The organism is Pseudomonas sp. 10C3, assembly GCF_036346185.1.
In the GTDB taxonomy this organism is placed as follows: Bacteria; Pseudomonadota; Gammaproteobacteria; order Pseudomonadales; family Pseudomonadaceae; genus Aquipseudomonas.
On the sequence record NZ_JASJVE010000010.1, the window covers coordinates 1 to 115,343 of the forward strand.

A 115,343-nucleotide genomic window follows, 5' to 3' on the forward strand; every position below is an offset into this window, starting at 1 on the left:
GCCGCTTACTCTGGATAACTCTTTGATTTACAAGGAGTTTTCCGTTTCATCTGCTCCGGAAGAGGTGCGAATTATAGGCTCGAAAAAACTTACGTCAAGGGTTAAATCAGGCCTATTCCAAATTAAGCGTAATTCGCCCAAAAGCCTTCTTCCCGGCCTGGCAAACATGGGTCGCGCCAACCTTGAACACGAATGCGCGATCCACAACCTCACCATCTATACGCACGCCACCGGATGCCAGAAGATCCCGAGCAACCGCGGAGTTCTTGACCAAGCCTGCTTTATTAAGGACCGCCGCGATTGGCATGTCGTCAGTGGCCGCAAGACTGATCTCTGGCAAGTCATCAGGCAGGTCGCCGTCTTTCATGCGGTTGCCCGCCGAACGATGCGCAGTTGCCGCCGCCTCTTCGCCATGGAATCGGGCAACGATCTCTTCAGCCAGCTTGATTTTGATATCTCGCGGATTCGCGCCCGCAGCGACATCAGCCTTGAAGCCATTGATCTCCTCCATAGAGAGGAAGCTCAGCAACTCGAAGTAGCGCCACATCAAGGCATCAGGGATTGAAACCAGCTTGCTGTACATAATGCCCGGCGCTTCCTGAATCCCTACATAGTTACCCAGGGATTTGGACATCTTCTTCACGCCATCCAGACCTTCTAATAAAGGCATGGTGAGAATGCACTGAGCTTCTTGCCCATAGGCGCGCTGCAGTTCGCGCCCCATCAGAAGGTTGAACTTCTGATCGGTACCGCCCAGTTCGACATCGGCACGCAACGCGACTGAATCGTAGCCCTGCACCAATGGGTACATGAATTCATGAATGGCGATCGGCTGATTGGTCGAGTAGCGCTTATGAAAGTCATCGCGCTCCAGCATCCGCGCCACTGTGTATTGTGACGACAGGCGAATAAAGTCAGCCGAACTCATTTGATCCATCCAGGTGGAGTTGAACGCCACCTCGGTCTTTGCCGGATCAAGAATCTTGAAAACCTGGGTTTTATAGGTCTCCGCGTTAGCCAGAACCTGTTCGCGCGTCAGCGGAGGCCGCGTCGCACTTTTACCACTAGGATCGCCAATCATGCCGGTGAAGTCGCCAATCAGGAAAATGACCTGATGACCAAGCTCCTGAAACTGACGCAGCTTATTAATAAGCACGGTATGACCCAAGTGCAGATCCGGGGCCGTAGGGTCAAACCCGGCCTTGATACGCAATGGCTGACCACGCTTAAGCTTTTCGACCAATTCGGACTCGACCAGGAGTTCATCCGCACCGCGCTTGATCAGCGCTAGCTGCTCTTCAACCGACTTCATAACAGCCCCGTAATGGCTCATCTAAATGGGACCCAACCATACAAGATCAGGGCCCGATTACAAGTTTTTGCCCAGCACTCTCCGCCGAATCAGAGACTGATGCGTTCGTAGGGTTGCTTCGAGCATGATTTGGTTATATTTTATACAGTTATTTCTTCATCATCATGTCATTCATCTTTTCCAATTCATCTTTTCAAAGTCAAATTACCTATGATCGACACACCGCCCAAGGCGCCTCCGCTTTATCCGAAGAGCCACCTGCTCGCTGCAAGCGGCATCGCCGCCCTGCTGAGCCTGGCGCTTCTGGTCTTCCCGTCCAGCGACGTTGAAGCCAAAAAAACCACCCTGAACCTTGATCTGGAAAGACCTGCAGATCAACTGACACAAGAACAAGACGCTTCAGAACCGATTCAGGCCACACCCGACGTCACTGCATCGCCATTTGCGCAGATCGAAAGTGGCGCTGACGACACTCAGGAAACGGCCGCTGCACAACCTGTGAAGGCAGAGCCTGCCCCCACAATTGTTGCCAAGAACCCGACTCACAAAGAAGTTGTCGTCTCCAGGGGCGACACCTTATCGACCCTGTTTGAGAAAGTAGGTCTTCCTGCTGCAGCCGTGCATGAAGTACTGGCCAGCGACAAACAAGCCAAGCAATTCAGCCAGCTTAAGCACGGGCAGATTCTACAGTTCGAGCTATCCCCTCAAGGTCAGCTCAAACAACTGCACAGCAAGGTCAGCGACCTGGAAAGCATCAGCTTGTCCAAGTCCGACAAAGGCTATGCATTCAGCCGGGAAATCACCAAGCCGAACATACGCACTGCGTATGTTCATGGGGTTATCAACAGCTCGCTTTCCCAATCGGCTCAACGCGCAGGCCTGTCCCACAGTATGACCATGGACATGGCCAGTGTTTTTGGCTACGACATCGACTTCGCTCAGGATATTCGCCAGGGCGACGAGTTCGATGTGATCTACGAACAGAAAGTCATCAACGGTAAAACCATCAGCACCGGCAACATCCTGTCAGCGCGCTTTACCAACCGAGGCAAAACGTACACTGCCGTTCGCTACACCAACAAGCAAGGCAACAGCAGCTACTACACTGCTGACGGCAACAGCATGCGCAAGGCCTTCATCCGCACCCCGGTAGACTTTGCCCGCATCAGCTCGATGTTCTCCATGGGCCGCAAACACCCGATTCTGAATAAGATCCGCGCCCACAAAGGCGTCGATTACGCAGCGCCTCGCGGCACACCGATCAAAGCAACCGGTGATGGCAAGGTTCTATTGGCGGGTCGTCGTGGCGGCTACGGCAACACCGTAGTCATTAAGCATGGCAACACCTACCAAACCCTGTACGGGCATATGCAGGGTTTTGCCAAAGGCATACAAACCGGCAGCAATGTGAGGCAAGGCCAGGTCATCGGCTATATCGGCACAACCGGACTCTCGACCGGACCGCACTTGCACTATGAGTTCCAGGTCAATGGTGTCCATGTCGACCCACTGGGCCAGAAATTGCCAATGGCCGATCCAATCGCCAAAGCTGAAAAACAGCGTTTCATGCAACAAAGCCAGCCGCTAATGGCCCGCATGGACCAAGAGAAATCCACCCTGCTCGCTTCGAACAAGCGCTAAGCCATGGCCTTCTATATAGGTGTGATGTCCGGGACCAGTCTTGACGGGCTGGATATCGCCCTGATTGAACAGGACGACCGACCAAAACTGCTGGCGACCCACTACATACCGATGCCGGATGATCTGCGCGCCGAGCTTCTGGGTTTATGCGCCAGTGGCAACGATGAGCTTGCCCGGGCCGCTATCACCGAGCAGAAGTGGGTGCGTCTTGCCGCACAGGGTGTTCTGGCGCTGTTGAGCCAAGAGCAATTGTCTGCGGGCGAGATACGCGCCATCGGCAGTCATGGACAAACTATTCGTCATGAGCCCGCGCGCGGCTTCACCCTCCAGATTGGCAACCCCGCACTGCTCGCAGAGCTGACAGAGATCACCGTCGTCAGCGATTTCCGTCGCAGAGACGTAGCCGCAGGCGGGCAAGGTGCACCGCTGGTGCCAGCGTTTCATGAAGCCCTTTTCGACAATCCGCTTGGCGCGCCACAAAATCATCGTGCAGTTCTTAATATAGGTGGCTTCAGCAACCTGAGCCTGCTGGAAGCCGACAAGCCCGTGTCCGGTTTCGACTGCGGACCAGGAAATGTCTTGCTTGATGCCTGGATACAAACACAACGCAGCCTCAGCTTTGACCGCGACGGCGCTTGGGCGGCGAGCGGCAAGATTGAGCCAGCGCTGCTGAAATCGCTACTCAGTGATCCGTTTTTCCTGACCCAAGGCCCTAAAAGTACAGGCCGCGACGTCTTCAATCCTGGCTGGCTTCAGCATCATCTGTTCCAACTGCCAATGTTCGCCCCTGAAGACATTCAGGCAACCTTGCTTGAGCTGACTGCGCTGACCATTACCCAGTCGCTGCAAACTGCACAAACGCAAACTGATGAGCTGTTGGTCTGTGGTGGCGGCGCGCACAACTTGGCGCTGATGGCGAGGCTGACCGCGTTGCTGCCTGATACCAAGGTCAGCAGTACAGCGGCTTATGGCGTAGACCCTGACTGGGTCGAAGCGATGGCTTTCGCCTGGTTGGCGCACTGCTGCCTTGAAGGCGTACCCGCCAACCGACCTAGCGTCACCGGTGCTCGCGGCCTGCGCGTGCTAGGCGCCATCTACCCGGCATGACGCACACAGCAAAACGCCGCACATAAGCGCGGCGTTCTCTGACCAGCAAGCCAAATCAGACCGAGAATGACGAGCCGCAGCCACATGTGGTGGACGCATTCGGGTTCTTGATCACAAAGCGCGATCCTTCCAGCCCTTCCTGATAATCCACTTCTGCACCTGCCAGGTACTGGAAGCTCATCGGGTCGACCACCAGGCTGACACCCTCACGCTCGACGATGGTGTCGTCATCCGCCACGTCTTCATCGAAAGTGAAGCCGTACTGAAAACCTGAACAGCCGCCACCTGTCACAAATACGCGCAGTTTCAGGCGATCATTGCCCTCTTCATCGACCAGAGTCTTCACCTTGTGCGCTGCACCGTGAGTTAATACCAATGCCGTAGGGGTGAAGGTTTCGACGCTCATGCTGAATATCTCCCGGCGCTATATGCCGTCATAATGCGTAATGACTGGCATTATCCGCTTGACCTAGTAAATTGGTCAACTAATCAAGGCAGCATACCGGCATGGGAAAGGCCCAAACGCTCGTCCAGACCGAACAGAATATTCATATTCTGTACCGCTTGGCCTGATGCGCCCTTGACCAGATTGTCGATGACCGACAACACCACCACAAGATCGCCGCCTTGCGGACGATGCACGGCAATTCGACAAACGTTAGCGCCACGTACACTACGTGTTTCCGGATGGCTGCCAGCTGGCATCACATCGACGAACGGCTCATCGGCATAGCGTTTTTCGAAGAGCGCCTGCAAATCCACGGACTTATCCAGCACCGTGGCGTAGAGCGTCGAGTGAATGCCCCGAATCATCGGCGTCAGGTGTGGAACGAAGGTCAAGCCGACATCTCCGCCTGAGGCACGCCGCAGACCCTGCCTGATTTCAGGCAGGTGACGATGGCCTTTGACCGCGTACGCCTTAAAGCTTTCGCTGGTTTCAGAGTACAGCGAGCCGACACTGGCACCGCGCCCTGCACCACTGACGCCTGATTTACAGTCGGCGATCAACCGAGAGGCGTCAGCCAGGCCAGCTTCGAGCAACGGCAGAAAGCCCAGCTGTGTCGCGGTAGGGTAGCAACCGGGCACGGCAATCAGGCGCGCTTGCTTGATCTGCTCGCGATTGACCTCGGGCAGCCCGTAGACCGCTTCCTTAAGCAATTCAGGTGCGCCGTGCGGCTGACCGTACCATTTAGCCCACTCGTCTGCGTCCTGCAGGCGGAAGTCTGCCGACAAGTCGATGACCTTGGTCCCGGCGTTCAACAGTTCGCCTGCCAACGCATGAGCAACACCATGCGGGGTGGCAAAGAACACCACATCGCAGGCACCCAGTGCTGCGATGTCTGGCACGCTGAAAGCCAGGCCATCGTAATGGCCTCGCAGGTTAGGGTACATATCGGCCACGGCCAGCCCTGCTTCGGAGCGAGAAGTGATGACCACCACCTCGGCTTGCGGATGCTGTGCCAACAGACGCAGCAGCTCGACCCCGGTGTAACCCGTGCCGCCGACGATACCGACCTTGACCATAAATCTGCCCCTTCAACGAACCTAGTGGAAAACCATTGATAATATGGGCGTATGGCCTGAGGAACAACCGCGAACGTGACGTATGGCCGGTCATACCACTACTATTTGGCCACCGTGAACTTGGGAATAACCAAAAATGCTTTTTCTATGGCTCAAAGCCCTCCACATCGTCTCGATGGTCTGCTGGTTTGCAGGTCTGTTTTATCTGCCGAGACTGTTCGTTTATCACTCAATGAGCGAGGACGTCGCGAGCCGGGAACGTTTCTGCATCATGGAGCGCAAGTTGTACCGAGGCATCATGGGGCCCGCAATGATTGCCACACTGGCGTTCGGGATCTGGCTGATCAGCCTCAACCCCAGCGGTTATTTCAGCCAGGCCTGGATGCACGCCAAGCTGACGTTGGTGGTTCTGCTAATTGGCTATCACCATGTCTGCGGCGCGCAAGTCAAACGCTTCGCGCGTGGCGAGAAGGGTCGCAGCCACGTCTACTATCGCTGGTTCAATGAAATTCCTGTATTGATCTTGCTGGCTATCGTCATTTTGGTTGTGGTCAAACCGTTCTAATCAATAGCTGAATGCGTGGAGTAATGCTCATGTCACTGCCCGCCTTGCTTGAACAGTCCTTGCGTCTGCCCCTCGTGGCCGCACCGATGTTTCTGATCTCCAATCCGCAATTGGTTCTGGCGTGCTGCCGCAATGGAGTGGTCGGGAGTTTTCCGGCACTTAACCAGCGCGAGAGCAGTGGTTTCAAAGCCTGGCTAGAGGAAATCGAAGTCGGGCTGGCAGCGCTTGTGAATCCGGCGCCCTACGCAGTCAACCTGATAGTGCACAACAGCAACCCACGTTTGCAGGCTGATCTGGCCATCTGCATCGAGCATAAAGTACCCATCGTGATCACCAGCCTCGGCGCCGTTAAGGAGCTGGTCGATGCGGTGCATGATTACGGTGGTTTGGTGTTTCATGACGTGACCACTCGCCGCCATGCGGAAAAAGCAGCAGAAGCCGGCGTAGACGGTCTGATCGCCGTCGCGGCTGGCGCCGGGGGGCATGCCGGAACCTGGAGTCCTTTTTCGCTAATTGCCGAGATCCGCCAGTTCTTCGATAAAACCTTGTTGCTGGCGGGCTGTTTAAACCACGGTCACGAGATTCTTGCCGCGCAGTTGCTTGGCGCGGACCTGGCCTACTTCGGTACACGCTTTATCGCAACCCGTGAGAGCCATGCCCCGGAGGCTTACAAAGAGATGCTGCTGACCTCCAAAGCCGCCGATATCGTCCATACCGCTGCGGTCTCCGGCGTGCCTGCCAGCTTCATGCGCAAAAGTCTGGAGAATGCAGGTTTTGACCTCGCGGCTCTGCAAGGCAAGGGTGAAGTCGACTTCGGCTCGAAGCTCAAACCCATCAGCGATGAAGCAAAAGCCTGGAAAACCGTATGGTCCGCTGGGCAAGGCGTTGGTGATATTGACGATATGCCCAGCGTCGACGAACTGATTGCGCGCCTGGATGCTGAATACCGTAAGGCGCAAACACGCTCAGCAGACCTGGCCAGACGCTGGCCGCACTGATTGCCCGCCAGCGGCCGCCTTTTCGGCCATTTTCAGGCTCAGCTGCGTTAGCCATAACTCTGTTTTACCCAGACAAGGAAGCCAAGCATGGCCGAAACCCACTTCAAAATTGTCTTCGAAGGGAAGCTGCGCACTGGCGTCGACATCGAGACCGCCAAACTGAATATGGCTGGCCTGTTCAAACGTGAACTATCAGCTGTCGAAAGACTGTTCAACGGCCAGCCCGTTGCGCTCAAGCGCGGGTTGTCGCAAGAGCAAGCCCTGCACTACCTGAGCGTATTGAATGATGCTGGCGTCGAAGCCCGGATCGAAGCGGATCCCGCTATCAGTTTGAGTCTGGAAGAGATCGACGAGCCCAAACCGTATAGAGCGCCTGAAGCACCATCGCACGGAGCATCGCCTTATGCTCCACCACGGGCTCAGGTGGGGGCCGCATGGCCAGCGTTTGGCGAACTTAAAGTGTTCACCGTTCAAGGCCGGATAGGTCGTTTACGCTATCTGGCCTGGACGCTGGTGCTCATGGTCGCCATCCTTGCCGTTACCGGCCTGTGCGCAGCGGTCCTGACCCGCTCACTGGTGGGCGGTGGATTGCTCATTGCCATCGCAGGGATCGGCTTTTTTATCGTCAGTGTGCAGATCGGCGTGCAGCGGCTGCACGATCTCGGCTGGTCCGGCTGGCTGTTGCTGATCAATCTCGTGCCGTTCGTAGGCAGCCTGTTTCCGATCCTGATGATGGTCATCCCGGGCAATACCGGCGCCAACCAGTACGGAGCCCCGCAACCTCCAAACACCAAGGCGGTAAAAGTCCTGGCCTCTTTGTGGCTCGCGATTATCGCCATCCTGATGATCGGCGCTTTCGTCGGAGGCATCTCCACGTTCGAAAGTGAGGTGCAAACCACCGCCAGCGAGTATGAAAATATCCTGCCTTACGACGATGATAACGACAGCGATACCGCGCAACCCGCCGACAGCCAGCGTCTGTAGACTATAAAGATGAATAACGCGCCCGCTTGAGCCCGACGCACACTGCCGTGGCTCGCGGTCGCTGCCTGGAGAATGTGCATGACCCGTTACGCTCTGATCACTGGTGCCTCCAGCGGCATCGGCCTGGCCATGGCCGAAGCCTTGGCGCGCCGTGGTCGCAGCCTGATTCTGGTGGCCCGTCAACGGGACCTGCTGGAAAGCATTGCCATTGAGTTGAACCAGCGTTTTGGTGTCGAGGTCCTGTTTCGGGGCTGCGACCTGGGGGAGCCGCTACGTCTTTCCGGCTTCTTGCTGGAACTTGAAGAAGGCGAACGACAGATTGATTTGCTGGTGAACTGCGCAGGCATCGGTACCTGCGGACCGTTTCTGGCCCAGGATTGGGGCCAGGAACAAGACTTGATCGAACTGAACATACTGGCGCTCACCCGCCTGTGTCATGCCCTCGGCAATACCATGGCGGTCCAGGGTGGCGGGCAGATACTCAATGTTGCCTCGGTAGCGGCCTTCAAGCCTGGTCCATGGATGAGCAGCTATCACGCCAGCAAGGCCTATGTGCTGCACTTTTCCGAAGGGCTGCGTGAGGAACTGAAAAAAACCGGTGTAAAAATTTCAGTCCTTTGCCCTGGCCCGACCCGCACCGAGTTTTTCCGTAATGCACATTTGGAAGTCGGCAAGCTGGAACACAGTAAAAGGATGATGAGCCCAGAGGAAGTCGCGCTTCATACAGTGCGAGCACTGGCGAAAAATCGCGCAGTGATCATTCCCGGCTGGCGCAATAAGCTGTTGGCGTTTACCCCGCGTCTAGGTCCGCGCTGGCTGACCCGGAAAATATCCGGCGCGATCAACAAGACGTACTGCCCGCGCTAAAGAACTGGGCGTGGCCCCCGCCCCTCAGTACACTCAAGCACTTATCAAAACGGAGAAATGGTTGTGGAGACTCTGTTCACCAAGATCATCAACAGAGAGATACCGGCAAAAATCATCTACGAAGATGATCAGGTGCTGGCCTTTCACGATATTGCCCCGCAAGCGCCGGTGCATTTTCTGGTCATTCCGAAAAAAGCGATCCGCACGCTTAACGACGTGACCGAAGATGACAAAGGGCTGCTCGGTCATGTCCTGTTCACTGCGCAACGTCTGGCCAAAGAACTGGGCTGCGACGACGGCTTCCGGGTGGTCATGAACTGCAATGAGCTAGGCGGACAGACCGTCTATCACATTCACATGCACGTACTGGGTCAGCGTCAGATGCATTGGCCGCCAGGCTGATTCAACGTTTCAACGACTTACGCCCGCTGAGATTGCCGGTGCAAACCCGGCGGGCTGATCCATCTCAAGCCGCGCCCGACTGATTCGGGTAAACTGGCCGCCGTGGATTTATCCGGAGGTGCCCATGGCTACCGAACGTCACTACTCCCCTGTTGACCGTCTTTTATTGCAAGCCGATGCTGCGATGCGCACGCTGCTGCCTTTCAGCGTGCAACCGTATCGACCATCACCCGCCATTGTTCAGTCCGAAACCAAGATGAGCGACGTCGATACCCGGCACGTTGCGGGCCTGATGCGCATCAACCATACCGGCGAGGTCTGCGCGCAAGCGCTGTATCAGGGCCAGGCGCTGACCGCCAAGTTACCGAAAGTGCGGGCAGCTATGGAACACGCTGCCGAAGAAGAGATTGACCATCTGGTCTGGTGCGAACAGCGCATCCGCCAATTGGGTAGCCACACCAGTGTGCTCAACCCACTGTTCTACGGTATTTCCTTCGGGATCGGTGCCGCTGCTGGCATGATCAGTGATCGGGTCAGCCTCGGTTTTGTGGCCGCGACCGAAGATCAAGTTTGCAAGCACCTGAACGATCATTTGCAGCAGCTGCCCGCCGAAGACGAAAAGTCCCGGGCCATTCTCGAGCAAATGCGCATCGATGAAGAACGCCACGCCGAAAGCGCGCTGGATGCTGGCGGATTTCGTTTTCCGGCACCGATCAAATTCGGCATGAGTCTGCTGGCCAAGGTCATGACCCAAAGCACGTATCGGATATAACCGCCGCGCCATGACGGCAGACACAAGAAAGGCGCCTCGATGGGCGCCTTTCTTCTTTGTACTGACGAATCCGGTAAATCTTAAACGTTGACGTTGCGTCCGTAGAAGATTTCCAGCATTTCGTGCTTCACGCGCTCGGTGACCTGATCACGCTGTTCGGTCGACAAGTCGCTGGTCGCATCACCGAACAGGTAGTCATCCAATTCGAAGTTCTTGAGCAGCATCTTGGTGTGGAACAGGTTCTCCTGGTAAACGTTCACGTCGGTCATCTGGTAACCGGCGCGCGTGTCTACAGAGAGGTAATTCTGGATCGAGTTTATCTCGTGATCGATGAAGTGTTTTTTACCTTCAACGTCACGGGTGAAACCACGCACGCGATAGTCGACGGTGACGATGTCGGAATCGAACTGGTGGATCAGGTAGTTGAGCGCCTTAAGCGGTGAAATCACCCCACAGGTCGACACATCGATGTCCACACGGAATGTCGCGATGCCATCGACCGGGTGAATTTCTGGGTAGGTGTGCACCGTGATGTGGCTCTTGTCGAGATGCGCCAGGATGGTCTCTGGCAGCGGCCCCGGGGACTCTTCGATCTGGCTGTCGGTAGGTGTCACCGGCTGCTCGGAGATCAGAATGGTCACACTAGCACCTTGCGGGTCATAATCCTGACGAGCGATGTTCAGGATATTGGCGCCAATGATATCGACAACCTCGGTGAGGATCTGCGTCAGGCGTTCGGCGTCGTACTCGTGATTGATGTACTCGACGTAAGCTTGCTGGTCCTGCGGAGTTTCCGCATAGCAGATGTCATAGATGTTGAAGCTCAAGGTCTTTGTCAGGTTATTGAACCCGTGGAGCTTGAGTTTGCTTTTCACCGTTAATAACTCTCTATATATGTGCGGCCCGGGCCGCGTGATCAAGCATGCCCGTCAGATGAGGCCGGCTCATCTGCGTAGGACGGTTAACACCTCTTCGCGGTGGCGATTTTGGTTGTCCGTTCGGGGGCGACTATAGCCTTGGTACAGCGGGTCGCACCCTGAAAAAGTGGCGCATTATGCCGACGTCGGCGCCTGTCGGCTAGCGGGTATCGCCAAGTGTGCGCCGCTTTTGTGAAAGTTGAGTGTCGTTTCAGCCCAGTTCGATGATTTCATAGTCATGGGTAATTTCCACACCGGCATTACCGAGCATGATAGAGGCCGAACAATACTTCTCGGCAGACAGCTCGATGGCGCGTTTGACCTGAGCCTCTTTCAAGCCTCGGCCCTTGACCAAGAAGTGCAGATGGATCTTGGTGAATACCTTCGGATCTTCGCTCGCGCGTTCGGCTTCCAGAAACGCCTCGCAGCTTTCTACCGGCTGACGGGACTTCTTCAGGATACTGACCACGTCGAAGTTACTGCAACCGCCCAAGCCGAGCAGGAGCATTTCCATAGGACGCACGCCCAGATTGCGACCGCCGCTTTCCGGCGGGCCGTCCATTACCACCACATGACCGCTACCGGATTCACCGAGGAACATGGCTTCGCCAGCCCATTGGATGCGTGCCTTCATCGCCAAGACTCCACTGCTAAAAAAGGGTCGCCAGCTTAGCACAGGGCCACACTGTCACTGGATGCCCGGTTAAATGCCAAATCAAATTAAGTCCGTAGGAAATTTCCCAAAAAACAGCAAACTCTCCTGATAAGCTGCGACAAATCACCCGCACGGCCGATACCTATAAGGATGCCGTGTGGCGCAGTACTTTTTCGGGATACATGCATGGTTGCTATAACCCTTACACCCAAAATAAAAAACCTCGACAACCTTCTCGGGCATTGCCAGAAGCGCCGTTACTTAGCCAAACACACCATCATTTGCGCAGGTGATCGCTCTGAGTCGCTGTTCTTCATCATCAAAGGTTCTGTCACCATCCTGATCGAGAACGACGAGGGTCGGGAGATGATTGTCGCGTACCTGAATGCCGGCGATTTTTTTGGTGAGCTGGGCCTGTTTGACCGGATCGGGCACGAGGTAGAGCGTAGCGCCTGGGTTCGCACCAAAACCGAGTGCGAAGTGGCTGAGATCAGTTACAGCAAATTCCGTGAAGTCACACAGCAAGAACCGGATATCCTCTACGCCATCGGTAGCCAGATGGCTGACCGGTTGCGCAATACCACGCGAAAAGTCGGCGACCTGGCGTTTCTCGACGTCACCGGAAGGGTCGCACGCAGCCTGCTGGATCTGTGTAAGCAACCCGATGCCATGACCCACCCCGACGGGATGCAGATCAAGATTACCCGCCAGGAAATCGGGCGCATTGTCGGATGTTCAAGGGAAATGGTCGGCCGCGTACTTAAGGCACTGCAAGAGCAGAACCTGGTGCATGTCAAAGGCAAAACCATGGTGGTGTTTGGTACGCGCTAAGCAAGCCGGGCAGCTCAAAATCCTGCAAGGATCTTTTGATAGCGCTCGGCTAGCCGGTCCAGCACATCAGCAGCCGGGAAGGCTTCATGCAGGGCAATGTGGCTGTGGGCGCGGACTCGTTGATCCTGCTCGCAGATCTGGTTGAAGCGGTTGACCGCAGCGACCATTTGCTCGCGCTCGTTATCCAGCAGCAGCGCGCCGTGGGCCAATACGACGGGGCGTTGCCCGCCCTGACTCTGCCGCCAACGCTGAGCCGTACCGACCATTTTCCGGCCGTCCAGGTTGACGTTGAAACGCCCGTCACAGAAGGCTCCGTCCACTTCCCCGAGTGAGGCAGCTCCGCCCAACTCGATCAGCACATCACAGATCGGCTGACACAGACGGTTATAGGCATTTTCGATCCGGTCGCGGTCATTGTCACCGCGCGGCTGGGCGTAAACCAATGCGATGTTGACCACCGCCGGTGATTGCGGGACCGGTTCGCCGCCGCTTTCACGCAGCAGTATTGGCCACCCGCTGACCGCCAATGCTTCGGTAGCCTGTTCAAAACCTGCGAGACGGCTCATCCGTCGCGGCATCACCAAGGCCCGATCAAGCGGTCGCCATAACAGCAAACCGTACTCGAACTCGCCGGCACACACAGCGGCGAGCAAATCCTGCTCGGCCTGCAGGCCTGCCTCGACGGATATATCGATGACTTTGTCTAACATGCTGGTTTCTCTGTAGGCGCTGCGTCAGGGCTATCCGCTTAATTACTGATCAATGGCCCACGCTCAGGGAAGAACAAACGTTGCAGTTCAGCCCCTGGGTGTTGCTTGCGCATGAACGCTTCACCCACCAGAAATGAGTAGACCCCGCTGACTTCCATCAGCTCGACATCCGCGCGATTAAAAATGCCGCTTTCGGTGATGACCAAGCGATCACTCGGAATCTGCGGCAGCAGGTCCAGCGTCGTTTCCAGGTTGACGTCAAAGGTGTGCAGGTTACGGTTGTTGATGCCCACCAACGGCGTATCCAGTGTTTTGAGGGCGCGTTCCAACTCAGCGGCATCATGCACTTCGACCAGCACATCGAGGCCCACGCTTTTGGCGACGGCAGCCAGCTCGGCCATCTTCGAATCGTCCAGCGCGGAAACGATCAGCAACACGCAGTCGGCGCCTAATGCGCGGGCTTCGACGATCTGATACGGATCGATCATGAAGTCTTTACGAATCACCGGCAGACTGCAGGCGGCACGCGCCTGTTGCAGGTAAGCATCGGCACCTTGAAAGAAATCAATGTCGGTCAGAACAGACAGACAGGTTGCCCCACCTGCTTGATAACTTTTGGCGATGTCAGCAGGGACAAAGTTTTCCCGGATCACGCCTTTGCTCGGCGATGCTTTTTTGATTTCGGCGATGACCGCAGGGTGCTTGCTCTTGGCCTGCTTGATCAATGCCTTGGCAAAACCGCGTGGCGCGTCGGCCAGTGCCGCTTGGCGCTCGAGCTCGGCAAGACTCACCATGGCACTGCGGGCAGCGACCTCCTCAACCTTGCGGGCGAGAATTTTTTCCAGAACCGTCGGCACACTCATCCTTCATTCTCCTGCTTGAATACCGCGGTAAAGGCACCCAACTCTTCCAGTTTTTCCCGGGCAAGGCCGGTGTGCAGCGCATCGTGGGCCAGTGCAACGCCCTCTTTCAGCGTAGACGCATGATCAGCAGCATAGAGTGCTGCGCCCGCATTGAGCACGATCATTTCGGCCGCTTTCTGCCCGTTTTCGGTCTTGCGTCGCCCCAAGGCATCGCGGATCAACTCCAGCGATGCAGCAGGGCTTTCCACGGCCAGGCCGATCAGGCTCTGGCTTTTTATCCCCACATCTTCCGGCTGTACCCAGTATTCAGTCACTTCGCCATTTTTCAGCTCGGCCACGAAGGTCGGTGCCGCGAGGCTGAACTCGTCCAGACCATCCTGGGAGTGCACCACCAATACGTGCTTGCTTCCGAGACGAAGCAAGACTTCGGCCAACGGCCGGCACAGCGCCTGACTGAACACCCCTACCACCTGATGGCGGACGCCGGCCGGATTCGTAAGCGGGCCAAGCATATTAAACAGGGTGCGCAATCCAAGGTCGCGACGCGGACCAGCGGCGTATTTCATTGCGCCGTGGTGGGACTGGGCAAACATGAAGCCGATGCCCACGCTTTCGATACAGCGGGCAACCTGCACAGGCGTCAGGTTCAAATAGATACCCGCCGCCTCAAGCAGATCGGCGCTGCCACTTTTGCCGGACACAGCCCGATTACCGTGCTTGGCAACCGTGCAACCAGCCGCCGCGACCACAAAGGACGATGCTGTGGAGACGTTAAAAATATTTGCGCCATCGCCGCCCGTGCCAACCACGTCGACCACGCCGTCGAGGGACTTGAGTTCGACTTTGCTGGCCAACTCACGCATGACCGAAACAGCACCGACGATTTCATCAATGCTTTCGCTTTTCATGCGCATGGCCATCATGAAGGCGCCTATCTGCGCTTCTGTGCACTGACCTGTCATGATTTCGCGCATGACGTCGCGCATTTCCTCGGTGCTCAAATCAAGCTGGTTGACGATGCGAGCCAGCGCGCCTTTGATATCCATAGCCATAACCTTGAAAGCCCCTTAACCCTGACGGCTGCCGCCAGTTTGCTTGAGGAAGTTGGCGAACAGCTCATGTCCCTGCTCGGTAAGAATCGACTCAGGGTGAAATTGCACCCCCTCGATATTTAGCGTTTTGTGCCGCAGGCCCATGATTTCATCGACCGAACCGTCTTCAAGCTCAGTCCAGGCGGTCAACTCCAGGCAATCGGGCAGGGTTTCGAGCTTGACGACCAGAGAATGATAACGGGTGACCGTCAACGGATGATTCAAGCCTTCGAATACGCCAAGGTCTTCATGAATCACCGGACTGGTCTTGCCATGCATCACTTGCCGCGCCCGCACTACATCGCCCCCAAATGCCTGACCAATAGACTGATGGCCCAGGCACACGCCCAGAATCGGCAACTTACCGGCGAAGTGCTTGATCACCTCCAGCGATACGCCTGCTTCAGTCGGGGTGCATGGGCCAGGGGAAATCACGATGCGCTCGGGGTTCAGGGCTTCGATCTCGGCAATGCTCAGCTCGTCGTTGCGGATCACTTTGACCTCGGCACCCAACTCACCCAAATATTGCACGACGTTATAAGTAAAGGAGTCGTAGTTATCAATCATCAGCAACATGTATTTAACCTCTTGAAATTACTGACTTTTAAAGCCGCCCTTGGATATTGCTCGCTTGTCGGACGCACACTGTCTGGTCACTGGGATTCATCCAGCTCAGGCACTCTGACAAGTCAATCGAAGGGCATATCGGTACAGGTCCGGCTGGCCGGAAGGGAGAACAGTCAGGCGCGCCAACGCCAACGGCCGAGAGCCTTGATAACGCGCACAAAAAGTTTGCTGAGGATTAACACTGGGGGAGGTCTCATGTATACGTTTGGGCACAGTAGCCTACCCACGCACACGGTGCAATATCGAGCCCTCCCCACGCTGCCATCTCATGCGCTGAACGTGTTACTGGCTGCCTTCGACATCTTCCAGACTGAACGTTTCAGTGTTGTCATTGTAGGAGAAAATTTCTGCGTATCGCCCCCAACTGATCACACTCTCCAGTGTTTCCTCCACAAAGGACCCACTGAGCGAATCTTCCAGTTCCTGCTCGAAGCGTACACGTGGCGCCCAGTGCCCGTGCCGTTCCTGCAATACCTGGCGGATACGTGCGGCCAATGGCACATGTTTGACCAGATGCTCGGCAAAAATGGTTTTTCGCTCCTGGGTGCCGTACTCGGCGAATAACTTGCCAGCCTCTGTGAGCGTGATTTCAGCGCCCTTGAGCTCAGCAAACCCCAGATGCTCCAGCATCTCTGCCACCGGGAACAAATCGTCGACTTCCAGCAATAGCCGTTCTGAAACATTCGGCAAACCGGCATGCCCATGATAGGGCTCGGCCGCCAACGCTTCGATCAGGCCCGCCATCAGGTTGGTGGAGACATCCGGCAGCGGACTGCCCATTTGCAGTTCGGCCTTGCCGGTGCTGGCATCAGCACTGCGCCGGTTGGTCATCAACGCATAAATATCATCAACCATCTTGCGAAAGGTTGGATCCAGCCGATTGCGCGGGTGAACGAACGGCACTTTGATTTCCGCCACGACCCGCCCAGGATTTGACGACAAGACCAGAACACGGTCGCACATCAATACCGCTTCTTCGATGTTGTGAGTCACGATCAAGATGGATTTTATCGGCAGTTGTTTCCCGCTCCACAGATCCAGCAAATCGCTTCGCAGTGTTTCTGCCGTCAATACATCCAGGGCAGAGAAAGGCTCGTCCATCAATAACAAGGTTGGGTTGACCACCAGGCCTCGGGCAAAGCCCACGCGTTGACGCATCCCGCCAGACAATTCGCGCGGATAGGCGTTCTCGAACCCATCAAGACCGATCAGGTCGATTGCATCCAGCGCACGCTTACGTGCTGCTTTGGGCTCTACCTGCAGCGCTTGAAGACCTGCCTCTACGTTTTCAAGTACGGTCAGCCATGGAAACAGCGCAAAGGTTTGAAAAACCATGGCCACACCTTCGGCGGGGCCCGTCAACAAGGAGCCGTTGTATCGAACCTCGCCAGACGAGGGTTGTATCAGGCCGGCGATGATGCGCAGCAGCGTCGACTTGCCCGACCCGGAGCGGCCCAGCATGCCCACAATTTCGCCTTCGCGTAGCGTCAGATCGACACCACTGAGAACCTGTAACTCATCCTTGCCCTTGCCAAAAGCCCGGCTCACATCATTGAGCGAGTAAATTTCGGGGGCGGCGCTAGCCTGCTCGGTATAGGTATTCATAACATCGACTCCTGTTAATTCAGGCGGAGTTTGTTTTCGGCAATGGCGTACATCGGCCGCCATACCAAGCGATTGAAAGCCACGACAAAGAGCGACATCACCACCACGCCGAGCGTGATTTTCGGAAAGTCACCGGCCGCAGTGGTCTGGGCAATGTAGGCGCCCAATCCGTGCGCCACTACCTTGTCTTGTCCCCATGAAACGAATTCGGAAACGATACTGGCATTCCATGCCCCGCCCGAAGCAGTGATCGCCCCGGTTACGTAATACGGGAAAATGCCTGGCAGCATTACCTTGCGCCACCATAACCAGCCGCGGATGCGAAAATTGGCTGCAGCTTCCTTGAAGTCATTCGGGAAGGCACTGGCACCGGCAATTACGTTGAACAGGATGTACCACTGTGTACCCAGCACAATCAGCGGACTCAACCAGATATCGGGGTTTAACTGATAGCGCAAAATGACGATGACAAACACTGGAAACAATAAGTTTGCAGGGAAGGCAGCCAGGAACTGGGCTAACGGCTGGATTTTTTCCGCGAGGCGCGGACGTAAACCAATCATCACGCCAAGTGGCACCCAGATGACTGATGCGACGGCAATGAGCAGAGTGACCCGCAACAGGGTAATCAGACCCAACCCGAGCACATGCCCGACCTCTGCAAGTGTCACCTCGCTGCTAACGTAACCCGCGATCCGGTACAGGATGTACAGCGTGAGCACCGCAATCACTCCCCCCCACACCCAGTCGATAGCCCGTGAAATGGCGGGATCAGGGGGTGTCGCCACGGTTTTCGATCGAGGCAAGCTCAGGCGCATGTGGCCAATGCGGGTCATGGCCCGGGCAAAAGGCCGCAACAGGCGTTGAATAACCCGGGTCCGCTGAATCAGGTTCAGCACCCAGGATTCAGGCGCGCCAGCTTGGGAGGCGGTGTCTTCCATACGGAATTTGTCGGCCCATGCCACCAACGGCCGAAACAGGAACTGGTCATAGAGAAGGATGACCGCAATCATCGCCAGGATGACGTAGCCCACCGCATGCAGGTCGCGTTGTTCGATGGCAACCGCCAGATAGGAGCCTACACCTGGCAGCGTGATGGTCTTGTCGCCCACGGTGATGGCTTCCGAGGCAACCACAAAAAACCAGCCCCCGGACATGCTCATCATCATGTTCCAGACTAGCCCTGGTATGGCAAACGGAACGTCCAGCTTCCAGAATTTTTGCCAACCGGAAAGCTGTAGATTGCTGGACACCTCCACCAAGTCACTAGGCAGCATACGCAGTGACTGATAGAAGCTGAACGTCATGTTCCAGGCCTGGCTGGTGAAGATGGCAAAAATGGCAGCGCATTCAGCGCCCAGTACGCGGCCTGGAAACAGCAACAGGAAAAACGTTACCGTAAACGAGATGTAGCCCAGAACGGGCACCGATTGCAGGATATCCAGCACCGGCACCAACAGCTTCTCTGCCCGCCGACTTTTGGCAGCCAACGTACCGTAAACCAGCGTAAATATCAGGGACGCAACCATCGCTGCAAGCATGCGCAATGTGGTGCGTACCGCATATTCGGGCAGGTTACCCGGATCAAGCGAAATAGCCTCGCTCTGCAAGGTTGAAATCGGTGCCCAGGTCTGTTGTGCGCCAATCGAAAAAAACAGCAAAAAACCGATAACCAACGGCATGGCTACCAGATCCCAACGGTTGGGAAGCAGCCGCTTTGCGGTTACCGGGATGTAATGACGGAATACCTTATTCATGTTCACTGATTCCAGCAGCTATCTGAGCATGGTCCCTGACCACAAGGTCAGTGTCTTCCAGAGCGCAGCATCCGAAACTGCGCAACAGGCAGTCACAGCACACTCTAATGAGGGGAAACGAAACAACTGAGAGAGGCCACGCAAGCGAACGCTACACGGTAGATGCAGGGAAGGTGGCCAAGTCATTCAGTGATTCAGACCGCTGAATAATCCCGCGCACCCATTACATTCCGTTTGGCGTCCCACTGCGTGACCCACCGAGAATGGGCAGGATCCATGGCTGGAGTCTCCTTGCGCGGGTTTAAGATTGGCATTCGGGAGGAATAGCGAAATGGCACCCTAGGGGTGACGCCATCAAGACAAGACTTTTCCGCGGCGGATTATACGCATCAAAATGTTACAATTGCGCACAGCCAACGTAACTTTTGGTGCGTTAACAGCCCTGCTCTACGCAGAGTTTTTTGTTAAGGCATAACCCTACAGTGATTATCTGGTTTCCCGCCGCCGCGCCATCCATACAAAGCTGACGAGGCATGGCAGTCTACCTGGGCGAACAGTGCGTTATCACGCGTGCAAAGCACCATTGGCCAGCTTACGAAGCGAGATTGCTCACGAGCACGAAGACGGTGTGTTTGACACACCGCCCTCACCTCAGGAAAGCGGTTCTTGCTCAGCCAGCGCCACCGCACGGAACATGGCGCGGCGCTTGTTCAGGGTCTCTTCCCATTCCAGCGCGGGCACAGAGTCAGCGACGATACCGCCACCGGCCTGCACGTGCAGCTCACCGTTCTTGATCACTGCGGTACGGATCGCAATCGCGGTGTCCATGTTGCCGTTCCAGGCCAGGTACCCCACTGCGCCACCATAGACACCACGCTTGACCGGTTCCAGCTCGTCAATAATTTCCATGGCGCGGATTTTCGGCGCGCCAGACAAAGTGCCCGCCGGCAGAATCGCACGCAGGGCATCCATCGCCGTCAGGCCGCTTTTCAACTGGCCAGTGACGTTGGAAACAATGTGCATCACGTTAGAGTAACGCTCGATGACCATTTTTTCCGTGAGTTTGACCGAGCCGATTTCAGACACGCGACCGGTGTCGTTGCGCCCCAGATCGATCAACATCAAGTGCTCGGCGACCTCTTTGTGATCGGAAAGCAGGTCTTTTTCCAGCGCCAGATCTTCTTCTTCGTTTGCGCCGCGCGGACGGGTACCGGCAATCGGGCGCACGGTGATCAGGTTGTCTTCGACCCGCACCAATACTTCCGGCGAACTGCCCACGACATGGAAGTCGCCAAAGTTGAAGAAATACATATAAGGCGTCGGGTTGAAACAACGCAGCGCACGGTACAAGTCGATGGGGGCGGCCTTGAAGTCGATCGACATGCGTTGCGACGGAACGACCTGCATCACGTCACCGGCAAGGATGTACTCCTTGATGGTGTCCACTGCGCGCTCGTAATCGTCTTGAGTGAAACTGGAGCGGAATATCGGATCAGGCGCCTGCGGCCGGGTCAGATCAAGACCGCGACGTGGGGTAATCGGCTGACGAAGTTTTCCCATCAGCTCGTCCAGACGCGCCAGGCCACTTTCGTAGGCGCCGGCTTCAGCCGGGTCGACCAGCACGATCGCGTGCATCTTGCCGGCGAGGTTGTCGAACACCACCACCGCATCCGACACCATCAGCAGGATATCCGGCACGCCCAGCGGGTCCGGGTTCGGACATTTACCCAGGCGCTTCTCGACATAACGCACGCAGTCGTAACCGAAGTAACCCACCAGCCCGCCGTTGAAACGCGGTAACCCGGCAATGGTCGGCACGTTGTAGCGCGCCTTGAATTCTTCGACGAACGCCAACGGGTCTTCCGACTCCAGGCGCTCGATCTCGACGCCGTCCCGGGTCACGCTGATCTGCTGTTCGTGAACACGCATCACGGTGCGGCATGGCAGGCCAATGATCGAGTAGCGGCCCCATTTCTCGCCGCCCTGCACCGACTCCAGCAAATAAGAGTTCGGCTGGTCGGCCAGTTTCAGGTAGATCGACAGCGGTGTGTCGAAGTCGGCAAGGGTTTCGTAGGCAAGCGGGATACGGTTGTAACCGGCAGCAGCCAAACGCAGAAATTCTTCGCGGGTCATGATCAGCCTCGTGGCTTGAGGGTAAAACGGTCAGGTATGCAAACGCGCCGGTGGACCGGCCAGAGTCAAGTCAGGCGCGCCAACGCCAGCGGGCCAGGGCCTTGATGACTTTCATCCAGAGCTTGCGGGTGACCACCACGATGGAATCTCTTTGAGGGGGGGATTTGACGTCGGCCAACGTTAGCGCAGCGGCAGAATCTAAGCAACCGGGAAGCAGCATACGCAGGTCATCAATAACCAGCGACGGCGATTCCTCGGCAATCGGCCGGCCATGGTTGTAGCCATAGCTGAGCGCCACACTGGCAACGCCTGCCGCTTTTGCTGCCAGCACATCGTTGCGCGAGTCACCGACAAATAGCGACTGGGATGCCGGAACACCGGCCATTTTCATCACAAAAAACAGCGCAGCCGGATCAGGCTTCTGTTGCGGCAACGTATCGCCGCCGATGATCCAGCGGAAAAACCGTCCCAGCTTCAGCTCATCCAGCAGCGGCGCGACGAAGCGCTCCGGTTTGTTGGTGATAAGGGCCATTTCAACGCCCTGTTTCTGCATCCACTTCAAGGTTTCGCGCACCCCGGGGTACACCTGCGTCAGCGCGTGACTGCCCGCGTATACCTCCATGAAAATCGCCAGGGCCTCTTCGGTCAACGCCTCATCAACGGCGCTGTGATCGATGTCGCTGGCCAAGGCGCGACGCACCAATACGCGCACCCCGTTGCCGACCCAGAGCCGTACAGCCTCGACACCCGCGGGCGGGCGCCCCAGTTTGAGCAGCATTTTATCCACGGCCGCTCCAAGGTCCGGCACCGAATCGATCAATGTGCCATCCAGATCGAACATCACCAGCTTGGGCAAGCGGCCCGGGAACAGCTGCTCAAACCCGCTCATGGGCGAGCCAACGCCAGTTCGGCACGCATTTTCTGGATGACCTCTTGGTAGTCCGGCGCGTTGAAGATAGCGGAGCCCGCGACAAAGGTGTCGGCACCGGCGGCAGCGATCTCACGAATGTTGTTCACATTGACCCCGCCGTCGATCTCCAGACGAATGTCATAGCCGGAGGCTTCTATCAGCGCCCGCGCTTCACGCAGTTTGTTCAGGGTGCCGGGAATGAACTTCTGCCCGCCAAAACCGGGGTTCACGCTCATCAGCAAGATCATGTCGACCTTGTCCATCACATACTCAAGCACGTTCAGCGGCGTGGCCGGGTTGAACACCAGACCGGCCTTGCAGCCGCCTTCACGGATCAACTGCAGTGAGCGGTCGACGTGCTGCGTGGCTTCAGGGTGGAAGGTGATGTACGTGGCGCCAGCGTCGATGAAGTCGCCGATCATGCGGTCAACCGGGCTGACCATCAAATGAACATCGATGGGCGCGGTGATCCCGTACTTGCGCAATGCCGTGCAGACCATCGGGCCGATGGTCAGGTTAGGTACGTAGTGATTGTCCATGACATCGAAGTGAACAATGTCCGCGCCAGCGGCAAGAACATTGTCGACTTCCTGGCCCAGGCGGGCGAAGTCGGCGGAAAGAATTGAAGGAGCAATAACGAAGGGCTGCATGACGCACCTTTGAGCAGAATCTCGGTGGCGCGCATTGTACCTTAGTCGGGCCGGGTGCAACTCTCCACAGATCCGAGCCAGACCCCGATCCCGCAGAACCGGGGTCAGCCTCGGATATTTCCTGCCAGATCGATCAAGCCACTTGAGTTCGCAACTTCTCGCTACGTCCGCGCAACCATTCCAGTACCAGCAACAGCACCACCGAGAACGCGATCAGCATAGTGGCCGCAGCGGCGATGGTCGGGCTGAGGTTTTCGCGAATACCGCTGAACATCTGCCGGGGCAGCGTGGCCTGTTGCGGGCCAGCGAGGAACAAGGTCACGACCACTTCATCGAACGAGGTGGCGAACGCAAACAACGCACCCGATACCACACCTGGCGCGATCAGCGGCAAGGTCACCCGGCGGAACGCAGTCAGTGGGGATGCCCCGAGGCTGGCGGCAGCACGAACCAGATTGTGGTTGAAGCCCTGCAAGGTCGCCGACACCGTGATGATCACGAAGGGCACACCCAACACCGCATGCACCAGAATCAGCGATATGTAACTGTTGCCCAACCCCAGCGGGGCGAAGAACAGGTAGCTGGCGACACCGACAATGACCACCGGAACGACCATTGGCGAAATCACCAGGGCCATGACCAACGCCTTGCCCGGGAAGTTGCCACGCGTCAGGCCAATCGCTGCCAGCGTACCGAAGCCCATTGCCAATACCGTGGCCGCAGGCGCAACGATCATGCTGTTCTTCAGCGAGCGCATCCATTCAGCTGAGGAGAAGAAGTCCTGGTACCAGTGCATGGAAAACCCTTGCAGCGGGTAGACCAGAAAGCTCCCTGAGTTGAACGACAGCGGAATGATCACCAGCACCGGCAGGACCAGAAACAAAAGCACCAGCCCGCAGAGAATACGCAGGGCGTAGTACCAGACCCGCTCAATAGGAGACGTGTAAGGGCTCAGCATGTTGATTCTCCTCAGCTCAGGCGCATGCGGCTGGCGCCGACTAGCCAGTTATAAATCAGGTAAAGCACGATGGTTGCCATCAACAGCAAACCGCCCAAAGCCGTGGCCATGCCCCAGTTGATACTGGTGTTGGTGTAGAAGGCGACGAAGTAGCTGACCATCTGATCGTTCGGGCTGCCGAGCAACGCCGGCGTGATGTAGTAGCCAATCGACAAAATGAACACCAACAGACAACCTGCACCGACACCCGCATAGGTCTGGGGGAAATACACGCGCCAGAAGCTGGCGAATGGATGGCAGCCCAGGGAAATGGCCGCCCGCATGTACGTCGGGGAAATCCCCTTCATCACGCTGTAAATCGGCAGGATCATGAACGGCAGCATGATGTGCACCATCGAGATGTAAACGCCGACCCGGTTGAACACCAGCTCCAGCGGTTTATCAATGATGCCCATCGCCATCAAGGCACTGTTGATCAAGCCACTCGATTGGAGCAATACAATCCACGCGGCAACCCGCACCAGAATCGAGGTCCAGAATGGCAGCAGCACCATAATCATCAGCAGGTTGCTTTGCCGGGAAGGCAGATTCGCCAGCAGGTACGCCAACGGGTAAGCCAGTACCAGGCAGATCGCGGTGATGACCAGACCCATCCAGAACGTGCGGGCGAAAATATCCACGTAAATTGCTTGATCAGGGGTCGCGGGCGCCACTTCACCGAGGTCATCGATGCGATGGTCGACTGCGGCCAGCAAGTAATAAGGAGTAACGCTACTGGTGTTACGGCGGATCGCTTGCCAATAGGCAGGATCGCCCCAGCGCTCATCGACAGCTTCGAGCGCTTCTTTATAAGAAGTCGGTTCAGTCTTGAACGGCAATGCGCGGGCGGTTTTCGTCAGCAGGCTGCGATAACCGGCCAGTTCCATATTCAGGCGCTTGGACAAATCGCCAAGGGTCTGATTCTTGCGGGTTTCAGCCAGGTCCACGCTCAGTGCCTGGTAAGCAGCCTCGGACGGAAGACTCTTGCCGTCCCATTGGGCCACCGCTGCAACCGTACGCGGTAAGGCGCCGACCACTTCAGGGTTACCGACGCTCTTGTAGAGCAGCGCAATAATCGGCACCAGAAATACCAGCAGCAAAAACAGCACCAGAGGAGCGATCAATGCCTGAGCCTTCCAGCGATTGACCCGTTCAGCACGAGCCAGACGCTGTTTCAGGGTGGGGCTGGCGCCTTCTGTAAGGGGCACTGTGATGGCCATAGCGAACTCCGAAAATCTTTGAACGATGGATGCGCCCCTCCTCCCTATCTACAGCAGAAGAGGGAGCGCACCTGGATCTAACTCAACGTAAAACGGTTACTTGGCCGCCCACGCGTTGAAGCGCTGCTCCAGTTGCTCGCCGTTGTCAGCCCAGAAGCTCACGTCGATCTGCACCTGGTCCTTGATGTTTTCCGGGGTGGTCGGCATATCTTTCAGGATGCCTTTGTCCAACAGCGGTACGGCTTGGGTGTTAGCTGGGCCGTAAGCGATGTTTTCCGAGTAGGTCTTCTGCTGTTCTGGCTTGACCGAGAAGGCGATGAATTTCTTCGCTGCTTCGGCGTTTTTCGAGCCTTTTGGGATGGCCCATGCGTCGAAGTCGTAGATGCCGCCGTTCCAGACTACTTTCAGGTTGCTTTCTTTTTGCACAGCGGCAATACGGCCGTTGTAGGCGGAGCTCATCACGACGTCACCGGAGGCCAGGAACTGTGGCGGTTGTGCGCCCGCTTCCCACCACTGAATGCTCGGCTTGAGTTCGTCGAGCTTTTTGAATGCACGGTCTTGACCGCCTTTACCCGCCAGCACTTTGTAAACATCTTTAGGGGCTACGCCGTCAGCCATCAAGGCGAATTCCAAGGTGTACTTGGCGCCTTTACGCAGACCACGCTTGCCCGGGAATTTTTTCACGTCCCAGAAATCAGCCCAGCTGGTTGGGGCGGTTTTCAGTTTGTCGGCGTTGTAGGCCAGCACGGTGGACCACACGAAGAAGCCAACGCCGCAGGTCTGGATAGCGCCTTTGACATAGTCTTCCGACTTGCCAAGCATCGCAGGATCGATCTCTTCGAACATCCCTTCATCGCAACCACGGGACAGCTCGGGCGATTCGACTTCTACCAGGTCCCAAGAGACGCTCTTGGTGTCGACCATGGTTTTGACTTTGGCCATTTCGCCGTTGTACTCACCCGCAACCACCTTACCGTTGCCAGCTTTTTCCCACGGTGCGTAGAACGCTTTTTCCTGAGCTGCCTTGTTGACGCCGCCGAAGGATATAACGGTCAGATCTGCCGCCGCCATGGCGTTTGCCGCGCACATCATGCCGAGCGTAATAGCGGTGAACTTCAAAGATTTAAGCATTTATTGTTCTCTCCACAGTGCAGTGTTGGGTATGCGTGGGGCGATTGATTCGCCTCTGACTGTTAATTAATGCGCTTCCAGCAAGGGATCGAGCGCGCGAACGTGTTCGACCTGCCATCCAATTGGCACAACGTCGCCCACCGTCAACCCCGGATCCAGCTCGGCGATTGGCTGTTTGACGAAGAAGTCTGTTTTTCCTGCAACTTCCAGACGCACACGAACGTGGTCACCCAGATAAATGAATTCAGCGACGCGGCCAGAGAAACGGTTCACACAGCTTTCACTGTGGCCGTTCACACGAACGCGCTCAGGGCGAATCGACAAGGTCACCGGGTCACCGATCTTGCCAACATTGACTGCCAGCGCCTCGACCTTCTCGCCACGGGCCAATGCCACGACACACCGATCACCTGTGCGGCTGACCAGGTTGCCGTTAAGACGGTTGTTTTCGCCGATGAAGTTGGCGACAAACGTGTTTTTCGGTTCTTCGTAGAGCGTGCGCGGAGGCGCAATCTGCTGAATCTCGCCCTGATGGAATACCGCCACCCGGTCAGACATGGTCAGGGCTTCACCCTGGTCATGGGTCACGTACACCACGGTAACGCCGAGGCGTTCGTGCAGGTGCTTGATTTCCATCTGCATGTGCTCACGCAGTTGTTTGTCCAGCGCACCCAAGGGTTCATCCATCAACACCAGCTGTGGTTCGAACACCAGCGCCCGGGCCAAGGCCACACGCTGTTGTTGACCGCCAGAAAGCTGCGCCGGGTAACGATGGGCGAAGGTGTCGAGCTGAACCATGCTCAGCACACGCTTGACCCGCTCGCTGACGTCGGTCTTGTTCAAGCCGCGGACTGTCAGCGGAAACGCCAGGTTTTCCGAGACGGTCATGTGCGGGAACAAGGCGTAGTTCTGGAACACCATGCCGATGTCACGCTTGTGCGGCGGCACGTTGTTGATCGCCCGGCCAGCCAACAGGATTTCGCCAGCGGTTGGCGTTTCGAAACCGGCCAGCATCATCAAGCTGGTGGTCTTGCCAGAACCGGAAGGCCCCAGCAGGGTGAGGAACTCGCCTTTGCGAATTTCCAGGTTGAGGTTTTTGACGATCAGTGCTTCGCCGTCGTAGCTCTTTTGCACACCACGGAAGCTGACCAGAACTTCACTCGCCCCAGCACTTGAATCGACGTCGCTCATTACCCACACCTTTGTTTTGTCTGCCGTGGATTAATCCTAGATCAGACCATTGGCCGCGCAAATCGGGGGGCAAGAGAGATTGCTGTAGGGATTGCCCTACAGTGATGGCGCGATTAGGTATGAGGTGTCGTAACCGGGTCGCGTCGACACCTTTCACGACACGTCAGGGCCTGCAAAATATGAGATTTAACCGTGTCGCTTTCAGACATGCGCCTGATTAGAGCAACTTGTGCTCCATTGCATATTTCACCAGATCGGCCAGCGAAGTGACGTGGAGCTTCTGCATCAGTCGCGCTTTGTGTGTGCTGATGGTTTTGCTGCTCAAGGCCAGTTGCTGGGCAATGTCGTTGACGTTCGCCCCCTGTGCCAGGCGCTCGAACACTGAAAACTCGCGCTCGGACAGTAGCGAGTGAAGCGGACGGTTATCGGTCAGGCCGACTTCAAACACCATGCGATCCGCCAGATCCGGGTCAATGTAACGCCCACCGGCAGCCACCCGCCGAATCGCCGTCAGCAACAACGCCGGATCACTGTCCTTGGTGGCATAGCCGGCAGCGCCGATCTTCAATGCACGGGCGGCCATCTGCGCCTCGTCGTGCATGGACAACACCAGAATCGCCGGCGGGTTGTTCAGGGCACGAATTCTCGGGATCGCTTCCAGGCCATTTACGCCTGGCATGGAAATATCCAGGAGCACCACTTCGCACTCGACATGACGCAAGGTTTCCAGCAGTTGCTCACCGTTGCTGGCCTCGCCCACCACCGCCAGATCCTTCGCCAGCCCGATCAGTTGTTTGATGCCTTCACGGACAATGGTGTGGTCTTCTGCTACCAATACACGAATCACGTTTCACGCTCCTGCCCAGCAGCTTTCAATAATTAATCGGCAAGTGGAATGTACACACGCAAGGTTGTGCCTTCACCGGACTCACTGTCCAGCAGCAATCTGCCACCCAGCATCAACACCCGTTCGCGCATGCCCACCAGACCGAACGAGGTTGGCCTGCCCTGCTCGGGCACAAAACCGCAACCGTCGTCGGCGATGGTCATGCACAGCATGCCGTCATCCAGCGTCAGACTCAGCTCGACGGTATGCGCCTGGGCGTGACGCATCACGTTGGTCAATGCTTCCTGAAGAATCCGAAACAAGCCGATGGCCTTGGCATCGCTGAGCATGGGCAGGTTATCGGGGACCTCTACCAGACACGGAATCTGGGTGCGCGCTTCAAAACGCCGGGCCTGCCATTCGATGGCCGACGCAATGCCGGCATCCAGAATCGGCGGGCGCAGCGCCGTTGCGACATCACGCACCAGTTGAAAGAGCTGCGAGATCAGGCGCTTCATGCTGTTCAGGCGCTCGTGCAGGCCCGGATCAAGGTCGGCGTAAGCCAGCTCACACATCGACGTTTCCAGCTTGAGTACGGTCAGCATCTGCCCCAGTTCGTCATGCACCTCGCGGGCGATGCGGGCTTTCTCTTCTTCACGCACACTTTCCAGGTGCGCTGACAGTTCGCGCAGTTGTTCACGGGAACCGGCCAGCTCCAGTTCTATACGCTTGCTTTCACTGATGTCCCAGACGATCCCGTCCCAGACCACACGATCATCCTCCAGACGCCGGGCGATGGCCTTGATCTCCGCCCAGCGTTCCTCACCATTGCGCGTCAGGATGCGTCCCTGCCATGACCAGTCGCTGTTGCCGTCCAGAGAGCGATCCTGAATGACGTGATAGCCCGCGCGATCATCCGGGTGCACCAGATTGCGCAGTCCCATTTCTTTATGACGCAAGGTTGCGGGCGAATAGCCGACCAGGCTTTCACTGCCTTCACTGATATAGGCGAACTCCGGCGCATCGCCTGCGTTCGCCCGCTCCAGACGGAACACCAGACCCGGCACGTTGGCCGCGATCCCTTGCAGGCGCGCTTCACTTTCTTGCAACGCGGCCAATGCCCTACGCCGATCAGTCACGTCGGTTAGGTAAACCACAAGGTATTCAGCATCGCGAAAGCGCAGAAAACTCAAGGACACATCGGTGGGCAACATACTGCCATTCGCGCAGACACAGTTTGTCTCGAAACTTTGTGGGCTGTCCTCCGCGGAACGGGCGCGCCGCCACAGATTCAACCAGCGGTCCATGTGCAGGCTTGGTTCGAAGTCGATCAGTGGCCGATCCACCACCCCGCCCACGCCATACCCCAGCATGGCCTCGGCGGCGCGGTTGGCATAGCGCACATGACTGTCCCAATTGACCCAGAGAATGCCAACCGTGCTTTGATCGATAGAGAACTGCGTCAGCCGCAACGCCGCCTCACTGGCTTGGCGCAAAGCAATGTCTTCACGCGCAGCCAACAGGCTGTGTTCCAGCTCCTGTTGCTGACGGCGCTGCCAGATCACAATCGCAAAACAGGCCAGTCCCATCACCGCAAACAACAGACTGAGGTTTTGCCAGAAACCCGGTGACTCAGTCAGCCGTGGGTATTTGGGCTGCAACCAACGTGCGTGCAACTGCTCAAGGTCTCTGGCGGGGATCGCGTGCAGCGCGGCACTGACGATGTCGGCCAGCTCTGGCAAGTTTTTTCGCGACGCCACGCGTAACAGCTGCGGCAAGCCGATGTCGCCCACCACCGCCAAATCGGCAAAATCCGGTTCGATGGACAAACGGCTGAGCTGCGCCTCGTCAATCACGGCGTATTTGGCCTGCTGACTCAACAATAACTGCAACGCCTGGCGCTCCAGAGGCACCCCTTGCAGATTGAGGTGCGTGTAAGTCCCGCGCAAATAATCGGCGACTGCACTGGGCATGCGCACGGCAACGCGGACACTGCTGTCAAGTTTCTCCAGATCGACTGCTCCCGCCCCTTGGCGCTCGCCGACCACCAGATTCGGCACGCGCATGTAAGGGTCGGAAAACAACCATAGACGCAAACCAGCAGGCGTTTGTGTCAGCCCCGGCGCCAGATCGACAGCCCCCTCGCCCACGGCCTTCTCCAGCGCGGCCTGATCCGGAAAATTGCGCCAGAGCAGTTCGACCTGCAGGGTATTGGCCAGCGAATTCATCAGGTCGACATTGGCCCCCGACAATTGCTGCAGGCGCCGATCAAACTGTGCATAGGGCGCCTGCAGAACCAGACCCACCCTTAACGGGCCGTGCTGATCAAGCCAGGCGCGCTGCTCCACGCTCAACGTCGCGGCAGAGGATGCTGGCGCTGGCTCGGCCGACGCCACGAACGGCACGCCCACCAAAGGCAGAGCAATCAAGGCCCCCCATGCACAAGCGAGAACCCAACATCGCAGTGATCGAATCATGAGCGTTTCATTCCGTGGCTTCCTGAATTGTGTCCCGCATTGCATTACTACCCTGAGCACGCCTGACAAATGCTGATCAACCCATTAGGCTGCGAGGATTGTTTCTGGCTTGGAATATCCGATGTCCTACACCTTTAGCGCAACGTTTCCCGCCTTATGCCTGTCGCTGATACTACCTTGTGCCTTGCCGGTAATGGCCGCTGATCCAGCGTCGGACAAACCGGCAGCCGAAGCCGTACCTGCAGAACGCCAACTGTTGCTGGACCGCAGCCAGGAGGACACCCTCGCCCTCCAACGCCAACTGCCGCAACAGGAACAACAAGAGTTGCAGGCCGACAGCGGTAGCTTCCTCGCCCTGTGGAAACCCGCCAACGTCGCTCAACCCAAGGGCGCAGTGATCATCATCCCGGGGGCTGGCGAATCGGCGGACTGGCCACAGGCGGTAGGGCCCCTGCGGCGCAAATTTCCCGATGCTGGCTGGGACAGCTTGAGCCTGACCCTGCCAGATACGGCCAACGGTGGCAGCTTGCCACGCATCGAAGAAACCGTGGCTGTCGTAGATCAAACTGCAGCGGACAAGGACGCCAAAACCGGCGAGTCCTCAAAAAAAGCCGACCCCGCGAGCACTGCCGAAGCCGACGCAGCTGACAAAGTGGCGCGCGCAGCTGCCGCTGAAGAGCACGCCAAGGCTGAGGCCGAGCGCATTTTCGCCCGCATTGAAAGCGCCATCGCCTACGCGCAACAGCAAAAAGCCCGCAGCATTGTATTAGTCGGGCATGGCAGCGGCGCCTATTGGGCCGCCCGCTACTTGAGCGAGCGACCGTCGCCAAACATCCAGAAACTGGTCATGGTATCGGCGCAAGAGCCATCCGACACCAAGCCGTCCCTGGATGAACTGGCGACAACGCTGAACGTAAAAACGGCGGACTTCGTCTACAAGGACTTGCCGCAATACCGCCAGGCGGCACTGCAACGCCTGCAAGCGAGCAAACGCACGAAAAACAAAGGCTACACGCAGGTCGCGCTGACGGCATTGCCGGGCAACAACACCGCCGAACAGGAGCAACTGTTCCGGCGCATTCGTGGCTGGCTGGAGGCCAAGTAATGTAAGAACCCCCGCCACGCCTTTCGAGGCTGGGCTGTCGCGCAGCAAACCGGGGGCGCGTCTGACCTGCAGGACCGTCATGCGGCGCTGAGTCCAGCTATTTTGCGACTGCTGCGCAGTCGATTCGCAGACAAGTCAGCGCCTACAGGGTCAACTGTGGGAGTGAATTCATTCACGAAAGCGATCCACCTGACACCTCTGATCAGCGAAAATCCCGCCGCTCGCGAATCAGCATATAGGCTTGATGCAGATCACGGGTTTTCTCGGTGGCTTCGCGCACCTGCAAAAGGCTGGCCCCTGTACCCGCCACTTTATCCGGGTGGTGGCGGCTGAGCAGACGTCGATAAGCGCGCTTGATCTGCGCCGGCTCTGCGTCCGCTGCCACGCCCAGCAACTGCAGCGCCTCTTGATAGTCATCACCGCTACGGGTTAATGGCTTTTTGTGCGGATCGTACTCGCCGGCCAATGCCTGAACGCTTGGCGCTGCCCAGCCCAACCATTTGCCCCACAGCACAATCAACTCAGTTTCGACCCGTGACACCTTGCCGTCGGCCCAGGCCATGCGCCAGCACGCTCGCAGCAACCCTTCGGCGGCATGCGGCTGGGTCTTCATGCGGCCCAGGTGCCCACGCAGGCGGTCGCGCCCTTCCTTGCCGCGATTGAAGGCCAGAATCGCACGACGCTGCGCCGGCTCACTCAGGCCCAGTCGACGCATTTCCACGCGAGCCTGCTGAATATGCCCATCAACCACTCGCCCATCACTCTTGGCCAAACGACCGAGCAGAATGAACAGCAACTCATCGTCACGCGGGACCTTGCGTCCACCCAGTCGCTGACGCAGATGTGCCCAGCTGTGCAACTCCAGACGCCGATCAAGCGCCTGTCCGAGCAACGCCCCCAGCAGCGCGCCCGGAATGCTGGCGATAGCAAAACCGGCGCCAGCGCCAATCAACGTGCCTGGCCACAGCATTTAGCGACTCACCGCAAGCAACTGCTCGACTTCAGCCAAGCGCTCATGGGTACCCACATCGACCCAGCGCCCCGTGAAATGCTCGCCCGTGACCTGCCCTTGCGCCATGGCTTCGCGCAACAACGGCGCCAGCTTGAAGGCACCGGCCACGCAACCGTCGAACAGGCGTGGATGGAGGATGGCCACGCCACTGTAGGTCAGCCGCGGTGCGGTTTGGCTGGCAACCTCATGGCTATCCAGGACATGCCCATCCACCAGCGCAAAATCGCCTGCAGGGTGATGCGCAGGGTTATCGACCAGCACCAGATGCGCCAGCCCGGGGATAGGTCGATGCAAACGGGTGAAATCGTAATCCGTCCAGATATCGCCGTTCACCACCAAAAACGACTCGTCGCCCAGCAGCGGCAGGGCACGGAATATCCCGCCACCGGTTTCCAGCGGCTCGCCTTCGGCGGAATAACGGATGCTCAAACCCAAGCGCTGCCCGTCACCGAGATAATCCACGATCTGCTGACCCAGCCAGGCATGGTTGATCACCACCTCTGTGAATCCCGCTGCGAGCAGCGCCCGCAGGTGATATTCGATCAGGGGCACATCGCCCGCACGCACCAGAGGCTTCGGCGTGTGCAAGGTCAAAGGCCGCATGCGCTCGCCTTTACCTGCGGCGAGAATCATCGCTTTCATGCGCTTACTACCTTCATTTTCATACAACAACTCCAACAGGTTGACGCAGGCTTGCCAGCAACTCAGCCAACTCAGCCAGCTCCGGGCGCCGCGCCAATACGGTATCTATATAGGCGAAGAAACGCGGCACGTCGGCCAGGTAGCGAGGCTTGCCGTCACGGTGGCAAATACGCGCAAAAATACCGATAACTTTCAAATGTCGCTGCACGCCCATCAGATCACTGGCCCGCAGAAAATCTTCAAACTCCGTCTGCACCGGGATGCCCAGCTTGCCGGCTGCTTGCCAATACGTCAGTAACCAGCCGCGCACACGCTCCTCGGGCCAGCTCAAGAATGCATCCTTGAACAGGCAGGTCACGTCATAGGTCACCGGCCCATACACCGCATCCTGAAAATCCAGCACGCCAGGGTTCGGCTCGCTGTGCATCAAGTTGCGCGGCATATAGTCGCGATGCACCAACACGTTGGGTTGCTCCAGCGCGCTGTCGATCAACAGATCGCTGACCCGCTGCCACGCCCCCAGCTGTGCGGGGCTCATCTCGACGCCCAGATGACGACGTACATACCACTCGGGGAAGAGTTCCAGCTCGCGGCGCAACAGCGCGACGTCATAGCTCGGCAACGGTGCGTCCATCGGCAACTGCTGATAGGCCAGCAACGCGTCGAACGCATCGGCGAACAGCGCGTCGGCATTCTCGGTATTGATCACGTCGAGGTAGGTCTTGCGACCCAAGTCGTTGAGCAGGAGAAAGCCTCGTGTCAGGTCTTCGGCATAAATTTTCGGAACATTAATTCCTGATTTAGCCAATAAATGAGCGATATCCACGAAGGGTTTGCAGTTTTCCTGGGGTGGAGGCGCATCCATCACAATAAAAGTTCGACCTTCGCCCTCCCAACGGAAATATCGCCGAAAACTGGCATCACTGCTGGCGGCGGTCAACGTGGCCGGGGGTACAGCGCCCCAGCCTTGAGCTGCGAACAGCGTGTGTAACTGATCATTGAGCCAAACTTTCAGGTGTTGCAGGCGTACATCTTGATCTGGCATTGCTAGGGTCTCCGACGGCGCTAGCCGTCAAGCGGGTCATGCTTTATTATCCGACATCTTTTTCAGCCCATCGAGAGGCGTGCGGCCCCCCGCCGGCAGATGGCACGCAGGAAGCCCGGACTAATAAGATGGCATTGAAATCCCCCGCGTTCCGTAAAAAATTTCCGTTGCTCGTAACCGGCAGTTTGCTGGCGATGCAACCTCTAGCCACTCAATTCGTGGTTGCCGCGGAACAGTATGACTGCTCAGTCTCTGCTTCGGGCACCTGGGATTGCGCGCCGAAAGCCAACGCTGCTCAACTGCCGCCGCGGCCCGTGCATAGCACGGACGCTGTCAGTTCGACCGGCCAAGGCCCTTCGGACAGCGGTTCCCGTGGCGGCGAAAAAGCCACCCCCACACTGGTCACCGAAGCCAAAGGCCGAGGCCTGAAGTCGCGCAGTGCTGACTACAGCCACCTGGATTGGGTTCCGCGGGAGAAACTTACCCCGGCTCAATTGGCCGAAACAGGCCCCTATTGTTCAGGTGCCTACGTCGAGCCGATCCGTCCTGGCATGAATGACAAGACGAAGATGAGCGACGCGCCGATGTTCGTCGGTGCCAAGGCCTCTCGTTATCAACAGGAAGAACAGGTCGCGACCCTGGCCGGTGACGTCGTATTGCGTCAAGGTGGCCTACAGGCCGAGTCTGAAGAAGCCAGCCTTTATCAGACAGAAAACCGTGGCGAACTGAACGGCAATGTCCGTCTTCGCCAGAACGGCGCCTTGATCGTGGGTGACCACGCCGAGATGCAGCTCGATACCGGCGAAGCCAAAGTCGACAACGCCGAATACGTGATGCACAAGTCCAATGTCCGTGGGAGCGCGCTGTACGCCAAGCGTGCCGAGAACGCGATCATTCGACTCAAGGACGGCACTTACACCACCTGCGAACCGAGCAGCAACGCATGGGAAATCAAGGGTAATAACATCACCTTGAACCCGGCCACGGGTTTCGGTACCGCGACCAACGCGACGCTGCGGGTCAAAGACATACCGATTTTCTACACCCCGTACATTTATTTCCCGATCGATGATCGTCGTCAGTCTGGTTTCCTGCCTCCGTCTATCAGCAGCAACAGCAAGACGGGCCTGATGCTGGTTACGCCGTATTACTTCAACCTGGCACCGAACTACGATGCCACGTTGTACCCGCGCTACATGGGTAAACGCGGTTTGTTGATGGAAGGTGAGTTCCGCTACCTGACCAAAACATCCGAGGGCCAAGTAGGCGCCGCGTACCTCAACGATAAAGACAATGATCGCCAACTGCAGACGGACTACAAAGACACGCGCTGGATGATCAACTGGCAGCACAAGGGCGGTCTGGATTCGCGCCTGATGAGTCAGGTCGACTACACCGACATCAGCGATCCGTACTACTTCCAGGATTTGCAGACCGATCAGATTGGTATCAAGAACACTGACTACATCAATCAGCAAGGTTCCCTGACCTGGCGCGGCGATACCTACACCGCACGGTTCAACATGCAGGCCTTCAAGCTGGCGACCGTTGCGGATATCACACCGTACAATCGCCTGCCGCAACTCACCATCAATGGTGCGCTGCCGTATCATCCGGGCGGGTTGAACTTCGCTTACGAGACCGAAGCTGTACGTTTTGACCGGAATCTGGAGACAGGTAATTTTGTCGACCAGGATGGCGGAATCAGTCCACGTCTCGATACCAACGTAGCCGGCCTCGCGCGTGCCAACGGCGATCGCCTGAATCTTGCGCCTGCTGTCAGCTTGCCGCTGAACTGGACGTATGGCTTTATCAAGCCGTCGCTCAAATATGTTTATACCAAGTACGATCTGAGTCTTGATAGCCAAGGTAAAGACTATCTATTGTCGAACGCGAACCTGACATCGCCTACCCAGGAGACGTTCAACAGCTCGCAAGATCGTGCCATACCGATTGCCAGCATCGACAGCGGCCTGTACTTCGACAGGGACACCCAGTGGTTCGGCAAAAATTACCGCCAGACATTGGAACCACGCCTGTTCTACCTCTACGTGCCGGATAAAGACCAGAACGACATCCCGGTTTTCGACACCGCCGAAACCACGTTCAACTATGCATCGCTGTTCCGCGACAATCGTTTCGTGGGCTCCGACCGTATTGGTGACGAGAACAAACTGTCCTTGGGCATCACCAACCGCTGGATTGAAGACAATGGCTTCGAACGCCAACGCTTCAGCATCGGTCAAGCGATGTACTTCAAGGATCGCAAGGTACAACTGCCAGGCATTGATTACCGTACGCGTGCCGATGCTCTGGCCAACGTATCGCCTTATGCACTGGAATACGAATACCGCTTCAACCGCGACTGGCGCGCGACGTCCGATTTCAACTGGGATCCGGACAGCCGCAGCACCCGTTCTGGCAGCGCGATGATGCACTACCAGCCTGAAGACAGCCCAGGCAAGATCATCAACGCCGGTTACCGCTACCGTAATGACCTGGTACGTTATGACCAGAGCACCGGTAAGTGGAACGTTGGTGGTGGCGATTACGGCACCCCAGGCCAACCGGGCTATGTGAAGGATTACTACAAAATCCAGCAACACGACTTCTCGGTGATCTGGCCAATCGTGCCGCAATGGAGCGCGATCAGCCGCTGGCAGTTCGACTACAACCGCAACCGTACCCTCGAAGCCTTTGGTGGCTTTGAATATGACAACTGCTGCTGGAAGCTGCGTCTGATCAACCGTTACTGGGTTAACTATGACGAGTTCAGCCAACAAGCGCCTCAGAACGAAAAAGGCGACCACGGCATTTTCTTACAAGTTGTGTTGAAGGGACTGGGCGGTGTTACTGGCGCCAAAGTTGAATCCTTCCTCGACAAAGGCATTCAGGGTTATCAAGAACGTGAAGACAAAGCTTTCTAACTGTCTGCGCCCGCTCATGTTGGGCGCGCTACTCCTGGGCACCGCAGCGCATGCTGCGGTGCAGCCCCTCGACAAGGTCGTGGCCATCGTCGATAACGACGTGATCATGCAAAGCCAGCTGGACCAGCGGGTCCGTGAGGTACAGCAAACCATTGCCAAACGTGGCTCTGGTGTGCCGCCTGCGAGCGTTCTGGACCAGCAAGTGCTCGAGCGCCTGATCGTGGAGAATATCCAGCTACAAATCGGTGATCGCTCCGGCATCCGGATCACCGATGAAGAGCTGAACCAGGCCATCGGGACCATTGCCCAACGCAACAACATGAGCCTGGATCAATTCCGCGCCGCGTTGGCTCATGACGGCTTGTCCTATAACGACGCTCGCGAACAGGTCCGCCGGGAAATGATCATCAGCCGGGTGCGTCAGCGCCGGGTTCAGGAGCGTATCCAGGTATCGGAACAGGAAGTGAAGAACTTCCTGGCTTCCGATATGGGCAAGATGCAAATGTCCGAGGAATACCACCTCGCCAACATCCTGATCGCCACTCCCGACAGCGCATCTTCGTCGGCGATCCAGGCGGCGGCCAGCGACGCCAAGGATGTTTACGATCAACTCAAGCGCGGCGCTGACTTCGGCCAGATGGCGATTGCCAAGTCCAAAAGCGAAAACGCATTGGACGGCGGTGATATGGGCTGGCGCAAAGCCGCTCAGTTGCCACCACCGTTCGGCGAAATGCTGGGCTCCATGCCGGTTGGCGATGTAACACCGCCAGCACGCACACCCGGTGGTTTCATTATCCTGAAGCTGTTGGAAAAGCGCGGCGGCCAGGGTAAATCGCTGATGCGTGATGAAGTGCACGTACGCCACATCCTGATCAAACCGAGCGAAATCCGCAGCGAAGAAGAAACACATCGTCTGGCCGAGCGCTTGTATGAGCGCATCAAGAATGGCGACGACTTTGGTGAGCTGGCAAAAAGCTTCTCCGAAGACCCGGGCTCTGCACTCAATGGTGGCGACCTGAACTGGGTAGATCCAAACTCCCTGGTTCCTGAGTTCCGCGAAGTCATGGCCAATACTCAAGCCGGCGAATTGTCCAAACCGTTCAAAACGCCTTACGGCTGGCATGTTCTTGAAGTCCTTGGCCGCCGCGCCACCGACAGCACGGATCAAGCCCGTGACCAGCAGGCACTGACGGTGCTGCGCAACCGTAAATACGATGAAGAGCTGCAAACCTGGCTGCGTCAGATTCGCGACGAAGCCTACGTTGAGATCAAGCTCCCAGGCGCTGAGCAGACCGGCCAAGCTGGTCAGGCTGTGCAGTGAAGCCACAGCGCTTTGCTCTGACACCCGGCGAGCCGGCCGGTATAGGTCCCGACCTGTGCCTGCTGCTCGCCTCGCAACCTCAGCCGCACCCCCTGATTGCCATTACCAGCCGTGACCTGCTCCTGGAGCGGGCCGCGTTGCTGGGTGTGGCCGTCAATCTGCTGCCGGTGACCCCCGATGCCTGGCCAGACTTGCCCGCCCCGGCTGGCAGCCTGTACGTCTGGGACACGCCCTTGCAGGCGCCTGTGACCGCAGGCCAACTGGACAAAGCCAATGCTGCCTTTGTGCTGCAGACGCTGACCCGCGCCGGACAGGGCTGCATTGATGGCGACTTTGCCGGGATGATTACCGCACCGGTGCATAAGGGCGTCATCAACGAATCAGGCATCGTCTTTTCAGGCCACACCGAATTCCTCGCCGAGCTGACACACACCGAACAGGTCGTGATGATGCTCGCCACCGGCGACTTGCGCGTAGCACTGGTGACCACTCACCTGCCGCTGCGTGAGGTGGCCGATGCGATCACGCCGGAGCGACTGGAGCGCGTTACGCGTATCCTCCACGCCGATCTGGTCAACAAGTTTGGCATTGCCCAGCCACGCATTCTGGTCTGCGGGCTCAACCCGCATGCCGGCGAAGGCGGACACCTGGGCCGCGAAGAAATCGACATCATTGAACCTACTCTGGAGCGTCTGCGCAGTGAGGGCCTTGATTTGCGCGGCCCACTGCCTGCCGACACTCTGTTTACCCCCAAATATCTGGAGCACTGCGATGCAGTGCTGGCGATGTACCACGACCAGGGCCTTCCCGTACTGAAGTACAAAGGTTTCGGTGCCGCCGTCAACGTGACGCTGGGCTTGCCGATCATCCGCACATCAGTGGATCACGGCACCGCACTGGATCTGGCCGGCAGCGGCAAGATCGACACCGGCAGCCTGAAGGTCGCCTTGGAAACCGCCTACCAGATGGCCGAGACGCATTCATGACCGAGCAATTCCAACACCGGGCGCGCAAGCGTTTCGGGCAAAACTTCCTGCACGACGCGGGTGTGATCGATAAAATTCTGCGTGCGATTCGCGCCCGCCCGGAAGATCGCCTGCTGGAAATCGGCCCGGGCCAAGGCGCCCTGACCGAAGGCCTGCTCAACAGCGGCGCACAACTGGATGTGGTTGAGCTGGACAAGGACCTGATCCCGATCCTCATGCATCAGTTTGGCAACAAGCCCAACTTCCATCTGCATCAGGGCGACGCACTGAAGTTCGACTTCACCAGTCTGAACCCGGCGCCGAACAGCCTGAGAGTCGTTGGCAACCTGCCGTACAACATCTCCACGCCGCTGATCTTCCATCTGCTGCAGAACGCCAATCTGATCCGCGACATGCACTTCATGCTGCAAAAAGAAGTGGTCCAGCGTCTCGCCGCAGGCCCTGGCGGTGGTGATTATGGTCGTCTGTCGATCATGGTTCAGTACCACTGCCGCGTCGAACACCTGTTCAACGTTGGGCCTGGTGCGTTCAATCCGCCACCTAAAGTCGACTCGGCCATTGTGCGTCTGGTGCCACACGACGTCCTGCCGCACCCGGCCAAGGATCATCGCTTACTCGAACGCGTCGTACGTGAAGCCTTCAATCAGCGCCGCAAGACCCTGCGCAATACACTCAAGGCTTTGCTCAGCAGCGAAGAGATTACAGCTGCTGGCGTCGATGGCAGCCTGCGTCCAGAACAACTGGACCTTGCAGCCTTTGTCCGCCTGGCGGACAAACTGAGCGAACAACCCATCGCAGAGTAAAGTGTCCGGGTATCCAGGAGGTAAAAACGCCATTGCGGGCACACAGCCCGCAGAGGGTTGGTTTTTTACCTCCTAAATACCCTAGACTGGATTTCACCGGTATTGTCCGCCTTTCTCCGCTTTTGCTTTCAAGGCCTCTTGCATGTCCGATCCCCGTTATCAGGTCGACGTCAGCGTCGTCACTCGCTTCCTCGTAGAACAGTCGCAACCCGAGCAGAACCGTTTCGCGTTCGCGTACACCGTCACGGTGCACAACAGTGGCGAACTGCCCGCAAAACTGCTCTCCCGGCACTGGGTCATCACCGACGGTGATGGTCATGTCGAGGAAGTTCGGGGGGATGGCGTGGTTGGCCAACAGCCCCTGATCAAGGCCGGGCAAAGCCATACCTACAGCAGCGGCACGGTCATGATGACGAAAGTCGGCAACATGCAAGGCAGTTATCAAATGCTGGCCGAAGACGGCAAACGTTTCGAGGCAGTCATTGCACCCTTTCGCCTGGCGGTGCCCGGAGTCCTGCACTGATGGCGGTGTATGCCGTCGGTGACGTGCAAGGCTGCCTGGAACCCCTGCAATGCCTCCTCGAACATGTCGCCTTCGACCCGAGTAAAGACCGCCTGTGGCTGGTGGGGGATCTGGTCAATCGCGGCCCGCAATCACTCGAAACCCTGCGTTTCCTGTTCGGCATTCGCAACGCGCTGGTCTGCGTGCTGGGCAACCATGATCTGCACTTGCTTGCGGCATCGCGCAATATCGAGCGCCTCAGGAAAAGCGATACCCTGCGCGAAGTGCTTGAGGCACCTGATTGCGCCGACCTGCTTGACTGGCTACGCCAGCAAAAGCTCATGCATTACGACGCCGAACGCAATATCGCCATGGTGCATGCCGGCATCCCACCCCAGTGGACGCTGAAAAAAGCGCTCAAATGCGCCAGCGAAGTCGAAGAAGCACTGCGTGACGACAACCTGCTCGACCCTTTCCTCGATGGCATGTACGGCAACGAACCTGCCAAGTGGGACAAAGACCTGCGCGGCGTGACGCGACTACGGGTGATCACCAACTACTTCACACGCATGCGTTTCTGCACCAGCGACGGCAAGCTCGACCTCAAAGGCAAGGAAGGTGCAGACACCGCCCCGCCCGGTTATGCCCCATGGTTCAGTTACAAGGATCGTAAAACCAGTGACGTGAAGATTATCTTCGGCCATTGGGCGGCCCTTGAAGGCAAGTGCACCGATCCCAACGTGATTGCGCTCGACACGGGCTGTGTCTGGGGCAGCGCCATGACCTTGCTCAACGTTGATAGCGGTGAACTGCACCGTTGCGATTGCGACAACAAGGGCCTGGCACGCGCCAATCCTGCCTCAATTGCGGGTGCCGGGTCACAAACCACCAGCCAGCGTTAGAATCCACTTTCCAGCCAAACCCCAAGGAGCCCAGTCCATGACCGAGTTCAAGCGCATCCCTCCCGCGCAAGCCCATTCGCTGCGCGAACAAGGCGCCGTATTGGTCGACGTACGCGACCCTCAGGCGTTTGACGCCCAACACATCCCTGGCTCGCAGCGCCTGGATAACCACTCCATCGCCGACTTTATCGCCAAGGCCGATCTGGACAAACCCTTGGTGGTCGTCTGCTATCACGGCAACTCCAGCCAAAGCGCAGCAGCCTATCTCGTGGGGCAGGGTTTTTCGGACGTTTACAGCCTGGATGGCGGTTTCGAGTTATGGCGCAACACCTATCCCGACGAAACAGTGCAAAGCACCCCGGAATAATTTTTTTATACCGCCCGATCCCGCGCCCCATGCGGGCTTGGGCCTCGAACTGATAAACGGTCAGACAGACTTATTGCTCATCCCTTCTTTCTCTTTCTGATTCCGAACTATCCTTAGCCGTAGGCCATCCAAATCAGGGGAGAGCCGGTACACCGGCGCGCGGGTCATCGGTAGTAACTTTATGGTGTTCTGGGGGGTAAACAGCAGCTGGATTTCAGCTGTATGCCAGCATCGACATCGACTGACGATCCGCCGCCGGCTCCACGTATCGAGCGAGGTGACGTCATGAGTATTTTTAGCCACTTCCAACAACGCTTTGAATCGACACGCCAGGAAGAGCTCTCGTTACAGGAGTATCTAGATCTCTGCAAAAGTGACCGTAGTGCCTATGCCTCAGCCGCAGAACGTCTTCTGCTGGCTATAGGCGAGCCTGAGTTGCTGGATACCTCGGCCAACTCGCGGTTATCCAGGATTTTCTCCAACAAGGTGATCCGCCGCTACCCGGCGTTCGAAGACTTCCATGGCATGGAAGAATGCATCGATCAGATCGTCTCCTACTTCCGGCATGCCGCGCAGGGCCTTGAGGAGAAGAAACAAATCCTCTATCTGCTCGGCCCCGTGGGTGGCGGTAAATCATCGCTGGCTGAAAAACTCAAACAGCTGATCGAGAAAGTGCCCTTCTACGCCATCAAAGGCTCCCCCGTTTTCGAGTCACCGCTCGGTCTGTTCAATGCGACTGAAGACGGCGCGATTCTCGAGGAAGACTTTGGAATTCCTCGGCGTTACCTGAACACCATCATGTCGCCTTGGGCGACCAAGCGTCTGGCCGAATTCGGGGGCGACATCAGTCAGTTCCGGGTGGTCAAGCTGTACCCGTCCATCCTCAACCAGATCGCCGTGGCGAAAACCGAACCAGGGGACGAGAACAACCAGGACATTTCTGCGCTGGTGGGCAAGGTTGATATCCGCAAACTGGAAGAATTCCCTCAGAACGACGCTGATGCCTATAGCTACTCCGGGGCACTCTGCCGGGCCAACCAGGGCCTGATGGAATTCGTCGAAATGTTCAAGGCGCCGATCAAGGTCTTGCACCCATTACTGACCGCCACTCAGGAAGGTAACTACAACAGCACCGAAGGCCTGGGCTCGATCCCGTTCACTGGCATCCTGCTGGCCCACTCCAACGAATCGGAATGGCACAGCTTCCGCAACAACAAGAACAACGAAGCTTTCATCGACCGAATCTACATCGTCAAAGTGCCGTACTGCTTGCGGGTCAGCGATGAGATCAAAATCTACGACAAGCTGCTTTTCAACAGCTCCCTGGCCAACGCCCATTGCGCGCCGGACACTCTGAAAATGCTGGCGCAGTTCACCGTGCTGTCGCGCCTTAAAGAGCCCGAAAACTCGAACATCTACTCGAAGATGCGGGTGTACGACGGTGAGAACCTCAAAGACACCGACCCAAAAGCCAAGTCCATTCAGGAGTACCGTGACAACGCCGGTGTCGATGAAGGGATGAACGGCCTGTCGACGCGCTTCGCGTTCAAGATTCTGTCGAAAGTCTTCAACTTCGACCCGCATGAAATCGCCGCTAACCCGGTTCACCTGCTGTACGTGCTCGAACAACAGATCGAGCAGGAGCAATTCCCGGCGGAAACCCGCGAACGTTATCTGCGGTTCATCAAAGAGTACCTGGCGCCGCGCTACATCGAGTTCATCGGCAAGGAAATCCAGACTGCCTACCTGGAGTCCTACAGCGAATACGGTCAGAACATTTTCGACCGCTACGTGCTCTACGCAGACTTCTGGATTCAGGATCAGGAATACCGGGATCCGGAAACCGGCGAAATCCTCAATCGTGTCGCGCTGAACGAGGAACTGGAAAAAATCGAAAAACCTGCAGGCATCAGCAATCCAAAGGATTTCCGCAACGAAATCGTCAACTTCGTATTGCGTGCGCGGGCCAACAACAACGGCAAAAATCCAACGTGGCTCAGCTACGAGAAGCTGCGGGTGGTTATCGAGAAGAAAATGTTCTCGAACACCGAGGATCTGCTGCCGGTCATCAGCTTCAACGCCAAAGCTAGCAAAGAGGATCAACAAAAACACAACGACTTCGTCACACGGATGGTCGAACGCGGTTACACCGACAAACAGGTACGACTGCTGTCCGAGTGGTATCTGCGGGTTAGAAAATCACAATAACCCGCTGCCGGTTACACCGGTTGTCGTTAGCCGAGAGCCTGTGTCAGCGTTTTCTGCTACACAGGCTCCAAGAGGTTGTTTTAGAAATCGACAGCGAGGCTCAGGCAGAGCAAGAGTGGCGCACGCCCGTCACATTGTTCTAAACGTCATGCCAGCCCGCCATTTTTCAAGACAGCTTCGAAGGAGCAGTCATGAGTTATGTGATCGACCGACGTCTCAATGGCAAAAACAAGAGCACGGTAAACCGCCAGCGCTTCCTGCGGCGTTACCGTGACCACATCAAAAAAGCCGTCGAAGAGGCGGTCAGCCGCCGATCCATCACCGACATGGAGCACGGTGAACAGATCAGTATTCCCGGTCGCGATATCGACGAACCGGTACTTCATCATGGTCGCGGCGGCAAACAGACCGTCGTTCATCCCGGCAACAAGGAGTTCACCACGGGTGAGCATATCGCCCGCCCACAAGGAGGCGGTGGCGGTAAAGGCGCGGGCAAGGCCAGCAATTCAGGCGAAGGCATGGATGAGTTTGTCTTCCAGATTACTCAGGAAGAGTTTCTGGAGTTCATGTTCGAGGACCTTGAACTGCCCAACCTGGTCAAGCGTAACCTGATGGGCACCGACACCTTCAAAACCGTTCGCGCGGGGATCAGCAACGAGGGCAACCCTTCACGGATAAACATCATCCGTACCTTGCGTTCAGCCCATGCACGGCGGATTGCATTGTCAGGCAGCAGCCGCGCGAAACTGCGTGAAGCCGTTAGTGAACTGGAGCGCATGAAGCGCGAAGAACCCGACAATTTCGGCGATATTCAGGAGCTTGAGAGCGAAATTGAGCGACTCAACGCCCGTATTCGTCGAGTGCCCTACCTGGACACCTTCGACCTCAAGTACAACCTGCTGGTCAAGCAACCCAACCCCAGCTCCAAGGCGGTGATGTTCTGCCTGATGGACGTTTCCGGCTCCATGACCCAAGCAACCAAGGACATAGCCAAGCGTTTCTTTATCCTGCTGTACCTGTTCCTCAAGCGTAACTACGACAAAATTGAAGTCGTGTTCATTCGCCATCACACCAGCGCCCGCGAAGTCGACGAGGAGGAGTTTTTCTACTCCCGGGAAACCGGCGGCACCATCGTTTCCAGCGCGCTGAAACTGATGCAGGAGATCATGGCCGCGCGTTACCCGACCAACGAGTGGAACATTTACGCGGCACAGGCTTCGGACGGTGACAACTGGAACGATGACTCACCGATCTGCCGCGACATCTTGATCAAGCAGATCATGCCCTTCGTGCAGTACTACACTTACGTGGAAATCACCCCGCGCGAGCATCAAGCGCTGTGGTTTGAATACGAGCGTATCAGTGAAGCGTTCTCCGATACGTTTGCCCAGCAGCAGCTGGTCTCTGCCGGTGATATCTATCCGGTATTCCGTGAACTCTTCCAGCGCAGGTTAGTGACATGACCGCTAGAGAGCAGAAGCGCCAACCCCTGTCCACGGGTTCAGAGTGGACATTCGAGCTGATCCAGGCCTACGACCGGGAGATTGGTCGTATCGCCAAGCGTTATGCCCTGGATACCTATCCCAATCAGATCGAGGTAATCACCGCCGAGCAGATGATGGATGCCTACGCGTCTGTCGGCATGCCGCTGGGTTATCACCATTGGTCCTACGGCAAGCACTTCCTCAGCACCGAGAAATCCTACAGCCGTGGCCAGATGGGGCTGGCCTATGAAATCGTCATCAACTCCGATCCTTGCATCGCTTACCTGATGGAAGAGAACACCATCTGCATGCAGGCGCTGGTCGTGGCGCATGCCTGCTATGGGCATAACAGCTTCTTCAAGGGCAATTACCTGTTTCGCACCTGGACGGACGCCAGCTCGATCATCGATTACCTGGTGTTCGCCAAGCAGTACATCATGCAGTGTGAAGAGCGGCATGGTATCGACGCGGTAGAAGACTTGCTCGACTCCTGCCACGCACTGATGAACTACGGCGTTGACCGTTACAAACGCCCTTACCCTATTTCCGCCGAGGAAGAACGCCGTCGGCAGAAAGACCGTGAAGAACACCTGCAGAAGCAGATCAACGATCTGTGGCGGACCATTCCGAAAGGCGCGGACAAGAACAGCGACAAAGACAACGCTCGCTTCCCCTCCGAGCCACAGGAAAACATCCTGTACTTCATCGAGAAACATGCGCCACTGCTGGAGCCCTGGCAGCGGGAAGTGGTGCGGATCGTGCGCAAGATCGCGCAGTACTTCTATCCGCAACGTCAGACCCAGGTGATGAACGAAGGCTGGGCGACCTTTTGGCACTACACCTTGATGAACGATCTCTACGATGAAGGCCTGGTGACCGACGGCTTCATGATGGAGTTCCTGACATCACACACCAGCGTCATCTACCAGCCGGGCTTCGATAGCCCGTATTACAACGGTATCAACCCCTACACCTTGGGGTTCGCCATGTACCGGGATATCCGGCGGATTTGCGAGCACCCCACCGATGAAGACCGCCTCTGGTTCCCGGACATCGCTGGCAGCGATTGGCTGGCCACCATCAAGTTCGCCATGAGCAGCTTCAAGGATGAGAGTTTTATCCTGCAGTACCTGTCGCCCAAGGTGATTCGCGACCTGAAACTGTTCAGCATCATGGACGACGATCAAAAGGACGACCTGCTCGTTCCCGCCATCCATGACGAACCGGGGTACAAAACCATTCGGGAAACACTGGCCGCCCAGTACAACCTGGGCAACCGCGAACCGAACGTGCAGATTTTCAGCATCGACCGCCGCGGTGATCGCTCTCTGACCCTGCGCCATCAACAACACGACCGCAAACCGCTGGGAGACTCCACTGAGGAAGTGCTCAAACACCTGCACCGCTTGTGGGGCTTTGATATTCATCTTGAGACATTGCAGGGCGATCAGATCATGAAAACCCATCATGTCCCACCCAAAGGAGAGCATGCCGACAGTGAATATCCCCGGCTCGACTTGGCCGTCGTCCACCTATAAACGGTTGTAAGTGTTTTCTGTTTTAACCTCCTTGAGTGCGTCGCAAGGGTTATCCTGTCGCGCTTACGGAGGTTTTTTATGCAGATTTATAAAGTGGGCGGCGCAGTACGTGATCGCCTGTTGGGCAAGACCGTCGCCGATACCGACTGGGTCGTGGTGGGCGCAACCGCCGATGAAATGCTCAGCCAGGGTTTCCGCCCGGTCGGTGCGGATTTCCCGGTATTTCTGCACCCGAAAACAGGGGAGGAATATGCCCTTGCCCGAACGGAACGCAAGAGCGGCCCAGGCTATGGCGGGTTCATCTTCCATGCGGATCCCGAGGTCAGTCTCGAAGAAGATTTGATTCGTCGAGACCTCACGATCAATGCCATTGCGGAAGATGCGCAGGGTCGGTTGACTGATCCCTACCACGGCCAAGAAGATCTTAAATCCCGAATTTTACGCCATGTATCACCGGCGTTCGCCGAAGATCCTCTGCGCGTACTGCGTGTCGCCCGCTTCGCCGCACGCTATGCATCGGATGGTTTTACCATCGCGCCAGAGACGATGACGCTGATGCAGCAGCTCAGTGAATCCGGCGAACTGGAGGCTCTGACTCCCGAGCGCAGCTGGAAGGAAATCTCCCGCGCCCTGATGGAAAATCAGCCCCAGGTTTTCATCCAGGTCCTGCGCGAGTGCGGGGCACTGAAGGTGCTATTTCCGGAAGTCGATGCATTGTTCGGCGTACCGCAGCCCGCAGCCCACCATCCAGAAATCGACACGGGCCAGCACGTGCTCAGCGTCCTTGAGCAGGCCGCGATCCATCATCAGCCGCTGAGCGTGCGCTGGGCATGCCTGCTGCATGATTTGGGGAAAGGCCTGACACCGGAAAGCGAATGGCCCCGGCACATCGCTCACGAGCACACAGGCCTGCGCCTGATCAAAGCCGTGAATGCGCGCTTCAAGGTTCCTCGGGATTGTCAGGAGCTGGCAATGCTGGTCGGCCAGTACCACACCCATGGACACCGAGCGCTGGAGCTAAAAGCATCGACGCTGTTTGAGCTGATGCAAAGCTTCGACATTTACCGTCGACCACAACGTTTCGAGGAGTTTATCGCAGGGTGCGAGATGGATGCCCGAGGCCGCCTAGGCTTCGAGCAGCGCGATTACCCTCAGGCCGAGTATCTGCGAGGCGCCGCCAACGCTGCACGAGCCGTGGCTGTGCAGCCGTTGCGCGATCAGGGCTATGAAGGGCCCGAGCTGGGCGAAGCGTTGAAGCAGGAGCGTTTGAAGGCGGTGCAAGCTTACAAGGCAACGTATAGCGCTTGAGACCCGCGATGTCAGGGCCAGACCTGTGTATTACCAGGGATGCGTATTTAACAGGACCTCAGGCGTCAACGGCATCCCGCGCCACTCAAACGCTACTGGCGCCAGCACCTGATCAATCTGCGCGTCCCGCCACAAATCCTTGAAGGTTTTGCTCACACTGGGATGCAGCCGCTCTGGCGCTATCAGCGACAACGGCCAAAGCACGAAGGCATTTTTCAGGATTTCCGCGCGGGGCAGAATCAAGCCATCGAAATTACCGACCTGCTCGCCGTAGAGCAGCACGTCGATATCCAACGGCAAGCCCCGGCGCTCCGGAGCATAGCGACCGTTATCCGCCTCGATGAATTTCAAACGGCGGTCCAGCTCCATCAGCGGCAGGTCGGTATACCCCGTGACCACCAGATTGAAGAATGGCCCGCTTTTGATCCCCACCGGCTGACTTTCGAATACCGGTGAACAGGTCATTTGCTGCAAGAATCCATCAAGCGCTTCAAGCCCTGCGCTCAGGTGCTTTTCGCGCTCGATATTGCTGCCGAGGCCGAGGAATATCTGGGTTAGCGACATCCGCGCTCGATCTCCACGCCCACGCCAGTAGCCGCCGCAACGGCGCCTGGCTTGGTCAGTTTGAGGTGCAGCCAGGGAATCTGGAACTCACTCATCAACACCTCGGCCAGGCGCTCGGCAAACGTTTCGACCAACTGAAATTTGGCGTCTTCGGCAAATGCCTGAATTCGTGCCGAGACGCTAGCGTAGTCGAGCGCCTTGCTCAGATCATCGTCTGCCGCAGCGGGCCGATTGTCCCAGGCAAAACTCAGGTCCAGACGCAGGCACTGGCGAATGCCACGCTCCCAGTCATAGGCGCCGATAACCGTATCGACTTCCAGACCCTCGATAAAAACTCTGTCCAAGCACTTTTCTCCGCTGCACGACAAGGGCGCGATGCGCCGTTAGAATCAGGGCGTCCTCGCCCGGAATAGTTAGCATGTTTTGGTTACTGGCGACCCTCGCCTACCTGCTTGGCTCACTGTCCTTCGCCATTTTGCTTAGCCGCCTCACTGGCAGCCCCGACCCGCGCGCCAGCGGTTCCGGCAATGCTGGCGCAACCAATATGTTGCGTCTGGCGGGCAAAAAACTCGCCGTTCTAACCCTGATCGGCGACGTTTGTAAAAGTCTGCTCCCCGTCCTGGCTGCCAGACTGCTCGACCTTGATCCTCAACAGCAAGCCTGGATAGGCCTCTGTGCAGTCCTGGGGCATTTGTTTCCAGTGTACTTTCGCTTTCGTGGCGGCAAGGGTGTTGCCACAGCGGCAGGCATGCTGCTGGGCCTGTTCCCACCCGCCGCAGCGCTGGCTGTCTGCGCCTGGCTGCTGGTGTTCTACCTGACCCGCACCAGCTCACTCGCGGCGTTGATCGCCACCCCGCTGACCCTGCCATTACTGGCGTGGCAGGAGCCTCAAGCACTACTGCCGATGAGCATCCTCACCTTATTGATCGTGTGGCGCCATCGCAGCAATTTACGCGACCTGTTTGCCGGGCGCGAACGGCATTTTTGAATCACGGCCATGAGCCAGACTCAGGTTGACGCCGTTACAGCCCCGACAACTGCTCCATCGGCCAGCGGGCCTGCACACTGATGCTCAAATCCTCTTTCTGCCCCGCCAAAAGACGCTGACAACCGGCAAACGCAATCATCGCGCCGTTGTCGGTGCAGAACTCGGGCCGCGCATAAAAAACATTGCCATGCAGTTCGCCGAGCATTTTTTCCAGCGACAGGCGCAACGCTGTATTGGCACTGACGCCGCCAGCGATGACCAGACGCTTGAGGCCGGTCTGCTTGAGGGCGCGCTTGCACTTGATGGTCAAAGTCTCTACCACCGCATGCTGGAAGGCCAGAGAGATGTCGCAACGGGTTTGCTCACCGTCGTCTCCAGCGCTTTGGCACTGATGCCAGGTGTTCAAGGCGAAGGTTTTAAGGCCGCTGAAGCTGAACTCCAGGCCTGGCCGGTCGGTCATTGGCCGCGGAAAGACGAAACGCCCTGCCACGCCCCGGCTCGCGAGTCGCGCGATCTCAGGGCCGCCCGGATAATGCAGGCCCATCATCTTCGCAGTTTTGTCGAACGCCTCACCGGCGGCATCATCCAGCGTCTCGCCCAGCACTTGATAAAGACCGATGCCATCGACCCGAACCAGCTGCGTGTGGCCGCCGGAAACCAACAAAGCGACGAACGGGAACTCTGGCGGCTGCTCTTCGAGCATTGGCGCCAGGAGATGCCCTTCCATGTGATGCACGCCCAAGGCTGGAATGCCCCAGGCAAAGGCCAGCGCCTGAGCGCAGGAAGCGCCCACCAGCAACGCCCCGACCAAACCCGGACCCGCGGTGTACGCAATGGCGTCGATTTCGGTGGCGACACAGTCCGCTTCAGCCAGCACCTGGCGGATCAGCGGCAGCATACGCTTGACGTGGTCACGCGAAGCCAGCTCAGGTACAACCCCGCCGTACGCGCGATGCAGGTCGATCTGGCTGAACAATGCGTCGGCCAGCAGGCCGCGTTCACTGTCATAAAGTGCGACACCGGTTTCGTCGCAGGAGGTTTCTAATCCCAGTACTAGCATGGGTTTGCGCCTTATTCGAAGGCGCGCATAATAGTCGCCACTCCAGCCCCCGACTAGCGGTTTTCGATCAGAGGCTTTGCATTCCTCTCAATGAGGGGTTAACATCCGCAACCCTTAAAAACCGACGAACTTATGTGCAGTTTTTGCACGAGTCGTTGACCCCGGTAATGAATGAAGGTAGCTCTGGATGCCAGCCGTCAAAGTTAAAGAGAACGAACCCTTCGACGTAGCTCTGCGTCGTTTCAAGCGCTCCTGCGAAAAAGCCGGTGTTCTGGCTGAAGTTCGTAGCCGCGAATTTTACGAGAAGCCGACTTCGGAGCGTAAACGCAAAGCAGCAGCTGCTGTTAAGCGTCACGCGAAGAAAGTACAGCGCGAACAGCGCCGTGCCGTCCGTCTGTATTAATTTACAGACGTCCGTCGCAAGTTTCTGCCACGCCCGGCCTCAAAGCCGGGCTGCCGGCAGTTGCACATCAAGCCTCAAGATTCATTGACAGAGGCTGTCTAAGCCGCAGGTGCACGTCAACTGCGTCTCAGACAAATCCCGTCAAGGCACGTCTAGTCTGATTCAGGCTGCGTTGATCGCGTCTACACTGACGAACGAATCAAGGCACACGACGAGCACGCCTCGCTGATCTTCGAAAGAAGCTCAATCAAGGCAGCGTCTCCCCATGTCAGTTTAGTGAACACAATGGTCCGCAAAGGCCAATTGTAGTTACGTTTTAGTTTCGCCACGATTTTGCTGGCGGGCCGCCTGATGATGAGAACGCCATGGCCGGGCTAATTCCCCAGAGCTTTATTGACGACCTTCTGAACCGCACCGACATCGTCGATGTTGTCAGTTCACGTCTGCAATTGAAGAAAACCGGGAAGAATTACAGCGCCTGCTGCCCATTCCACAAAGAAAAAACCCCTTCGTTCAGCGTCAGCCCGGACAAACAGTTCTATTACTGCTTTGGTTGCGGCGCGGGCGGCAATGCCCTCGGTTTCATCATGGACCACGACAACCTGGATTTTCCCCAGGCCGTCGAGGAACTGGCCAAAGCCGCCGGCATGGAAGTCCCGCACGAACAGGGTGTCAAAGGTCAAAAGCCACGCCAGCCGACCGACTCACCGCTGTATCCGCTCCTGACGGCAGCCGCCGAGTTTTATCGTCAAGCCCTTAAAAGCCATCCGACGCGCAAATCCGCAGTGGACTACCTGAAAGGCCGCGGCCTGTCCGGCGAGATCGCGCGCGATTTCGGCCTGGGATTTGCTCCACCCGGCTGGGACAACCTGTACAAGCATTTGAGCAGTGACACACTGCAGCAGAAGGCCATGATCGACGCTGGCCTGCTGATTGAAAATGCCGAGACCGGCAAGCGCTATGACCGTTTCCGCGACCGCGTAATGTTCCCGATCCGCGACAGTCGTGGCCGGGTCATTGCGTTTGGCGGTCGAGTCTTGGGTGACGACAAACCCAAATACCTGAACTCACCGGAAACACCGGTATTTCACAAGGGACAGGAACTCTACGGCCTGTTCGAAGCGCGCAAGTACAACCGCAACCTCGATGAAATCATCGTGGTTGAAGGCTACATGGACGTCATCGCCCTCGCCCAACAAGGCTTGCGCAATGCCGTCGCCACGCTGGGAACGGCGACCAGCGAAGAGCACCTTAAGCGACTCTTCAGGGTAGTGCCCAACGTGCTGTTCTGCTTCGACGGTGACCAGGCAGGCCGCAATGCCGCCTGGCGCGCACTGGAAGCGGCACTGTCGAGCCTTCAGGATGGACGTCGCGCGCGCTTCCTGTTCCTGCCTGAAGGCGAAGACCCGGATACGCTGGTCCGCTCGGAAGGAACTGACGCATTCAAGGCGCGGATCAACCAGCATGCGCAGCCGCTGGCCGATTATTTCTTTGAGCAACTGACTAAAGAAGCCGACCCGCGCTCGCTGGAGGGAAAGGCCCACATGGCGACCCTGGCCGCACCGCTGATCGACAAGGTACCGGGCGCCAATTTACGTACGCTCATGCGTCAGCGCTTGAGTGAAATTACCGGCCTCAACAGTGAAGCCGTTCATCAGTTGGTGCAGAGCGCACCCGCAGAAGCGCCACCCAGTTATGACCCGAACATAGATTACGACGCCATTCCCGACTACGCTGATTATCAGCCTCACAATGCCTACGAAGCACAGCCGGAATGGACGCCAAAGAAAGCCGGCGGTCAAAAGAAGTGGGATAAAAAGCCCTGGGACAAGAAAGGCAAACGGCCTGACTTCGAGCCTCGCGGCCCACGCACACCTGCGACGGTGGAACCACCGACACTGACCGCGCTCAGAACACTTCTGCACCACCCGCAACTGGCAGCGAAAGTCGAAGATGCCAGCCAACTGGCCGCAGAAGACCATATTTACGCGCAGCTACTGGTTTCTCTGCTTGAAGCACTGCAGAAAAACCCCACATTGCGTTCACTTCAACTGATTGCGCGCTGGCATGGCACCGAACAAGGCCGATTGTTACGCGCATTAGCAGAGAAAGAATGGCTGATTGAGGCCGACAACCTTGAACAACAGTTTTTCGACACTATAACTAGCTTATCCGCCCGCCAACGCGAGCGTAGCCTGGAACATCTGATCAGGAAAGAACGTCAAACAGGGTTGAGTGCGGAAGAGAAAGTCCAGCTGCTCAACCTGTTAAAACGCAAAGTTCCTGCACAAACCCCGACCTCAACTGGCGCGTGAGGTCATAGCTCGGGTATAATCCTCGGCTTGTTTTTTGCCCGCCAAGACCTTCAGTGGATAGGGTGTTATGTCCGGAAAAGCGCAACAGCAGTCTCGTATCAAAGAGTTGATCACCCTGGGTCGTGAGCAGAAGTATCTGACTTACGCAGAGGTCAACGACCACCTGCCGGAGGATATTTCAGATCCGGAACAGGTGGAAGACATCATCCGCATGATTAATGACATGGGGATTCCCGTACACGAGAGCGCGCCGGATGCGGACGCCCTTATGTTGGCCGACGCCGATACCGACGAGGCAGCCGCTGAAGAAGCGGCCGCAGCGTTGGCAGCGGTCGAGACCGACATCGGTCGCACGACTGACCCAGTGCGCATGTACATGCGCGAAATGGGTACCGTTGAGCTTCTGACCCGTGAAGGCGAAATTGAAATCGCCAAACGTATCGAAGAGGGCATCCGTGAGGTGATGGGCGCAATCGCGCACTTCCCTGGCACGGTTGACCATATTCTCTCCGAATACACACGAGTCACGACCGAAGGTGGGCGTCTTTCCGATGTTCTGAGCGGTTACATCGACCCGGATGACGGCATTGCGCCGCCAGCCGAAGTGCCGCCGCCTGTCGACCCGAAAACAGCGAAAGCTGCCGAAGGTGATGACGAAGAGGAAGAGAAGGACGAAACCGCAACCGACGACGAAGAAGAAGTCGAAAGCGGTCCGGATCCTATCGTTGCTCAGCAGCGCTTCGGTGCAGTTTCCGATCAAATGGAAATTGCCCGCAAGGCATTGAAAAAGCACGGCCGTGGCAGCAAGCAGGCAACCGCCGAGCTGATTGCACTGGCACTGCTGTTCATGCCGATCAAACTGGTTCCTAAACAGTTTGAAGGCCTGGTCGAGCGGGTTCGTAGTGCACTTGATCGCTTGCGCGCTCAGGAACGCGCCATCATGCAGCTGTGTGTACGTGATGCACGTATGCCACGCGCCGATTTCCTTCGCCTGTTCCCTGGCCATGAAGTCGACGAGAGCTGGACCGATGCGCTGGCTAAAGGCAAAGGCAAATATGCGGAAGCCATTGGTCGCCTGCAACCGGATATCCAGCGTTGCCAGCAAAAGCTGATCGCACTCGAAACCGAAACAGGTTTGAAGATTTCCGAGATCAAGGACATCAACCGTCGCATGTCGATCGGTGAGGCCAAAGCCCGCCGCGCGAAGAAAGAGATGGTTGAAGCCAACTTGCGTCTGGTGATCTCCATCGCCAAGAAGTACACCAACCGTGGCCTGCAGTTCCTCGATCTGATCCAGGAAGGCAACATCGGCTTGATGAAAGCGGTGGACAAGTTCGAATATCGTCGTGGTTACAAATTCTCGACTTATGCCACCTGGTGGATCCGTCAAGCGATTACCCGCTCGATTGCCGACCAGGCACGCACCATCCGTATTCCGGTGCACATGATCGAGACGATCAACAAACTCAACCGTATTTCCCGGCAGATGCTGCAGGAAATGGGTCGCGAACCGACCCCGGAAGAGCTGGGCGAACGCATGGAAATGCCTGAGGACAAAATCCGCAAGGTATTGAAGATCGCTAAAGAGCCGATCTCCATGGAAACCCCGATCGGTGACGACGAAGATTCGCACTTGGGTGACTTCATCGAAGACTCGACTATGCAGTCGCCAATCGATGTCGCCACGGTCGAAAGCCTCAAGGAAGCGACGCGCGAAGTGCTCTCGGGCTTGACCGCTCGCGAAGCCAAGGTTCTGCGCATGCGCTTCGGCATCGACATGAATACTGACCATACGCTGGAAGAGGTCGGTAAGCAGTTTGACGTAACCCGCGAGCGGATTCGTCAGATCGAAGCCAAGGCGCTACGCAAGTTGCGTCACCCGACGAGAAGCGAACACCTGCGTTCGTTCCTCGACGAGTAATACGTAGACCCGATACAACAAAACCCCCGGCCTTGCTGGGGGTTTTGCATTGTGCAGAATTAAGTTTGCCCACCTCCTGCGGCGCCCGGCTACACTCGGATTACACCCTTTTGCCTAATTGAGGCTGCCATGCCACGACTGTCGGCCATTATTTTCTTTTACATGATCGGCGTAACAGCAACGGCCAATGCCTTGACCCTTTCGGATGAAGAACATACCTGGCTTAGTTCGCACAAAGAACTTCGCCTGGGCGTTGATGCCACATGGCCACCTTTTGAATTTCGCGATGAAAACGGGCGTTATCAAGGGCTTGCGGCGGACTACGTCGCACTCATAGAGCAGCGGCTCGCCGTCTCATTGCAACCGATCAAGCCGGTCGGGTGGAATGAAGTATTAAACAAAGCCAAACGAGGTGAAATAGATTTACTGCCAGGAATAATGTCCACACCGGAGCGCCAGAACTATCTATCGTTTACCCGCCCTTACCTGGATTTCCCGATTGTTATTCTTGCCCATGAAGGCAGCGTACACCCGCACAACCTGCAAGAGCTTTATGGCCTTAAAGTTGCCGTCGTCGATAACTATGCGCCTCACGAACTCCTGCGCACCCATCATCCCGATCTAAACCTGGTCGCGCTGCCCGACGTCGGCTCAGCCCTGCAGGCCTTGGCCGCGGACCAGGTAGATGCCGTCGTGAGCGATCTGGCGTCCAGCGTCTGGAGCATGCGTCAACTCAAGCTTGGGGGTATCTACGTAAGCGGTGAGACACCGTATCGCTATCAACTGGCGATGGCCGTTCCGCATGATCAACCCCTGTTGGCCGGTATCCTGGATAAAGCTCTGGCCGACCTGAGTCCATCAGAAATCAGCAGCATTCAGGAGCGTTGGGTGGGCAGCGTGCTTGATCACCCCAGGTTCTGGCAGAACTTCCTGCGCTACGGGCTTCCCGGGCTGTTGTTGCTGTCAACCGTGCTCATCGTGGTCATTCGCATCAATCGCAGACTGAGCTCGGAAATATCGCGGCGAGTGAATCTGGAACAAGAGCTACGCAGTAGCGAATACCACTATCGCGGGCTGGTCGAGAGCCTCTCGGCCGTCGCCTGGGAAGCAAGCATGAGCGATTACACCTACAGCTATGTCTCCCCCCACGCGGAAGAACTGCTCGGCTACCCACTGGCCGATTGGCTCAAGCCCGGGTTCTGGCGGAGCATCGTGCACCCGGCAGACATCGAAGAGGCCGAGCGGTTTTGCAATCAGGAGACCTGTTTACGCAGGGACCACAACCTCGACTATCGCGTCATCAGAGCCGACGGCAAGACCCTCTGGGTACGGAATATTGTCAGCTTGATCGAGCATGGCCACGAACCCGTAATGCGCGGCCTGATGATCGACATCAGCGAAACCAAGCAAACCGAAACCGCTCTACGCCTCTCTGAAGAGAAGTTCGCCTCGGTGTTCAGGCAATGCCCGGACATCCTGGTGATCGCCCGCCTGTCCGACGGCTGCCTGCTCGAGGCCAACAAAGCGTTTGAAGAACAAGTCGGTATCACTGCCGGGGAGGTCATCGGCAAAACTGCAACCCAGCTCAATATCTGGGGCGTGCCCGGCATTGGTCCAAGCCTGCTGATGCGCCTGCAGGGCGGCAGTATCCGCAATCTGGAAATGCCCTTTCGCCGCCTGGACGGACGTCTGTTCACCGGTCTGATATCCGCCGAGCCATTTGACCTCGACTCGACACCGGCTCTCGTGGTCGTAGTACGCGACATCAGTCCACTCAAAGAAGCGCAACAACAACTGCAAATATCCGAGGAGAAATTCGCCAAAGCTTTCCACTCTTCGCCCGATGGCTTGCTCATCACCCGCCAAAGCGATGGCCTGCTGATTGAAGTCAATGAAGGCTTCAGCCGGATCACCGGCTACAACAGCGCACTGTCTTTGGATCGCTCGACCCTTGATCTGGGGATTTGGGTCGATCTGAACGAGCGCGCTCAAATGATCGAACAGCTCAATCGCGACGGTTTCGTTCGCGATTTCAGCAGCCATATTCGCCGTAGGGATGGTCAGGTCAGGCTGTGTGAAGTGTCCGCGAGGCCATTGCCGATCGGCGGTGAAGACTGCCTTCTGACTATCGCCCGCGACATCACCGAACGCCATCAAATGCAGGAGAAACTGCAACTCGCCGCCACCGTATTCGAGAGCACGGCCGAGGGCGTATTGATCACCGACATCCAACAGAACATCAGCGCCGTAAACCGCGCGTTCACTGAAATCACCGGTTACAGCGAAGAGGAGGCCATCGGCCAGACCCCACGCCTGCTCGCGTCAGGCCAGCATGACAGCGCCTTCTATGCCGCCATGTGGTACCAGCTGACGGACGAAGGGCATTGGCAGGGTGAAATCAGCAATCGGCGCAAGAACGGCGAGCTTTATCCAAGCTGGCTGACGATTAGCGCAGTGCGTAACCCCGAGCAGATCATCACCCATTTTGTCGCGGTGTTCGCCGATATTTCCAGCCTCAAACATGCACAGGCACGCCTCGATTATCAGGCTCACCACGACCCCCTGACCGGCCTGCCAAACCGCACGTTGTTCGAGAGTCGCCTGCAAGCAGCGCTCAGCCATAGCGAGGAAGTCTGTGGCCAGGGCGCGGTGCTTTTCCTCGACCTGGACCGCTTCAAACACATCAACGACAGCCTTGGGCACCCGGTGGGTGATCTGCTGCTCAAAGGCATCGCGTTGCGCCTCAAAGAGCAACTGCGCGACGTGGACACCGTCGCACGCCTGGGAGGCGATGAGTTCATCATCCTGCTGCCCGGCCTCCTGCATCCCGGCGACGCCGAAACCGTCGCGAACAAACTACTGGCGTGCTTCGGCGCGCCGTTCCAGGCAGGCGAACACGAGTTTTTTATCAGCGCGAGCATCGGCACCAGCCTCTTCCCAGCAGACGGCAGCGATGTCGCCACACTGGTCAAGAATGCCGACGCCGCGATGTACCGCTCCAAAGCCAAAGGGCGCAACCGGGTCGAAAGTTATACCCGCGACCTCACCGCACAAGCCAGCGAGCGAATTGCGCTGGAACATGAGCTCAGGCGCGCCATGGAGCGCAACGAACTGAGCCTTAGCTATCAGCCGAAACTGTGCCTGCTATCAAAGCGGCTGGTGGGCGCTGAAGCCCTGATTCGCTGGCGTCATCCAACACTTGGCGACGTGCCCCCGGAGCACTTTATCCCCCTTGCCGAAGAAAACGGCATGATCTTGCAGATCGGCGACTGGGTTCTGGAAAGCGCCTGCCGCCAGATGTGTGAGTGGAACAAAAGCTACAAACCGTTCGGACCGCTCTCGGTTAACCTGGCCGGCATGCAGCTGCGCCAACCCAACCTGCTGCAACGCATCGAGCAACTGCTCAAAGAGTTCGATCTCCAGCCCGGCTGCCTGCAACTGGAAATCACCGAAAACTTCATCATGAGCCAAGCCGAAGACGCACTCGCCGTGCTGCACAAACTGAAAAAGCTCGGCGTCCAGCTCGCCATCGACGACTTTGGCACCGGCTACTCATCCCTCAGCTACCTCAAACGCCTGCCACTGGACATCCTGAAGATCGACCAATCATTCGTCCGCGGCCTACCCGACGACCCTCACGACGCCGCCATCGTCCGCGCCATCATCGCCCTGGGACGCAGCATGCAACTGACCGTCATCGCCGAAGGCGTAGAAACCCTGGAGCAGCAGGAATTCCTTGCACAGGAAGGCTGCGAACAAATCCAGGGCTTCATCGTCAGCCTGCCCCTGCGCGCCGAAGAATTCTGTACGAGGTTTCTTCTTATGAACGTTTCGGATTTTTCGGATAGCACAGCAGGGAAACCATCGTTATAATCCGCGACCTACTGAGGGCCTATAGCTCAGTTGGTTAGAGCAGGGGACTCATAATCCCTTGGTCGTAGGTTCGAGTCCTACTGGGCCCACCATACAAAAAGCCGCGCATTGCGCGGCTTTTGTGTTTTTGGACACCATTGGGCTTGGCCCAGGATCGATCCCTGCCACGCCTCATTGCAGGCCTTTCTACTTGGGGTCGAAATGTGATGTCTTGCTGGCCTCCAGGCCTGACCAAAGTTCGTCGATGCCTTTGAAGCCCCAATCTTCAACTTTCTCGCGACTGATAATTCTGTACTCCACCGCCCGCTTGGCCAGATCCACTATGGTTTGCTCAATGGGCATTCTGGATCGAGCCGAAAAGAACACCTTCACTTTCGGCGTCAGCAGCGACTTGTCATGCTGCTCAATGACCACACCGATGCGTCCGCTTTCCAGGCGAACCAAGGTGCCGACCGGATAGATGCCGATGCATTTGACAAATGCCTGGAATATTTTCTTGTCGAAATGGCCGCTCCATTCGGCCATTTTTCGAATTGAGTCCGCAGGGCACCAGCCTTTTTTATACGGGCGATCAGACGTTATCGCGTCATAGACATCACAGACGGCTCCCATCCGGGCAAACAGACTGATCTGTTCACCCTCTAGCCGATGCGGGTAACCGCTACCATCGTATTTTTCATGATGGTGAAGACACACATCCAGTACTAGAGAACTGAAGTGTCGACTCCCCTGCAACATCTCCGTGCCCGCCTCGGGGTGGCCGCGCATGGTATCGAACTCGGTATCACTGAGTTTGCCTGGCTTATTGAGAATGCCAGTAGGGATGGCCAACTTGCCCACGTCATGCAGCAAACCCGCCATGCCCGCTTCCTTGACCTGGTCAACCGAAAAACCCAGCTGGCGGGCTAAAGCGATCATCAACCCACAGACAGCGACCGAATGCATGTACGTGTATTCGTCGGACTGTTTCAAGCGCGCCACACTGATCAGCGCATGAGAATTACGCAGTAACGAGTTGGATATGTCCTCAACCAGTCCGCCTATGCCTTCCAGCTCGACAGCACGGCCCATGCGCAAATCACTGAACATCTCGACAACGGCTGCCTTGGAGCGAGAACACAGCTTCAGCGCCTGTGATATTTCCTCCTGCATGGAGACTTGAGGCAGCGTAAAGCCATCTGTTACCTGCGCAGGCGTTTGAGTCGCTGTATCGCTTGTCTCAGATACTTGAGCCGCGCCTGTGTCGCTCCCCTTGTCCGTATCAATCCACAACTCGGAGAGATTGGATGCGAGAATCCGCTGCAATTCGCTTTCACTTTTGAGCAGAAAGCTGGGTTTCCAGAAAGAGTGGTCTACCCATGAGCCGCAGAACTTATGAATGTACATCCCGAGGCAGAGCTCGGTAACTGCAATACGTCTAAGCACGATGAACACCGGCCTGTAATGAAACGTGGGCACTGCCGATCTAGGAATGTCAATTAAGCCGGTCCCTGAAAGGTCCCCGGTCATCCGTTTAAACAGTAAATCTCGACACCAGTCTGTTCAGGTCTGCCGCGAGCCTGGAAAGCTCACCACTGGCCACCGATGTCTGGCTGGCCGCCGATGAACTCTGGATGGAGAGGTTGCGAATACTGATGAGGTTCTGATCCACTGATCGCGCCACGTGAGCCTGTTCTTCCGAGGCTGTCGCGATCAACAGGTTCCGTTCATTAATATCGGAAATGGCCGCCGCTATTTCCGATATGGCAACCCCGGCTTCATGGGCAATCGAAAGCGTGGCCGTCGCGTCTCCGCTGCTTTGTTTCATCGATTGCACCGCTTTATACGACCCGGCCTGTATGACCTGGATCATTTGCTCGATCTCGTGGGTAGACGCTTGAGTACGGTGCGCAAGCGCCCTGACTTCATCGGCGACGACAGCAAATCCACGGCCTTGCTCGCCCGCACGTGCAGCCTCAATGGCGGCATTCAATGCCAGCAGGTTGGTTTGCTCCGCGATTGAACGAATGACATCAAGTACCTTGGCAATGTCCTGAGCCTGCCGGGCCAGATCTTCCACTTCAGTACTGGTTTGATCGACACTCGAATTGAGCTTCTCAATCGAGCCAATGGTCTGACTAACTCTTTCCTGCCCGGTTTTAGCCGAGCGCTCGGACGCCTGCGTCGAGTGCGATGCCGAAACGGCATTGCGCGCGACCTCCTCCACGGCGGCTGTCATTTCATTAACAGCGGTCGCCGCTTGCTCGGTTTCCATACTTTGTTGCTGGATGCCGGCGGTCGACTCCTTCGTGACCGCGCTCATCTCTTCTGCGGCGGAGGCCAGTTGGCTGGAGGAGTCAGAGATATGCTGGATCGTAGTTTTAAGACTTAGAAGCATCGCCGCCGTCGCAGTTTGAAGGTCCGTCAGTTCATCTGAACCCGTGACCTCTACGGTGGCCCTCAGGTCCCCTGCGGCGACTTGCTTAGTGGCACCCAGCAGCGCCAGAACAGGCACAGTAATGCTGCGAGTAAACGCAACCGCCACCAGGACCGTGATAATAACCGCGACAACGACAAACATGATGGTCAGCGTCAATCCACTGTCAAAACTTTCACGTGCACTTTGGCCCGACAGCTCAGCGCCGTCTTCATTCAGACGGATCAAGTCCTCAACTGAGGACTGCAACGCTTTTGCCGAAGGACTGGTGATGTCGCGGATGAACACTGTAAGTTCAGCAACAGGCTTCGTTTTACTGAGTTCCATGAGTTCGTCAATTTTGGCTTCGTATGCCGCGACGTTGCGGCTGACTTGTTTATATTTATCCCCTTCTTTGGGACTGGAAACAAGCGGAGCATACGCGTCGGAAAGCTGTGTCAACGTCGCTTTCAACGCGTTCAACTTTTCTCGTGAACTGGCACTTTGGCGGTCGTCATCCATAACGAAACGCCGTGCATCAAGACGATAAAGCAGCCCGGCAGCTTCGATCCTTGAGGCCTGGCGCACACTGGGTAACCAGTCGGTTTGAAGATCAAGCGCTGATGTATTAATGGCGTTCATTTTATAGAGTTCTGTGCCACCAAGCCCTACCAGGAGGAGACAGATAATGCCAAAACTGAGGAGTGCTCTTGTAGTCAGTCTGATATTTCTTAGCGTCATGATAAGTACCTTATTGTTGTTAGGTGACGCACTTACACGGTAATTCCACCGTGACATCGTTGATGTGAATATTGTGTCAAACACAGCCCATCAAAGTTTAAACTGACTCACGATTTGTCCTAGCCGCCTGGCATCTTCACCGGCAGCCTTTCCGCGGGCCAGTGTGCTTTCAGACAGCTTGGCAGTCCGCCCCGCCACGTCGGCCACATTACTGATGCGTTGGTTGATTTCGTCACTGACTGTCGATTGTTCGCGTGCGGCCTCGGCGATCTGCAAACTCATCTCCGAAACGGATGCCACCAGCGTGCTGATACTGATTAGAGCTTGCCCCGCTGACTCAACCTGCGCGACACCTTTTTCGGCATATCCACAACTGTCTTCCATGACCTTTACTGCTTGCCTCGACGTATTTTGCAGCCGCTCTATCATGCCTTGAATTTCTTGGGTTGAAGCCTGCGTTCGACTCGCCAGCGTCCGCACCTCATCGGCGACCACAGCAAAACCGCGCCCTTGTTCGCCCGCACGCGCAGCTTCAATGGCGGCGTTGAGCGCCAGTAGGTTGGTCTGTTCGGCAATAGTGCGGATAACCTCCAGAACCCCACCAATGGATCGCGAGTGCGTTTCCAGGGCTTGAATGACCTCGGCAGCTCCCCGCACCTCATGGGCCAACGTGTGGATGTCAGCAATTGTCTGGTTGATCACACCAATTGCCACCTGCGCTTGGCGGTCGGCATCGCCAGTTTGTGCGGAGCTGGCCTTGGCATTGGATGCAACCCCTTGAACAGTGGCGGCCATCTGATTGACAGCCGTGGCCACCTGTTCAATTTCGACGCGCAATACTTCAGCGCTTTGCTCGGCAGCCTGTGCGTCATCGACCAGTTGGTTAGAGGAGTGACCCAAGGTATTACCGACTTCAGCCACGGTCGATATTTGCAGACGCAGCCCAACCACAAACTTATTGAAGTCAGCGACCACTTCACCGATTTCGTCGTCATTGTCCTGATGTAAGGTATGGCTAAGGTCGCCTGTTCCTGCACTCAAATCCCGCAATGAACGCGACAAGTGATTTAGCGGTGGCAGCACGCGGCGACTGATCAGCCATAGCGTGCCAAGCATCAACACCAACACCAGTGCCCAGGCCAACAAATTGTTAACTTTAAGAGACCCTCGCACTGTGTCGGTTATGCTCAGGTTGGCTCTGTAGTTTTCAGCCAAGGGTCCGTGAAGGGCCGCAAAGCTGCGGATAACCTCATCCGAATGCCTGTCAAACGCCTCCATTACTTTATCGCCAGCGACTTTGCCTGAAACGCTGTACGCCTGAAACATTTGTTCGCCGACGTTATCAAGCCGCTCCATCGGCTCTCGCGCAGCCTCCAGTTCGCGACTCAGTTCCGGAACCAGACGTTTCAGCTCAATCAGCTTCTCGAGAGCCTGCTGGAAATGCTGGTGGCCTTCGCTGGCCGCTTCTCGGTCGCCGGTCAAACTGGCGTCGGTATAGAACTGCTGCACCTGCGCCGTGTGATAACGCAGTTCTTGCGCGCCTTCCTGAGCCTCGCTGAGTTTCTCCAGTTGGCTGCCCAAATCGTCTAGCCGATTGACTTGGTAGGACGTCCACAATGAGAGACCCAGCGCGACAAGGATGAGTACGGTCGCGCTACCGAGCATCAAGCGTGCGATGTTGAACTTCAAAACATTAATCCTTCGTGCAAGTAGAGGTGGAATGACAACGCCAAGCCTGCAAAGAGTGTCATATTATTTAAATACTCAAGCCCGCTTATATTGAAACAAACGTGCACTACGTCGTACGAATAAAAAGTAGCCGTGAAGAAAGTGCCCATTTTCTTTTTTCTGCTCCGCCTGCAGCAAAGCTATACAAAAACAAAAACTTGTACAAGTGCTGCACAGAAACAAATGACACATTTCGTAACTGATTAGGCAGCTAAGGACAGCGCAAGAAGCCGACGCTACTGCCGGACCTGACTCATTCACGCCATGAAAGCCGCGCATTGCGCGGCTTTCTGCGTTTCAGAGGGTTCACAGTGACGGCCTTGCCATCTAGCACCTACCCCCCTATTGAGTCACCCTGACGCGCCCGATCATTTGTGGATGCAAGACGCAGAAGTACTCAAATGTGCCGGGTATCAAGAACGTGTAGGAAAAAGAGTCCCCGGTATCCAGTGCCCCTGATCGGAACACCTTATTCACTTCAGCGACCGTGTGGGGCACCTGATCATCATTCACCCAGGTCACTTTTGTGCCAACCGCAACCGTTAGCTCCTTCGGCGAATACATGAACTCTTTTATGTCGATTTGTATGTCTTGCGCCCACGTTGATGCCGAGGTCAACAAACCGCTCAGGGCAAGTATCTGCGCATATTTTTTCATAGGGATACGTTCATTAAACAAGCGTTGAGTTGATCAATGCCAACGGGTGATCGCCTTGTGTCGCCTTGACGTCGGTGATCCCCAGATAATTACGCAACTGATCCGCAGGCACGGTCATAGGACCGGGGGCGGGGGCAGTGCCTGGAGCCGGTTGAGGGTATGACGTAGAGCGCGCAGTGTGGAACGTGATGTTTCCCTCGACCTTCTGAATGACTTGATGAATGTGGCCATTGAGGACCGTCACCGAGCCATATTTTCGAAGCATTGCGATCGCCTGATCACCGTCTTCGGTTCCCCACCCCCAAGGCTGATAGATAGTCCACAGGGGGATGTGTGTGAACACAACGACAGGCGTGCTGGTTGCTACCGCGCGTAAATCATCTGCCAACCATTGCAACTGATCAGCACCAAGAGTCGCTTCACGACCTGGCTGAAAATCAAAGACATTCACCAGGCCAATGAAATGCACACCATGGTCATCGAAGCTGTACCACCCGTTGCCTTTTGTGCCTTTGCCATAGCGAGCCAGATACGCTTTGCCACCACCTTCATCAAGCGTGTCGTGCTCGCCCGGTACATAGTGCACAGTCGACGGCAAGCGCTTCAGCACCTGATCGGCGGTGTCGAACTCTTCCTCTTTAGAGAGATGGGTAATATCACCTGTGTGCAAAATGAGTGAGGGCTTTTTCGGCAGGGCGACGACCTTGTCGATTGCCAGTTGTAATGTTTTGAGCGGCTCGGGGTTCGCTTCTTTGTTGAACCCGATATGCGTGTCGCTAATCTGTACAAAGTGAAAATCACTGGCCAGTCCCCCTCCGTTCAATACCGTCCCGGCATCATCCAATGCAAATGCACGCGGAATGCCACCGCTCATCACCCATAGCACCCCCGCGCCCGCCCACGCCGAGCATTTCAAGAGTTCTCTTCGGCTAAGACCGTGGCGTTCATCGGTCACGTCTTCAGGTGTGTTCGGACCCGTTTTCATAAAGACTCCTCAAGAAGGTGTGGTTTGTAGTGAACAGGCTGTCAGGGTCTATAACTAGCGAAGGGGCATCTTTATTCCACGATCAAAAATATTGCGGCATGAGGGAATAAAACCGGCCGAATGAGAGTTGATAACGAGATGAGACCGAGCCACGCAGCCGATATGAAGCGTTTTGATGAGCTGTTAGCCCCCCACATGGACGCGGCTTACAACCTCGCCCGGTGGCTCACCGCCAACGAAAGTGCTGCACATGATGTTGTGCAGGAAAGCGCTTTAAAGGCGTTTAAATTCCTTCATCGCTTTGAAGACGGGAATGCCAAGGCGTGGCTACTGACCATTGTCCGCAATGAAAGCTATAACTGGCTCAAGGCCTCGGCAGGCCACCGATGGGTCGCGATAGGTGAAGGCATATCAGAAGATGATCTGGCGCTCAGTCATGCGCTGACGCCGGAGATTGATGCCATACGCGCGGAAGATGTCGTGCTCCTTCAGCAGGCGCTAAAGACCTTGCCTCCGGTGTTCCGTGAGGTGATTGTTTTAAAGGCATTGGAAGACATGCCTTATAGGGATATTGCGAAAGTGACTGACGTACCGCTGGGAACGGTCATGTCGAGGTTGGCACGTGCGCGAGCCATGCTCAAAACTGAATTTATGAAGTTGTACCGCCATGAATGATGATATGAACTGTGGTCTGTGCCATACGCTGATGCACAGCTATCTGGACAATGAGCTGGAAACGCCAGTGCAGGAACGGCTTACCGAGCATCTGGTGGGCTGCTCCGAATGCACGCGGCGGCTTGGTGAAATGAAACGACTGACAAGCGCCGTAAAGGCACACGCCCCCTACTATAGAGCGCCCGTGTCGCTTATCGAAAGCATACGCTCCAGCCTTCAATCGCCGCTCTCTTCCAAGACAAATGCGTGGAAGATGATATGCAACTGGGGCGCCCCCGTTTTGTCGGCCGCAGTATTTTCGGCCGCACTATTCCTCTATGCACAAACCCCGTCCAGTGACGACATCTGGGCGGATGAAGCCGTCTCAAGCCATGTACGCTCACTCATGGGCGAGCATTTAATGGATATCGCTTCCTTCGACAAACACACCGTCAAACCCTGGTTTACTGGCAAGCTTGATTTTTCACCGCCCGTGTATGACTTCTCCGCCCAGGGATTCCCTCTCCTTGGTGGACGCTTGGACTATCTGCAGCATCAGACCGCAGCCGCACTCTCATACCGCCATGACAAACACATCATCAACACATTTGTTGTCCCGACGACACAAGCAGACAGTGGACTGCAAAGCCAATCAAAACGTGGCTATAACATAGTGTCCTGGCGCCAAAACCACATGCGTTTCATCATCGTCTCCGATCTGGACAAACAACAACTGGAAGTCTTGGGCCAACTGACTCGAAAGGGCCTGTAGGTTTAGCGGCGGAGGATCAGCTCCGTGACGGTTTACGGAGGGGGATATGACCTGTCACGTAGTTAACCAGCTTCTCCAGACTCGCAGCGATCGATTCATTACCCGTGTCCAGGGTCAGCTCAGGATGTTCCGGCGCTTCATACGGCGCGCTGACACCGGTGAATTCAAGCAGCTCGCCAGCATGCGCTTTCTTGTACAGCCCTTTGGGGTCGCGGGCTTCGCACGTCGCCAGGTCGGCTGCGACATGAACTTCGTGAAACATCTGCCCGATCGAATCACGCGCACGCGCACGGTCCTCTCGGTAAGGGGAAATGAACGCGGTGATGCAAATCAAACCCGCGTCGGCAAACAAGCCCGCAGCCTCCCCCACTCGCCGTATGTTCTCGGTTCTGTCTTGGGCGCTGAAACCGAGATTGGCATTCAGGCCTCTGCGCACGTTGTCACCGTCAAGCACATAGCAGGAGTACCCCATCTCCGTCAGGGCAAACTCCAGCGCCATGGACAAAGAGGATTTACCCGAAGCGGAGAGCCCGGTCAGCCACAATACCGCGCCGCTATGGCCGTAATGCGCGTTGCGGTCCGACGCAGTCAGCGAGTGCGGTACGGCGGTCAGGTTGTTATTCATCGTCCGAATCCTGTGGAGCACAAGAGCTACGAGTCACAGCATTACAGCGCGCGGGCATGATTGGCCGGTAATTGTCCCTGGTTGCCTGGAAACTGGACCAGGGCGAACAAACTGATGCACAAAGCTGCCAACAAATACCACGCGGGCACCATTGGGTTGCCGGTTACGCCAATCAGCCAAGCGACAATAAAGGGACAAAAAGCGCCAAAAGTTGTCGTACCCAAGCTGTAGATCATTGAGACACCGGTCGCCCGATGATGACGAGGGAAAGCTTCCAATATCATCACGGTGGTTGCAGCGTTACCGCACAGTACCAAGGCCGAATAGCCGCCAATAACCAGTAATGAATAGACTTGTCCGATCCCTCTGGTCAATAGAAAGAAAGCCGGATACACCAGCACGATGCTACTGATGATCGTCGCGTACTGGATCGGCTTACGCAGGCGTTGCCTGTCGGCGACGCGTGCCAGCAGCGGCACGCCGATAAAAATCAGCGTACTTGAAAGGCAGGCTGAGAGCAGACTGACCATCGGTAGCATATGTAACGTGCCGACCAGATAGATAGGCATGTAATACACCATGAGATAGATACCCGCCGTGGGCGCGGCCATCAACAGTATCCCCAACCCTAGCGTACGGGCATGCTGCGCCAGCATGGCCTTCACCGATGACCGATGAGGGCTTTTCATGGGGGTATTTTCCATGTTGCGACGGATATACCAACCGACTGGCCCGATCAGCATTCCCAAAATGAACGGGATGCGCCAACCCCATTGATGCAACGCCTCAGGGGTCATTATTGCCGTTGTGCACGCCCCGACCAGCGCACCCGCCAGTGCCGCCGCCGCCTGGCTGGCCGAGCGCCAACTGACCACATAACAGCGGCGGCCCTTGGCGGCCAGCTCCATCAGCACAACAGAGGAGACGCCAATCTCGCCCCCAGCTGCGAACCCCTGTAACAACCGACCACAAACAATAAGCAGCATGGACGCCACGCCTATGGAGTTATAGGTCGGCGCAAATGCAATCATGCCGGTGGCCAGCGTCATCAACACGATGGACAAGGTGAGCCCTGCCTTGCGTCCTTTGCGGTCTGCCAGATTGCCGATAAACAACGCGCCAATTGGCCGCATCGCGAACCCGGCACCAAAGGTGAGCAGTGCCATTAGTAGCGATGCAAGTGCGCTGTCAGAAGGGAAGAACAACTTGCCAATGATCACTGCGGAAAAACTGTAAACAGTGAAGTCATAGGTCACCAGACCATTGCCAATGGAAGCCGCCCACACGATGCGCTTTTTGTGCGCACGGGTACGTGCCAGCAACTTCATCGCTGGCGAGGGAGCAGGTAAAAGAGCAGCGGAGCCTTGCATTTATTCTGAACCTTGGGCGGTACTGAAAATCAGGACATTCTCATTTCGGCGTCTCGATACAAGGGAACACAAATCAATATCAAACTGCCATAAAACAGGATCATAACCAAGTATCGCTGCGGCGGCTAATTGCGCTCGGAGCAGGTAACATGCTCGCTGCACTGAAGGAGATGACCTTGCCCGATAGCCGCCCACCCGCCCTTGACGAAATCGACCGCCAATTGATTGCAGCCCTGCAGATCAACGCGCGCGAAAGCGTCGCGATGCTTGCCCGACATTTGGGGATTGCCAGAACGACGGTGACGTCACGCCTAGCCCGCCTGGAAAAAGCCAAGGTCATCACCGGTTATGGTGTGCGCCTGAGTCAACGCGTGGTTGATGGCGGGTTGCAAGCGTATGTCGGCATTACCGTGCAGCCGCGTTCGGGCAAAGAAGTCGTGCGTCGCCTCAGCACCATGGCTCAAGTGCAGCAGCTGTGTGCGGTAAGCGGAGAGTTCGATTACGTGGCGTGGCTGCGCACTGACTCCCCTGAGCAGCTGGATCAATTGCTGGATTTGATTGGCAGCGTCGATGGGGTAGAGAAGACCACAACCTCGATCATCCTCAGTAGCAAGATTGATCGCGGGCAGCCCGTTTAGCGTCTGATGCAACGACAAGCGTCTTCGTGCCCACAAAATCAGGGGCATCTGACAATATGACCATTTATTTCGTCATATTGAAGCATAAAACTGCAAAACGACGACACATTGCGTCTTATTAACGTGCTGACTCTTATCTAGACTGATTCTTTTGCACCCTAGTCGAACAAGGTCAGTCATGAATAATAATCGCCATCCTGCAGACGGTAAAAAACCGATCACTATTTTCGGCCCGGATTTTCCTTTCGCCTTCGACGACTGGATCGAGCATCCGGCCGGATTAGGCAGTATTCCGGCCGAGAACCACGGCAAGGAAGTGGCGATTGTCGGCGCTGGCATCGCAGGCCTGGTCGCTGCCTATGAGCTGATGAAGCTCGGCCTCAAGCCCGTGGTGTACGAAGCCTCGAAGATGGGCGGCCGTTTACGCTCGCAGGCGTTTGAAGGCACTGAAGGAATCATCGCCGAGTTGGGTGGGATGCGTTTCCCGGTGTCGTCCACGGCGTTTTATCACTATGTCGACAAGCTCGGCCTCGAATCAAAACCCTTCCCTAACCCGCTGACCCCCGCGTCCGGCAGCACGGTGATCGACCTGGAAGGCACCACGTATTACGCACAACAATTGTCGGATCTTCCTGCACTGTTTCAGGAAGTAGCCGACGCCTGGGCCGATGCACTGGAAGCCGGCTCGCAATTCGCCGACATCCAGCAAGCCATCCGTGACCGCGATGTGCCGCGCCTGAAAGAGCTGTGGAACACTCTCGTGCCCCTGTGGGATGACCGCACGTTTTACGATTTCGTCGCCACCTCCAAAGCCTTCGCCAAACTGTCCTTCACCCACCGCGAAGTGTTTGGCCAAGTGGGCTTCGGTACCGGCGGCTGGGACTCGGACTTCCCCAACTCGATGCTGGAAATTTTCCGCGTCGTCATGACCAACTGCGACGATCACCAACACCTGATCGTCGGCGGTGTAGAACAAGTGCCACTGGGCATCTGGCGCCATGTGCCGGAACGTTGCGCTCATTGGCCAGCAGGCACCAGCCTCTCGTTGTTGCACCACGGAGCAGCGCGTACCGGGGTCAAACGGATTGCTCGCGCTGACGATGGCCGCTTTGCCGTTACCGACAACTGGGGCGACACCCGCCACTACGCAGCGGTGCTGACCACCTGCCAAAGCTGGCTGCTGACCACCCAGATCGAATGCGAAGAGTCGTTGTTCTCGCAGAAGATGTGGATGGCACTCGACCGCACGCGCTACATGCAATCGTCAAAAACATTCGTCATGGTCGACCGCCCGTTCTGGAAGGACAAAGACCCGGAAACCGGTCGCGACCTGATGAGCATGACCCTCACCGACCGACTCACTCGCGGCACGTATCTGTTTGATAACGGCGACGACAAGCCGGGGGTGATTTGCCTGTCCTATTCGTGGATGAGCGACGCGCTGAAGATGCTCCCACAGCCCATCGAAAAGCGGGTGAAGCTGGCCCTGGACGCGCTGAAAAAAATCTATCCGAAGGTGGACATCGCCGCGCGCATTATTGGCGACCCGATCACGGTGTCGTGGGAAGCGGACCCACATTTCCTAGGGGCTTTCAAAGGCGCATTACCGGGACACTACCGCTACAATCAGCGCATGTACGCGCACTTCATGCAGCAGGACATGCCCAGCGAACAACGCGGAATTTTCATCGCCGGGGACGACGTGTCGTGGACACCTGCCTGGGTTGAAGGCGCAGTGCAGACGTCATTGAATGCGGTGTGGGGCATCATGAATCACTTCGGCGGCAGCACCCACCCAGAGAATCCGGGCCCAGGTGATGTCTTCGACGAAATCGGGCCTATCGCGCTCGCTGATTGAGAGGGAGACACGGACATGCGCATCGCCCTGTATCAATGCCCGCCGCTGCCGCTGGATGTCAGCGGCAACGTGCATCGCCTGGCGCAACAGGCGTCTCAAGCCGCAGCACAAGGGGCAGACCTGTTGGTCTGCCCGGAGATGTTCCTGACCGGTTACAACATCGGAGCGGCCGCAGCATTTTCGCTGGCCGAAACCCGTGACGGTCACTCGGCCGAGCAGGTGGCGGCCATCGCTCAGGCAGAGGGAATTGCCATTTTGTATGGCTACCCCGAACGCGCCAGCGATGCGCAGATTTACAACGCCGTACAGCTGATTGACGCCCAGGGCAGGAGCGTCTGTCATTACCGTAAGACCCATCTTTACGGTGAGTTGGATAAGTCGATGTTCGCCGTCGGTGGCGATGATTTCCCGGTGGTTGAATTGAATGGCTGGCGCCTCGGCCTGCTGATTTGCTACGACTTGGAGTTCCCGGAAAATGCGCGGCGCCTGGCCTTGGCCGGCGCTGATCTGATTCTGGTGCCGACCGCGAACATGGTGCCCTACGATTTCATTGCCGAGGTCACTGTTCGCGCCCGCGCGTTCGAAAACCAGTGCTATGTGGCCTACGCCAATTACTGCGGCAGCGAAGGCGATATCCACTACTGCGGACTGAGCAGCATCGCTGCACCCGATGGCAGCCGAATCGCTCAAGCAGCACGGGATGAAACGTTGATCATTGGCACGCTGGATCGGCAGTTGATGGAAGACTCGCGCGCGATCAACAGCTACTTCAAGGACCGACGGCCGGCGCTGTATGCAGGACTGAGCAAAGGCTGAACCGTTCGTGTCGCGCTCTTTGCGAAAGCAATACCGACCCAAACCCCGGCATATCCGCTAGCATGACAATCCTCTCGCTGAAACGCCGGAAGATGGCATGCCCGCGCTGAATTCCCACACTGTCGAACACCTCACGTTGCCGAACGGGCTGCGGGTTGTGCTGTGTCATGCCCCGCGCCTGAAACGCTGCGCGGCAGCCTTGCGAGTGGCGGCTGGCAGTCATGACGTACCTGCGATGTGGCCAGGCCTGGCGCACTTTCTTGAGCATCTGTTTTTCCTCGGTACCGAGCAGTTTCCAGCCGAAGAGAATCTGATGGCCTTCGTCCAGCGCCATGGTGGACAGGTCAATGCCAGCACCCGAGAGCGCACCACGGACTTCTTCTTCGAACTACCGCAGCCTGTGTTTGCCCAAGGGCTGGAGCGCTTGTGTGAAATGCTCGCTCATCCGCGCATGACCCCGGCCGCTCAACTGCGCGAGCGTGAAGTGCTGCATGCCGAGTTCATCGCGTGGTCTCGGGATGCCGAGGTCCGTTATCAAACAGACTTGATCCAACCCCTTTCAGCGCGACATCCACTGCGCGCGTTTCATGCCGGTAATCGCTACAGCCTGCCGGTACCACGTCGGGCTTTTCAGCAGGCCTTGCACGACTTTTATCAGCGCTTCTATCAGGCCGGGCAGATGACCTTGAGCCTGACCGGTCCGCAACCGCTGGCCGAGTTGAAAGCCCTGGCCACGGCGTATGGCAGCTGCATCGGCGCAGGGGAAAAGACTGAACAGTCCAAGTCAGCGCCATTGATGAGCGGAGCGCCCCGCCCGCAGCCCATTGCCGATCCGCGTCGGCTGCATCTGGTTTTTGCGTGCGAAGACTTACCGGAGTCCAGCCCCGACGCGGTGGCGTTTTTCTGTACCTGGCTGACCGCCGCACACCCTGGCAGTTTGCTGTTCGAACTGCGTGAACGCGGCTTGATCGAATCGCTCAGCGCCGCACCGCTGTATCAGGTCGATCAACAACTGTTGCTCAATATCGAGTGCGTATTGACTGTCGACGGCATTGGACAGCGCAGGCAGATCACCGCGTTGTTCTTTGACTGGCTGGCGTTCTTCAAGGCCCAAGACGACTGGTCGACCCTGCGTGAAGAATACGCGCTGCTGCAACAACGCCGCTTGGCGGTGGGTAGTGCCCTCGATCTGGCACGGCATTTTAGTGAGCACCTTGAGCGGGCGGATTGGCTGTTGCCCCTAAACGCCCTGCTCACCCAATTGCAGCCCTCGCGGGTGTTGCATCCGCTGGCTGACGCCGCTGTGGATAACTCGAGCACCGGACAGGTTGCGTGGCGCTTACCTGAACCCAATCCATTCCTGCGCCCCGCCACGCCGCCGGTCTTGAGCGTGCCAGCGGCGGCGTCCATGCACTTCAGCGATGCCCTGCCCTGCGACGCCGGCGAAGGGGCGATTTTCCTGCGCTGGCGACTGGACGCGGCGCATCCCGACCTCTGGCAGATGCTCAACGACAGCCTGAAAACCCTCTGTGATACCGCGCAACAAGCGGGGGTCAGCCTTGGATTCAGTGCGTACGGCCATTTTTGGCAACTCAAGCTAAGCGGCTTGTCTGCACCGATGCCAGCCATCCTCCGTCACGCCTTGCACTTACTGACGGCACCCGACAGCAACACCTTGGCACAATATGGTCAAGCCAGCACCGAGCCCCCCCAGATTCCGATCCGACAGTTGCTCAAGCGCTTGCCGAATGCCTGCCAAGGCCCTGTTGTGTGCGTTCACGCCAACGATTTACCGGCCCTGTGGTCAACCGCGCAGTGGATGGGTTTCGCTGTCGGTCTGTCAGACGATGGCCGCGCCACGCTGAATGCCGAGCTGAAGCTGATGCCCGGCACGCTCGATGACCAGCCCTTGAAAGCGCCGCTCCCTCGGCCGGGTAAACACTGGCACACAGAGCCGTCGGAATCATCTGAAAATGCAGTGCTACTGTTCTGCCCCGCGCCGAGCCAAAACCTGTTTGACGAAGCCGCCTGGCGCGTATTGGCGCACCTCGGCCAAGCGCCCTTCTATCAACGCCTGCGAGTCGAACTGCAACTGGGCTATGCCGTATTCAGCGGCTTTCGGCAGGTAGCCGGGCAAGCGGGATGGCTGTTGGGTGTGCAGTCGCCCAGCGCCACGGCAGCCGACATCATCAATCATCTGCAGGAGTTCATCAGCCGCTTGCCGACGTTGATCTACGAAGCGAATCTGCCGCTACAGCAGCAAGCATTGGCCGCGCAGTTCGAGACAGCCGCCATGGACCTCCTGCAAGCCAGCGAATGGCTCTGGCAGGCGCACCTTGCCGGGCATGACGAAGAGTATCCGCGCCATTTGCAAACGGCTCTTTTATGCATCGATCAGCAACAATTACTGAGCGCCGCTGATCAGCTAGTGAATGCGACCGGCGGCTGGCTATGCCTGGTTAACCGCTTGAGCCCGAGCCTTCCCTGGCAAGCGGACGGGTGACTATCCTCCATTCTGCAATTGGCTATGTTGAAAATTGCGGCGTATACAGGGACAAGAGTTTAGTAACATAGCTACCTAAGCATCTGAACGTCTCCCTGCGAAGGTGGACTAAAGATGTAGTTATCCCTGCTGTACCTACTCTAAAGGAGTCTTTTATGTGGACTAAACCTGCTTACACTGATCTGCGGATCGGCTTCGAAGTCACCATGTACTTCGCAAGCCGTTGATGTCGACGCGGTCTAACGCCTCGGCTCGCCGGGGCGTTTTTGTTTATAGCGTCATTGAAACCCAAATTTCGAACCTCGCGTGGTGGAGCTGATATGTACATCCAGATTCTAGGTTCCGCCGCGGGTGGTGGCTTCCCTCAGTGGAACTGCAACTGCACCAACTGCGCGGGTTTTCGCGACGGTAGCCTGCGGGCTGTGGCTCGCACTCAATCCTCCATCGCCCTGTCGGACGACGGCGTGCATTGGGTGTTGTGCAACGCCTCACCAGATATCCGCGCACAACTCCAAAGCTTCGCGCCCATGCAGCCGGGCCGTGCCCTGCGTGACACCGGCATCAACGCCATCGTGTTGATGGACAGCCAGATCGACCACACCACTGGCCTGCTCAGCCTGCGCGAAGGCTGCCCGCATCAGGTCTGGTGCACCGACATGGTTCATGAGGACCTGAGCACCGGCTTCCCGCTGTTCCCCATGCTGACCCACTGGAACGGCGGCCTGAACTGGAATCGCATTGAGCTTGAGGGCAGCTTTGTCATCCCCGCCTGCCCGAATCTGCGTTTCACCCCGTTCCCGCTGCGCAGTGCCGCCCCCCCCTATTCGCCACACCGCTTCGACCCGCATCCAGGCGACAACATTGGCCTGATCGTTGAAGACCTGAAAACCGGTGGCAAGCTGTTCTATGCGCCAGGCCTGGGCAAAGTCGATGAAGCATTGATCCAGAAAATGCGTGCCGCCGACTGCCTGTTGGTGGACGGGACGATGTGGGAAGACGACGAAATGCTGCGCCGTGGCGTCGGCACCCGCACCGGTCGCGAGATGGGCCACCTGTCACAGAATGGCCCCGGCGGCATGCTCGAAGTGCTCGAGCAACTGCCGGAACAGCGCAAAGTGCTTATCCACATCAACAACACCAACCCGATCCTCGACGAAGACTCCCCAGAGCGCGCCGAGCTGGCACGGCGTAATGTCGAAGTTGCCTACGACGGCATGAGTATCGAGCTTTAGGAGCCCACATGAGCGACGCCACTGCGCTGTCCCCCGCTGAATTCGAACAGGCCCTGCGCGCCAAGGGTGCGTATTACCATATCCATCACCCGTTCCACGTGGCGATGTACGAAGGCCGTGCGACCCGTGAGCAGATTCAGGGCTGGGTCGCCAACCGCTTCTATTACCAGGTGAACATCCCGCTCAAGGATGCCGCGATTCTGGCCAACTGCCCGGACCGTGAAGTGCGCCGCGAGTGGATTCAGCGTTTACTCGATCACGACGGCGCGCCGGGTGAAGACGGTGGCATCGAAGCCTGGCTGCGTCTGGGTCAGGCGGTGGGGCTGGACCCGGATCAGTTGCGCTCGCAGGAATTGGTCCTGCCCGGCGTGCGTTTCGCCGTCGATGCCTACGTCAACTTCGCCCGCCGTGCCAATTGGCAGGAAGCCGCCAGCAGCTCGCTGACCGAATTGTTCGCGCCGCAGATCCACCAGTCGCGCCTGGACAGCTGGCCGCAGCACTATCCGTGGATCGACCCCACCGGTTACGAGTATTTCCGTACCCGTCTGGGTCAGGCCCGACGTGACGTGGAGCATGGGATGGCGATCACCTTGCAGCACTACACCACGTTCGAAGGCCAGCAGCGCATGCTGGAAATTTTGCAGTTCAAACTGGACATACTGTGGAGCATGCTTGATGCCATGAGCATGGCCTATGAGCTGAACCGCCCGCCCTACCACAGCGTCACCGACCAGCGCGTCTGGCACAAGGGGATAGCCTTATGAGCTTCGATCAACACCTGACGCCACGCTGGCGCCAAGGCTATCGTTTCCAGTATGAGCCTGCGCAAAAAGGTCATGTGCTGCTGTACCCGGAAGGCATGATCAAACTCAATGAAAGCGCCGGCGCCATTGGCGGCCTGATCGATGGCGAGCGCAGCGTCGTGGTGATTATCGAGATGCTGGGCCAACAGTTCCCAGGCTTTCCCGAACTCGGCGCAGACGTCGAGCAGTTTATGGAGGTCGCTCGTGCTGAACACTGGATCGAACTCATCTGAGTTGACGCAGCAACTACCGCCCAAGCCTGAAACCGGTTTGCCTTTATGGCTACTGGCCGAGCTGACGTATCGCTGCCCGCTGCAATGCCCGTACTGCTCCAACCCGCTGGATTTCGCCGCGCAAGGGCAAGAGCTGACCACCGAAGAGTGGTTCAAGGTGTTCCGTGAAGCACGGGAGATGGGCGCGGCGCAGATCGGTTTTTCCGGCGGCGAACCGCTGGTGCGTCAGGACCTGGCAGAACTGATTGCCGAAGCACGTCGGCTGGGTTTCTACACCAACCTGATCACCTCCGGCATAGGTTTGACCGAACAGAAGATCGCTGACTTCAAAAAAGCCGGGCTGGACCATATCCAGATCAGCTTCCAGGCCAGCGACGAGCAGGTGAACAACCTGCTGGCCGGCTCGAAAAAAGCCTTTGCGCAGAAGCTGGAAATGGCCCGCGCAGTGAAAGCCCACGGCTACCCGATGGTGCTGAATTTTGTCACCCACCGGCACAACATCGACAAGATCGACCGCATCATCGAGCTGTGCATCGCACTCGAAGCGGACTTCGTCGAGCTTGCCACTTGCCAGTTCTATGGCTGGGCGCAACTCAACCGTGTTGGCCTGTTGCCGACCCGTGAGCAACTGGTGCGTGCCGAGCGCGTCACCAACGAATACCGGGCCAAACTGGCCGCAGAAAATCACCCGTGCAAACTGATTTTCGTCACACCGGATTACTACGAAGAGCGCCCAAAAGCCTGCATGAATGGCTGGGGCAGCATCTTCCTCACCGTGACCCCGGACGGTACCGCCCTGCCGTGCCATGGTGCGCGGCAGATGCCGGTGCAGTTTCCCAATGTGCGCGATCACAGCATGCAGCACATCTGGTACGACTCGTTCGGCTTCAATCGTTTCCGTGGTTATGACTGGATGCCCGAGCCCTGCCGTTCTTGCGACGAGAAGGAAAAAGACTTCGGTGGATGCCGTTGCCAGGCCTTTATGCTGACCGGCGATGCCAGCAATGCCGACCCGGTCTGCAGTAAATCGGAGCATCACGGGATGATTATTCAGGCCCGCGAAGAAGCCGAGTATGCTACTCAGACCATTGAGCAGCTGGCTTTCCGCAATGAACGCAACTCACGCCTCATCATCAAATCCTGAGCTTTTAAGTGCCGCGCAGGCAGTGGCGGCGGGCGTTGATTTCGCAGAACTGGCGGTCAGCCCGGCCGGCCTGTTCTGGAACGAATACCGCCCTGAAGATGCCACCTGTCGCGTCTGGCGCTGGCATCAGGGCCAGACGCAATGCCTGACGCCTGACGGTTTCAGTGTGCGCAGTCGGGTCTATGAATATGGCGGTGGTTCGTTCTGCTTGAGCGACGACGCCGTACTGTTCGTCAATGAGGCTGATCAGCAAATATATCGCCAACGGTTCGATGACAGCGTCCCTGAGCTGTTGAGCCGTGGCAACAAACGTTATGGCGATTTGCGATTTGCCAACGGTCAGATTCTGGCCGTGGAAGAAGATCACGACACCCATCGTTTGGTCGCCCTCGATATCGCGGACGGTCAACGCCATCTGCTGGCTGAAGGCGCTGATTTCTATGCTGCGCCGACCCTTGGTCCCATCGGTAAGCGCCTGGCCTGGATCGAGTGGCAACGCCCGCATCAGCCATGGACCTCGACCCGGTTGATGTGCGCAGAACGCCAGACCGATGGCCATTGGGGACGAGCACACTGTGTTGCCGGGGATGTCACCGAGGAGTCTCTGCAACAACCGCGCTTCGACGCCCTGGACCACCTGTTTTGCCTGACTGATCGTGATGGCTTCTGGCAGCCGTGGGGCGAGACGCCCACCGGCCTCGCGGCGCTTCCTGCTGCCAGGGCTGATCACTCCCCCGCGCCGTGGCAATTGGGCGGCAGCACCTGGCTGCCGCTGGATAACGGCGATTATCTGGCGAGCTGGTCCGAAGAGGGTTTTGGCCGACTGGGTATGTGTCATGCCGACGGCACGTTGGAGGATTTCACTGGCGATTACAGCCGCTTCCGCAGCCTGGCCGTGGATGAGCAGTTTATCTACTGCATCGCGGCCTCGGCGATCAGCCCTTCAGCCGTTCTGGCCATCCAGCGCAAGGACCATCGCGTGCAGGTGCTGGCCGGTGGTGTTGCGCCGCTGCCCGCCGAGCGCATCAGCCGCCCTCAAGCGCTGCGCTACCCAAGCAGCACCGGCGAGGCTCATGGCTTTTTCTACCCGGCCATGACCGGTGAGCAAAAACCACCCTTGGTGGTGTTCATTCATGGCGGCCCGACGTCGGCCTGTTATCCGGTCCTGGATCCGCGTATCCAATACTGGAGTCAGCGCGGATTCGCTGTCGCCGACCTCAACTACCGTGGCAGTACCGGTTATGGTCGCGCCTATCGGCAAAGCCTGCATTTGAACTGGGGCGAAGCCGACGTCGACGACGCCTGTGCTGTGGTCGCATACCTCGCCGAACGGTCGATGATCAACCCTGATCAGGCCTTCATTCGAGGCGGCAGTGCGGGCGGCTACACCACCCTGTGTGCGCTGGCGTTCCGTCGGGTGTTTCGCGCAGGGGCGAGTTTGTACGGCGTCAGTGATCCGATTGCGCTAGGCCTTGTGACTCACAAATTCGAGGCGGATTATCTGGATTGGCTGATCGGCGATCCCGAGAAAGACATAGAGCGCTACCAGGCCCGTACCCCGCTACTGCACGCCAGCGAGATCAGCGTGCCGGTGATCTTCTTTCAGGGCGAACTGGATACGGTGGTGGTGCCCGCGCAGACCCGCGACATGCTTAAGGCCTTGCTGGACAATAATATCCGCGCCGAAGCCCACTTCTACCTCGACGAGCGCCACGGTTTTCGCAAGGCGGCGAACCAGGCCCATGCGCTGGAAGAGGAATGGCGGTTTTATCGCGATGTCATCGACAGCTGCGACACGGTGCAGGCCCCTCAAGCCGCAACAACATCCCGGCGCTCGTGACTTGAAGCGGTCGAGCGGGCCAATACCGCCGCCACCGGCCTGCTGCCTTCCACCGCGCAGCCCAGGACGATGATGTCGGCGCGGATCCCGCAACATGTTTCACACAGCAGCGTTTCGCGACGGCCCATACCCGTCAGGGTTTCATCGAGAATCAACAGGATCTTCAACTCGCGACACAGCTGGGCGACACCCTGAAAGTACGCACGGGTCGCGGCCAGGCTTTCGTGGCCGCCGCGAATCGGCTCCAAAATGATCGCAACAGTCTGCGCGTCGACAGCGGCATGCAGCGCCGCCAGATCATTGAATGGAACGTTGATCGCATTCGGTCTGCAGCTGCCCGACGAAATGATCCCGAAGGCACCGCGGCGATGCTCCTGACCCCAAGTGCTTGTCAGCCTGATTGCCACCTCCCGGGCCTCGGCGGCAGTCTCGACGATAAGCACCTGATCGCTGGCCGTACTGCAGCGCAAGCGCTCACCCAGACTGAGTCCCGCGTACGCATCAGCGCTTTCCGGTTCCAGCTCGATACCCGCGTCATTCTGTTCCAGACGGCCAAACAACAGCTTGAACACGTTCATGCCCGCAACCCCACCAGCGGAAGCCCCAGCAGGCGGTCGGTCCAGTCTTCGACCTGCCCGGTGCGTAAGCGCTTGAGCGCAATATCACGCCAGCGCGAAGCGAGTGCGGGGCAATCCACCAGTTTTTTCAGACCCGCACGCTCCAGCGGCTCCGTGTAGAAACTGCGCAAGGCCCACGCCACGGTCAAGCCGGGGTAGCTGCGCTGAACCAGCTCGAAAGGATCGCTCGCACTGACGAACCCGGGTTTGAGCACCCGGTAAAACCAGCCACAGCGACCACTGTCTTGCGCCTGTTGCGGCATGTCTTGCAGACCCCAGCGCTGGCTCAAGCGATAACACGGCGAGCGCGGCTGACTGATCTGCAGCAGCGCCGTGCCCCAGCGGAACATGTCGCCCAGGCAGGCGTGCTCTTCGGTCAAGCCAAGGGTGGAGAGGTTTTCGCCAAACGCCGGGGCGCTCCAGTCGATGTGCGGATAAAGCGTGCGCCAGTAGGCATAGTGTTCGGCGGGATAATGATGCAGCGCGCGTTCTGGCCCGGTATGAAAGCGCGGATCGCCATGCTCATCACATCCCAGGCCTTGTGGCCAGAGCCAAGTTCGGCGTTCGAGCCGCTGTTTATCGATATCAATGACCAATCCATGACCAAGGTTTTTTGCTTTCCCTATGTAAACGCCTTCGACATACACGCTATTCATCGAAATTTCTGGCCCTGTAAGCCTCGTGGAATGGGCGTAGACTAGGCTTCCTAGGGGCTCACAGCCATTTCGATTTCCCAGCATTTTCGATAAGATTTACTTATGGATTTTCGGCAGCTGCGGTATTTTGTCGCTGTATATGAAGAAGGCCACGTCGGACGGGCCGCGGAGCGACTTTCACTGTCGCAGCCGGCGCTTTCGCAGCAGATTCGTCAGCTCGAACACACCCTTGATGTCAGCCTGTTCGAACGCAGCAGCAAGCGTCTGGTGCCGACCCTGGCCGCACATACGCTTTACAATCACGCCCTGCCTTTGCTCGACGGCATGCAACGCGCCCGCGATGCACTGCGTAACTTCAAAGGGCAGTCGGCACATACCTTGGCGATTGGCGTGCTGCAAACGGTGCTGGGCCTGGTGCCACAGTTACTCGAGCGCGTACGCAAGGCGCAGCCGCATTTGGTGGTGCACATCTACGAGCTGTCCGGACTGGAGATCGAACGGCGCCTGCTCAATGGGGCGCTGGACATCGGCATCAGCTTTCTGCCTGCGCATCAACCCGGCTTGCACAGCTTGTTGCTCTATGAAGACGAGTTACAGTTGGTCATCCCCGCCAACCACCCGCTGCGCGAGTTCAAGAAGGTATCGCTAAGTCAGGCGGCGGAACTGCCGATGCTGTTGCTGGGCGAAGAGTATCAGGTGCGGCAAATCTGGCAGGCACAACTGGCTAACCTGGGACGCAGGCCGCATGTGCAGGCGGAACTCAATAGCATGTCAGGCATACTCGACAGCCTGCTCAATACCACGTTGGCGACGGTATTACCGGGGCGCGTGCAGCGAACTCAGGAAAACCCGGGGCTGCTTTGGAAACCGCTGACAGAACCGCGGGTGCCGCTCAAGGTTGGATTGGTTTTCCGCGATGCGCAACGTCAACAGCCGACGCTGGAACTGCTGCGTTCATTGATGGAGGAAGTGGTCAATGGACGTCCGGGCCTGCCGGTGTCGCTGGATGAGCTGAGCTGACATCTATCAGGCGAGTGACGCTAAATCGCGCACAAAAAGAAAACCCCGCCGAAGCGGGGCTTTGCAGACTGTTTCCCTGACATCCTTTTCGCCCCGCCATCCTGGCAGGAATCCTTACGTGTCCGTGTTGTGTTTTATGCGCTTCCTGCGCTACGTCCATGTGAAGTAGATTAGCTTTGGATCCATACAAACGATAGGGGCAAACAGCAGCACGTCATGTAAGCAAATGCTTACATTGCGTCAGACCTGTCCGACCCGAAATCAAAACTGCGAAGCCTCGAGCAGGAACAGCGTTTCACTGCCAGCCTTGACCGACGCGCTCAAGGACTGAATACGCGGCAGCAGACGGGCGAAGTAGAAACGCGCAGTTCCCAGTTTGCTGGCGTAGAAGTCTTCCCGGGTTTCTTTACCGAACGCCGCCTTGGCCATCAAGGCCCACATGTAGGCATAGGCGGTGTAGCCGAAAGCGTGCAGGTACTCGACCGATGCAGCGCCGATTTCGTTGGGGTTATCTTTGGATTGCTCCAGTACCCAATGCGTCAGTTCATCGAGGGTATCGAGTGCAGCGTTCAACGGCTTGGTGAATTCGGCCAGCTCTCGGCCGGCACCGGCGGTGAACTGACGAATTTCGTCAGCGAAGAGCGTGTAGTACGCACCGCCGTTGCCCACGATTTTGCGCCCGACCAGGTCCAGCGCCTGGATACCGTTAGTACCCTCGTAGATCTGGGTGATCCGCACGTCGCGGACCAGTTGCTCCTGGCCCCACTCACGAATGAAGCCGTGGCCGCCGAACACTTGCTGACCGTGCACTGTGGTTTCCAGCCCAAGATCGGTCAGGAACGCCTTCGCCACTGGCGTCAGCAACGCCACCAGATCATCGGCACGTTTACGCGCTGCAGCGTCTTCGCTGAACTTGGCGATATCCAGTTGCATGGCCACGTAAGTGGAGAACGCACGACCGCCTTCGTTGGAGGCTTTCATGGTCAACAGCATGCGGCGCACATCGGGGTGAACAATGATCGGATCGGCAATTTTATCCTTGGCTTTAGCGCCGGTCGGCGAGCGACTTTGCAGGCGGTCGCGGGCATATTCGATAGCGTTCTGGTACGAACGCTCGCCGGAGGCCAGGCCCTGGATACCGACACCCAGACGCTCGTAGTTCATCATGGTGAACATGGCCGCCAGGCCTTTGTTAGGTTCACCCACGAGGTAACCGACCGCCGCATCGAAGTTCATCACACAGGTAGCGGACGCCTGAATACCCATTTTGTGTTCGATGGAGCCACAGCTGACCGGGTTACGCTCACCCAGAGTCCCGTCGGCATTGACCATGAACTTGGGCACCAGGAACAGCGAGATGCCTTTCGGGCCTGCTGGCGCATCTGGCAGCTTGGCCAGGACCAAATGGATGATGTTTTCAGTCAGGTCGTGCTCGCCGCCCGTGATGAATATCTTGGTGCCGCTGATTGTGTAGGAGCCGTCGGCCTGAGGATCGGCTTTGGTGCGAATAATCCCCAGATCGGTACCGGCATGGGACTCGGTCAGGCACATGGAACCGGCCCAGACCCCAGAGTACATATTCGGCAGATAAGTGGCCTTGAGCGCTTCGCTGGCATGGGTGTTGATCGAGACACACGCACCGGATGTCAGCATCGGATACAAACCGAACGCCAGGCTTGAGGAATTGATCATTTCTTCGACCTGAGCCGACACTACTTTGGGCATGCCCATGCCGCCGAACGCCGGGTCACCACCGACACCGACCCAACCACCGTCAGCGTACGTCTGATAAGCCTCGGGGAATCCGGCCGGAGTGGTCACGACGCCGTCATTCCAGTGGCAGCCCTCTTCATCGCCACTCCGACTGAGCGGCGCGATGCTTTTGCTGGTGACTTTACCCGCCTCTTCGAGAATGGCCTCTACCGTGTCGGCGTCCACTGTTTCGGCCAACGCCGGCAGCTGAGCCCAAAGCGTGGCAACCTCGAAAACTTCATTAAGGACGAAGCGCATATCACGCAGGGGCGCTTTGTAGTCAGCCATGGCAAACCTCGCAAAAAATTGAGCCGGTGTAACGGAGACATCAAGTGTAACCGAACACCATTTGCGACACATAGGGTCGAAGCATGACCAATTTGTAATTTTTGGTCATGCTCATTGAGACGATGCAGCGCTCACGACCGGCTAGGGATTACAAGGCGAACAGCTGCGCGGGCAACTGCATCAGGCAATCACTGCCCGCCTCGATGGCCGCTTGGTGGGCACCGGTGCGCGGCAACAGACGCTTGAAGTAGAACGCGCAGGTCGCCAGCTTGGCCTGGCAATAATCCGCCTCGCCGCTGCCGTCCTCCAGCTGAGTCTGAGCCACCAGTGCCATGCGCAACCACAGGTACCCAAGAATGATATAGCCGCTGTACATCAGGTAATCCAGCGCAGCTGCGCCCACTTCGTCCGGGTTTTTCATGGCCGCCATGCCGATGTGGGTGGTCAGTTCGCCCCACTGTTTGTTTAACCCACTCAACTGCGCAACGAAGCCCTTGAGCTGTGGATGCCCGGCATTGGCTTCGCAAAATGTGTGGACGATTTTGGTGAAGCCACGCAGCAGTTTTCCTTGACTGCCCAATACTTTGCGGCCGAGCAAATCGAGGGCCTGAATGCCGTTGGTGCCTTCATAAATGGGTGCAATCCGACAGTCGCGCACCAACTGCTCCATGCCCCACTCACGAATATAGCCGTGGCCGCCGAAGACCTGCATGCCATGGTTGGTCACTTCCAGGCCGGTCTCGGTCATGAACGCTTTGCAGATCGGCGTGAGGAACGCCAACAGGTTTTCCGCCTCCTCGCGCTGACCCGCGTCGCTGCTCATGTGTGCGGTATCGAGCAACTGGGCAGTCATGTACGTCAGTGCGCGATTGCCTTCGTTGAAGGCTTTCATGGTCAGCAACATGCGGCGAACATCAGGGTGGACAATGATCGGATCAGCGACCTTATCCGGCGCTTTGGGGCCGGTCAGCGCACGCATCTGTAAACGTTCATTGGCGTATTTTATCGCACCCTGGAAGCTGGCTTCGCCCAGGCACAAGCCCTGCATCCCCGTGCCCAGGCGTGCGTGGTTCATCATGGTGAACATGCAGTTGAGGCCCTTGTTGGCCTCGCCGATCAGGTAACCGGTGGCGCTGTCGAAGTTGAGCACGCAGGTGGCCGACGCCTTGATCCCCATCTTGTGTTCGATCGAACCACACGACACGCCGTTGCGCTGGCCCGCGTCGCCTGCGGCGTCCGGCAAGAACTTGGGCACAATGAACAGCGAGATGCCTTTGGTGCCCGCCGGTGCATCCGGCAGTTTCGCCAGTACCAGGTGCACGATATTCTGGCTCATGTCGTGTTCGCCAGCGGAGATAAAAATCTTGCTGCCGGACACGGCGTAGCTGCCATCCGCTTGCGGTACGGCCCGGGTTTTGATGATGCCCAGGTCGGTACCGCAGTGGGCTTCAGTCAGGCACATAGTCCCGGTCCATTGACCTTCAGTCAGCTTGCTCAGGTAGGTCTGTTTCTGCGCGTCAGTGCCGTGGGTATGGATCGCCGACATCGCGCCATGGGTCAAGCCGGGGTACATCCCCCAGGACGTATTACTCGACCCGATCATTTCGCTGATGACCAAGCCCAGAGACAATGGCAGTCCCTGCCCGCCATAAGCCGGATCCGCTGCCAGGCCGTGCCAGCCGCCCTCGACGTATTGGGCAAACGCTTCCTTGAAGCCCTTGGGTGTGGTGACCACGCCCTGATCGAAATGACAGCCTTCTTCATCGCCAGACCGGTTCAGCGGCGACAGCACCTGTTCGCAGAATTTGGCCCCTTCTTCAAGGATTGCGCTGACCATATCCGGGCTCGCGTCGTCAGCTCCGAGCCTTGCGTAATGAGCTGGAAAGTCAAAAACGTAGTCGATCAGAAAGCGCATATCGCGCAGGGGAGCTTTATAGTCAGGCATGGTTTTTTCTCCGGCAGCAGATGCGTCAACCTACTGCGCAGACCTGACCCGAACAACCACACTAGAGACGCTGAATGCGCCGTCATCACTCAACCGCCAGCGCCAGCCATCCGCACTGCGCCGCTGCGGCTCTGGCCGTGGAACATCACGCAATTGCGCCCTGCACCTTTGGCACTGTAGAGCGCCTGGTCGGCAGACTTGAGGACTTCCTCGGCAGTTCGGTGGTCCACTTGCCGTTCGGCGACACCGATACTGACGGTCACCGAAACGCTGCTCGCCTGGGCACTGCTTCTGCGTTGACGACCCTGTTGATCGTCTTGTGGACGATCCTGATTGCGTAGATGAATGTTGTATGTGGCGATGGCTTCGCGGATCGCCTCCAGGTGGGGCATGCATTCTTCCAGCGTCTTGCCCGCGAACACCACGGCAAATTCTTCACCGCCATAGCGGTAGGCACGACCACCGCCAGTGACTTTCGACAACTTGCTGGCCACCAGACGCAGCACCTGATCGCCGACGTCATGCCCATGGGTGTCGTTGAATTTCTTGAAGTGATCGACGTCGGTCATCGCCAACACATAATTACGCCCCAGGCGCTGCATGCGCTCATTAAGCGCACGACGACCAGGCAGTCCGGTGAGCTCATCGCGAAAGGCCATTTGATAAGCCTCATGTGCAACGGCCGCAGCAATCATCAGCATCACCTGGCTGCACATGACATTCAGGGTGAACGGCAGAATGAATGTTTTTGGCAGCGCCCAGAACAACCCCACCAAACCCACTATCTGAGCAGCGTGCAACGGACGCGGTTTGCGTAGGTATTGCACCGTCAACAAGACGAAGCTCGCAAAAAATACCGGGTACGCCAACTGAATCAGGCTCATCCAGTTGCCATGCAGGGCCGGCCAGCGGATCACCGCCAGCCAGCTCAGCAGCGCCTGTGGATAACTTTGCTCCAACGCCAGGGCGACACTACCAACCGCGAACAATACGGCAAAGCGGGCCACCAGATCGCGGAACAAATGGGTGCGCTCCTCCCATGCAGCGAACACACCGAACAACAGCGGCAGCAACAGGCAGCACAGGTGAAAGACCACGGCAGCGTCTTCACGCACCTTGCCATTGTCTCGGTAATAATCGGTCTGGGTGTCGAGCAGGAAGTAGGCGGTGTAGACCGTGATCATCAGAAACAGCTCGCGCTGACGCCGATAGACCCCGCAGTAAGCACCACCCAATAACAGAACCAGGGTTGGCAGCACGTTGAACAGCGAAGTGAAGAAGACGTTGAGGTCCTTCACGTACGCAGCAGCAAGCCCCGCAACCAACAGCAACAACGATGGCAGGAAATGACTAAAACGTACGGGAGAAAAACGCGGCAAGGGGGATGACTCCTACCCGGCGTAACAATAGAAATATCGACAGATGGCATTGTGCCTGCACTGCCTGCGTTAAGCACTCAAATGGCTCAAAAACATGCTCAAGTCTTTGTTAGCGGCCACACCGGGGAAATCTGAACGTAAAAAAGCCGCTTCCCCCATAGGAGAAGCGGCTTTTCAGAGGCTGCGCGAGGGTTTAGTAACCCAGAGCGAAGTTTTCTTCTTTCATGTCCATCAGGTTGTTTGCACCCGACAGCATGGTCACAACGTGTGTACGGGTACGCGGCAGAATGCGCTGGAAGTAGAAACGTGCTGTTTGCAGCTTGGCTGTGTAGAACGCTTCTTCACTGGTACCGGCAGCGAGCTTTTCCGCCGCCAGACGCGCCATGTCAGCCCAGAAATAAGCCAGACATGCATAACCGGAATACATCAGGTAATCCACCGACGCAGCACCGACTTCTTCGCGATCCTTCATGGCCGCCATACCAACCTTCATGGTCAGCTCGCCCCACTCTTTGTTCAGCGCAGCCAACGGCTCGACGAACTCTTTGACGGCTTCGTTGCCTTCGTTGGTCTGGCAGAACTTGTGGACGATCTTGGTGAAGCCCTTGAGCGCTTCGCCTTGGGTCATCAACACTTTACGGCCGAGCAGGTCCAACGCCTGAATACCGGTGGTGCCTTCGTACAGCATGGAAATACGGCTGTCGCGAACGTTCTGCTCCATGCCCCACTCGGCGATGAAGCCGTGTCCACCATAGATCTGCACACCATGGTTAGCGGACTCGAAGCCCACTTCAGTCATGAAGGCCTTCGCAATCGGGGTCATGAACGCCAACAGGGCGTCTGCTTGTTTCTTCTGCTCAACGTCCTGGCCGTACTTGACGATGTCGACCAGCTTGGCAGTGAAGTACACCATCGCACGGTTGCCTTCGGCGAAGGCTTTCATGGTCAACAGCATGCGACGGACATCAGGGTGCACGATGATCGGGTCAGCGGCTTTTTCCGGCGCTTTCGGGCCAGTCAAAGAACGCATTTGCAGGCGATCACGCGCATATTTCAGGCCGCCCTGGAAGCCGATCTCGGCGTGAGCCAGGCCTTGCAACGCAGTGCCCAAACGCGCGGTGTTCATAAAGGTGAACATGCAGTTCAGGCCTTTGTTCGCCTGGCCGATCAGGAAACCGGTGGCCGCGTCGAAGTTCATCACGCAGGTCGCGTTACCGTGGATGCCCATTTTGTGTTCGAGGGAGCCACAGTTCACGGCGTTGCGAGCGCCGATGCTGCCGTCAGCGTTTGGCAGAAACTTCGGCACGATGAACAGCGAGATACCTTTGGTGCCAGCCGGTGCGTCCGGCAGACGTGCCAGCACGATATGGACGATGTTGTCGGCCATGTCGTGTTCGCCAGCAGAAATGAAGATTTTGGTGCCCGTAACTTTGTAGGAACCGTCAGCCTGAGGTTCGGCTTTGGTGCGCAACATGCCCAAATCGGTACCGCAGTGCGATTCGGTCAGACACATGGTGCCGGTCCATTCGCCGGAAACCAGCTTGGTCAGGTAAGCCTGCTGCTGTTCTTCGGTGCCGTGCTCGGAAATGGTGTTCATCGCGCCATGAGACAGGCCTGGGTACATCCCCCACGACCAGTTGGCTTCGCCAACCATTTCACTGACTGCCAGACCCAGCGACTCAGGCAGGCCTTGGCCGCCATGCTCGACGTCATGAGCCAGGCTTGGCCAGCCGCCTTCCACGAATTGTTGATAAGCCTGCTTGAAACCCGACGGGGTTTTCACGCCGGACTCGCTCCAGGTGCACCCTTCGGTGTCGCCGACACGATTCAGCGGAGCCAACACCTGCTCACAAAACTTGGCGCCTTCCTCAAGAATGGCGTCAACCATGTCTGGAGTAGCGTCCTGGCAAGCCGGCAGGCTTTGATAATGCGCTTCATAACCGAGCAGTTCGTCACGAACGAAGCGAATATCACGCAAGGGGGCCTTGTAGTCAGGCATAGCGATAAACCTCTGCTGATGAATCCTGGAATGAATGACCGATCGGTCGCTGTGGGGATTTCCCCAACCACCTGACAATCTCAAGTTGCCTAGCGGTCAAACAGTTGTTTGAAACATACGTTTACGACCAAACCTTGTCAAGCTTAGCAAGCGAGCCATTCATCGCCGATGGGCTGTACATCCCGCGCGCAAAGGTCCGCAGCCGCAGACAAGCACGCTCAAGACGACTATGCCGAGCAGTCTCGAAAAAGAAATTTTAGTTGAGCGTAAAAGAGGTAGGGGTGTATCGCGGTGCGCGGGCGCGCACCGAAAGGACTGAATTCAAGCGTGGGTATCGATCAGCGTGCCAAGCACTTCATCGGAAGCCTTGGCGACCTTGACCCCGAGATCTGCCTGGATCTTGCCCATAGACAGTTCCACCGCACTGGAGGCCAGGTCGGTTTGCCGGCTGCGATCAACCGAATGCAGGCGGTCAGCCTGGTAGTTGGACGACTGGTTATTCGCGGAGGTTTCGACCCCGTTTTGGGCGATCTGGCTGGCCGCTTGATCGACACGCGCCTGCCCGCCCTGAATGCTGCTCAGGCCCGAGTAGAAAGCAGTGTTTCCGGAGATTTCCATACGACGGTCCCTCAGTTCATAAAGCGAACCCGGTCATTGAAGCAGACTGAAACCTAAAAGGCCCGACAAAAAGACTAATAGCAATTGGCCGCACGATAGTCAAAGTACTTTTGACGCAGCACTGTCGCGCAGCAAACCCGGTCAATTGTAGGCGCTGCCGAAGGCTGCGATAGACGGCGTGAGCCCCTCAGGTCGCCCCTTAATCCAGCAACTCCAGATGAAGAAATTCCGCCACGGCCTCAGCCGTCGGTTTTTTCAGCCGAGGCACGCGTCCCAGGCACGGCGCTGGCAAGCGTTCGGCCAGGGTGGCGAGGTTTTCTTCCAGGCGAGCCGTCTTGCCATCGATAATGTTGGCGACCCAGCCCGCCAGCTGCAGGCCGTCCCGGGCGATGGCTTCGGCGGTCAACAGTGCGTGGTTGATGCAACCCAGACGCACCCCAACTACCAAAATCACGGGCAATTGCAGTGCCTTTGCAAGATCGGACAGATTGCTCTGGTCGGCGAGCGGCACGCGCCAGCCCCCAGCCCCTTCAATCAGGGTGAAGTCAGCACCCTTGCTCAATAGATAGCGCATGGGTTCCAGCAGAGATTGCACGGTCAATGCCACGCCAGCTTCGCGCGCCGCCAAATGGGGAGCGATGGCCGGCTCGAATGCCACCGGGTTCACCTCTTCATAGGTCAGCGTCACTGAGCACTCCGCCAGCAGTGCCAGTGCATCGGCGTTGCGCAGCCCCTCGGGGCTGACAATGCAACCCGATGCTACGGGTTTGCCCGCTACCGTGCTCAAACCTGATTGGCGAGCGGCATACAGCAGCCCGGCAGCAATGGTGGTTTTACCGATGTCCGTATCGGTGCCCGCGATGAAATACGAACGGCTCATCTCAGTACCTTCTGTTCAAGGTTTTTCCAACACCGCGTAGACCACTTGGTAAGTGGCCGGCAGCCCTTCGCTCTGGCGAAAATGCTCATACGCGTCGATCAATCCCAGTATGCGCGCGCGTCCGGTCAAACCACCGGGTCGGCCAGGGTTGAGGTTGTGCGCGCCGAGGGCTTTCAGCTCATGAGTCAGGCTGCGCACGTCCGGGTAATGCAGGACATGGGGCTGCACTTCGAGGCTTCGCACCCGCAAGCCACTGGCCGCGCACAGCTGTTGATAGTCGTCGAGCGGGCGGAAATGGTTAACGTGCACCAGGCCGTCCACCGCCTGCCAGCTTTCGCGCAGCTCATATAAGGTGCCGACACACAGGCTGGCAAACGCCAACACGCCCCCCGGTTGCAGCACACGCCGCGCTTCGCTGAGCACCGCAGCAAAGTCCGCGCACCACTGCACCGCAAGGCTGGAAAAAATCAGCCCACAGCTTTGATCCACCAACGGCAGGCGCTCGGCATCACCGGCGACAAAGTGCTGCGCCCCGCCCGATGGACGCGCATGACGCAACATGCCTTCGGCGATATCCAGCGCGAGGCCTTCGCTCTGGGTGAAATGTTCAGCCAGCGCGCGACTGAAATAACCAGTGCCGCTGCCCAGGTCCAGCCAGCGCGATGGGTTCAGCGGAGGCGGCAAGCGTGCGAGCAGTTCGCTGCCCACGGCGCGCTGCAATTCGGCGACGCTGTCGTAGCTGGCCGCTGCACGGGAAAAGGACGCGGCAACCTGACGCTTGTCGGGCAAGGCACCGGACAGGGTGGTGTTTGGTTGTTTGAAACAGGATAAATCAGTCATCACCCGACTCATGCAAAAAGGCCTGAATTGCCGCAGCCACTCCGTGGGGATTTTCCAAGATGAACGCATGACTGGCCTCTTCGATCAGGCCAACCTCGACATCAGGCAGCAGGGTCAGCACATCACTGGCAGCCTCTGCCGGTACCAGCGCATCAAGGCCCGCGAACAGGTGCAGTTGCGGACCACGATAGGCCTGTAAGGCAAGCCGGGTATCGAGCTGCCCCAGCAACTTCAAGCCATTGAGCAGCACGTCAGCCGGGGTGTGGGGTGCACCGGCATACAGCAGGCGCGCCAGACCGCGCGGGTCTTCGGCACCTTGCACGCACAACAGGCTGAAGCGCTTGAGCGTGCCCAAGGGATCGGCGCTGCACCCTGCAAGAAACGCATCGAAGTCCTCGGGCGGCATCGCGCTGGGCCAGGCGTCACGCGATACAAAACAGGTGTTGCTGGCAAACGTCAGCAAACCACAGCAACGATCGCCGCGGCGCGCAGCCAGTTCCGCTGCCAGCATGCCACCGAGCGACCAGCCGCCAAGCCATGCGTTATCCGGCAACGTGGCGTCCAGTTCATCGAGCAGCTCACTCAGCTCGACGTTTCCGAAAGCGGACACGTCGAACTCGGGTAGCGGCTCTACTTCAACCCGCAAATGTTCGTCCAGACCGCGTAAAGCAGCAGCCAACGGCTCCAGCGGCGAGATCCCGAGACCCCAGCCCGATAGCAAAACAAGACGATCACGCATGGCCTGCTTCCACCGATTCGCATGTGTCGAGCAGCGGGTAACACTGCGCCAATGCACTTAACAATAGCTGCACTTGCGCCTGGCTGTGAGCCGCGGACAAGGTCACGCGCAAACGCGCACTGCCGGCGGGCACGGTAGGCGGGCGAATCGCGGTCACCAGCAGGCCGCGCTCACGCAGCATCTGCGACAGGCGCAAGGCGCGGCCACTGTCGCCAATCAGGATCGGCTGGATCGGGGTGAAGCTGTCCATCAGTTGCAGGCCGATCTGCTCGGCACCGCTACGGAACTGCTGAATCAAACGCGTCAGATGCTCCCGACGCCAATGCTCAGTGCGCAACAGCTCAAGGCTTTTCAGCGTGGCGCAGGCCAGCGCAGGCGGTTGGCTGGTGGTGTAAATGTAGGGCCGGGCGAACTGGATCAGGGTTTCGATCAAATCGTCACTGCCCGCGACAAATGCCCCGGCCGTGCCGAACGCTTTGCCGAGCGTGCCGACCAATACAGGCACGTCCTCCAGGCTCAAGCCTAAGTGCTCGACGATCCCCGCCCCGGTGGCGCCCAACGGGCCAAACCCATGGGCGTCGTCAACCATCAACCAGGCGCCTTTGGCCTTCGCCGCTTGCGCCAACGCTGGCAGGTCGGCCAGGTCGCCGTCCATGCTGAACACGCCATCGGTGACCACCAGCGTATTACCGCTGGCTTTCTCCAGGCGCGCTGCAAGGCTGCTCGCGTCGTTGTGCAGGTAACGTGAAAACCGCGCACCGCTGAGTAAGCCGGCATCGAGCAAAGAGGCGTGGTTAAGGCGATCTTCCAACACCGTATCGCCCTGCCCGATCAGCGCCGTCACGGCACCCAGGTTGGCCATGTAGCCATTGGAAAACAGCAAGGCACGAGGACGACCGGTCAGGTCGGCAAGGGCTTCTTCGAGTTCATGGTGCGGACTGCTGTGGCCGATCACCAAATGCGAAGCACCACCGCCCACGCCCCAGCGTTCAGCACCTGCTCGCCAGGCGGCGACCACATCAGGGTGATTGGCCAGGCCCAGATAATCGTTGCTGCAAAAGGCCAACAAGGGCTGACCATCGACCACCACTGCAGGGCCTTGTGGGCTTTGTAACAGAGGGCGGTGGCGATACAACTGTTCAGCGCGACGAGCAGCCAGACGCGTGCGGAGATCGAAAGACATGCAGGCTCCGACGTTTAATGGGGAGAATCAGGCCGAGCCAGCGAAACCGGCTCGGCGACGTTGATCAGACCGACGCGGCGTCGTAGAACAGCTCGCTGCTTTTTTGCTCGACCAGCGCTTGCTCGATGGCCGCCTGATGCACTTCGTCCGCGTGCCCTTCGCGCGCTTCAGGAAGGATGCCCAGACGCGAGAACAGCTGCATGTCCTTGTCCGCCTGAGGGTTGGCGGTGGTCAGCAATTTGTCGCCGTAGAAAATCGAGTTGGCACCCGCGAAGAAGGCCAGGGCCTGCATCTGCTCGTTCATCGCTTCTCGGCCAGCGGACAAGCGCACGTGAGACTGAGGCATGAGGATGCGCGCCACGGCCAGCATCCGGATGAAATCGAACGGGTCGATGTCATCGGCGTTTTCCAGCGGCGTGCCAGCAACTTTGACCAGCATATTGATGGGCACCGATTCTGGATGCTCAGGCAGGTTAGCCAACTGAATCAGCAGCCCTGCACGGTCGTCCAGGGTCTCGCCCATGCCGAGAATGCCACCGGAGCAGATTTTCATCCCGGACTCACGCACATAGGCGAGCGTCTCCAGACGCTCGCCGTAGGTACGGGTGGTGATGATGCTGCCGTAGAACTCCGGTGAGGTGTCCAGGTTGTGGTTGTAGTAATCCAGACCGGCGGTGGCCAGCGCTTGGGTTTGATCTTGGTCGAGACGCCCCAGGGTCATGCAGGTTTCCAGGCCCATGGCTTTCACGCCTTTGACCATCTCCAGCACGTACGGCATGTCTTTAGCCGATGGATGCTTCCAGGCCGCGCCCATGCAGAAGCGCGTCGAGCCGATGGCTTTGGCGCGTGCGGCCTCTTCCAGGACTTTCTGCACTTCCATCAATTTTTCTTTTTCCAGCCCGGTGTTGTAGTGGCCGGACTGCGGACAGTATTTGCAATCTTCCGGGCAGGCGCCCGTCTTGATCGAGAGCAGGGTCGATACCTGCACGCGGTTGGCATCGAAATGAGCGCGGTGCACGGTCTGCGCCTGAAACAACAGGTCATTGAAAGGCTGTACGAACAGCGCTTTGACCTCGGCTAAAGTCCAGTCGTGACGCAGAGTGGCGGTGATGCTGGCGCTCATTGGGCGGCTCCTCGTTTGTTCTTTGGCTATTGCCTGTGCGGCGGGTCAAAACCGAAAGCCCACAGGCGCAACACGGATGTTCGGCATATTTAAGGAAGAGCCATGCGCTGTCAACCACCGAGCACGTTTCAGGTTTACATCTGGTTAAAAAGTAAACAATCGTGTTTGCTGTGCGACGAAACCACAGACGCAATTTTCCCCATCTGCACCGGCTGTGAAACCGATCTACCCTGGCTCGGCGATCAATGCGAGCGCTGCGCCCTGCCCATGCCGATGGCTGGCCTGACATGCGGCCAATGCCTGCGGCACCCGCCGGCCTTCAGTGAAGTGGTGGTGCCCTGGCGTTATGACTTCCCCATCGACAGCCTGGTCACACGGTTCAAGCATCAGGGTAAATGGCCCATGGGTCGCTTGCTCGCTGAATTGCTTGGGCAATCGCTGCACTATCGCTTCGCCGAAGGCCTGCCACGCCCGGATTGCCTGCTGCCAGTGCCGTTGGCCAGCAAACGCCTGCGCCAGCGCGGCTACAATCAAGCCGCGATGCTGGCCCGCTGGCTCGGTGCTCAAGTAGACATTCCGATGGACGAGCGCCTGTTGCTCCGGGTACTGGAAACGCCGGCTCAGCAAGGACTCGATGCTAAAGCCCGCAAACAAAATCTGCGCAAGGCCTTTGCATTGGCTGACAGCGCTCAGATAAAGGACCGTCATTTCGCGGTGGTCGATGACGTACTGACCACCGGCGCTACCGCCAATGCCCTTGCCCGGCTATTGATGGATGCCGGCGCCTGCAGGGTCGATGTCTATTGCCTGGCGCGCACGCCCAAGCCTGAGGATTGAGTGGACATACCTCATGCAAGCGCGTGGGACGACGCCATGAATTGCCTTACACTCCAAGCCTCACACTAAAGTCCGCCACCATGCCCCTGCCCCTCCTCCTGACCCAACACATGGTCCGCCGCCCGCAGCGTATTGCCCTGCTGCAGCACATCGCCGAGCAAGGTTCGATCACCCGCGCAGCGAAAAGCGCCGGCATGAGTTACAAGGCGGCGTGGGACGCCATTGACGAGCTGAACAACCTGGCGAAAGAACCCTTGGTTGTGCGCAACGTCGGCGGACGTGGCGGTGGCGGCGCGCAGTTGTCGGTAGAGGGCCTGCGCGTGCTGCGTCTCTATCAGCGCTTGCAGGCGTTGCAGTCTCAGGTACTGGAAGCGACTGAGGAAACCGCTGATCTGGATTTGCTCAGCCGTTTGATGCTGCGCACCAGCGCGCGCAATCAACTGCACGGTCGCATCGAAACCATCACTCGCCAGGGCCATAACGACCGGGTGCGCCTGCAACTGGCTGGCGACCTGTTCATCGATGCGCAAATCACCCATGAAAGCACCCTGAGGCTCGAACTGAAGATTGGCACCGACGTCGTGGCACTGATCAAGGCCGGATGGCTGGAGCTGCTCGGCGACGGACAGCCCGTAACATCCGGCCACAATTGCTTGACGGGAAAGATTGAAGACATTCTCGACGCAGAAGACGGGCCCAGTGAGGTTCGTATCTCATTGCCCAGCGGACAGACACTTTGCTCTTTGGCCGAGCCCACGCAGCTCTCCGCACTGCGACTGGAAAAAGGCGCCTCAGTTCGCGCGCAGTTCGCACCGTCCTGCGTGCTGCTGGGTACGCCGTTGTAACGACCGCTGAACCTCGAAACCGACACATAAACGTCATGTGGGCTTACTAAGGTGACTGCCAAACCAAGCAGGGAGCCCGTCATGAGCCTATTAGAAGACAACCAGCCCACCGACCTTGAACAGCTGATAGGTCTGAGTCGACGTCGCTTCATCGGTGCGGGCGCCCTGTGCGGTGCGGCGATGTTTCTGGGCGGCAACCTGCTGAGCCGCAGCGCATTGGCCACCAGCGTCAGCGCAGCATCGAGCACGCTCCTCGGCTTCGCCAGTATCCCCGCCTCCACCCAGGACAGCATCAGCCTGCCGCCCGGTTATAAAGCTTCGGTCCTGATCAGTTGGGGCCAGCCACTGCACACCGATGGCCCCGCGTTCGACCCCAGCGGCAAAGGCAGCGCCAAGGCGCAAGAAGCCCAGTTCGGCGACAACAACGATGGCATGAGTCTGTTTCCGTTTCCCGGCAAGGAAAACGATCACCGCGCGTTGATGGCGATCAACAATGAATACACTCACTATCGCTACCTGTTCGATCACGGCCAAGACCCACAATCCGCCGACGACGTGCACAAGGCCCTGGCCAGTGAAGGCGTGTCGGTCATCGAAGTGCGGCGCGAGGGCGAGCAATGGCGATTCGTTCAGGGTTCGCCTTATAACCGGCGTATTCACGGTAATTCGCCGATCCGCCTGAGCGGCCCCGCAGCGGGTCATGCCTGGCTGAAAACGGCGGCTGACAGCAGCGGCGAACACGTGCTTGGCACTTTCCAGAACTGCGCCAACGGTAAAACACCCTGGGGCACGTACCTGACCTGTGAAGAAAACTTCACCGATTGTTTCGGCAGCAGCAATCCCGAACAGGTGTTCGACGCCGGGCTCAAACGCTACGGTGTCGTGGCCGCCAGCAAAGACATCAACTGGCACCCACACGACCCTCGCTTCGACCTGGCAAAGACCCCCAACGAGATCAACCGGCATGGCTGGGTGGTCGAGATAGACCCGTTCGATCCGGCATCGACGCCAATCAAACGCACCGCGCTGGGCCGTTTCAAGCATGAAAACGCCGCACTAACCGAAACCAGGGATGGCCGCGCGGTGGTGTACATGGGCGACGATGAGCGTGGCGAGTTCATTTACAAGTTCATCAGCCGCGACAGGATCGATCACCAGAACCCCAAAGCCAATCGCGACCTGCTCGACCACGGCACCTTGTATGCGGCGCGCTTCGATGGCGGCGACAGCAACCCCGATCACCCTAGAGGACAGGGTCAGTGGATCGAACTGACTCATGGCAAGAATGGCATCGATACGGCCAGTGGTTTCGCCAACCAGGCTGAAGTACTCATCCATGCGCGCCTGGCAGCCAGCGTGGTGAACGCCACGCGCATGGACCGTCCGGAGTGGATCGTGGTCAGCCCAAAGGATGGCCAGGTGTATTGCACGCTGACCAATAACGCAAAACGCGGCGATGACGGCCAGCCAGTCGGAGGTCCAAATCCGCGGGCAAAAAATCAGTATGGGCAAATCCTGCGCTGGCATGAAAGCGCTGGCAATCCGGCCGCTATGACGTTCGCCTGGGACTTGTTCCTGATCGCTGGCAACCCGAGCGTCCACGCCGGTACACCGAAAGGCGGCTCAAGTAACATCACCCCGGCAAACATGTTCAACAGCCCGGATGGGCTTGGGTTCGATGACGCCGGGCGGTTGTGGATTCTGACCGATGGCGATGTGAGCAACACCGGAGACTTTGCCGGCATGGGCAACAACCAAATGCTGTGCGCCGACCCGGACAGCGGCGAGATCCGCCGTTTCATGGTCGGCCCGGTGGGCTGCGAAGTCACCGGCATCAGCTTCGCCCCGGACCAGCGAGCCTTGTTCGTCGGTATCCAGCATCCCGGTGAAAACGGCGGTTCGACCTTCCCGGAACACCTGCCCAACGGCAAACCGCGCTCCTCGGTGATGGTCATCACACGGGACGACGGAGGGATCGTCGGTGCCTGAATCGCGGGCAAGCGCGCCCCTGCACCATCGCCGTCGCCGCAAACCATCCGCGTTGCGCTACCATGACTGGCCCGACGCGGCAGCCTGCTGCGCGCAGGAGTAAGCATGGCCCACCCGTTTGCAACACTCACGCCCGATCTGGTACTCGACGCTGTCGAAAGCATTGGTTTTCTCAGCGACGCCCGCATTCTGGCGCTGAACAGTTATGAGAACCGCGTCTATCAAGTCGGCATCGAAGACGGCCAGCCGCTGATCGCCAAGTTCTATCGACCACACCGCTGGACCAACGAAGCCATCCTCGAAGAACACAGCTTTACCTTCGAACTGGCAGCGGTGGATATTCCCGTGGTGGCGCCGATGGTGCACAACGGCAAAACCCTGCACGAACATGCCGGCTTCCGTTTCACCTTGTTTCCGCGCCGTGGCGGGCGGGCGCCGGAGCCGGGCAACCTGGATCAACTGTATCGCCTGGGCCAACTGCTCGGCCGTATCCATGCCGTGGGTGCAACCAAGCCCTTCGAGCACCGCGAAGCTTTGGGCGTGAAGAATTTCGGCCACGATTCGCTGACGTATCTGCTGGAAAACAACTGCGTCCCGCGCAGCCTGCTGCCGGCTTATGAGTCCGTCGCCCGCGACCTGCTCAAGCGCGTCGAAGACGTGTACGCCGCCACGCCACACACCAACATCCGCATGCACGGCGATTGCCACCCTGGCAACATGATGTGTCGCGATGAGATGTTCCACATCGTCGACCTCGATGACTGCCGCATGGGTCCAGCGGCGCAGGACATCTGGATGATGCTGGCCGGGGATCGCCAGGAGCGCCTGAGCCAACTCTCGGAACTGATGGACGGCTACGGCGAATTCCATGACTTCAACCCCCGTGAACTGGCGTTGATCGAGCCGTTGCGTGCGCTGCGTCTGATGCACTACAGCGCATGGCTGGCGCGGCGCTGGGACGATCCGGCCTTCCCGCACAGCTTCCCTTGGTTTGGCACCGAACGTTATTGGGGTGACCAGATCCTCGCTTTGCGCGAACAAATGTCGGCGCTCAATGAAGAGCCGTTGAAGCTGTTCTGACTCGCCGGACCTTTAACCTGAAGAACGGGTACCACACCCTCCAAGTGGCGCCCGGTGACGGCAGACACCCTAATAATTAGCTGCCTAAGGAACATGCATGCAAGTCGCCAACCCGCGTCGCGGGTATATTCTGGGCCTTATCGCCTACATCACCTGGGGACTGTTTCCGCTTTATTTCAAAGCCATCGCGGCCGTCCCCTCCATTGAAATCATTGTTCACCGCGTGCTCTGGTCCGCGCTGTGCGGCTCGCTGTTGCTGCTGGTCTGGAAGCACCCTGGGTGGTGGCGTGAGTTGCGCGACAACCCTCGCCGTCTGGCGATTCTGGCGCTCAGCGGCTCCCTGATCGCGGCCAACTGGCTGACGTATGTGTGGGCGGTGAATAACGGACGCATGGTTGAAGCCAGCCTCGGTTATTACATCAATCCGCTGGTGAACGTGTTGCTCGGCATGTTGCTCTTGGGCGAACGTCTGCGGCCCCTGCAATGGCTGGCCGTCGGCTTGGCCGCCGTCGGGGTCGCGCAGCAGGTCTGGCAGGTCGGCAGTCTGCCGTGGGTGTCGTTGGTGCTGGCACTGACCTTCGGTTTCTACGGACTGATCCGCAAAAAAGCGCCCGTGGCGGCATTGCCGGGCCTGGTGGTGGAAACCTGGTTACTGGTCCCTCTGGCGATTGGCTGGTTGTTGCTCAATCCAATGGCGGTCAGCGCTCAAGCCAGTTTCTGGACGACCTCTCAGGCCTGGTGGCTGGCGGCCGCAGGACCGATCACGGTCATGCCGCTGATCTGCTTCAACGCAGCGGCGCGTCATTTGCCGTACACCACGCTGGGCTTCCTGCAATACATCGCGCCCACTCTGGTCCTGTCGCTGGCGGTTCTGGTGTATGGCGAGCACTTGGCGGCCAGTACGCTGCTGACGTTTGCGTTTATCTGGGCTGGACTGGCGGTGTACAGCGTTGATATATGGCTGCGTTCACGCCGCTGAAACTGATCGAAAAACGTACAAATCCCTGCACGCCACGACAGCCGTGGCTTGCAGCGATCTCTCCAGAGGTTATCCACAGCCTCATTCAACTTATTTGTGCACAAGCCATTGAAACTGTTGGTTTTTTGATCAGTTCCAGCAAAGCCTTGATGGCTATGGGCCGCAGCGCTGTCTCCCCAGGTTATCCACAGGCAGGTGCACGTATAACTTGGATAACCTTTTTTGCCCTCTGTGCGTCAAACCTCTGCTCGAAGCACCAACTCGACCATCAAATCATCCGCCAGATTCTCCAGACGTTTCTGCAGCACATCCAGGGACAAGGTCAGCGGCACAGCCAGAATTGCCTCGGCGTGAAACAGCGGCTCGCTGCTCATCGGTGCCGGCCTGACATCGGTTATCAATCGTTCGAGGTTAACGCCCTGTTCAGCGAGCAAGCGCGTGATGTCACGCACGATGCCGGGGCGATCATTGCCAACCAACTCCATCGCGATCGGCTTCCAGGTGCAGGACTGCTCTATTCCACCTTGTGCAATCAATACCTGAATACCGTGCGCCGACAGGCCCTGTAAGGCAACCACCAGCTCATCGTAGCCTTCTGCAGACACAGCCACTCTTAATATTCCGGCAAATTGCCCGGCCATCCGAGACATACGGCTTTCCAGCCAGTTGCCGCCATGCTCGGCGATACATTGGGCGATCCGCTCAACCTGGCCTGGCTGATCAGGCGCAAAAACAGTGAGTACGAGATGATCCACGGTCGGTTCCTCTTATTCTGCATGGGCCCAGGCCCCGATAAATCAGGGTTTTCGGAGCTGTCGGACAAGTATAGGCAACGCCTGCGGATGCGCTTTGGTCATCAAGGGATCATCGGTTTATTTAAAGGGCAGATCGTGTGCCGGTTTTAGAATCACCTGGAACAATCCTGAGGCTTTTTTAGAATATTCTGTCCCTCGGAGTGACCCGCACAAGACTACGGGTCGTTCAATGACGTATTTAGTCTGATTTTCACAACCGCAACTCATCATGTAGTATGCCGCAGCGAGCACTACATAACATTGGATTGATGTCTGCCAAGGCGCGTTTACAAACCCGTAGTTCCTTGCTGCACACGGTTGTGCGAGCAGCATGGGTCGAGCCCAGCCGCCAGCGATGGCATGTTCTGGCGCACGGGGTTTGATGAGCACGCCAAGGACTTTATTAGAAAGCTGAATAGCTGAGCAGAGTGAGGCAAGCAATGACTGAACACGTTCAAGTCGGTGGCCTGCAGGTCGCCCAAGTCCTGTTCGACTTCGTGAATAACGAAGCCATCCCTGGAACCGGCCTCGACGCCGCGAAGTTCTGGGTCGGTGCAGAGAAAATCATCAATGAACTCGCGCCGAAGAACAAAGCCCTACTCGCCAAGCGTGATGACTTCCAGGCGCAGATCGATGCCTGGCACCAGTCCCGCAAGGGCGTTGCGCACGACGCTGCGGCTTATAAAGCCTTCCTGCAAGAAATAGGTTATCTGCTGCCAGAAGCGGCGGACTTCCAGTTGACGACGCAAAACGTCGACGATGAAATTGCCCGCATGGCCGGCCCGCAACTCGTTGTGCCGGTAATGAACGCACGCTTTGCCCTCAACGCCTCGAATGCGCGTTGGGGTTCGCTGTACGACGCTTTGTACGGCACCGATGCCATCAGCGAAGCGGACGGTGCGGAAAAAGGCAAAGGCTACAACAAGGTCCGTGGCGACAAGGTCATTGCCTTCGCTCGTGCCTTCCTCGACGAAGCCGCGCCCCTGGCTGCTGGCTCGCACGTCGACTCAACCGGCTATAAAATCGTTGACGGCAAACTGGTCATCGCTCTCAAGGGCGGCAGCAACAGCGGCCTCAAAGACGACGCGCAACTGATCGGCTATCGCGGTCAGGCTGAGGCACCGACCGCCATCTTGCTCAAGCACAACGGTCTGCATTTCGAAATTCAGATCGACGCCACCAGCCCTGTCGGCCAAACCGACGCAGCCGGCGTCAAAGACGTGCTGATGGAAGCCGCGCTGACCACCATCATGGACTGCGAAGACTCGATCGCCGCCGTCGACGCTGATGACAAAGTGGTGGTGTACCGCAACTGGCTGGGCCTGATGAAAGGTGATCTGGCCGAACAGGTGTCCAAGGGCGGCGAGACATTCACCCGTACCATGAACCCCGACCGCACCTACACTGCACCGAATGGCGGCGAAGTGAGCCTGCACGGTCGTTCGCTGTTGTTCGTGCGGAACGTGGGTCACCTGATGACCATCGACGCCATTCTTGATAAAGACGGCAACGAAGTCCCGGAAGGTATTCTTGACGGCCTGATGACCAGCCTTGCTGCGATCCACAGCCTCAACGGCAAAAGCACGCTGAAAAACAGCCGCACCGGTTCGGTCTATATCGTCAAACCGAAAATGCACGGCCCCGAAGAAGCGGCGTTCACCAACGAGCTGTTCGGGCGCATCGAAGACGTCCTGAACCTGCCACGCAACACGCTCAAAGTCGGGATCATGGACGAAGAGCGTCGGACCACGGTCAACCTCAAGGCCTGTATCAAGGCTGCCAGTGAGCGCGTGGTGTTCATCAACACCGGCTTCCTCGACCGCACCGGCGACGAAATCCACACCTCCATGGAAGCAGGCCCAGTCGTGCGTAAAGCACAGATGAAAGCCGAGAAATGGATTGCTGCCTACGAAAACTGGAACGTCGATATCGGTTTGAGCTGCGGCCTGCAAGGTCGTGCGCAAATCGGTAAAGGCATGTGGGCCATGCCTGACCTGATGGCGGCGATGCTCGAACAGAAAATCGCTCACCCTCTGGCCGGCGCCAACACCGCTTGGGTACCTTCGCCGACCGCTGCTGCGCTGCATGCGCTGCATTACCACAAGGTTGACGTGTTTGCCCGCCAGGCCGAACTGGCCAAACGCGGTCGCGCCTCGATAGATGACATCCTGACCATCCCGTTGGCGCCAAACACCAACTGGACGGCCGATGAGATCCAGAACGAACTGGACAACAACGCCCAAGGCATCCTTGGTTATGTCGTGCGCTGGATCGATCAAGGCGTCGGTTGCTCGAAAGTGCCGGACATCAACGACATCGGCCTGATGGAAGACCGTGCCACGCTGCGTATCTCCAGCCAACACATCGCCAACTGGTTGCGCCATGGCGTCGTCAGCGAAGCGCAGGTGCTGGAAACCCTCAAGCGTATGGCACCCGTGGTCGACCGGCAGAATGCCAACGACCCGCTGTATCGCCCGCTGGCCCCGGATTTCGATAGCAATATCGCGTTCCAGGCCGCAGTAGAACTGGTGATCGAAGGGACTAAACAACCCAACGGTTACACCGAGCCGGTGTTGCATCGCCGTCGTCGTGAGTTCAAGGCAAAAAACGGGCTGTAAGCTGCAAAATGCGGTGTGTCTAATACACCGCATTCGCTTCCCACAGGGAATCGCGATTTTCTGTGGGAGCGAATTAACTCGCGAATAGCTGTACTCGCTCTACCTGACACCCCTCTCACTCCATCCCCAACTCACGCTTGACCAACGCCAGCAACTGCTTGGTATTGATCGGTTTGAGCAAAAAATCCACCACACTCAAGTGCATCGCCGCGATGGCGTCTTTCACGTTGGCGTCGCCGGAAACAATGATGATCGGCAGCGCCGCACGCTCGGACTCACGCACCTGACGAATCAAGTCCAGCCCACTGCACGGCGCCATCTTCAGATCGGTGATCAACAAACCGATGGATTCACGGGTGTTCAGCAGGTTCAACGCCATATTGCCACTGGCCGCTGTGAGACACCTGATGCCATTGAGGCTGAGAATCTCGGCCAATACCTCACGGGCGTCTTTATTATCATCGACGATCAGCACCCGCTGTTGCGCAGGCTCATCAGGCGCTTGCATCACCTGATTGAGGGCCTCGCGCTCTTCATCGCTCAAAATATCGAGGTCAGGCATACACTCTCATTCCTATCCAAAGCCCTGCTCAGACAGCGGATTGCCCTGATTTCGCGGTACGTCTCGTCGGCTTTTTACGTCCATGCTCACCTGCGAAACACACGATAACCACTGCGCCAATTTATGCGAACCCCGTTGGATTAAGTTAAGCATTTTTCAGCGATCCTAGACTTACGTCCAATGGGCACTGCCCTGCAAGCGGCCGACCATGAACCTCTAAAACCCATTCGATAAAAATCGACAAAAAAGTGCGGTAGTGGTCATGAGCAAAGCGGATGCTTTCACCCAGGCAGGCAAAACGGCGGTGTTGCAGAACATTCAGGGCACGATTCAGTTCTTGCAAAAATTCCCCCCGTTCAATCAGATGGAAAACGCTCACCTCGCGTATCTGGTCGAACAGTGCCAACTGCGTTTTTACGCGACGGGCGAAAGCATCATCAAGCCCAGTGAGGGACCGGTAGAGCACTTTTACATCGTCAAGCAAGGTCGCGTGGTCGGCGAACGCCCTCATGCAGTCAAGAGTGGCACCGAAACTACGTTCGAGATCACCACCGGGGAATGCTTCCCCTTGGCGGCGTTGCTGGGCGAGCGGGCTACCCGCACCGAGCATCTGGCGGCCGAAGACACCTTTTGCCTGCAACTGAACAAGCTCGCCTTCATCAAGCTGTTTGCCCTCTCCAACACCTTCCGTGATTTCGCCTTGCGCGGGGTCAGCAGCCTGCTCGACCAAGTCAATCAACAGGTTCAACAGCGCGCCGTGGAGACCCTCGGCATGCAGTATTCGTTGAACACGCGGCTCGGCGAATTGGCCATGCGTCATCCCGTAACGTGCAGCCATGACACGCCTTTGCGGGCGGCAGTCAAGCTGATGCACGATCAGCAAGTGGGCAGCATCGTGATTGTCGACGAGCGCAAGACACCGCTGGGCATCTTTACCCTGCGTGATTTGCGCCAAGTGGTGGCCGATGGCGTTGAGGACTTGGGCCTACCCATCGAACAGCGAATGACTCAGTCGCCATTTTTTCTCAGCCCCGATGCCACCGCCTTCGATGCCGCCATCGCTATGACCGAACGGCATATCGCCCACGTTTGCCTGGTCAAGGACAAGCGCTTGTGCGGCGTGGTGTCCGAGCGCGACTTGTTCTCTTTGCAACGCGTGGACCTGGTGCATTTGGCACGGACCATCCGCACCGCCCCACGCATTGAAAGCCTGGTCAACCTGCGCGGGGAAATCGTGCAATTGGTCGACCGCATGCTTGCCCACGGAGCCTCGTCGACCCAGATTACCCAGATTATCACCCTGCTCAACGACCACACGGTGTCCAGGGTCATCGAGCTGACGCTGGCAGAAAAAGGCGACCCCGGCATCGCGTTCACCTGGCTGTGCTTCGGCAGTGAAGGCCGTCGCGAACAGACGCTGCTCACCGACCAGGACAACGGCATCCTGTTCGAAGCCCGCGACGCCGCACACGCGGCTGATATCCGTGGGAAGTTATTGCCTCTGGCGCAACAGATCAACCAAAGCCTGGCGCAGTGCGGATTTACCCTGTGCAAGGGCAACATCATGGCCGGCAACCCGGACCTGTGCCTGTCCCGCGCGGAATGGTCACGGCGCTTCAGCGCGTTCATTCGCGAGGCTACACCTGAAAACCTGCTGGCCTCGACGATTTATTTCGACTTGCGGGTGGTGTGGGGCAATGAGCAAGGCGCCGATCAACTGCGCCAGGAAATTCTTGATCAAATTGCCGACAACCGCCTGTTCCAGCGCATGATGGCCGAAAATGCGCTTCGTCATCAGCCGCCCGTGGGGCGCTTCCGTGACTTCGTGCTCGCGCGCAAAGGCGGTGAAAAAGCCACGCTTGACCTTAAAGTCCAGGGTCTGACCCCCTTTGTCGACGGCGCCCGCCTATTGGCCTTGTCCAATGGCATCGAAGCCAGCAACACCTTGGAACGCTTTCGTCAATTGGTCGCCAAAGGTGTGATCGAACCGCTCGACGGTGCCGCCTATGAAGAGGCCTATCACTTCATTCAGCAAACCCGCATGCAGCAACATCAAATGCAAAGCCGGCAAAATCAGCCGTACTCCAACCGGGTCGACCCGGACATTCTCAACCACCTGGACCGACGAATTCTGCGTGAGTCGCTGCGCCAGGCCCAACGCCTGCAAAGCAGCCTGACGCTGCGTTATCAGCTATGAATCTGAATCTATTCGGTTGGCTACGCACGCACGCCCCTCACTTGAACGCACACCAACAGCAACGGCTGGAGCAGCTACTGCCCTGTGCCGCGCTCAACAAGAGTCCGCTGCGCCAACAACGCTGGGTGGTCCTGGACCTGGAAACCACGGGATTGAACCTGAACCGTGATCAAGTGCTGTCGATTGGCGCGGTGGTGATCGAGGACGGTGCCATCGACCTTTCTCAACAGTTCGAGCGGACCTTGCTGCGCTCGGATCACAAGGTCAGCCCCAGCGTGTTGATTCACGGTCTGGGCCCCAGCGCCATTGCCGCCGGCTGCGACCCGGCTGATGCCCTTCTGGACCTGATGGAGTTCGTCGGCAGTAGCCCGATAATGGCGTTTCATGCGGCGTTTGACCGGCACATGCTCGGCCGCGCCTTGAAAGACAGCCTCGGTTATCGCTTGCAGCACAGCTTTTTCGATGTCGCCGAGATGGCGCCGATGCTTTGCCCTCAGGCGCACATTCGTAAGGGTGGGCTGGACGCCTGGACCGCGTTCTTCGGCCTGCAAGCCGGCGAACGTCATCACGCCAGCGCCGACGCATTGGTCACCGCCGAGCTGGCGCTGATTCTGTTCAGCTACGCCCGCCGCCAACAAATCGACAGCCCGGCAAGCCTCGACCAACAATTGAGCCACTGGCGCAAACGCCAGGAAACTCATTCGTTTTAAGTGCCGCTGGTATTCAGTCCAAAGCCCCCAAAGTGAGCTGATTGGCGTGGTGACGCCGATCTGCGCGACAGTGGGTGGAACATGTTGTCTTGGGTCGGGATGGAGTGCCGATACGCCTTAGTGTTAGTGCGCGGGGGATTGTTGGCGCGTTGACGGATCGTCATTGCGGACAATCCACACGCTGATTAGTCTAGGCTCCTGTCTCATCCGAGGAATTCCCATGTCCGTTCCCAGCATGACCTTGTTCTACAACCTGGCATCGCCCTTTGCGCGCAAAGTGCTGATCCTGCTGCACGAGACCGGGCAACTTGATCGAGTGGCGTTGCTGCCGACGCAGGTCAGCCCTGTCAGTCCAGACGCAGCGCTCAATCAGGGCAATCCGGCTGGCAAGTTGCCGGCGCTGCGTTTGGCTGACGGCAATGTGATTCATGACAGCCGGGTGATTCTCGAATACCTCGACACCCAGCATGTCGGCAATCCACTGATTCCGCGTGAAGGCTCGGCGCGCTGGAGACGTTTGACCCTGGCATCTCTGGCCGACGCGCTGCTCGATGCGGCGCTGCTGATTCGGTATGAAACCGCCCTGCGGCCGCCGGAGAAACACTGGGACCTGTGGCTGGACAATCAAGCCGAAAAAATCCGGCGCTCGCTGGCGTATTTCGAACAGAACGCAATCGCCGAACTCAGCTCGCATTTCGACATCGCCGCCATCAGCGTTGCTGCCGCCCTGGGCTATCTGGATTTTCGTCAACCTGATCTGGACTGGCGCAACAGCTGCCCACAGCTGGCCAACTGGTTTGCCGACGTCAGCCAGCGGCCATCAATGCAGAGCACGCAGCCGCCGGTTTAAGGTTTTATGTGCAGAGACGGGCGACGCCTGCCACGCCGTCTTCGCGAAAGGGTCTCAGCCGCAGATCAGCAATCAGGTTTGTCTGCGGTATAACGACGCGCCGGATTGACTGCGGCACCGAATTCACGAAGGGCCTTGGCACCGATCAGCAGCGGATAATTGAAGCTGCTGCGGTCGGTCAGGTTGACCTCGACCGTGCGCTTGACCTTGCCCAGGCACAGTTCCAGATCGACGACCGGGCGTTTGCTCGGATCGGCGCTTTCTTCGTCATCTTCCTCGGAGCGGGTCTTGATCTTGCTGATCCGCGCGACCTTGTGCTCGTAGACCTTGTCGCTGGCACCTTTGGTCGCGAGGCGGAAGCGCACCCAGTCTGCGCCATCCCGTTTGAACATCTCGATGTCCTTGGCCGACAGCGACGCAGTCAGGGCGCCCGTGTCCATTTTCGCCTGGAGGGTTTCACCGATTTCCGGTACCCCGATGTATTCGTAGCGACCGTACAACGTTGGCTCAGCGGCCATCACAGGGAGGGCCAGCAGAGACAACAGGGCCAGGATTGATTTCACGTAGGGATTCCTCTAAATGGATGAAGCCTGTTCGCAGTAATTACGTGCCGCCAGCATAGATACCCGCACGTGAAACATTCGTAAACAGAGACAACGTACGCACCGTCGCCTTGCACGACGATGCGTCAAACGGGTGACTCAGCTACCGACATTCCACAGGCTACCCAAGCTTTGCAGCGCTGAACCGCTGGCGCCTTGCTGACCCAGGTATTGCAGGATCAACGGGGCGAACTGGCCCACCATACTGCTGTCCATGCCCAGCGCACCGAACGCCGAGTTGACGTCCGCCATGCTCTTGACGTTGCCCAGCGCGCCGGTCACCGCCGAACCACCCGAGTTTCCCATCAGACCGCCCAAACTGCCCAAACTGCCCAACGCGCCAGCACCGGACAATTGATCCAGACCCGGGACAGACTTGGTCAGCTGTGAATAGTCGTTGCCGCTCAATTTATTCTTGGCCAGGCCCAATAACGCGCCGGTACCGCCGACGGCTTGTTCAGGGGTCACGTTGAGCGTTCCCAAGGTACTGAGCAAATCGGTCGTTTGAGGCGTAGGCGCGACGTTCTGATTGCCCCCGGCAGCTCCTGAAACCACGTTGGCCGCATCACTCAGATTGAAAGCGAAGACCGAGTTCGCCGCCAAAGTCATTAGCGTAGCCAGTGCAAAACCGCGTGAAACCTTCATACAAACAACCTCGTCAGCCATGGAGTCCGGCGAATTGCCGGCATAAAACTGAACAGTTGGACCACAACATAAGCCTGATTGTTCCCTTGCGCCGTCCGGTTAAAACACCCTTGAGCCGGGCTGCCTGATTGGGCATCCCCGCTTCTCCATCGACAAGAAAGAGAGCTCCTGGGTGGATGGAACAGCGGCTCAATCTGGACTACCCTGCCATGGACTTGGCAAACTGCACAGCGCACCTCTTCACCTTGTCTGGAGAACCACTATTTCCTCTGACGACGCCGATGAACTCCGGCAACTGCTGGCTGAATGCACACTCGGTAACCGGCAAGCTTTTGAAAATCTCTATCGACGGGTTTCAAAACGCCTGTTCGCTGTCGCCCTGCGTTGCATGAACCGTAGTGATCTGGCCGAAGAAGTGTTGCAGGAAAGCTTTGTGCGCATCTGGCACAACGCCTCGCGTTACGACGGCAATCTGTCGGCACCGATGACGTGGATGATCAGCATCACCCGCAATCAGGCCATTGACCAGTTGCGCAAACACCGTGAAGTACCGCTCACCGAAGAACAAGCAGACATACTCTTCGACGACAGCCCGAGTGCCCACGAACAACTCGACAGTCAACGTGAAGCACAGGCGTTGCAGCACTGCCTGGATATGCTTGAAGGCATGCAGCGCACATCGATCGTCACTGCTTATTTCCAGGGGGTGTCCTATGCCGATCTGGCCATGCAATCGGCGGCGCCGCTCGGTTCAGTAAAGTCCTGGATTCGCCGAGGCATGGAGCGCCTGCGCAGGTGCCTTGAATCATGAATTACCAACAACCCGCTCTACGCCGCGCCCTCGCCGCCGACTATGCCATTGGCTTGATGCCGCTTACCGCGCGCCGCCGATTCGAACACCTGCTGCTGGACGATCCAGGCTTGCGCGCCGAACTGGCGCAGTGGCAGACCACCCTTGCCACGCTCACCGCCCCACTGCCAGAACACCCAGTGCCCGACCACGTCTGGCACGCCATCGAGGCCCGGATCGACCCGCAAAAACTGCACATCCCGGCCAAACGTCCGTTCTGGAACTGGCTGCGCGTGACCGCCGTCGCCTGCTCACTCGTCGTCGCAATCATCGCGGGCGTCCTCTACAACCGCGACACCCTCAACTACAGCGCCACACTGATGGCGGTCAATCAGCAACCCGCGATCAGTGTTCAGGCCTACAGCCACTATCTGAACGTCGCGCCCCTGGCCCTGCCTTCCGTCGAAACGGGGCGCAGCCTGGAGCTGTGGGCCATCCCGGCAGATGGAAAACCGGTCTCCCTCGGCCTGTTGCCCGCACACGGCAAAGGCCGGATCATCCTGAGCGAAAGCCAACAAAAACTGCTCGTTGCACCTGTCACTCTGGCCGTCAGCCTGGAACCCGAAGGCGGCTCACCCACCGGACAACCTACTGGGCCGGTGTTGTACAAAGGGGCATTGGCGGGGCTTTGATCAGAACACGCTGTGGGGTCTGAATTCATAAATAGAAAGGGCGACATAAAGTCGCCCTTTCTATTTATGAAACAAACTTAAGCAGCACTGAACAACTTGTGCGGATCAATCACAAACTTCTTCGGTACGCCGGCATCGAACTCGCCGTAACCGCGAGGAGCTTCGTCGAGGCTGATGACTTCGACGCCGACGATGTCTGCGATTTTGATCCGGTCCCACATGATGGCTTGCATCAGTTGGCGGTTGTATTTCATGACAGGGGTTTGGCCGGTGTGGAAACTGTGGGATTTAGCCCAGCCCAGACCCAGGCGGATGCTCAAGCTGCCCATTTTCGCGGCAGCGTCGACTGCGCCTGGATCTTCGGTGACGTACAGGCCCGGAATACCGATTTTGCCTGCAACGCGGACCACACCCATCAGTGAGTTCAGAACCGTAGCCGGTGCTTCGTGTTTCACACCGTCATGACCGTGACCACGGGCTTCGAAGCCTACGGCGTCGATAGCACAGTCCACTTCCGGTTCGCCCAGCAGCGCAGCGATTTGCTCGTGCAGTGGTGTGTCCAGCGACAGGTCGGCGACTTCGAAGCCTTGAGCCTTGGCGTGAATCAAGCGAACCGGGTTGACGTCGCCGATGATCACTACCGCAGCGCCGAGCAAGCGCGCAGAAGCAGCAGCGGCCAGACCCACAGGGCCCGCGCCCGCAACATACACGGTGCTGCCTGGGCCAACACCTGCCGTCACTGCGCCGTGATAACCGGTCGGCAGAATGTCGGAGAGACAGGTCAGGTCGCGGATTTTTTCCATCGCCGCGTCGCGGTCCGGGAGTTTCAGCAGGTTGAAGTCGGCATACGGTACCAACACATATTCAGCCTGGCCGCCGACCCAGTCACCCATGTCGACATAACCGTAAGCACCGCCCGGACGCGCCGGGTTGACGGTCAGGCACACGCCGGTGTTTTGCTCTTTACAGCTGCGGCAACGACCGCACGCCACGTTGAACGGCACGGAAACCAGATCACCGACCTTGAGGTTTTCAACATCGCGACCGGCTTCGATCACTTCGCCGGTGATTTCATGGCCCAGTACCAGACCGGTCTGTGCCGTGGTACGACCGCGCACCATGTGTTGGTCCGAGCCGCAGATGTTGGTCGACACCACACGCAGGATCACACCGTGATCAATGCGTTTGCCTTGTGGGTTTTGCATTTTCGGGAAAGGAATTGTTTGTACTTCGACCTTGCCGCCGCCGAGATACACCACACCACGATTACCAGACATGCTTTCACCTCGCTGTTATTTTTTTAATGGAGCGTTGAATTGATGTTGTCTGTGGTGCCGTCTTCGCAGCACCTCGGTACTAAAGAACCACCGTGCGATTCGCGTTCAAGAACACGCGCCGCTCGATGTGATAACCCACTGCCCTCGCCAACGTCTGGGCCTCGACATCCCGGCCTTTGGCGATCAGGTCTTCGGGGTAGTGGCTGTGATCGACCGCTTCGACGCCCTGGGCAATGATCGGGCCTTCGTCGAGGTCGTTGTTGATGTAATGCGCCGTTGCACCGACCAGTTTCACGCCCTTGTTGTAAGCCTGATGGTAGGGTTTTGCGCCCTTGAAGCCGGGCAGCAATGAGTGATGAATGTTGATCGCCCAACCGTCGAGACGGCGGCACAGCTCGGGTGACAACACCTGCATGTAGCGGGCAAGAATCACCAGCTCGGCACCGGACTCCTGAATCACTTGCCAGACCTGACGCTCCTGCGCTGGCTTGTCATTGGGGTCGAGGGCGAAGTGGTAATAAGGAACCTCATGCCAGCGCGCCAGCGGTTCCAGATCCGGGTGGTTGGAGATCACCGCCACCACGTCCATGGACAACTGGCCGATGCGTTGGCGATAGAGCAGATCGTTCAGGCAGTGATCGGCCTTGGAGACCATGATCACCACTTTGGGCCGATAGTTGGGCGCAGTCAGCTCGAAGACCATACCGAAGGCTGCACCGCGTGCGGCCAGGCCCACCCGGAAAGCTTGTTCATCGAAACCCTCCGGCTGACGAAACTCGACGCGGATAAAGAACCGGCTCGACAGTCGATCATCGAAGGAGTGGTGCTCGGTGACGTAACAGCTCTGCTCGAACAAATAGCGAGTCACCGCGTCCACCGTGCCTAAAACGCTCGGACAGTCGGCAGTCAGAATCCATGTATCGGGGGCGCGGCTCATCTGGCGGTGACTCCTTGTTGGTACTGTTGAAACCTCTTTGCAGGGACCGACGCTTTCGCGGACAAGTCCGCTCCTACAGGAATTGCGTCAGGCCTTGATGCTCAACCCGTACTCAGCGCTGGCGTCTTGCAACCACAGCCACCAGTAGTCGGAGAACGAGCGGCGGATCAGCAATTCCCAGGTCTCTTCACCCGTGCGGCGAATCACCAATTGCGACTTGGCGAACACCGTGCCGATGGCTTTACCCACCGGGAAGTTGTTCGGGTGCACATCGTAGCTGGTGGATTTCATCAGCAGTTCGCGAACCTTGGGCCCGGTCAGTTCCAGCAGAGTTTGCCCGCCGCTGACGTTGACCACGGCGATGTGCAGCCCATCCAGTGCTGCACGCAGACGCTGTTCGGTCGCCAGCTCTTCGCCACTCGGGACGATCAGCAGCCATTCATCCGGGCCCAGCCATTGCAGTGAGCTGTCGCCGTTGGCAACGACAGTCAGCGCAACCGGCAATTCCATGCCCAGCGCCTTGGCGACACCGGCCACGAACGCCGGGTCTTTGCCGTCGCCACGCAGGGTCAGATGGCCCAGCAGCTTCTTCTCGCGCAAGGTCACGCCAGGGTTGTTGCGGCCTTTGCCAACCAGGCTATTGAGGTCGGCGTGGAACAGCGGCGACTCGGCCTTTTCGCCGGTCGTTGGCCGCTGTTGGTAAACGTTGGCTATGGTCATAGAGCACCTGTCCTGAATTCTGTTGTGTTGCCGAAACACCAATGTGTAGGAGCGGTGAATCGCTAGACGTTCTGCTGCTCACCCTTCGGATCGAAGAACACCGAAGACACGATTTCGGCCTCGATCACGGTGCCATCGACCAACGGTGC

General features: G+C 57.7%; 103 protein-coding genes and 1 tRNA gene (1 of these 104 running past the window's edge). 51 read left to right on the forward strand and 53 right to left on the reverse strand.

Translation table 11 applies throughout. The features are described from left to right. Positions 1 to 112: 112 nt before the first annotated feature. Positions 113 to 1,312: a tyrosine--tRNA ligase gene (tyrS, locus tag QN399_RS11240; RefSeq protein WP_330200943.1), complete on the reverse strand. Its 1,200-nt coding sequence runs from the start codon at positions 1,310 to 1,312 to the stop codon at positions 113 to 115. A 210-nt stretch (positions 1,313 to 1,522) separates the two neighbouring features. Between tyrS and QN399_RS11245 the strand changes: the two genes are divergently transcribed. Further along, positions 1,523 to 2,953: a peptidoglycan DD-metalloendopeptidase family protein gene (locus QN399_RS11245; protein WP_330200944.1), complete on the forward strand. Its 1,431-nt coding sequence runs from the start codon at positions 1,523 to 1,525 to the stop codon at positions 2,951 to 2,953. A 3-nt stretch (positions 2,954 to 2,956) separates the two neighbouring features. After that, positions 2,957 to 4,060, forward strand: a complete 1,104-nt coding sequence (locus QN399_RS11250; RefSeq protein WP_322182410.1) for an anhydro-N-acetylmuramic acid kinase — start codon at positions 2,957 to 2,959, stop codon at positions 4,058 to 4,060. A 55-nt stretch (positions 4,061 to 4,115) separates the two neighbouring features. Here the strand turns inward: QN399_RS11250 and erpA are convergent, their stop codons facing one another. After that, positions 4,116 to 4,466, reverse strand: coding sequence for an iron-sulfur cluster insertion protein ErpA (gene erpA, locus QN399_RS11255; RefSeq protein WP_330200945.1), 351 nt, complete (start codon positions 4,464 to 4,466; stop codon positions 4,116 to 4,118). A gap of 83 nt (positions 4,467 to 4,549) precedes the next feature. Then, positions 4,550 to 5,584, reverse strand: coding sequence for an N-acetyl-gamma-glutamyl-phosphate reductase (argC, locus tag QN399_RS11260; RefSeq protein ID WP_322218257.1), 1,035 nt, complete (start codon positions 5,582 to 5,584; stop codon positions 4,550 to 4,552). 136 nt (positions 5,585 to 5,720) lie between these two features. Here argC and hemJ point away from each other — a divergent pair, with 136 nt between their 5' ends. The 6 genes from hemJ (at position 5,721) to coq7 (ending at position 10,172) form a co-directional block, all read left to right on the forward strand. Beyond that, on the forward strand, positions 5,721 to 6,149 hold the full coding sequence (gene hemJ / locus QN399_RS11265) for a protoporphyrinogen oxidase HemJ (RefSeq protein ID WP_322182414.1): 429 nt from the start codon (positions 5,721 to 5,723) through the stop codon (positions 6,147 to 6,149). A gap of 29 nt (positions 6,150 to 6,178) precedes the next feature. Then, positions 6,179 to 7,147, forward strand: coding sequence for a nitronate monooxygenase family protein (locus QN399_RS11270; RefSeq protein WP_322182416.1), 969 nt, complete (start codon positions 6,179 to 6,181; stop codon positions 7,145 to 7,147). A gap of 87 nt (positions 7,148 to 7,234) precedes the next feature. Then, positions 7,235 to 8,131 (forward strand): DUF805 domain-containing protein, encoded by an 897-nt coding sequence (locus tag QN399_RS11275; RefSeq protein WP_322218259.1) that lies wholly within the window; start codon positions 7,235 to 7,237, stop codon positions 8,129 to 8,131. A gap of 78 nt (positions 8,132 to 8,209) precedes the next feature. Then, positions 8,210 to 8,998, forward strand: a complete 789-nt coding sequence (locus tag QN399_RS11280) for an SDR family oxidoreductase (protein ID WP_322182420.1) — start codon at positions 8,210 to 8,212, stop codon at positions 8,996 to 8,998. Between the two features lie 63 nt (positions 8,999 to 9,061). After that, positions 9,062 to 9,400 carry a histidine triad nucleotide-binding protein gene (locus QN399_RS11285; RefSeq protein ID WP_219064341.1) on the forward strand — a complete coding sequence of 113 codons (339 nt, stop codon included), beginning with the start codon at positions 9,062 to 9,064 and terminating at the stop codon, positions 9,398 to 9,400. A 124-nt stretch (positions 9,401 to 9,524) separates the two neighbouring features. Continuing rightward, on the forward strand, positions 9,525 to 10,172 hold the full coding sequence (coq7, locus tag QN399_RS11290) for a 2-polyprenyl-3-methyl-6-methoxy-1,4-benzoquinone monooxygenase (RefSeq protein ID WP_322182423.1): 648 nt from the start codon (positions 9,525 to 9,527) through the stop codon (positions 10,170 to 10,172). Between the two features lie 80 nt (positions 10,173 to 10,252). Here the strand turns inward: coq7 and speD are convergent, their stop codons facing one another. Further along, positions 10,253 to 11,047 (reverse strand): adenosylmethionine decarboxylase, encoded by a 795-nt coding sequence (speD, locus tag QN399_RS11295; protein WP_322182425.1) that lies wholly within the window; start codon positions 11,045 to 11,047, stop codon positions 10,253 to 10,255. Positions 11,048 to 11,300: 253 nt separating this feature from the next. Further along, positions 11,301 to 11,723 carry an OsmC family protein gene (locus QN399_RS11300; protein ID WP_322182427.1) on the reverse strand — a complete coding sequence of 141 codons (423 nt, stop codon included), beginning with the start codon at positions 11,721 to 11,723 and terminating at the stop codon, positions 11,301 to 11,303. A 207-nt stretch (positions 11,724 to 11,930) separates the two neighbouring features. Between QN399_RS11300 and crp the strand changes: the two genes are divergently transcribed. Beyond that, positions 11,931 to 12,575 carry a cAMP-activated global transcriptional regulator CRP gene (crp, locus tag QN399_RS11305; protein WP_322182429.1) on the forward strand — a complete coding sequence of 215 codons (645 nt, stop codon included), beginning with the start codon at positions 11,931 to 11,933 and terminating at the stop codon, positions 12,573 to 12,575. A gap of 14 nt (positions 12,576 to 12,589) precedes the next feature. On the opposite strand, the gene QN399_RS11310 is transcribed toward crp, so the two are convergent. From QN399_RS11310 to QN399_RS11380, 15 genes are all read right to left on the reverse strand, one after another. Continuing rightward, on the reverse strand, positions 12,590 to 13,285 hold the full coding sequence (locus QN399_RS11310) for a lipoate--protein ligase family protein (protein ID WP_322182431.1): 696 nt from the start codon (positions 13,283 to 13,285) through the stop codon (positions 12,590 to 12,592). A 38-nt stretch (positions 13,286 to 13,323) separates the two neighbouring features. Beyond that, a complete protein-coding gene (trpC, locus tag QN399_RS11315; protein WP_322182433.1) occupies positions 13,324 to 14,148 on the reverse strand; it encodes an indole-3-glycerol phosphate synthase TrpC in 825 nt (274 codons plus the stop codon). Further along, positions 14,145 to 15,194 carry an anthranilate phosphoribosyltransferase gene (gene trpD / locus QN399_RS11320; protein ID WP_322182435.1) on the reverse strand — a complete coding sequence of 350 codons (1,050 nt, stop codon included), beginning with the start codon at positions 15,192 to 15,194 and terminating at the stop codon, positions 14,145 to 14,147. Before trpD ends, trpC begins: the two co-directional genes overlap by 4 nt. A 21-nt stretch (positions 15,195 to 15,215) precedes the next feature. Beyond that, entirely contained in the window at positions 15,216 to 15,815 is a 600-nt protein-coding gene (locus QN399_RS11325; protein WP_322182437.1) for an aminodeoxychorismate/anthranilate synthase component II, read from the reverse strand. 333 nt (positions 15,816 to 16,148) lie between these two features. Next, positions 16,149 to 17,471 (reverse strand): nitrate/sulfonate/bicarbonate ABC transporter ATP-binding protein, encoded by a 1,323-nt coding sequence (locus tag QN399_RS11330; RefSeq protein WP_322182439.1) that lies wholly within the window; start codon positions 17,469 to 17,471, stop codon positions 16,149 to 16,151. Positions 17,472 to 17,485: 14 nt separating this feature from the next. Beyond that, a complete protein-coding gene (locus QN399_RS11335; RefSeq protein ID WP_330200946.1) occupies positions 17,486 to 19,228 on the reverse strand; it encodes an ABC transporter permease subunit in 1,743 nt (580 codons plus the stop codon). A 651-nt stretch (positions 19,229 to 19,879) separates the two neighbouring features. Next, the gene (trpE, locus tag QN399_RS11340) at positions 19,880 to 21,361 is read right to left on the reverse strand and encodes an anthranilate synthase component I (protein ID WP_322182444.1); all 1,482 of its coding nucleotides are present in this window, start codon (positions 21,359 to 21,361) and stop codon (positions 19,880 to 19,882) included. Between the two features lie 70 nt (positions 21,362 to 21,431). After that, on the reverse strand, positions 21,432 to 22,250 hold the full coding sequence (locus tag QN399_RS11345) for a phosphoglycolate phosphatase (protein ID WP_322182446.1): 819 nt from the start codon (positions 22,248 to 22,250) through the stop codon (positions 21,432 to 21,434). Beyond that, a complete protein-coding gene (gene rpe, locus QN399_RS11350; RefSeq protein ID WP_322182448.1) occupies positions 22,247 to 22,921 on the reverse strand; it encodes a ribulose-phosphate 3-epimerase in 675 nt (224 codons plus the stop codon). Before rpe ends, QN399_RS11345 begins: the two co-directional genes overlap by 4 nt. Positions 22,922 to 23,054: 133 nt before the next feature. Then, complete coding sequence (locus tag QN399_RS11355) at positions 23,055 to 23,879, reverse strand: ABC transporter permease (protein WP_322182450.1); 825 nt, start codon at positions 23,877 to 23,879, stop codon at positions 23,055 to 23,057. An 11-nt stretch (positions 23,880 to 23,890) separates the two neighbouring features. Further along, a complete protein-coding gene (locus QN399_RS11360; RefSeq protein WP_322182452.1) occupies positions 23,891 to 25,138 on the reverse strand; it encodes an ABC transporter permease in 1,248 nt (415 codons plus the stop codon). Positions 25,139 to 25,234: 96 nt separating this feature from the next. Further along, the gene (locus tag QN399_RS11365; protein WP_322182454.1) at positions 25,235 to 26,269 is read right to left on the reverse strand and encodes an ABC transporter substrate-binding protein; all 1,035 of its coding nucleotides are present in this window, start codon (positions 26,267 to 26,269) and stop codon (positions 25,235 to 25,237) included. 66 nt (positions 26,270 to 26,335) lie between these two features. Continuing rightward, on the reverse strand, positions 26,336 to 27,460 hold the full coding sequence (locus QN399_RS11370; RefSeq protein WP_322182456.1) for an ABC transporter ATP-binding protein: 1,125 nt from the start codon (positions 27,458 to 27,460) through the stop codon (positions 26,336 to 26,338). A 217-nt stretch (positions 27,461 to 27,677) separates the two neighbouring features. Beyond that, positions 27,678 to 28,307, reverse strand: coding sequence for a response regulator transcription factor (locus QN399_RS11375; RefSeq protein ID WP_219064357.1), 630 nt, complete (start codon positions 28,305 to 28,307; stop codon positions 27,678 to 27,680). 32 nt (positions 28,308 to 28,339) lie between these two features. Next, a complete protein-coding gene (locus QN399_RS11380) occupies positions 28,340 to 30,763 on the reverse strand; it encodes a PAS domain S-box protein (protein WP_330200947.1) in 2,424 nt (807 codons plus the stop codon). A gap of 121 nt (positions 30,764 to 30,884) precedes the next feature. Between QN399_RS11380 and QN399_RS11385 the strand changes: the two genes are divergently transcribed. Beyond that, positions 30,885 to 31,868, forward strand: coding sequence for an alpha/beta hydrolase family protein (locus QN399_RS11385; protein ID WP_322218266.1), 984 nt, complete (start codon positions 30,885 to 30,887; stop codon positions 31,866 to 31,868). Positions 31,869 to 32,070: 202 nt separating this feature from the next. On the opposite strand, the gene QN399_RS11390 is transcribed toward QN399_RS11385, so the two are convergent. Genes QN399_RS11390 through QN399_RS11400 form a run of 3 tightly spaced genes read right to left on the reverse strand, consistent with a single transcriptional unit; the run spans position 32,071 to position 34,567 of the window. Next, the gene (locus QN399_RS11390) at positions 32,071 to 32,838 is read right to left on the reverse strand and encodes a DnaJ domain-containing protein (RefSeq protein WP_322218269.1); all 768 of its coding nucleotides are present in this window, start codon (positions 32,836 to 32,838) and stop codon (positions 32,071 to 32,073) included. Then, positions 32,839 to 33,522 carry an N-acetylmuramate alpha-1-phosphate uridylyltransferase MurU gene (murU, locus tag QN399_RS11395; RefSeq protein WP_322182465.1) on the reverse strand — a complete coding sequence of 228 codons (684 nt, stop codon included), beginning with the start codon at positions 33,520 to 33,522 and terminating at the stop codon, positions 32,839 to 32,841. A 19-nt stretch (positions 33,523 to 33,541) separates the two neighbouring features. After that, the gene (locus QN399_RS11400) at positions 33,542 to 34,567 is read right to left on the reverse strand and encodes a phosphotransferase (RefSeq protein WP_322182467.1); all 1,026 of its coding nucleotides are present in this window, start codon (positions 34,565 to 34,567) and stop codon (positions 33,542 to 33,544) included. Between the two features lie 128 nt (positions 34,568 to 34,695). On the opposite strand from QN399_RS11400, the gene QN399_RS11405 reads away from it, so the two are divergent. From QN399_RS11405 to QN399_RS11455, 11 genes are all read left to right on the forward strand, one after another. Then, entirely contained in the window at positions 34,696 to 37,494 is a 2,799-nt protein-coding gene (locus QN399_RS11405; protein WP_322218275.1) for an LPS-assembly protein LptD, read from the forward strand. Then, positions 37,475 to 38,815, forward strand: a complete 1,341-nt coding sequence (gene surA / locus QN399_RS11410; protein WP_322182471.1) for a peptidylprolyl isomerase SurA — start codon at positions 37,475 to 37,477, stop codon at positions 38,813 to 38,815. Before QN399_RS11405 ends, surA begins: the two co-directional genes overlap by 20 nt. Beyond that, positions 38,812 to 39,801, forward strand: coding sequence for a 4-hydroxythreonine-4-phosphate dehydrogenase PdxA (pdxA, locus tag QN399_RS11415; protein WP_322182473.1), 990 nt, complete (start codon positions 38,812 to 38,814; stop codon positions 39,799 to 39,801). The genes surA and pdxA overlap by 4 nt, the downstream gene beginning before the upstream one ends. Beyond that, on the forward strand, positions 39,798 to 40,604 hold the full coding sequence (gene rsmA / locus QN399_RS11420; protein WP_219064366.1) for a 16S rRNA (adenine(1518)-N(6)/adenine(1519)-N(6))-dimethyltransferase RsmA: 807 nt from the start codon (positions 39,798 to 39,800) through the stop codon (positions 40,602 to 40,604). Before pdxA ends, rsmA begins: the two co-directional genes overlap by 4 nt. Before the next feature lie 142 nt (positions 40,605 to 40,746). After that, complete coding sequence (gene apaG / locus QN399_RS11425) at positions 40,747 to 41,127, forward strand: Co2+/Mg2+ efflux protein ApaG (RefSeq protein ID WP_322182477.1); 381 nt, start codon at positions 40,747 to 40,749, stop codon at positions 41,125 to 41,127. After that, positions 41,127 to 42,008: a symmetrical bis(5'-nucleosyl)-tetraphosphatase gene (locus QN399_RS11430; RefSeq protein WP_322182479.1), complete on the forward strand. Its 882-nt coding sequence runs from the start codon at positions 41,127 to 41,129 to the stop codon at positions 42,006 to 42,008. The genes apaG and QN399_RS11430 overlap by 1 nt, the downstream gene beginning before the upstream one ends. A gap of 37 nt (positions 42,009 to 42,045) precedes the next feature. Further along, a complete protein-coding gene (glpE, locus tag QN399_RS11435) occupies positions 42,046 to 42,375 on the forward strand; it encodes a thiosulfate sulfurtransferase GlpE (RefSeq protein WP_330200948.1) in 330 nt (109 codons plus the stop codon). Positions 42,376 to 42,660: 285 nt separating this feature from the next. Continuing rightward, complete coding sequence (locus QN399_RS11440; RefSeq protein ID WP_322182483.1) at positions 42,661 to 44,583, forward strand: PrkA family serine protein kinase; 1,923 nt, start codon at positions 42,661 to 42,663, stop codon at positions 44,581 to 44,583. Between the two features lie 191 nt (positions 44,584 to 44,774). Continuing rightward, complete coding sequence (locus QN399_RS11445; protein WP_322182485.1) at positions 44,775 to 46,046, forward strand: YeaH/YhbH family protein; 1,272 nt, start codon at positions 44,775 to 44,777, stop codon at positions 46,044 to 46,046. Next, positions 46,043 to 47,605 (forward strand): SpoVR family protein, encoded by a 1,563-nt coding sequence (locus QN399_RS11450; protein WP_330200949.1) that lies wholly within the window; start codon positions 46,043 to 46,045, stop codon positions 47,603 to 47,605. The genes QN399_RS11445 and QN399_RS11450 overlap by 4 nt, the downstream gene beginning before the upstream one ends. 78 nt (positions 47,606 to 47,683) lie before the next feature. Continuing rightward, on the forward strand, positions 47,684 to 48,913 hold the full coding sequence (locus QN399_RS11455; RefSeq protein WP_330200950.1) for a multifunctional CCA addition/repair protein: 1,230 nt from the start codon (positions 47,684 to 47,686) through the stop codon (positions 48,911 to 48,913). Between the two features lie 30 nt (positions 48,914 to 48,943). On the opposite strand, the gene folK is transcribed toward QN399_RS11455, so the two are convergent. Further along, a complete protein-coding gene (gene folK / locus QN399_RS11460; protein ID WP_330200951.1) occupies positions 48,944 to 49,477 on the reverse strand; it encodes a 2-amino-4-hydroxy-6-hydroxymethyldihydropteridine diphosphokinase in 534 nt (177 codons plus the stop codon). After that, on the reverse strand, positions 49,468 to 49,821 hold the full coding sequence (folB, locus tag QN399_RS11465) for a dihydroneopterin aldolase (protein ID WP_322182494.1): 354 nt from the start codon (positions 49,819 to 49,821) through the stop codon (positions 49,468 to 49,470). Before folB ends, folK begins: the two co-directional genes overlap by 10 nt. A 74-nt stretch (positions 49,822 to 49,895) precedes the next feature. Here folB and plsY point away from each other — a divergent pair, with 74 nt between their 5' ends. Next, a complete protein-coding gene (gene plsY / locus QN399_RS11470) occupies positions 49,896 to 50,465 on the forward strand; it encodes a glycerol-3-phosphate 1-O-acyltransferase PlsY (RefSeq protein WP_322182496.1) in 570 nt (189 codons plus the stop codon). Between the two features lie 34 nt (positions 50,466 to 50,499). Here plsY and tsaD read toward each other — a convergent pair whose 3' ends face one another. Continuing rightward, positions 50,500 to 51,525 (reverse strand): tRNA (adenosine(37)-N6)-threonylcarbamoyltransferase complex transferase subunit TsaD, encoded by a 1,026-nt coding sequence (tsaD, locus tag QN399_RS11475; RefSeq protein ID WP_322182498.1) that lies wholly within the window; start codon positions 51,523 to 51,525, stop codon positions 50,500 to 50,502. A 187-nt stretch (positions 51,526 to 51,712) separates the two neighbouring features. On the opposite strand from tsaD, the gene rpsU reads away from it, so the two are divergent. The 5 genes from rpsU to QN399_RS11500 all read left to right on the forward strand — a co-directional run bounded on the left by rpsU (position 51,713) and on the right by QN399_RS11500 (position 60,129). After that, positions 51,713 to 51,928: a 30S ribosomal protein S21 gene (gene rpsU / locus QN399_RS11480; RefSeq protein ID WP_002551877.1), complete on the forward strand. Its 216-nt coding sequence runs from the start codon at positions 51,713 to 51,715 to the stop codon at positions 51,926 to 51,928. Between the two features lie 365 nt (positions 51,929 to 52,293). Beyond that, complete coding sequence (gene dnaG, locus QN399_RS11485; protein WP_322218289.1) at positions 52,294 to 54,243, forward strand: DNA primase; 1,950 nt, start codon at positions 52,294 to 52,296, stop codon at positions 54,241 to 54,243. A gap of 67 nt (positions 54,244 to 54,310) precedes the next feature. After that, positions 54,311 to 56,164, forward strand: coding sequence for an RNA polymerase sigma factor RpoD (gene rpoD, locus QN399_RS11490; RefSeq protein WP_322218292.1), 1,854 nt, complete (start codon positions 54,311 to 54,313; stop codon positions 56,162 to 56,164). Between the two features lie 129 nt (positions 56,165 to 56,293). Next, positions 56,294 to 60,037 carry an EAL domain-containing protein gene (locus QN399_RS11495; protein WP_330200952.1) on the forward strand — a complete coding sequence of 1,248 codons (3,744 nt, stop codon included), beginning with the start codon at positions 56,294 to 56,296 and terminating at the stop codon, positions 60,035 to 60,037. Between the two features lie 15 nt (positions 60,038 to 60,052). Then, positions 60,053 to 60,129 (forward strand) — tRNA-Ile (locus tag QN399_RS11500). A 94-nt stretch (positions 60,130 to 60,223) separates the two neighbouring features. On the opposite strand, the gene QN399_RS11505 is transcribed toward QN399_RS11500, so the two are convergent. The 5 genes from QN399_RS11505 to QN399_RS11525 all read right to left on the reverse strand — a co-directional run bounded on the left by QN399_RS11505 (position 60,224) and on the right by QN399_RS11525 (position 66,543). After that, positions 60,224 to 61,462 (reverse strand): HD-GYP domain-containing protein, encoded by a 1,239-nt coding sequence (locus tag QN399_RS11505; RefSeq protein WP_330200984.1) that lies wholly within the window; start codon positions 61,460 to 61,462, stop codon positions 60,224 to 60,226. 88 nt (positions 61,463 to 61,550) lie between these two features. Beyond that, entirely contained in the window at positions 61,551 to 63,173 is a 1,623-nt protein-coding gene (locus QN399_RS11510; protein WP_330200953.1) for a methyl-accepting chemotaxis protein, read from the reverse strand. Between the two features lie 90 nt (positions 63,174 to 63,263). After that, entirely contained in the window at positions 63,264 to 64,862 is a 1,599-nt protein-coding gene (locus QN399_RS11515) for a methyl-accepting chemotaxis protein (RefSeq protein ID WP_322182545.1), read from the reverse strand. A 381-nt stretch (positions 64,863 to 65,243) separates the two neighbouring features. Beyond that, positions 65,244 to 65,558 carry a cupredoxin family copper-binding protein gene (locus QN399_RS11520; RefSeq protein ID WP_330200954.1) on the reverse strand — a complete coding sequence of 105 codons (315 nt, stop codon included), beginning with the start codon at positions 65,556 to 65,558 and terminating at the stop codon, positions 65,244 to 65,246. A 13-nt stretch (positions 65,559 to 65,571) separates the two neighbouring features. Next, a complete protein-coding gene (locus QN399_RS11525; RefSeq protein ID WP_323569092.1) occupies positions 65,572 to 66,543 on the reverse strand; it encodes a metallophosphoesterase in 972 nt (323 codons plus the stop codon). Between the two features lie 162 nt (positions 66,544 to 66,705). Between QN399_RS11525 and QN399_RS11530 the strand changes: the two genes are divergently transcribed. Next, a complete protein-coding gene (locus QN399_RS11530; protein ID WP_330200955.1) occupies positions 66,706 to 67,218 on the forward strand; it encodes a sigma-70 family RNA polymerase sigma factor in 513 nt (170 codons plus the stop codon). Beyond that, the gene (locus QN399_RS11535) at positions 67,211 to 67,969 is read left to right on the forward strand and encodes an anti-sigma factor (RefSeq protein WP_330200956.1); all 759 of its coding nucleotides are present in this window, start codon (positions 67,211 to 67,213) and stop codon (positions 67,967 to 67,969) included. Before QN399_RS11530 ends, QN399_RS11535 begins: the two co-directional genes overlap by 8 nt. 16 nt (positions 67,970 to 67,985) lie before the next feature. Here QN399_RS11535 and cysC read toward each other — a convergent pair whose 3' ends face one another. Beyond that, on the reverse strand, positions 67,986 to 68,594 hold the full coding sequence (cysC, locus tag QN399_RS11540) for an adenylyl-sulfate kinase (RefSeq protein WP_322182556.1): 609 nt from the start codon (positions 68,592 to 68,594) through the stop codon (positions 67,986 to 67,988). A 41-nt stretch (positions 68,595 to 68,635) separates the two neighbouring features. Beyond that, complete coding sequence (locus QN399_RS11545; RefSeq protein WP_330200957.1) at positions 68,636 to 69,964, reverse strand: MFS transporter; 1,329 nt, start codon at positions 69,962 to 69,964, stop codon at positions 68,636 to 68,638. Between the two features lie 176 nt (positions 69,965 to 70,140). Between QN399_RS11545 and QN399_RS11550 the strand changes: the two genes are divergently transcribed. From QN399_RS11550 to QN399_RS11595, 10 genes are all read left to right on the forward strand, one after another. After that, positions 70,141 to 70,602, forward strand: a complete 462-nt coding sequence (locus tag QN399_RS11550; RefSeq protein WP_322278466.1) for an Lrp/AsnC family transcriptional regulator — start codon at positions 70,141 to 70,143, stop codon at positions 70,600 to 70,602. A gap of 178 nt (positions 70,603 to 70,780) precedes the next feature. After that, positions 70,781 to 72,460, forward strand: coding sequence for an FAD-dependent oxidoreductase (locus QN399_RS11555; RefSeq protein WP_330200958.1), 1,680 nt, complete (start codon positions 70,781 to 70,783; stop codon positions 72,458 to 72,460). A 15-nt stretch (positions 72,461 to 72,475) separates the two neighbouring features. Then, positions 72,476 to 73,276, forward strand: a complete 801-nt coding sequence (locus QN399_RS11560; RefSeq protein WP_322182563.1) for a carbon-nitrogen hydrolase family protein — start codon at positions 72,476 to 72,478, stop codon at positions 73,274 to 73,276. Positions 73,277 to 73,373: 97 nt separating this feature from the next. Further along, a complete protein-coding gene (gene pqqF, locus QN399_RS11565; RefSeq protein ID WP_330200959.1) occupies positions 73,374 to 75,779 on the forward strand; it encodes a pyrroloquinoline quinone biosynthesis protein PqqF in 2,406 nt (801 codons plus the stop codon). Between the two features lie 155 nt (positions 75,780 to 75,934). Continuing rightward, complete coding sequence (gene pqqA / locus QN399_RS11570) at positions 75,935 to 76,006, forward strand: pyrroloquinoline quinone precursor peptide PqqA (protein WP_008365141.1); 72 nt, start codon at positions 75,935 to 75,937, stop codon at positions 76,004 to 76,006. Positions 76,007 to 76,099: 93 nt separating this feature from the next. Next, on the forward strand, positions 76,100 to 77,011 hold the full coding sequence (pqqB, locus tag QN399_RS11575; RefSeq protein ID WP_322182567.1) for a pyrroloquinoline quinone biosynthesis protein PqqB: 912 nt from the start codon (positions 76,100 to 76,102) through the stop codon (positions 77,009 to 77,011). An 8-nt stretch (positions 77,012 to 77,019) separates the two neighbouring features. Next, positions 77,020 to 77,775 carry a pyrroloquinoline-quinone synthase PqqC gene (pqqC, locus tag QN399_RS11580; RefSeq protein ID WP_322182569.1) on the forward strand — a complete coding sequence of 252 codons (756 nt, stop codon included), beginning with the start codon at positions 77,020 to 77,022 and terminating at the stop codon, positions 77,773 to 77,775. Further along, positions 77,772 to 78,047: a pyrroloquinoline quinone biosynthesis peptide chaperone PqqD gene (gene pqqD / locus QN399_RS11585; RefSeq protein WP_322182571.1), complete on the forward strand. Its 276-nt coding sequence runs from the start codon at positions 77,772 to 77,774 to the stop codon at positions 78,045 to 78,047. The genes pqqC and pqqD overlap by 4 nt, the downstream gene beginning before the upstream one ends. 1 nt (position 78,048) lies before the next feature. Continuing rightward, a complete protein-coding gene (pqqE, locus tag QN399_RS11590; RefSeq protein WP_219064583.1) occupies positions 78,049 to 79,191 on the forward strand; it encodes a pyrroloquinoline quinone biosynthesis protein PqqE in 1,143 nt (380 codons plus the stop codon). After that, positions 79,157 to 81,031, forward strand: a complete 1,875-nt coding sequence (locus QN399_RS11595; protein WP_330200960.1) for a prolyl oligopeptidase family serine peptidase — start codon at positions 79,157 to 79,159, stop codon at positions 81,029 to 81,031. Before pqqE ends, QN399_RS11595 begins: the two co-directional genes overlap by 35 nt. Here QN399_RS11595 and QN399_RS11600 read toward each other — a convergent pair. Together QN399_RS11600 and QN399_RS11605 are read right to left on the reverse strand one after the other, a co-directional pair. Further along, positions 81,001 to 81,609, reverse strand: a complete 609-nt coding sequence (locus QN399_RS11600; protein ID WP_322182575.1) for an aminotransferase class III-fold pyridoxal phosphate-dependent enzyme — start codon at positions 81,607 to 81,609, stop codon at positions 81,001 to 81,003. The genes QN399_RS11595 and QN399_RS11600 overlap by 31 nt on opposite strands. Beyond that, positions 81,606 to 82,304: an MOSC domain-containing protein gene (locus QN399_RS11605; protein WP_322182577.1), complete on the reverse strand. Its 699-nt coding sequence runs from the start codon at positions 82,302 to 82,304 to the stop codon at positions 81,606 to 81,608. The genes QN399_RS11600 and QN399_RS11605 overlap by 4 nt, the downstream gene beginning before the upstream one ends. Positions 82,305 to 82,406: 102 nt before the next feature. Here QN399_RS11605 and QN399_RS11610 point away from each other — a divergent pair, with 102 nt between their 5' ends. Then, entirely contained in the window at positions 82,407 to 83,324 is a 918-nt protein-coding gene (locus tag QN399_RS11610) for a LysR substrate-binding domain-containing protein (RefSeq protein WP_330200961.1), read from the forward strand. A 261-nt stretch (positions 83,325 to 83,585) separates the two neighbouring features. Here the strand turns inward: QN399_RS11610 and QN399_RS11615 are convergent, their stop codons facing one another. From QN399_RS11615 to bioB, 10 genes are all read right to left on the reverse strand, one after another. Further along, complete coding sequence (locus QN399_RS11615) at positions 83,586 to 85,364, reverse strand: acyl-CoA dehydrogenase C-terminal domain-containing protein (protein ID WP_330200962.1); 1,779 nt, start codon at positions 85,362 to 85,364, stop codon at positions 83,586 to 83,588. Between the two features lie 148 nt (positions 85,365 to 85,512). Next, positions 85,513 to 87,309, reverse strand: coding sequence for an acyl-CoA dehydrogenase C-terminal domain-containing protein (locus QN399_RS11620; RefSeq protein WP_330200963.1), 1,797 nt, complete (start codon positions 87,307 to 87,309; stop codon positions 85,513 to 85,515). Positions 87,310 to 87,398: 89 nt separating this feature from the next. Further along, positions 87,399 to 88,688 carry a GGDEF domain-containing protein gene (locus QN399_RS11625; protein WP_322218349.1) on the reverse strand — a complete coding sequence of 430 codons (1,290 nt, stop codon included), beginning with the start codon at positions 88,686 to 88,688 and terminating at the stop codon, positions 87,399 to 87,401. Between the two features lie 193 nt (positions 88,689 to 88,881). Then, on the reverse strand, positions 88,882 to 90,687 hold the full coding sequence (locus tag QN399_RS11630) for a phenylacyl-CoA dehydrogenase (RefSeq protein ID WP_330200964.1): 1,806 nt from the start codon (positions 90,685 to 90,687) through the stop codon (positions 88,882 to 88,884). Between the two features lie 321 nt (positions 90,688 to 91,008). Beyond that, positions 91,009 to 91,305 (reverse strand): pyrroloquinoline quinone biosynthesis protein PqqE, encoded by a 297-nt coding sequence (locus QN399_RS11635; RefSeq protein WP_322182589.1) that lies wholly within the window; start codon positions 91,303 to 91,305, stop codon positions 91,009 to 91,011. A 199-nt stretch (positions 91,306 to 91,504) separates the two neighbouring features. Next, positions 91,505 to 92,185 (reverse strand): dethiobiotin synthase, encoded by a 681-nt coding sequence (gene bioD / locus QN399_RS11640; RefSeq protein ID WP_330200965.1) that lies wholly within the window; start codon positions 92,183 to 92,185, stop codon positions 91,505 to 91,507. Between the two features lie 15 nt (positions 92,186 to 92,200). Next, entirely contained in the window at positions 92,201 to 93,025 is an 825-nt protein-coding gene (bioC, locus tag QN399_RS11645; RefSeq protein ID WP_322182593.1) for a malonyl-ACP O-methyltransferase BioC, read from the reverse strand. After that, entirely contained in the window at positions 93,018 to 93,764 is a 747-nt protein-coding gene (locus QN399_RS11650; protein ID WP_322218355.1) for an alpha/beta fold hydrolase, read from the reverse strand. The genes bioC and QN399_RS11650 overlap by 8 nt, the downstream gene beginning before the upstream one ends. Then, positions 93,757 to 94,947, reverse strand: a complete 1,191-nt coding sequence (gene bioF / locus QN399_RS11655) for an 8-amino-7-oxononanoate synthase (protein WP_330200966.1) — start codon at positions 94,945 to 94,947, stop codon at positions 93,757 to 93,759. Before bioF ends, QN399_RS11650 begins: the two co-directional genes overlap by 8 nt. A gap of 64 nt (positions 94,948 to 95,011) precedes the next feature. Then, positions 95,012 to 96,070: a biotin synthase BioB gene (bioB, locus tag QN399_RS11660; RefSeq protein WP_219064559.1), complete on the reverse strand. Its 1,059-nt coding sequence runs from the start codon at positions 96,068 to 96,070 to the stop codon at positions 95,012 to 95,014. Positions 96,071 to 96,172: 102 nt separating this feature from the next. Between bioB and QN399_RS11665 the strand changes: the two genes are divergently transcribed. From QN399_RS11665 to rarD, 5 genes are all read left to right on the forward strand, one after another. Next, positions 96,173 to 96,907: a ComF family protein gene (locus QN399_RS11665; RefSeq protein WP_322182599.1), complete on the forward strand. Its 735-nt coding sequence runs from the start codon at positions 96,173 to 96,175 to the stop codon at positions 96,905 to 96,907. An 80-nt stretch (positions 96,908 to 96,987) separates the two neighbouring features. Next, the gene (locus tag QN399_RS11670) at positions 96,988 to 97,752 is read left to right on the forward strand and encodes a TOBE domain-containing protein (RefSeq protein WP_330200967.1); all 765 of its coding nucleotides are present in this window, start codon (positions 96,988 to 96,990) and stop codon (positions 97,750 to 97,752) included. Between the two features lie 81 nt (positions 97,753 to 97,833). Next, positions 97,834 to 99,741, forward strand: a complete 1,908-nt coding sequence (locus QN399_RS11675; protein ID WP_322182603.1) for a PhoX family phosphatase — start codon at positions 97,834 to 97,836, stop codon at positions 99,739 to 99,741. A gap of 105 nt (positions 99,742 to 99,846) precedes the next feature. After that, the gene (locus QN399_RS11680; RefSeq protein WP_322182605.1) at positions 99,847 to 100,821 is read left to right on the forward strand and encodes a serine/threonine protein kinase; all 975 of its coding nucleotides are present in this window, start codon (positions 99,847 to 99,849) and stop codon (positions 100,819 to 100,821) included. Positions 100,822 to 100,918: 97 nt separating this feature from the next. After that, positions 100,919 to 101,800, forward strand: a complete 882-nt coding sequence (gene rarD, locus QN399_RS11685; protein WP_322182607.1) for an EamA family transporter RarD — start codon at positions 100,919 to 100,921, stop codon at positions 101,798 to 101,800. A gap of 236 nt (positions 101,801 to 102,036) precedes the next feature. Here the strand turns inward: rarD and QN399_RS11690 are convergent, their stop codons facing one another. Then, the gene (locus QN399_RS11690) at positions 102,037 to 102,555 is read right to left on the reverse strand and encodes a glycine cleavage system protein R (protein WP_322182609.1); all 519 of its coding nucleotides are present in this window, start codon (positions 102,553 to 102,555) and stop codon (positions 102,037 to 102,039) included. 479 nt (positions 102,556 to 103,034) lie between these two features. Here QN399_RS11690 and QN399_RS11695 point away from each other — a divergent pair, with 479 nt between their 5' ends. Then, positions 103,035 to 105,212, forward strand: coding sequence for a malate synthase G (locus QN399_RS11695; protein ID WP_330200968.1), 2,178 nt, complete (start codon positions 103,035 to 103,037; stop codon positions 105,210 to 105,212). Between the two features lie 115 nt (positions 105,213 to 105,327). Here QN399_RS11695 and QN399_RS11700 read toward each other — a convergent pair whose 3' ends face one another. After that, positions 105,328 to 105,774, reverse strand: coding sequence for a response regulator (locus QN399_RS11700; protein WP_330200969.1), 447 nt, complete (start codon positions 105,772 to 105,774; stop codon positions 105,328 to 105,330). A gap of 262 nt (positions 105,775 to 106,036) precedes the next feature. On the opposite strand from QN399_RS11700, the gene QN399_RS11705 reads away from it, so the two are divergent. From QN399_RS11705 to QN399_RS11715, 3 genes are all read left to right on the forward strand, one after another. Continuing rightward, the gene (locus tag QN399_RS11705) at positions 106,037 to 107,971 is read left to right on the forward strand and encodes a putative nucleotidyltransferase substrate binding domain-containing protein (protein WP_322218371.1); all 1,935 of its coding nucleotides are present in this window, start codon (positions 106,037 to 106,039) and stop codon (positions 107,969 to 107,971) included. Then, entirely contained in the window at positions 107,968 to 108,681 is a 714-nt protein-coding gene (locus QN399_RS11710; RefSeq protein WP_330200970.1) for a 3'-5' exonuclease, read from the forward strand. Before QN399_RS11705 ends, QN399_RS11710 begins: the two co-directional genes overlap by 4 nt. 220 nt (positions 108,682 to 108,901) lie before the next feature. Then, positions 108,902 to 109,531 carry a glutathione S-transferase gene (locus tag QN399_RS11715; protein WP_322218374.1) on the forward strand — a complete coding sequence of 210 codons (630 nt, stop codon included), beginning with the start codon at positions 108,902 to 108,904 and terminating at the stop codon, positions 109,529 to 109,531. 65 nt (positions 109,532 to 109,596) lie between these two features. On the opposite strand, the gene QN399_RS11720 is transcribed toward QN399_RS11715, so the two are convergent. Both QN399_RS11720 and QN399_RS11725 read right to left on the reverse strand, forming a co-directional pair. After that, positions 109,597 to 110,094 (reverse strand): ATP-dependent zinc protease, encoded by a 498-nt coding sequence (locus tag QN399_RS11720; protein WP_322182620.1) that lies wholly within the window; start codon positions 110,092 to 110,094, stop codon positions 109,597 to 109,599. Between the two features lie 138 nt (positions 110,095 to 110,232). After that, positions 110,233 to 110,778, reverse strand: coding sequence for a DUF2780 domain-containing protein (locus QN399_RS11725; RefSeq protein ID WP_322182622.1), 546 nt, complete (start codon positions 110,776 to 110,778; stop codon positions 110,233 to 110,235). A gap of 223 nt (positions 110,779 to 111,001) precedes the next feature. On the opposite strand from QN399_RS11725, the gene QN399_RS11730 reads away from it, so the two are divergent. After that, positions 111,002 to 111,589, forward strand: coding sequence for a sigma-70 family RNA polymerase sigma factor (locus QN399_RS11730; protein ID WP_322278468.1), 588 nt, complete (start codon positions 111,002 to 111,004; stop codon positions 111,587 to 111,589). Then, on the forward strand, positions 111,586 to 112,260 hold the full coding sequence (locus QN399_RS11735; RefSeq protein ID WP_322182624.1) for an anti-sigma factor: 675 nt from the start codon (positions 111,586 to 111,588) through the stop codon (positions 112,258 to 112,260). The genes QN399_RS11730 and QN399_RS11735 overlap by 4 nt, the downstream gene beginning before the upstream one ends. 77 nt (positions 112,261 to 112,337) lie before the next feature. Here the strand turns inward: QN399_RS11735 and fdhA are convergent, their stop codons facing one another. The 4 genes from fdhA to QN399_RS11755 form a co-directional block, all read right to left on the reverse strand. Beyond that, entirely contained in the window at positions 112,338 to 113,537 is a 1,200-nt protein-coding gene (gene fdhA, locus QN399_RS11740; RefSeq protein WP_219064051.1) for a formaldehyde dehydrogenase, glutathione-independent, read from the reverse strand. Between the two features lie 79 nt (positions 113,538 to 113,616). Beyond that, positions 113,617 to 114,474 (reverse strand): formyltetrahydrofolate deformylase, encoded by an 858-nt coding sequence (gene purU / locus QN399_RS11745; protein ID WP_322182628.1) that lies wholly within the window; start codon positions 114,472 to 114,474, stop codon positions 113,617 to 113,619. A gap of 87 nt (positions 114,475 to 114,561) precedes the next feature. After that, complete coding sequence (locus QN399_RS11750; protein WP_322182630.1) at positions 114,562 to 115,194, reverse strand: sarcosine oxidase subunit gamma family protein; 633 nt, start codon at positions 115,192 to 115,194, stop codon at positions 114,562 to 114,564. A gap of 62 nt (positions 115,195 to 115,256) precedes the next feature. Continuing rightward, a protein-coding gene (locus QN399_RS11755; RefSeq protein ID WP_330200971.1) for a sarcosine oxidase subunit alpha crosses the window boundary here: on the reverse strand, positions 115,257 to 115,343 show its 3' portion. The gene runs 2,931 nt beyond the window's last position; the window shows 87 of its 3,018 coding nt (coding positions 2,932-3,018); the start codon falls outside the window, past its right edge; the stop codon is at positions 115,257 to 115,259.

Bases quoted from the DNA above. Each gene is read 5' to 3' on its own strand.
- QN399_RS11520 (WP_330200954.1), bottom strand. From the start codon at position 65,558: ATGAAAAAATATGCGCAGATACTTGCCCTGAGCGGTTTGTTGACCTCG.
- fdhA (WP_219064051.1), bottom strand. From the start codon at position 113,537: ATGTCTGGTAATCGTGGTGTGGTGTATCTCGGCGGCGGCAAGGTCGAA.
- bioF (WP_330200966.1), bottom strand. From the start codon at position 94,947: ATGTCTTTCGATCTCCGCACGCGTCTGGCTGCTCGTCGCGCTGAACAG.
- QN399_RS11605 (WP_322182577.1), bottom strand. From the start codon at position 82,304: ATGAATAGCGTGTATGTCGAAGGCGTTTACATAGGGAAAGCAAAAAAC.
- pqqD (WP_322182571.1), top strand. From the start codon at position 77,772: ATGAGCTTCGATCAACACCTGACGCCACGCTGGCGCCAAGGCTATCGT.
- rarD (WP_322182607.1), top strand. From the start codon at position 100,919: ATGCAAGTCGCCAACCCGCGTCGCGGGTATATTCTGGGCCTTATCGCC.
- QN399_RS11275 (WP_322218259.1), top strand. From the start codon at position 7,235: ATGGCCGAAACCCACTTCAAAATTGTCTTCGAAGGGAAGCTGCGCACT.
- QN399_RS11610 (WP_330200961.1), top strand. From the start codon at position 82,407: ATGGATTTTCGGCAGCTGCGGTATTTTGTCGCTGTATATGAAGAAGGC.
- trpD (WP_322182435.1), bottom strand. From the start codon at position 15,194: ATGGATATCAAAGGCGCGCTGGCTCGCATCGTCAACCAGCTTGATTTG.
- QN399_RS11430 (WP_322182479.1), top strand. From the start codon at position 41,127: ATGGCGGTGTATGCCGTCGGTGACGTGCAAGGCTGCCTGGAACCCCTG.
- QN399_RS11665 (WP_322182599.1), top strand. From the start codon at position 96,173: ATGCGCTGTCAACCACCGAGCACGTTTCAGGTTTACATCTGGTTAAAA.
- QN399_RS11710 (WP_330200970.1), top strand. From the start codon at position 107,968: ATGAATCTGAATCTATTCGGTTGGCTACGCACGCACGCCCCTCACTTG.
- purU (WP_322182628.1), bottom strand. From the start codon at position 114,474: ATGAGCCGCGCCCCCGATACATGGATTCTGACTGCCGACTGTCCGAGC.
- QN399_RS11495 (WP_330200952.1), top strand. From the start codon at position 56,294: ATGCCACGACTGTCGGCCATTATTTTCTTTTACATGATCGGCGTAACA.
- QN399_RS11510 (WP_330200953.1), bottom strand. From the start codon at position 63,173: ATGACGCTAAGAAATATCAGACTGACTACAAGAGCACTCCTCAGTTTT.
- cysC (WP_322182556.1), bottom strand. From the start codon at position 68,594: ATGAATAACAACCTGACCGCCGTACCGCACTCGCTGACTGCGTCGGAC.
- QN399_RS11450 (WP_330200949.1), top strand. From the start codon at position 46,043: ATGACCGCTAGAGAGCAGAAGCGCCAACCCCTGTCCACGGGTTCAGAG.
- QN399_RS11365 (WP_322182454.1), bottom strand. From the start codon at position 26,269: ATGCTTAAATCTTTGAAGTTCACCGCTATTACGCTCGGCATGATGTGC.
- pqqB (WP_322182567.1), top strand. From the start codon at position 76,100: ATGTACATCCAGATTCTAGGTTCCGCCGCGGGTGGTGGCTTCCCTCAG.
- QN399_RS11560 (WP_322182563.1), top strand. From the start codon at position 72,476: ATGCGCATCGCCCTGTATCAATGCCCGCCGCTGCCGCTGGATGTCAGC.
- trpE (WP_322182444.1), bottom strand. From the start codon at position 21,361: ATGACCCGCGAAGAATTTCTGCGTTTGGCTGCTGCCGGTTACAACCGT.
- dnaG (WP_322218289.1), top strand. From the start codon at position 52,294: ATGGCCGGGCTAATTCCCCAGAGCTTTATTGACGACCTTCTGAACCGC.
- QN399_RS11335 (WP_330200946.1), bottom strand. From the start codon at position 19,228: ATGAATAAGGTATTCCGTCATTACATCCCGGTAACCGCAAAGCGGCTG.
- bioB (WP_219064559.1), bottom strand. From the start codon at position 96,070: ATGAGCGCCAGCATCACCGCCACTCTGCGTCACGACTGGACTTTAGCC.
- QN399_RS11405 (WP_322218275.1), top strand. From the start codon at position 34,696: ATGGCATTGAAATCCCCCGCGTTCCGTAAAAAATTTCCGTTGCTCGTA.
- QN399_RS11650 (WP_322218355.1), bottom strand. From the start codon at position 93,764: ATGCGTGATCGTCTTGTTTTGCTATCGGGCTGGGGTCTCGGGATCTCG.
- QN399_RS11700 (WP_330200969.1), bottom strand. From the start codon at position 105,774: ATGCCTGACCTCGATATTTTGAGCGATGAAGAGCGCGAGGCCCTCAAT.
- QN399_RS11680 (WP_322182605.1), top strand. From the start codon at position 99,847: ATGGCCCACCCGTTTGCAACACTCACGCCCGATCTGGTACTCGACGCT.
- tyrS (WP_330200943.1), bottom strand. From the start codon at position 1,312: ATGAAGTCGGTTGAAGAGCAGCTAGCGCTGATCAAGCGCGGTGCGGAT.
- QN399_RS11725 (WP_322182622.1), bottom strand. From the start codon at position 110,778: ATGAAGGTTTCACGCGGTTTTGCACTGGCTACGCTAATGACTTTGGCG.
- QN399_RS11545 (WP_330200957.1), bottom strand. From the start codon at position 69,964: ATGCAAGGCTCCGCTGCTCTTTTACCTGCTCCCTCGCCAGCGATGAAG.
- QN399_RS11380 (WP_330200947.1), bottom strand. From the start codon at position 30,763: ATGATTCGATCACTGCGATGTTGGGTTCTCGCTTGTGCATGGGGGGCC.
- QN399_RS11525 (WP_323569092.1), bottom strand. From the start codon at position 66,543: ATGAAAACGGGTCCGAACACACCTGAAGACGTGACCGATGAACGCCAC.
- QN399_RS11360 (WP_322182452.1), bottom strand. From the start codon at position 25,138: ATGGCCATCACAGTGCCCCTTACAGAAGGCGCCAGCCCCACCCTGAAA.
- QN399_RS11695 (WP_330200968.1), top strand. From the start codon at position 103,035: ATGACTGAACACGTTCAAGTCGGTGGCCTGCAGGTCGCCCAAGTCCTG.
- QN399_RS11615 (WP_330200962.1), bottom strand. From the start codon at position 85,364: ATGGCTGACTACAAAGCGCCCCTGCGTGATATGCGCTTCGTCCTTAAT.
- plsY (WP_322182496.1), top strand. From the start codon at position 49,896: ATGTTTTGGTTACTGGCGACCCTCGCCTACCTGCTTGGCTCACTGTCC.
- QN399_RS11300 (WP_322182427.1), bottom strand. From the start codon at position 11,723: ATGAAGGCACGCATCCAATGGGCTGGCGAAGCCATGTTCCTCGGTGAA.
- QN399_RS11325 (WP_322182437.1), bottom strand. From the start codon at position 15,815: ATGTTGCTGATGATTGATAACTACGACTCCTTTACTTATAACGTCGTG.
- QN399_RS11370 (WP_322182456.1), bottom strand. From the start codon at position 27,460: ATGAGCGACGTCGATTCAAGTGCTGGGGCGAGTGAAGTTCTGGTCAGC.
- QN399_RS11330 (WP_322182439.1), bottom strand. From the start codon at position 17,471: ATGAATACCTATACCGAGCAGGCTAGCGCCGCCCCCGAAATTTACTCG.
- QN399_RS11440 (WP_322182483.1), top strand. From the start codon at position 42,661: ATGAGTATTTTTAGCCACTTCCAACAACGCTTTGAATCGACACGCCAG.
- rpe (WP_322182448.1), bottom strand. From the start codon at position 22,921: ATGCAGCCCTTCGTTATTGCTCCTTCAATTCTTTCCGCCGACTTCGCC.
- QN399_RS11715 (WP_322218374.1), top strand. From the start codon at position 108,902: ATGTCCGTTCCCAGCATGACCTTGTTCTACAACCTGGCATCGCCCTTT.
- hemJ (WP_322182414.1), top strand. From the start codon at position 5,721: ATGCTTTTTCTATGGCTCAAAGCCCTCCACATCGTCTCGATGGTCTGC.
- QN399_RS11620 (WP_330200963.1), bottom strand. From the start codon at position 87,309: ATGCCTGACTATAAAGCTCCCCTGCGCGATATGCGCTTTCTGATCGAC.
- rpoD (WP_322218292.1), top strand. From the start codon at position 54,311: ATGTCCGGAAAAGCGCAACAGCAGTCTCGTATCAAAGAGTTGATCACC.
- QN399_RS11250 (WP_322182410.1), top strand. From the start codon at position 2,957: ATGGCCTTCTATATAGGTGTGATGTCCGGGACCAGTCTTGACGGGCTG.
- QN399_RS11595 (WP_330200960.1), top strand. From the start codon at position 79,157: ATGAACGCAACTCACGCCTCATCATCAAATCCTGAGCTTTTAAGTGCC.
- QN399_RS11245 (WP_330200944.1), top strand. From the start codon at position 1,523: ATGATCGACACACCGCCCAAGGCGCCTCCGCTTTATCCGAAGAGCCAC.
- QN399_RS11445 (WP_322182485.1), top strand. From the start codon at position 44,775: ATGAGTTATGTGATCGACCGACGTCTCAATGGCAAAAACAAGAGCACG.
- tsaD (WP_322182498.1), bottom strand. From the start codon at position 51,525: ATGCTAGTACTGGGATTAGAAACCTCCTGCGACGAAACCGGTGTCGCA.
- QN399_RS11390 (WP_322218269.1), bottom strand. From the start codon at position 32,838: ATGCTGTGGCCAGGCACGTTGATTGGCGCTGGCGCCGGTTTTGCTATC.
- coq7 (WP_322182423.1), top strand. From the start codon at position 9,525: ATGGCTACCGAACGTCACTACTCCCCTGTTGACCGTCTTTTATTGCAA.
- murU (WP_322182465.1), bottom strand. From the start codon at position 33,522: ATGAAAGCGATGATTCTCGCCGCAGGTAAAGGCGAGCGCATGCGGCCT.
- QN399_RS11675 (WP_322182603.1), top strand. From the start codon at position 97,834: ATGAGCCTATTAGAAGACAACCAGCCCACCGACCTTGAACAGCTGATA.
- pqqC (WP_322182569.1), top strand. From the start codon at position 77,020: ATGAGCGACGCCACTGCGCTGTCCCCCGCTGAATTCGAACAGGCCCTG.
- QN399_RS11310 (WP_322182431.1), bottom strand. From the start codon at position 13,285: ATGTTAGACAAAGTCATCGATATATCCGTCGAGGCAGGCCTGCAGGCC.
- QN399_RS11345 (WP_322182446.1), bottom strand. From the start codon at position 22,250: ATGAGCGGGTTTGAGCAGCTGTTCCCGGGCCGCTTGCCCAAGCTGGTG.
- glpE (WP_330200948.1), top strand. From the start codon at position 42,046: ATGACCGAGTTCAAGCGCATCCCTCCCGCGCAAGCCCATTCGCTGCGC.
- QN399_RS11355 (WP_322182450.1), bottom strand. From the start codon at position 23,879: ATGCTGAGCCCTTACACGTCTCCTATTGAGCGGGTCTGGTACTACGCC.
- crp (WP_322182429.1), top strand. From the start codon at position 11,931: ATGGTTGCTATAACCCTTACACCCAAAATAAAAAACCTCGACAACCTT.
- QN399_RS11455 (WP_330200950.1), top strand. From the start codon at position 47,684: ATGCAGATTTATAAAGTGGGCGGCGCAGTACGTGATCGCCTGTTGGGC.
- QN399_RS11530 (WP_330200955.1), top strand. From the start codon at position 66,706: ATGAAGCGTTTTGATGAGCTGTTAGCCCCCCACATGGACGCGGCTTAC.
- QN399_RS11385 (WP_322218266.1), top strand. From the start codon at position 30,885: ATGTCCTACACCTTTAGCGCAACGTTTCCCGCCTTATGCCTGTCGCTG.
- QN399_RS11750 (WP_322182630.1), bottom strand. From the start codon at position 115,194: ATGACCATAGCCAACGTTTACCAACAGCGGCCAACGACCGGCGAAAAG.
- bioC (WP_322182593.1), bottom strand. From the start codon at position 93,025: ATGACTGATTTATCCTGTTTCAAACAACCAAACACCACCCTGTCCGGT.
- QN399_RS11555 (WP_330200958.1), top strand. From the start codon at position 70,781: ATGAATAATAATCGCCATCCTGCAGACGGTAAAAAACCGATCACTATT.
- QN399_RS11705 (WP_322218371.1), top strand. From the start codon at position 106,037: ATGAGCAAAGCGGATGCTTTCACCCAGGCAGGCAAAACGGCGGTGTTG.
- QN399_RS11600 (WP_322182575.1), bottom strand. From the start codon at position 81,609: ATGAACGTGTTCAAGCTGTTGTTTGGCCGTCTGGAACAGAATGACGCG.
- rpsU (WP_002551877.1), top strand. From the start codon at position 51,713: ATGCCAGCCGTCAAAGTTAAAGAGAACGAACCCTTCGACGTAGCTCTG.
- pqqF (WP_330200959.1), top strand. From the start codon at position 73,374: ATGCCCGCGCTGAATTCCCACACTGTCGAACACCTCACGTTGCCGAAC.
- QN399_RS11270 (WP_322182416.1), top strand. From the start codon at position 6,179: ATGTCACTGCCCGCCTTGCTTGAACAGTCCTTGCGTCTGCCCCTCGTG.
- bioD (WP_330200965.1), bottom strand. From the start codon at position 92,185: ATGAGCCGTTCGTATTTCATCGCGGGCACCGATACGGACATCGGTAAA.
- QN399_RS11535 (WP_330200956.1), top strand. From the start codon at position 67,211: ATGAATGATGATATGAACTGTGGTCTGTGCCATACGCTGATGCACAGC.
- argC (WP_322218257.1), bottom strand. From the start codon at position 5,584: ATGGTCAAGGTCGGTATCGTCGGCGGCACGGGTTACACCGGGGTCGAG.
- QN399_RS11400 (WP_322182467.1), bottom strand. From the start codon at position 34,567: ATGCCAGATCAAGATGTACGCCTGCAACACCTGAAAGTTTGGCTCAAT.
- QN399_RS11635 (WP_322182589.1), bottom strand. From the start codon at position 91,305: ATGGAAATCTCCGGAAACACTGCTTTCTACTCGGGCCTGAGCAGCATT.
- folK (WP_330200951.1), bottom strand. From the start codon at position 49,477: ATGTCGCTAACCCAGATATTCCTCGGCCTCGGCAGCAATATCGAGCGC.
- rsmA (WP_219064366.1), top strand. From the start codon at position 39,798: ATGACCGAGCAATTCCAACACCGGGCGCGCAAGCGTTTCGGGCAAAAC.
- QN399_RS11630 (WP_330200964.1), bottom strand. From the start codon at position 90,687: ATGCCTGACTACAAGGCCCCCTTGCGTGATATTCGCTTCGTTCGTGAC.
- apaG (WP_322182477.1), top strand. From the start codon at position 40,747: ATGTCCGATCCCCGTTATCAGGTCGACGTCAGCGTCGTCACTCGCTTC.
- QN399_RS11280 (WP_322182420.1), top strand. From the start codon at position 8,210: ATGACCCGTTACGCTCTGATCACTGGTGCCTCCAGCGGCATCGGCCTG.
- erpA (WP_330200945.1), bottom strand. From the start codon at position 4,466: ATGAGCGTCGAAACCTTCACCCCTACGGCATTGGTATTAACTCACGGT.
- trpC (WP_322182433.1), bottom strand. From the start codon at position 14,148: ATGAGTGTGCCGACGGTTCTGGAAAAAATTCTCGCCCGCAAGGTTGAG.
- QN399_RS11735 (WP_322182624.1), top strand. From the start codon at position 111,586: ATGAATTACCAACAACCCGCTCTACGCCGCGCCCTCGCCGCCGACTAT.
- QN399_RS11670 (WP_330200967.1), top strand. From the start codon at position 96,988: ATGCCCCTGCCCCTCCTCCTGACCCAACACATGGTCCGCCGCCCGCAG.